The organism is Pinibacter soli (assembly GCF_029961145.1).
GTDB classification, from domain to species: domain Bacteria; phylum Bacteroidota; class Bacteroidia; order Chitinophagales; family Chitinophagaceae; genus Pinibacter; species Pinibacter soli.
In genome coordinates this window covers 1,997,575-2,088,039 of the sequence record NZ_JASBRG010000007.1, presented here as the reverse complement: position 1 = coordinate 2,088,039, position 90,465 = coordinate 1,997,575, and the positions used below count along the sequence as shown (strand labels likewise).

Sequence of the window (90,465 nt, the reverse complement as noted above, 5' to 3'; positions counted from 1 at the left end):
TTCAGTTTCGATGAACAATCGAATTTTGATTCCATTGCTCAGTTGATAGAGCATCCCGATCTTTGATCGGGAGGGTCCTGGGTTCGAGTCCCAGCGGGATCACAAAAATTAAGTAGTAGCCTTTGGTCAAATCGATCAAAGGCTTTTTTATTTCGAAAATTTTCAGTTTCGATGAACAATCGAATTTTGATTCCATTGCTCAGTTGATAGAGCATCCCGATCTTTGATCGGGAGGGTCCTGGGTTCGAGTCCCAGCGGGATCACAGAAAAACAAGTAACCTTTGGTCAAATCGATCAAAGGTTTTTTTATTTTGGAAATTTTGATTCTATAGCTTGGTTGGTAGGGCATCCCGATTTAAAATCGGAGGGTCCTGGGATCGAGTCCCGGTGGGATCACAAAAAACAAATAACCTTTGGTCAAATCTCATAATCGATCAAAGTTGTTCAATGCCATTCACATACATTTTATATTCTGCGAAATTAGATAAGTATTATGTCGGCGCATGCACTGACATCGAAAGACGCCTATATGAACATAACATCGGACATTCAAAATTCACGAGCACTGGTACGCCATGGGTGGTTGTTCATAACGAGATATTTGAGACGCTGCAAGAAGCTAAGCGACGAGAAGCATATATTAAAAAGCAGAAATCGCGAAAGTACATTGAACGGTTATTTGGAAAAATTCCATAGTTCGGTTGGTCGAGCATCCCGATTTTGATCGGGAGGGTCCTGGGTTCGAGTCCCAGCGGGATCACAAAAAAATAAGTAGCCTTTGGTCAAATCGATCAAAGGCTTTTTTATTTTGAAAATTTTGATTGCGGCGACAATTAAAATTTTGATTCATCCTCGGTTTAGAGCAACCAGATATTATTTTTTCGGATGCTCTGGTACCATCATTTTGGGAATCGCCTGCTGGTATTGATACACTAAATTAACCTTCCCGTTTTTATCAAACCGCCATGTTTCCTGCAGTTCCCTCACTGTCTTTTTTCCTTTGGCGTCTGTTGAAATCTCGCGGCTCCATATCAGCACCCATTCTTCATTTCTATCTTTACTTCTGAGAGGCACCCATGCGTGAACAGAGTCAACAACACTACCCATCATTCCTCTGCTCTTTTTTGCCAGGGTAATAAGACTGTCTCTGGTGCCAACAAACATATTTCCATCTGCAAAAATCATCGTGTCAACTTCTGCGAAGGCATTTTTTGAATTGTCCAGCGTGTTGTTGTCGAAGTCTTTGTACAGTTGGAGAAGTGTCTGCGCATTCTTTGCATCACCGATTTCAAAATCGGAAGAATAGTCCGCCGTGTAAGGATACGTCAGGCTTTCCTGTTTTGGCATCGTTGAATCGGCGCTCTTTGGAGTCTCCATTTTTGATTTGTCAGTGCTGGAGTTGCAGGCTGCTAAAAAAGTAATTACTACGAAAAAGGGAATTTTTCTCATAAAAATTGTTTGTAAATTTTTAATAATAAAAAAATAGAGGTAGCAACTAAAAATGTGGAGGAAATGGGGTTCAATGGCTTATTGTAAGATAAGAATTTTTATGAACTATTTAAAACTCTTTGCAATCAACCTCCAAATTGTCGCATTCAGCCTTCAATAGCATAATCTTTATTGCCGAGATTTGTACCTGACGAAACCTTTATTCTAAAAAGTAAATCAATAGGAGGTAAATGCCATGAGAAAAATAATCGTCTCATCAATGATCACTCTGGATGGAGTAATTCAGGCCCCCGGCGGCCCTGCGGAGGATCCATCAGGCGGGTTTGAATATGGTGGATGGGTTGCTCCCTATGGCGACGAAGTGAGCGCGAAGATTGTACAGAAACAATTGAAGCCAACTGATCTTCTTTTAGGAAGAAAAACGTTTGACATTTGGGAAGCCTACTGGCCCCAACACGCAGCTATGTGGCCAGGCATTAATGATGTTACCAAATATGTTTTGTCCACAACAAGAAAAAAATCTGATTGGCAAAATACTGTGTTTCTGGAAAACCTGGCAGACATAAAAAAACTTAAAAACTCCGAAGGTTCTGATATTGTAGTTTGGGGCAGTGGCGAACTTATTCAACTGCTGCTTAAAAATGATTTGGTGGATGAGCTCTGGCTCAAGATTTATCCATTGACTCTTGGCAAAGGGAAAAAAATATTTACCGACGGTCCCATTGCGGCGGCATTTACATTAACAGACAGCGTCGTTACATCAAAGGGTGTTATCATAGCCGATTACAAACGTGCGGGAGAAGTGAAGACCGGTAGGGTTGGAGATTAGAAAAGTAGAATAGGAAACAAATTTTATTTATGTCCTGGGAAAATGTATTTGCTTGGGATTTGCGAGTGCCTAATAGTAATGGTTATAGATTAAATAAAGCAGTGAAAGTATGTTGGTGATCAATAATAGGAGAGTTCCTGAATTAAATACATTCTTATTTTGCAAATTTTTAAATACCGAGGGTACAATAAATTGAACTAAACACTCTATTTTGGTGAGATATTTTTTGCAAAAACAAACTCCTTATGAAACAAATATTTGTTATCGCATCCTTTATTTTTTTTATTTCCTGCTCCCAAACCGAAAATCCTGTTGTTACACCAACCCCCGTCAATTATAATACAACAGCCTTTTTTATTTCCAACAAGGACACGATACAATATAAGGATTCCAGTAGCCATACACAGGTTGTGTACAGCACGTCAAAAGCGTATGCCATTACGTTGGGACTTTCGTTTCGTGTTATCTCTGATTCATTGCAGCCAAAATTATATGTTGGGCAACAAATAAGAATGCCATACATGCGCTATTACGGTCCTTATTCTGATCATGGCACCGATGTAAAAAACGATGACATTGCTCTTGGGTCCGGCTCGACCGTTGTATTAACAGTAACGCGAGTTGGTAGTGAGAATTTTGATGCAACTTTTTCCGGCAAATTATGGTCGACCAAAGATATAGACACCCTTTTTATTAAGGAAGGGGTATTAAAGCAAGTGAAGATGCCGACACAATAGCCAATTGACAAAGTTTCGGTTTGCTGAAAAGATTTCGCAAAAAGCGTAAAGTCTGCACCTGTAGCCAAAATAAAATTCCCCTGTACGCCATCGACCGAAACCTTCACGGGCAGGTGGCCCGAATGACTGAATGACTGAGTAGTTGAACTTTAATAATGACTATTGAACATAAACTTCAGTTATTCAGTTATTCCGTTATTTCAGTCGTTATTGAATATCGCTTGCATATGCTCAATCGCATCAGGAGAATGTAGCCTCTCTGTTTGTTCCAAAGTTATTCTTCCTACTTCAGAAGCTCTTTCCCTCATCTTGTTTTCATAGTGTGCGATAGCTGCGTGCACGTCAGCAAATTCATTACTTGTAAGCGCATAGCTTAGCTCAAGCGCATCCTGCATGGCCATGTTCACACCTTCGCCTGCATAAGGTGGCATTAAGTGCGCCGCATCACCGAGCATTGTGAGGTTTGGCAACGCTTGCCATGTTTGATCCAGGGGCATGCAATATTGAGGACGGGGAATAAAAGCAGGTTCTGCTTTTTCAAAAAGCTCTAACCATGTATTATCCCAATCGGAAAATTCTTTTTTGAACCATGCAATTACCTGCGACTTGTCGGAGAAATCGATGCCACTTTTGCGAACCCAATCCTCATCCGTTTTACAACCAGTATAGAAAACCAGGCTGCCGTCACCTTTCGAACTTACAATCAAACTCTTGCTATTGCCGAAGGCAAATATTTTTCCGCCATTCAGCAGGTTGTGCATGTAAGGAGCTGCCGTTGCTGAGTTGTACACCGCACCTTCAACAATTGTATAGCCTGTAAAGAATGGCTTTATGGACGTAATAAGCTGACGGATTTTAGAGTTGGCGCCATCTGCAGCGATCACAATATCAGCAGTAGCAACATTTCCATTTTTGAAACTCAATTGCCATTGGTCATTGGTTTGTGTTAGTGTTGTCAAGTTACTATCCCAAACAATGGTGCCTGGTTGTAGAGATTCCAATAACATTTTTCTAAGCGGTCCGCGATCAATTTCCGGGCGAAAAGCAATGTCTCCAAACTCGCCTTGATGCATTTCATCGCCATGTTCATCAAATACGATATTGGCGGCACTATCAACAATACGAATTCTATCTGCATTTGGTCTGTAGTTTTCCTTGAATGCCTCCATCAGTCCAGCTTGCCTGAGCGCTTCCAGGCCTGAATCCTCGTGCAGATCAAGTGTTGCGCCTTGCACCCTCACATCCTTATTTACATCTCTTTCATACACTTTTATATCAGCGCCTTTAATTTGCAGGAGCTTTGCTAACGTCAGTCCGCCGGGGCCACCACCAACGATGGCTATTTTTTTATTGATCAGGTTTTTCATTTTAATAAGTTTTGTTGTTTTAAATTGTCATTCCTTTTATCACTACTTCACAACTTTCAAGAATTACTCTTTCAGTAATGATTTGCTTGGGTCTGTCGAGATGTTCAAAGTATTCGTTCATCAGGTTGAAGATGGGCGACATCAGCAATGCACGACACACTTCAATGGGAAAGTTTTTGATGATCTTTTTAGAGATATTGGTTTTATAAAATTTATGAATAGGAGCGAAGAATTGTCCCTCCTGTATGTTTCTTTCTTTAAATGCCTTGTGTAATAGCGGCGATGAATTGCCATACTGCATCAATGCAAAAGCCTGTCTGTTGTTTTTAAAGTATCGGAAAGTGTTGAGCCATATTCTTTTTACGCCTTCGGCAAAATCCATTTTTTCATCAAAATTATCCAGCACTGCTTTTTCATATTCTCCAAGTACTTCATCAATAAACAGCTTGATTAGGAGGTCTTCCTTATCCACGTATTTTATATAAATCGTTCTGGGAGAGATGTTGGCAGCCTTAGCCAGCTTTTGCATACTTAGGTTTTCCAGTCCTTCTTCATGAATGATTTTCAATGCAATAGTACGTATGGCCTGTTCCTTCTCTATGCTCTTAGGTCTCATGTTTTTTAGTTGACAATGCAAATATAAGTAAACGTTTATTTACTAATGAAGTTTGAAATGTTAAAAAAGAGAGGAAATTAAAAATTAAAAGTTGAAAATGGGAGAAGCGTTGATTGCATGAGGTCTGCAATTTGATGAACAGAAAGATTTGAATGTCTCATTGCAACGGCGACACAGAAGGCATTTTCAACTTTCAATTCTTAATTGATTACCTATTCCCACTTAAACAACTTCACCGCGACCACGCTCAACGCTGTGGCCCAAATGATCAGGCCAATTACCTGCCATGGTAGCTGCCAGATGTGGGCACCTTCAAATCCTATTTTACGCAAGCCGTCCACAAATAGTGTAAGCGGTAAAATGTTGCAGAAAGCTTGCAACCCGTGCGGATAATTTTCTATAGGAAAGAAAAGTCCACACAATAATATTTGCGGAAGGATAAATGTATTGGCAGTTGGTGCAACGGAGCTTTCATTTTGTATTACACCACTAATGATGAAACCAATGCCCATAAATATCACTAGGCCGAAAAGCGAGAACAGCAGCATCTCAAAGAAAGTAAGCAAACCATTAACAAGTGTGTAGTTGAAGGCAAAATAGCCGAGCCCAACCATAATAATAAAGCTGAGCACGTGAAACGAAAGCCTGCTGAGCATTTCGCCCAGAATGATATACGATCGTTTGATGGGCGTTGCCGACAAACGTTTTAAAACAAGGCCCTGGCGCAAATTGAACAATAGAAATGCAGACCCAAATACGCCGGCCATCAGCAAAGAAAGACCCAATTGTCCCGGAAGTATAAAATCTATTTTGCGATAAACACGTCCCGGTAATTCCTTGGTGTGCAAAATGGCAACAGAACTATTGGAAGGAAATGCGGCCTTATCAATCGAACCGACTACGTTATTCAACAAAGTTTGTAGCAACACTCCCGCATCAGCAGACGACGGGCTGGATGTGATCAATATTGTGTAAGGTGGCAATTGTGAAAATATCGGGTTCTTTTTAATACGTAGAATGGCCGTCAGTCTACCCTTTTGCAGCGCCTCCTGTGCTTCATCCTGCGACATATTGGGGACAATGGTAAGGTTCTTTATTTTCTTTACCGATTCGAAAATGACATTGCTCGTATCACTGTTTGGCCCAACCGAAATTTTCAACGGAACAATGGTTGTGTCTACCATAGAGCCAAACACTATTATAAAAATAATAGGGAAGAGAAGAGAAAAAACAATCGATGTAGGACTACGAAGCATGGCAAGTAAACTCGCTTTTGCCAAAGCAAAAGCAGCTCGCAGTTGACTGTATGATTTCGGCATAAAACAAATGTAATCGGAAAAATTTGAAAATTTGAGGATTTGTAAATTTGAAAATACAAAGTGCAACACCCGGTTAAGAAGCGGTTTTCCTGTACTCGGTAGGGTTGATGTTCGTGAACTTTTTGAATGTGCGGTTCATGTGGCTGAGGTCTGTAAAGCCAAACTCATCGGCAATTTCATTCAAGCGCATGTTTGAATGTTTCAGGCGCGTTTTGATCAGCTTTACTTTGTATTTGGTAATGTATTGCTGCAGACTTTCGCCGATATGTTTCTTGAAATACTCGTTGATATAGTTGCTTGAAAAATTGAACGTACGTGCGATCTCTTCGACCCTTAATTTTTCCGGTTCATAAATATGCTGATGAATGTAATTGAGTAACGCGAGTGATTCATCCAATGTGTCAGATTTTTTATTTGCCACGTCATCAATGGTAATATTTCTGGCTGCTATCGTAATGATCGTGTTGATGCATTGCGCAATAACTTCATCACGATTGTGTACATTGTTTGATTGTTCACGAATGATTGCTTCCGCCAAAGCTCTTATCAATGGCTTATCAGAAACATTCGCAAGAATACAACCGGGCATATGATTGTGGTTGTGGAAAATGTATTCAACCTTTTGCACCCAGTTCCTGCTTTGTGTTTTTAAATAGCTGTCGTTAAAACGGATGAAGAGAAACTTTGTGTGGCTCTGCACTTCAAAGCCGTGCTTATCTTGTGGAAAGATCAGGAAAAGCTTATCCGGAGCGTATGGCAGAGAATGGTCATTGATCATTTGTTTGCCATTTCCCTCCAATACAAACACCAATTCAAAAAAAGTCTTTTTATGCTTTTGGGAAACGTATTCATCCGTCTCCATGTAATACGTTTCAAATGGTTGATAAAGGCTTTTGATTTCCATACCACCAAAATTACAAATTAACCCAGCGATTGTACAAACGCAGCATTTTGAAATTGTAAAACTTTGCATCACAAACAAATGCAACAATGAACACGACAAGTTTTCTACTATTAAGACTCGCCATAGGTGCAAGCATGCTTGGTCACGGTTTGGTACGTTTGCCCAAACTCAAAGGCTTCAGTAACTGGATGGTAACTTCATTTGAGAAGTCAATGTTATCGGCAACCATAGTGAAACCATTCAGCTATGCGCTGCCATTGGTGGAGTTTGTCATTGGCCTGTTGCTCATGCTGGGTCTGTTTATCCGCCCGACATTAGTTGCCGGCAGCATCGTAATGATTATGCTGATATTGGGGACTACTTTGATTGAAAACTGGGAGGCACTTCCTTCACAGTTAATTCACGTTGCTTTTTTTGCACTACTTCTCCACTATGCGGCAAGCAATACGTACTCTCTTGACAACGTCTTTTTTGAAAAACTGGTTATGTAGTTCACACTTTGAAGCGACCATTTGGTGGATTTTAAATGCAGATAACTACAAAGAGGCGGTATTGAAGCCGTTAATTTTGGAAGTGATACCGATACAACCGCAGCAGTAACAGGAGGGCTTTCAGGGCTTATATACGGTACGGAGGCGATCCCGCAGGAATGGGCTGCTAAACTGGCAAGACGAAATGAGATTGAGGATTTGAGTGAACGACTTTTTATTAGATTATAATTAAAACTTCACAAAAAATACTTATAAAGTATTTACTTCGCTCATGGCCAAAACATTAGTAATAGGAGATATTCATGGCGCTCTAAAAGCGCTGCAGCAATTGATTGGTGAGTTAAATCTTCAACCGGATGACAAACTTATTTTCCTCGGTGATTATGTAGACGGCTGGTCGCAGTCTGCACAGGTGATCGATTATTTGATACAGCTTGATGAAAAGCCGGAATGTGTTTTCATAAAAGGGAATCATGATTGGTGGTGTGAGAATTGGCTAAACGGTGCCCAGGCAAACAATGAGTGGCTGCTGCATGGCGGGAAGGAAACCGTGGAAAGTTATATTGGGTTTAGCGATGATCAAAAGAAAGCGCACCTCGAATTTTTCAACAGAATGAAAGGCTATTACGTGGATAAGGAAAATCGCTTGTTCATTCACGCTGGATTTTCGTCAATGCATGGCCCCGCTAAGGAAAGGCACGAAAGTAATTTTTTATGGGACAGAACTTTGTTGGAGACGGCATTGGCCACAGATAAAAATCTTTCCAAAGAATCTCCTTTTTATCCAAAGCGTTTAGCGTTGTACAAAGAGATTTTCATAGGACATACACCAACAACAAACTATGGTATAACCGTTCCAATGCAGGCATCGAACGTATGGGATATAGATACCGGCGCAGCTTTTAAAGGACGGATATCGGCGCTGGATATCGATACAAAAGAATTCTGGCAGAGCGATGCGCCGCAAAAATTATATCCAAACGAAAAAGGCAGAAATAAATAAACCTAAACAGATGAAAACATTCAACCTCATATCTGCGATGGTGGCGGAACATTTGCCGGAACGGCAAAAATGCTTAAAGATAAAGGCGCTAAAAAAGTGGTGCTGATCGTGAGCCACGGCATATTTAGCAAAGGGGCCGTGATCGATTTTGTGGATGATATTTACACAACTGATTCTTACAAGAATATAGAAGGTGTTCGTTGTTTTTCTATTGCGAAATATCTCTGACCAAAATGTTGGCACACAGATGACACGGATTAGATGGATTTACACGGATTACAATCTCGATGTAAATGTGGCGATTTTGTTATGAATGTTGTTTTGTTAGTCCGTTCGAAAAATTAAACCACTCTTGCTTGTCATCCCGACGAAGGAGGGATCTGAGATCAACACCTGCAACCGGGTTGTCTAATATCCCAATCAATCTACTCTTGCAAATGCAAATTATTTTACTAGTTTTGCACCTCAGTAATAAAACGCATAAACTTTTGAGCCATGTAATTTCACAGGCATATTAAATCTTTCTCTGTAGCCCTTCCGTTCCGGAAGCGGCCTGTGAATTTTATTTTCTAAACTAAATATTGATAACATGGCAATATCTCAAAAATACGGCCGTACTTATCACTATCCGTTTTCTCCCGGTACTACAAGTGATGATAGAATTCAGCATGACTACTGGAAAAACGTAAGCGCCATTGAGCAATTGGTGCATACGGAAAAACTGGATGGTGAAAACAACTGCCTTTCGCAATATGGCGTGTTCGCCCGTTCACATGCAGCGCCTACAACTTCTGCATGGACAGCAACTTTGCGCAATTATTGGAAAAGCGTTAAGAACGACCTCGGCAACCTGGAAGTGTTCCTCGAAAATTTATATGCGGTCCACTCTCTGGAATATAAAAAACTTGATCATCATTTTTTTGTCTTCGGTATACGTGAAGGCGACAGATGGTTGAGTTGGGAAGAAACAAAATTTTATGCGGCGATGTTGGATTTGCCAACAGTGCCCGAAATTAAAATAGTAAAGCGGCCAATGGTTCAGGCTGATTTTGAAAAAGGCATACTGGAAATTGTGAAGGGGCCCGGTGCATTTGAACCTCACGATATAAACAACGGAAACATTGCTACCATGGAAGGCATTGTTTCCAGGAATGTCGAAGGTTATGCAGTGGATGATTTTGCAAACAACGTTTTCAAGTATGTGCGCAAGGGACATGTAAAAACAGATCAGCATTGGATACGCAATTGGCGTCGTGCAAAACTAATTAATGAAGGAGGTAGTTATGTGGCAGATAAGTAGTAATAAAGACTGGCATTACCTGGAAGAAAAATTCTGGTGGGTAAAAATAATGAACGAAGTTCCGCAGGATGCGCGGCATCATGGAGAGGGGAATGTTGCCATTCACACGCAAATGGTGTTGAAATCATTGGTGACATTGGAAGAATACCAGCAATTGGATGAGCAATCACAAGAAATATTGTGGGCCGCGGCATTAATGCATGATGTTGAAAAATATAGCACTACGGTAATAGAAGACGATGGAGCAATAACTTCAGCAGGACATGCGAGAAAAGGTGAGGGAACAGCGAGACAAGTTTTATATCGCGATATATCCACACCGTTTTTTATACGGGAGCAGATTGCAAAACTCGTGAGGTATCACGGCTTGCCACTGTGGATATTTGAAAAGCCTGATCCTGAACGATCCGTAATTATTGCAAGTCTTGAGGTGGATCTGAAAATGTTGGCCATTCTGGCAAAAGCAGACGTGCTCGGACGCATATGTAATGACCGACAGGAACTGCTTTACCGGATCGATTGTTTTATTGAACTGTGCAAAGAGTACGATTGCTGGGAGGGGCCAAAGCAATTTGCTTCTGCAGAAGCAAGGGCACATTACTTGTTGAAAAATGGCGAGTCGCCGGAGTATGTACCCTTTGAACAATCGGCAGTAGAGGTGATTATGATGAGTGGATTGCCTGGGGCGGGAAAAGATACATTTTTACGTCAGCGCTACAAGGCGTTGCCTGTCATTTCATTGGATGACATTCGAAAAGAGATGAAGATAAAACCTGATGACAAAAGTGGCAATGGTCTTGTTATTCAGGCAGCAAAGGAAAAGGCGAGAACTTATTTGCGTGCAAAGAAATCTTTTGTTTGGAACGCGACAAACATCACAAAGCAAATGCGTGAGCAATTGATCAGTTTGTTTATGACTTATGATGCGCACGTAACAATTGTATATGTTGAAGTAGCCGCCAATTTGTTATTACAGCAAAACAAACAAAGAGAGGCTGTTGTACCTTTGGCTGTGATGGAAAAATTGATCAGCAAGCTGGAGGTGCCAACGATAGTGGAAGCGCATGAAGTTGTTTACATAACAAAGACATAATGTAAAATGCAAGGGAAATGATTATTCGTTTTCCCTTGCTTTCTAGAATCTTATCGCACTTAAGTAAATCCATACAATAAATAATATCTGCAAAGGCACTCTGAACCACAGATAGTTTAATCCATCACCATCATAAGTTGCCTTTTCATAGTTGATATGATTGTAGGCTGCATAAATATTTGCAGGTAGAAGAACGATGAAAAATGCAATCAGAAATATAGCGGTAACAAATTGCCAGGAGGGAATCAGCAGGGTAATGGCAGCAACTATTTCCATAATACCGGTGAGATGCACGAGTGGTTTTCTTAAAGGAATAAATTTTGGCAACATCATAATCATACCGTTTGTGTACACGAAATGGGCTATGCCGGTGGAAATTAGCATCACACACATGGCAATGCGACCCGCCAACGGAAAATTATATTTGCCTGTGAGTATGAGTATTGCCAGGAATGAGAGAATAAATGTTGTGATAAGAATGATCAAAGGTTTCATCGTGCTACTTTGTAAAACGAAAGATAATAAACAATAAAAGTTTGGTGAAAAAACACCAAACTTTTATTGTTTATTATCTTAACTAAGGTTGAAGAATTCCCTTTCAAAATGTAAACTTCTTCAAATTCTAATTCCTGGCTCCTAATCCTAGTTCCTAGTTTTTTAGTCCATTCACCTTCATCCAATCAAAACATCTGTCCATCCATTCATCGGAAGTGTTTTTTCTGTGAAGACCGAAACCATGGCCGCCAGTTTGGTATATGTGTAATTCAGCAGGGACATGATTTGCAAGCAGTGCTTCGTAGAACAAAGTGCTGTTTTGCGGATTAACAACCTTGTCGTCGCTTGCGTGTACAAGGAAGGTTGGAGGTGTATTCGAAGTAACCTTTAATTCATTGGAGTACTCTTTGATTTTTTCCTGTGAAGGATTTTTGCCAATCAACTGGTCCCTTGAACCGATATGGCCGTATGCATCCTGGAAGCTGATGACAGGATAAATAAGGATCATAAAGTCCGGACGCAGATTGGTGTTTTCTTTATTGTCAATTACCGACTGGGTGAAATGTGTGCCAGCAGTGGATGCCAGATGCCCGCCTGCGGAAAAGCCTATGATGCCCACATGCGCAGGATCGATATTCCATTTTGCAGCGCTGTCCCTTACTGTTTTAATGGCTTGTTGTGCATCCTGAAGTGGTCCGATCTCTTTACTCTCCATGGCGTTTGCATCGGGGAGCCGATATTTCAAAACAAAAGCAGTAATGCCCTTTTTGTTGAATTCTTTTGCGATAGCTGTACCTTCGTGATCTGCTGCCACGATTGAGTAACCGCCGCCGGGGCAAATAACAACTGCTGTTCTTTTCGCATCCTGCTTTTCAGGAATGTATGCCGTAAGAGTAGGAACGGTGATTTTACTAATGCGTAGAATGCCGCCTGATGTTTCAGAAACCTCTTCATTTTTAACGGGCTTGCTTCCCGGTATAGCGTTCTTGTATAAGTTAAAAGTTGTTTGTGCCTTCACAGTTGTAAGCATAATCATAAAAAGTACGAGTAAAATGTTTCTGTTCATAATGGCAATCGTTGGTGGTTGTAAGATATTTTTATTTTTTGATAAAGGACAAAATGATTGAAATAGCTCACAAAATAAATCAAATTGGCTGCAGAAACAGCAGGAAATTGAAAATTGTTAGGAGTGTTCACGTGCGATAGTTTTATACTGATGAATCGTGATTTCAGATGCTTCACCAGCTACCAGTGCCTGTCTACTAGATGCACCCAATTTGCCTAACGTTTTACCGTATTTCAAGCTCATCTTCTTGCAATAACTTTTAAAAGTATTACCACCTGCTTTAAATGCTTTCTTGTGTGCAAACCAGACGACTAGTGTAGTGGAGAAGAAAAATAATTTGTAGAACCATTTCCTCCAGCGCTTTCCAAAGACTGTTTTGTCTTTAACGATTGTTGACATGCGTTCCATTTGAAAAGTGATGTGATAGGCTTCGTCTATCAATATGTCTGTACAAATTTGTTTTAGCAAAGTGCAGTCGCTTGCATCTTTCAGTGATTGATAAAATATTTGGGCAGTACTTTCCACGACAATCACAGTAAGTGTCCACAGCTCCATGCTGGTGTTGAAGTATCTTATTTTTCTAAACAGCGAATCTCCCCAATCCTGCCTGATTCTTTTTTCTCCAATGGCATCGATGTATAACCCAAGATTATTGCCATGCTTCTGCTCTTCTTTGATGAATAGTTTCACAGCTTCAATGTAATCCGGATCGTTAATTGAATGAGCATACTTCGTGGCGGCCCTCAGCAGGTTGCTGCCGTCAGAAGTTTCTCCGAGTTGCCATGCTTGTAGTGAATAGATAACGGCACTGATTTGTTCCTGGGTAATGTTTGGGTCGAGGTTCCAGTCAACCCTGTATTGCTTTGCATTTTGGCGGAAATATGCAATCCATTCTTTACTGTTCATTTGTGTTTATTTATGTATTTAAAAGCACTTTGTAATACAAAGTAAAATGAAAATAATTTAGTTTCATAGTGATGATTTGATTTTAGATTTTCTTTAAGAGTGTGTTTTTGTGGAAGGCATTAATCAGAATTGAAAATTTGTCAGTTGTGTTGATTGTTAAATTTTCAGAAGGAGTTTAATAATAGATTGAAAATATATCGCTTGTGCTCCGTTCATTTTTCAGATTATCAGCTGGTATGATTTTTTCGGCGAAACATTGCATTGTTCACTCAAAAACTTTTATTATGACTACAAAACAAATCGCACAAAAATTAGTGGACTATTGTCGCGAAGGCGAATTTGAAAAAGCACAAAAAGAGCTTTATTCAAAGGATGTTGTAAGCATCGAGGCCGAGGCATCAGCAGGTTTTGATAAAGAAACAAAAGGACTGGATAAAATAATTGAGAAAGGACATAAATTTCAATCAATGGTAGAAGAGGCTCATGGAGTAAAAGTGTCTGAACCTCTTATATCAGGTAACTCCATTGCATTTGTATTGGACATGGATATGAAAATGAAAGGACGGAACCGCGAAAAGATGTCTGAACTTTGTGTTTATCACGTGCAGGACGGAAAGATAGTGTCAGAGCAGTTTTATATGTAAGCGCATAGACGCAGGTTGAATAACTGAGTAACTCAATAACTGAGACACTGAAGATCGATCTTGCTTTTTGATAATCAACCTTTCAGTTACTCAGTTATTCAGTTATTTTCTCTGGGTAAAAAAGATAGCTTTTGCAGTTGATTTTTTGTATTTTAATAAAAAATGCAAAAACATGCAAAAAACACTAATGGTTTTTGCCTCCCTGTTAACCTTAAATCTCACTTCTTTTGCCCAATCCAAACATGAGGTAAGTTTGGGTTTTGGCTTTGGTACCACAAACGAAGCTGCCAGCACCACTTTAAACGGAATGACCGATTTTTTTTCAGCAATTTTCATGGTCGATACTTACTCAGAGAATGTGAAGTATTCACCAGCCTGGCATGTGGGATATAAAACTTTTCTTACCAAAAAACAGAAGCTAGCAGTAGGGGCTACTTTCGCCTATCAAACTGGTAATGGCGACTACTCCTACAGCCGTGAGAAGTCGGGTGACCTTCACAGAAACTTTTACACTATTGCAGCAGAAGCTGATTATCGGTATATCAAGAAAGAAAAATTTCATTTGTATTCCGGGTTAGGATTGGGCTATACATTTAGTAATGAAACACTTACACCTATTTCCGGGGCAGAAAAGAAAACCAGCTCTGGCAGTTTTGATTTACAGATCATTGGTATTGGAGCCAGATATGGCAGTAATGTTGGCGGCTTTGTTGAATTGGGCTTTGGGTATAAGGGTATGATTTGTGCAGGATTCTTTTTCAGGAGATGATTTTTTAGTTCACTTTTTAAAAGAAATCCCTATGAGTCAGGCATTTGTACGCGAAAGCGACGGACAATGGTTGAACGATGTGGCGCCTACTTTAAACGCATTGCTCGTTTATTTAACAAGAGAAAACAATGGTATTAGAGTGTATGAAAAGCGCAGTTATGTAAATGACGGAGGCAGGCAGATTCACGAGATGAGCAATGGGTTATCCTATGCAAAAGATAATGACGGAAAATGGGAGATTTTGTAAAAAAGTTTCCTATATTAGACTACTTGACTTGATTCGACTTGATATATTGTAGTACTCAAAAACTAAAACCCAATGGTCCGATTCGTAATGATGTGCTTGTGTGGGTTATTATATGCTTGCACCGGCAACTCCCAGGTAATTAAGGGAACGTATGCTATTAAAAACTTAGAAACAGGAATGTACCTGCGTGTTAAAGATGCAAATGCAGATAATGGCACTCCTTTGGTTTCTTATTCCCCAGTGAAGTGGAAATGTGTGACATGGGATTTCCAGCATGTGGCTGGTCAAACATACCAGTTGAAAAACCTGTTTACAAACAAGACATTTCAACCTTGTGCCAGTGCATACAACGGCTCCGCATTGGAACAACAGCCTTTAACAGTTGATCAGATCTCACAGGAATACGAATTCATTCCGGTTCAAAACAATGTGTACATGATAAAATTGAAAGGAACTGATCTGTACCTTACTCCTTCTGACAGAGACGGTACAGTTGATAGTAAGATCATTTTGTCAAAGTACGATAACTCCACCATACAGTGGTGGACACTACGCGAACAGAATCCAGATATTTAATACACCATTGAACAAGCTCTCAAATTGATGAGGCCCGGGCGAATAGCTACGGGCTTTTTTATTTTCAAATTGATTGAAAACCGAATGTCGATTTTCTATTTTCACTACAACCAATAACTAACAATTTTTTCTTTGCCGTAGAAAATATTCCACACCAATTCTCTTTGATAAATCGCGAAATTCAATAACTTTAAATACACCTGTTGTGGTTTGATCCTACCATTATAATCAGCAAAGAACTCACTTGATCATGATATAGCTTTGATTGGTTGAAGAATGCTCTTCAAACCACAACCTTATTAGTAAACCTGTCATTGCCGGTAGTTATTCAGTCGCCATGTGAAGAAAAGCTTCTGCTTGAATTATATGTGAAGGATTGATTGTCGGCGTGAAATTAAAACCATCTCTTTATGCCGGGACCAGCTTTTACCACTTACGGCCTTACACACATTGCACTTGCCGTAAAGAATGTGCAGCAATCAGTGGATTTTTATGAAAAAGTTTTTGGCGCATGCGTAATGCATAGCACTCCCAAATGGGCGCAAGTGCAAACGCCCGGAGCCAACGACATTATCGTATTCGAAGAAAACAAAGAGCTCGCTGGAAAAAACAACTGCGGCATCATGCATTTTGGTTTTCGTCTTACCAATGCAAATGAAATTAAAAAGGTAACCGATGTGCTTTCAACTGTGAATGCTCCCATCGTTGAGCAGGGCGAATTTGTGCCCGGTGAACCATTTGTGTATTTCAAAGATCCGGATGGATATACGGTGGAAGTATGGTATGAGAGTGATGAATTGAAAATTGAAAGTTGAAAATGGAACGCAGATTTTCATGATTGTCACGATTGGTTATGATTTTTTGAATAGAATCATGACAACTCATCAAAATTTGCGTTCTCTCATTTTCCATTTTCAACTTTCAATTAAGAAACCGGCGCAACTACAGTTCTCATTTTCTCTCTCGATTTTCTTCTGCCTCTAAAGAATAAGTAAAGGTTGAAGAATAGCATGATGCCTAAATAGATTAAGAAGCCTCCTATTTTTGCGCTTAATATTTCCACCAGTTCACGGTTGGAAAGAATAGAGGAAGTTATAGTCATGATCCAAAATGCGAAGCCAAGATTTAACAAGTAAAAGCCTGTCTCAAAAAGTTTGTTGGTGGCAAACGCAATCTCTTGTTTGCCGCTAAAGATATCCAGCATAAACACTCTGCTATTTTTGAATAGGGTATGTGCCACATACCATGTTACTAAAAGAATTGCAGGCAGATAAATTAAATACGCTACGAAGTTAAAATCGTTTTTCATATTTGTTCAGTTTTAGAATGAGTGAATGATTTGTTTTTCTTTCCCATGAAATAAATTACAGCCATATTGAAAAAATGGATGATTGAAAGAGTAAGCATGATGTTGCCGGTCATTTTGGTAACGCTGGATAGGAGCTCCGTCCAGCTGTTAACGGTTTGCCAGAAACTTATCATCATTGTGGCATAACCAATGTTCAGCAGGTAATAGCAAACGAGCAACACACGGTTAATAAAGTTGGTAAGATGTTCGTCTTGTTTTAAAAGATAAAAAACAAAAACACGTCCGTTGCGGTAAAAGATCAGGCCAACCTTGAATGTGATGAAGTAAGTTATGACCAAATAGATAGCATAAGCAAGAATATTCATAGCATACATTTTATAGTACCGATCTGAAACATTTGCAGAACAAAAATACTATAAATTTCGAACTTTCAAAAAAAACTGAAACAAATGAAAAAATAAAGAACGCAGACTTTTATGATTTTGATGATTTATCATGATTCGATTTAAAAATCATAACAAATCGTAACAATCATGAAAATCTGCGTTCCATTTTCCATTACAAAATATACTCGCCGCTATGCATCGTTGGTTCCGGTGAAGGGATTTTTGTTTCACCAAGCATTTGGAGAAGATTGATTTCAATGTTGCGGGTAATGCTGTTTAGTGGTACACATTCAGGAGCGATTTCAAAAGGATTCATAATGGCCATACCATTGATGTGTGTTGTGTGAAAAACGAAACCCAGCACCCATCCTAGTAAGATGGACCACGGGCCAATGTTTTCAGCAGTCGTTACAGTTACAAATACAACAAGTATCCAGACAAACAAACGTGTGAAGTAAATATAGTTCGTAGGAAAAACGGTATTGTTGATGCGTTCTGATTTTCCCATGTGGTCACAGAAATTTTGCAGAAGGCCACTTATTTGCATGAAGCGAAATCCATCGATCAATTCATAGTCTGACAATAGCTGTATATCATCTGCCTGAAGATCAAGTATGGCGCTCGGTACATTCGCAAACGCTTTTACTTTTTTTGCTTCTTCTTCAGAAAGAAATTTTTTGTACTCATCATCGTGCAATCTTCTCAGGCTTGTTTTCAGTGCATACAAAAAACCGATGTGCCTTAATACCATTCTTCGTACCAAAACAGTTTTGTCTTCATCGTTAGCAGTGTAGGAGAGCAGGTTGCGTGCCCACGACCTTGAATCATTTACGATGCCTCCCCAGATAATTCTTGCTTCCCACCATCTGCTGTAAGCCTGGTTATTGTTAAACGCAATGAAGAACGCCAGGGCAGTTCCCATCAGCGTTGTAACCATTGTAGGAATATGAATTTCCGGAGTAACGTATATATCAAAATAATAGGCAACAGCGCACAGGCTGATCATGATGAGATCTACCTTCCATGTGAGTTTTACGATGCGATAAAGTGTAAGGTTCTGTTTGAGCAGCATTCACTACGATTTAGAAAATCAAAAAAAAGTTTGTCGAAAGTAAAAAGTAAAAATTCAAAATGAATATCTCAGGAATGATCCCTGTTTGAGAGCTGAGACTGGAATAGTTTTTTGCCTTTGGACTTTATTAAAAAACCTCGCTTGCTCCGAAGTAAAATCCGGATGAATTTTGACCAATCGCATAATCTATCGACATGTTCATTTTTGCTTTCTTATTGAACAAGAAACGTAAACCAACACCACCCGCTGGTCTTAAGTATTCAAACAAATTTACGTTCGCGTCTTTGTTACTTGTAGTAATGGCGCTGCCAAAAACAACACCGCTGATGAGTTGATTGCACATAATAGGGAACCTGTATTCAGCCTCCATATCTACCAGTTGCTCACCTCTGAAGCGTCCGTTTGTATAACCCCGGCCGCTTCTGCTTCTCTGGTCGTAGCCAATTGCAGGCAGGGAAAGATAAGGTACATCACCACCGGTTACGAAATTGCCGATCACCCAAACGCCAAGCACGTGTTGGTTTTTATTAGGAATAACTTTTTTGAACGCTCTGAATTCCGCCCACAAAATGTTGCTGGCTTTTGTACTACCGAGCCATGTGGGGTTGGCACGGAAATTAAGATTTGCAAACATTCCCTTTTCCGTGTTCACCATATTATCCCGTGTATCATACATAAGATTTAAACTTACACCCATCGTTGTGTAGTGCGTAGGATTAAACCCGTGCTTAATACTGTAAGTGTAATGGCTCGTATATTTTTTTGGCGAAGCCGCTGTATCGAGGCTGAGGTCTTCGATGTTACTGTACGTATCGAGGTGAATGCCCGGGCCTACATAAAATCCATTACCGACAGACCAGGAAGCTGTTTGATGCAGTTTAAAGTAGTTGAACTTCATTGGCTGGGCAAGGGAATCAGTTGGCATGGTTTCACCGTTGAAGTTGATCTTGTTGACAATAGAACCTTCCGGCGCATTTGTTCCCAGGCCGTAAGTAGGTTCTGAATATTTGAAGTAGCGCCAATCGCCCGAAAGAAAGATCTTACTGTGGTTTATATAAATATTGCTGCGTAGAAAAATCAGGACCTGGGCCTTGGTGGTGTATTGCACATTTGCCTGGAAAGCAGAAATTTTAGAACCTGGTACCTGGAAAGCACCTTGTCCCGTTACGCCGAATACAAATCCGGTAGTAGGAGATGAGTTAAATACAGGCGCAACAAATATCGCGGAGCTTTTTTCTTTTTTGGGCTTCATATTAAACAGACTTCTGGCCACGTCCGAAAGATCCCGCGGAGCACAAGTGTCCGCCCCTTCAAATGCATATGAAACAGACGGCGAGCTAATCAAAAAAAACAAAAGGCAGTTAGCAATAAATATGTTCTTTCCTAAGGTAAAAATCATAATAACTATGCTGGTTTTAAAAACAGGTATCGCTACCTCGGGTAATTAAAATGGTAACAATGGAAACGCGTAAATGTTCATTGTCAATTGGTTTGAGGATGAACTTTTCATATTCCACACAAAGGTGCAAAGAGAAAACAAAGAGCGCAAAGGTTTACGCAGAAACGAATTAAGCAAAAGATAAGCGCACGCATTACCTGCTTTTTATTTCTTCTTCAGAAATGCAAAGAATGTAAAAACATGACCATGTTTTTGTGTCGTTTGTTTTCACTTTGCGCCTTTGCGTGAAATCATCCTTGTTTCTTTCACTCAGTCTCTTATCTTCGTAAGTGGATAGAGAAAGCTTGCTTATGAGAAGGCCAATGGCCGATCCTCTGATTATTGCATATATGCAGGTGTTTCCTATTCCCGCCCTTATTTACTTTATTATGAAGCATTTAGTAATAGCAATTGCCATACTTTTTTTCGGATTCTCAACTTATTGTCAGCAAAGTACCACCTCGCTGCTTTCCAATCTTAATGATGCTATTACACAGGCTCCTCAATTTGATGATGGAAAACTGAAATCTATCAGTGAACTTAAAATAAACCTTGCAAAAAAAGATAACAATAGCCCAGGCTATAAATTTTTCGTGTATTCGAGACTGTATGATGAATATAAAATATTTAAATATGATTCTGCATATAGTTATTCCAAAAAACTCCTCGAAGCAGCTTATCAGTTAAACGATCAGTCGAAGATCAATTATGCGAAAATCAAACAAGGTTTTATTCTCTTATCGTCCGGTATGTTCAAGGAAGCGTATGATTCTTTAAAGAGAATAGACATTTCCCATTTGCCCGATACTTCGAAAGCTGAATACTATTCGTTGATGGCGAGATATTATTATGACCTTGCAGATTACGACAATGATGCTTACCATACTCCTGAGTATAATAAACAAGGCAACAACTATCTTGACTCTGCGTTCAACTACTACGACACAACCAATTTTGAGTACTTATACTTTAGGGGGTTAAAAGACATTCGTTCCAATAACCGCCCGCATGCTCTGGTCAATTTTAAAAAGATCATGAGCAATCCCAATTTAAGCTATCATGAAATCGCGTTAACCGCATCCACACTTAGCGACATTTACATACAGAACGGTCAAATTGATACGGCAACCGCATTGCTGGTGAAAGCAGCGATTGCAGACATTAAATCTTCCACAAAAGAAACGGCAGCCATTTTCAACCTTGCCTCCATATTATTCAAACAAGGCGATTTGAAAAACGCATCTACTTATATAGAGAGGGCGATCAACGATGCGGTGTTCTACGGCGCACGCCAGCGCAAAGTGCAGGTAAGCGCCATCTTGCCGTTAATTGAAGGTGAGAAGATAAGCCGGGTAGAAAACCAAAAGAAAACATTAATTACCTATAGTGCGATCGCAACATTATTGTTAATAGCGTTGGTTACATTAATAGTAGTAGTCTTCCGCCAGGTGGCAAAATTGAAAGCTGCGGAAAAAATAATCATGGCTGCTCACGCAAAACAACAGGAGATCAATACCAAACTTCTGGAAGCAAATAAGATCAAAGAAGAATACATTGGTTACTTTTTCAACGGCAACTCAGAGTTCTTTACCAAAATTGAAAGATTCAAAAAATCTGTCGAGCAAAAGATCGCTGAGCGAAAACTGGAGGAGATAAAATTCCTGGTGAACAATATTAATCTTAAAAAAGAGAAAGAAGAGTTGCTGAAAAACTTCGATAAGGTTTTCCTGAAACTGTTTCCAAATTTCATCGATGAGTTCAATGCGCTCTTTGCGGAAGAGGATAAAATCAAGCTAAGAGACAACGAACTCTTAAACACCGATCTGAGAATTTTTGCATTGATTAGAATGGGTATTCACGACAATGAAAAGATCGCTCAGATTTTGGAGTATTCTGTTAACACCATCAATACATATAAAACGAAAATCAAAAACAAATCTGTGGTGCCAAACGAAGACTTTGAACACAGGATCATGGACATAAAGACGGTATAAAATGCCTGAATCAGCTAAATAAAAGGCTAAAATAGCATTATATATAAAAAATAATAATGTGTTTTTAAGTGTTTGTATATCATTTCTTTAGCTTTAGTAGAATCTCCATTTTAGCAAATATTTCTTATAGTCAGGACATATAAATTGGTTTCGCTTTTTTCCAGCTATTATTTTGACCTTGTGAACATGACTAACGACCTGTTCGCAAAAATGCTACTCTCTTTTTAAAGCTTTCCTTAAAAAGCTGTAAACCAAAAATGCTTGTTTATGACTAAAAAACTATTGGATTTTCCACATCATTATTTTCCCTTTTTTGTTGATCAATTATTAATTGGCAAAATCATGTTTCGATAACCGGAACAAGTTGCGCTAATTAATAGTTTATTCTCAAAACAATTTGCATTTCGACATATTTAAACTTTTTAAACAATCCTGATTATGCTTACAAAACGATTGCTACAACAGCTATTGTGCTGTTTTATGTGTCTGTTTCTTGTACACCTTGCAAGGGCACAAAGCAAAACCGTAACCGGTACCATTACCGACGACAAAGGTGCACCACTGGCCGGTGCCACCGTTAAAGAGAAAGGCTCTTCTACCGGAACTAACACCAATGTTTCAGGAGTGTTCTCCCTCAGTGTTCCTAATTCCGCAACCGCATTGGTTATTTCATATATAGGGTATGATCAACAGGAAATTTCTATTAAAAACAGAACAGCAGTTGCAGTTTCATTGCAACCAAGCAAGTCCAGCCTCAACGAAGTAGTTGTTGTAGGATATGGTACGCAAAAGAGAAAAGATGTAACAGGTTCTGTTGTTTCTGTAAAAGGCGATGCGTTTAAAAACCAACCCGTAACCAACGTTACCGAGGCTTTACAAGGTAGAGCTGCCGGCGTGGAAGTTATCAAAAGCTCAGGTGCACCCGATGCTCAACCGCTTATTTTGATCAGAGGTACAGCCTCTCTCCACCAGCCTAATCCTCTCTACATTGTGGACGGCGTTCGCACAGACGGAACCAATCTTAACCCTCAGGATGTAGCTTCAATAGAAGTATTGAAAGATGCGAGTGCCGCCGCCATCTACGGATCTGCAGCAGCAGGTGGCGTAATTTTAATAACCACAAAAAAAGGCACTTCTCAAAGACCAACCGTAAACTTCAATGCACGTTATGGTGTGTCTAAACCGAAACTAGTGAAGTTGCTTGACAGAAATGACTGGATCAAATTACAAAACATTATTCACCCACTTTACTTTAAAGGCGCCACTAAAACAGATACGCTGGCAAATACGGATTGGGTAGATGAATTATATCGTAATGGTTATGAGCAAAATTATAATCTGTCTGTTTCCGGTTCTTCTCCCAATGTAAATTATCTCGCTTCCGGGTTTTACAATGCCAATAAAGGTATCTATATAAACAACTTTTCAAACATTGGTGGAGCTCGCGTAAATACTGATTTTAAATTAGGCAACTACGTAAAAATAGGAGAGCAGGTTTCAGTGTCTCAACGCAGAACTGCGCCGCCTGTTGGTAGTGAAGCGCAACTGCATAATGCGCCTTTCCGCACACAACCAATTATTCCGGTGCACAACAGTTGGAACAATTCATGGGGAACGCTGCCTCCCGGTTATCCTGCCATCCAGTTTGGCGGTCCAAACCCTGTGGGCGCGGTAAACTCAGCGATGGCGCAAAACTTTAAAAACAATTTCCAGGGCAATGTATATGGTGAAGTAAAACTCCCATGGTACCTGACTTTCAGAACCAACCTTGGTTATGGCTACTATAACGAAACAAACGATTACTACCAGGCGCCTTACAACTTTGGTCCGGTTAATAGCGCTACCAATTTCCTGGATAAAACATCAATCGTTAGCTCCACTTTGCTGACCAATTATCTGTTGTCGTTTGATCACACATTTGGCAAACACAACATCAGCGCATTGGTTGGATATGAGCAAATCAAAAACGTTTACAACTATATCGAAGCAAATCAAAGCATGATCGGTTTACCGGGATATTCTTTCATTCAAACTTCTCAAAGTAACACCACCGTTCATGGTAAATACGATGCAAACGGTTTGATCAAATCAGAGTTTGCCAGATTGAACTACAACTTCAACGGCAAATATTATTTGTCCGCTTCCGTAAGGCAAGACGCGAACTTTACAGTTTTTGGTCCTGGCAAACAAAAAGGTACTTTTCCCGCATTCTCTGCGGGTTGGAATATCAGCGAAGAAGATTTTTGGAAACCAATTTCCAACGCAGTTAACCTCTTAAAGATCAGAGGTAGTTATGGTTCTTTGGGTAATAGTGCCATTCCGCCTTATTCCTATGCGGCTACTTACAGCAAGTTCACAGGCGGTGGCTACAATGCATTGGGCGGACAAAACTTTGCACCAGGCGCACCACTTGTAATTGCAAACTCTTTAAACGCAATCCCTAACCCTAACCTTCACTGGGAAACTGTGTACGAAACCAACTTAGGTATTGATGGAGAAGCACTGAACAGCCACTTGTATTTTACAGTGGAATGGTACAACAAGAAAACAAAAGACATGTTGTATGCGCTGAAAATGCCTGTGAGTGCGGGTTATACTTCGCCCTACTTTGTAAACATCGGTTCTGTGCAAAACAAAGGTGTTGATCTCCTGATCGGCTATAGAAGCAAAGCTGGAGAGTTTAACTACGATGTTAGCTTTAATGCAGGTTTCAACAACAACAAAGTGCTTGATCTTTCAGGCATTCCAAACGATCAGTTGTTTGACGGTATCAACTACTACAGCAATGGTGACGCGGGTTACAACATAATGCCAAACCAAAACCTGACTGTAACAAAAGCGGGACTTCCTTTCGGCTCCTTCTATGGCTACAAAGTAATAGGTACGTTTAAAACAGATGCCGAGGCGGCAGCAGCTACTGCACAACCAGGTGCAAAAGCAGGCGACCTTATCTATGCCCACGATGCTAAAAATGGCAACGTGGTATCAGAAGCTGATAAACAAGTGCTGGGCAACCCAAACCCTAAAATGGTATATGGCGTAAACATTCACCTGAACTGGAAAGGAATTGATGTGGCGATGCTATTTAATGGTGTTGCAGGCGTAGAGCTTTTCAATGGAGTAAAAGCATATGAAATGTTCCCATGGTCAGATGGCAATACTACCAGCAAAGTGTTTGGCGCATCATACTTCGGGGACAATCAACTTACATCGCAACCGCGTATCGGCTATATAAATCCAACAAATGCAAACCAGTTTATTTTGGATCCTAACGGTAACTATACAAAAGTTAACAGCTACTTCGTAGAAAATGGCAGCTACTTGAAATTGAAGAACCTTCAGATAGGTTATACCTTCTCTGGTTCTTTGATGGAAAAAATAAAAATGAGAAGTGCAAGGGTATTCGTAATGGCAAACAATGTGTTTACGATTACAAAATACACTGGTCTTGATCCTGAGCTGGGCACAGGATTCTCGATGGCTCAGCAACAAGGATATGTTGGCGGTATTACTGTAACAACAAGAGGTGTAGATGCAGTATCGCAATATCCGCAAACAAAACTTTATTCAGTAGGTCTTGATCTTACATTCTAAGCTCACTTTTCAATTTTAAAAATTAACTACAATGATTAGAAAAATATATACAGCAATACTGGGAGTGGGCCTTCTGGCGGGATGTACAAAAGACCCTTCATCTGTATCACCTACAGATCAGTATTCTACAAGCAATTATCCAGCTTCCATAAATGATTTGAATAGTGTTCTGGCTCCTTGTTATTCCAACATGCGTGACGCCGGTTATCTCGGGTTTCACTTTTTGCCGAAGGCGCTTTCGAACAGCATGCACGCTGTGGACGCGATATATGACGGTGATCCGGGCTGGAACGAAATGGCGAAAAACAATCTTTCCATATCCAACCAATACGCTGCAGAAGCTTGGCAGGTGTTGTTTACAGGTGTAAAAAACTGTAACGTAACATTGAAAGCTGCAGACTTTTACGCGACCAATTATTCAAAAGGAAATGATGCTGCAGATATTGATGCCATCAGGGGGCAGGCGTATACTTTGCGTGCTTACTACTACATGCAATTAGAGTGTTTGTTCGGCGAAAGCTATATCACCACAAGTGGAGGCGGCGATAAAAGAGGCGTTCCTATTTTCGATAAAGTGCCTGCTTCTTTAGATAGTACAGCAGTTCCTCGCAGTACCGTCAAGGCGGTATGGGATCTTATCAAAAGCGATTTGCAAAAAGCTGCAACCTTACTGAAAGGCAAAGCCTGGACTGGTGACGACAGAGGTAAAGCAACAGAGTGGACCGCGAAAGGATTGCTGGGTAAAGCTTACATCTACACACAGGATTGGGCAAACGCTAAAACCACATTGCAGGATGTGGTCACAAACAGCGGCAAAAGCCTGATGAACTATGCAAAATACAGAGACGCATTTGTAGGAAATGCCACCAATGAATTCAATGAAGAATCATTATTCGAACTTAACATTGATCCGGATGCAAAAGGAAACTATGGCGTATATGGAGACAATATCAACGCCACAAGTATCAACGGCTTGATCTGGTGCCCATGGAACCTGGGCACTGATGGAACCGAAGGTGGATCTCAACCAATGGGCTACGGCAATGAAATTTTTCACGACAGAAGTGTAGTGCGTTTCGGTTACACTTTAGGATCTTACACACTTGTAGACAACCCAAATTTTAATTCCAACAAACCTGCTGCTTTCGACAATCCTAAAAAAATCATGGACCCTGCATACAGAACAAAAGCTGTTGCAGCAAGAACCAATCTCACAGTGGATCCCCGCTTGTATGTTGCCGGCTTGCAACCATGGGTGGACTCTGTAAAACCTGATGGTAAAACATGGTATCCCGTTAGTATGCCAGGCTTCTTTGCAGGCCAGGCAGGCAAGTACGGATTTAGCGTTAGAAAAAATGCTGTGATCTACAACAATATCAACAACCAGGGACCTGCAGATGGCGCCAACTTTTATCTGCTTCGTTTAGCTGATGTATATCTGTTGTATGCAGAGGCATTGCACAACAGCGGTACAGATGCGACTGCACTTGAGTACCTGAACAAAGTAAAACGCAGGGCCTATAGTCTTCCTGTAGATGCAGCATCGTCTGTTGATTACAAATCATTCACCGATGTAACGCCTGCGAATTCTGCAAACGATCCGGTGCTTGGACACAATCCTTTGTACTACGAACGTTGGGCCGAACTGTACAACGAAGGCTCTTGGTGGTTTGATGTGTGCCGCTGGAGAATTGGTAAAACAGAGGCGGACTTTTATCAAAATGCATTGAACGTGCATGAAGGTACATTGTCAAGCCAATGGAACGACGGTAAATCTTATGTATGGCCAATCCCATTAACTGAGATCAACTCTAATCCAAAGATTACGAGCGCAGATCAAAATCCGGGATATAAATAACAGTTGAAAATTGAAAGTTGAAAGTTGAAAATGAGTTGCAGGTAATAGTAAGTCCGCTTTTTAACATGGTCCGATGTGGGAGCCAGGCGGTAGTACTACTATTAGATAGCCGTTGCGTCGCACACTTCAGCTTTTTGTTCTCTATTGAGCTACGCAGCATGCGAGCTTAATAAAGAACTCATCAAAAAATATTACCTAATCTTTAAAAACTTCACTCAATTCAGAATTGGCCCTCCCGTGAAAGCGGGAGGGGCCGGGGTGAGGCTTTTTTTACCATGCAGAAAACAACAGTACATACGGTTAGCATTGCGACGATGATTGTAGCATTGTGTTGCTGCATTGTATTGCAATCCTGTGCGCAAGAAAGTCTCAAAAACGCACCGGCATTGAGTTTGCCTATCACCAACAAAAAACTTGTCATTGCTCATTGTATGACAAATATTATCCGGTACAAGGGACACAAATTTGAAGACAGCTGCGATCCTGATTATTATTCGCCCAAAGGAAATGTCTCCGCGCCTATTGGTGGCCTTACCCAGGTTGTGCCGATGAATGATCGCCTTCTGAAAGATGCATCGCTGGATGAGGCTGTTGAATTTGAAATGCGCACCGCCATTAAATCCGGCATTGATGGCTTTCAATTTTACTACACCTTATACAACGATTCCTGGGACGACATCATCAAAGCATATTTTCGCGTAGCAGACGCGAAGAACATTGATTTCAAACTAACCCTGTGCATTTCACATCCTTCCGGATCTACAGAAGATAAAAAGATTCAGGAGTTTGCAAAACGCATCAATGGCATTATGACTGCTGTTGGAAAAAATAACAGCCACTGGCTGCGGACTCCCGATGGCCGCCTTGTCGTGTATTTATGGTATGGAGAACAGATTGCCGATATTCCGGTCAACCTCAAAGGAAAGCCTGAACAATATTATATGGCAAATGCTTTCAAAAAATTAGGAGATGCTGTAAATGAAAAACTTGCATGCATTTATTGCATCAATGAAAATATTACCAAACAAAAACTAAACCGTGTGCTTGATTATTTTCCGGCCGTTTGGATATGGACACTTCCATATAAAGAGCAGGGATATATTGGAAATCTTGTAGCAGATGAATGTAAAAAAAGAAACAGAAATTTTGAAGGGTCAACCTTTAATGATTTTTATACGTCAAAGCTTTTAAAACGTGGCACATGGGATATGTTTCACGATGTGCAGGACGCAGTTAATGCTGGCATGGAGAATGTAGAACGTAAATATGTTGCGACCGGATTGTCTTACAACTTCAGAAACTTATTTGAATTCGGTATAAAAAGAGATGCTTCAGTTATGAATATCATTACCTGGAACGATTATCCTGAAGGGCATCATATAGCACCTGAGATTAATCATAATGATGGTTTCGCCATTCTCTTAAATTACTATAAAGGAGTTTGGAAACAACAACCTTTTTACAAAGATGAAGATGTGATTGTGACGTTTTTCAAAAAATATAAACACAACATAACCCCAAAGCCATTTGATATTCCTGTCGTTTCTTTCGAAGAAAATGGTGTGTCACTGGCTTTCGAAGATGCGATAGAAGTGGTGACCATCCTGAAAGAGAAAGCTTCGTTAAATGTAAATGGTAAAATAGTTGATGTTCCTGCGGGTTTTGCCGCAACAAGGTTTCCGCAGACAGCTGGCCCCGTAATGGCATCGATCATAAGAAATGGAGTAGTGGTAAAAAAGTTTACAACGCCGGAATGGATAACAGACAAGCCGTACAGGTCGGATAGAATAACATACAGTTACAGCAGTGAATTTGGCAATTATTATAAAAGCATTTTCGGCGATCTGCCACCAATTTATTCGATGGAATATAATGCGGATTCCACTCGATTAAATACTGGAAGGAATTGAACATAGAAAATGTAGAGACGCATTGAATGCGTCTCCGAAAATAATGTATGCCACAGAGAACACAGAGACACAGAAAAAAGATGACTAATAGATATTAAGAGTGAGGAATAAAAAAAGGGACGCTAAAGGACACTTTCAAATTCTTTCCCTGAACATGATTTTCGAGGCGAGCCTTCCTGAATTTCTCTGTGTTTCAGTGTCCTCTGTGGCAACAAAAAGAATGATTGAAAAAAATAAAACAGCTATGCGACTAATGAAGACTTGTGTTTTCTTTGTGTGTATGATTTCTGTTCAGAGATCAACAGCGCAGGAAGCAAACACACTAAATGCCGGGATGAACAGAGTAAGGTTGGAATTCGTACTAGATAAATCCGGAACGCCCAATTACGCAGTATATTTTGACCAAAAGCAAATAGTAAAACCATCGTCGCTTGGTTTTGCATTAGGCGATGATAGTACATTTTACAAAGATTTTGAATTACTGAGTAGCGAAAAGAAAAAGGTAGACGAAACGTGGAAACCGGTGTGGGGCGAAGTTAGCCAGATAAGAAACAATTACGAAGAACTTGCCGTTCATTTAAAGCACAAAGGAGCAACAGACAGATATCTCGATATCATTTTCAGAGTATTTGCAGACGGTGTAGGGTTTCGTTATGTTTTTCCAAAACAAACGGACCTTAAATATTTTGTGGTTACAAATGAATTCACTCATTTCAATTTAACAGGCGATCATAAAGCGTTCTGGATACCTGGTGATTATGATACAAACGAATATCCATACACTATTTCAAAACTCAGCGAAGTAGATGCTTGGAAACTCGCCACAACAGCCGCAGATATAGCGGTGCGTGTAGCGCCAGATCAATATGCGGTGCAAACGCCTTTGATGATGAAAACAAATGACGGCTTGTACATCAATATACATGAAGCCGCATTGTCAGGTTATCCTGCCATGCAACTGCGTGTTGACAGAAGTACAAGTAGTCTGTCATCCAATCTTGTTCCTGATGCAGTGGGCAGCAAGGCGTTTTTACATGCGCCATTCAAAACACCATGGCGCACAATTATTGTTAGCAATAAAGCCGCAGATATTTTAGCTTCAAAACTTATTCTCAACCTCAATGATCCTTCTGTAATTCAGGATCCGTCGTGGATAAAGCCGATGAAGTTTGTAGGCGTGTGGTGGGAAATGCAGATTGGCAAAAGCACCTGGCGATATTCTGAATATGCAGACAGCACTGATGCAAATGGTAAACCCATTCCTAATGGAAGACACGGCGCCAATACCGAAAACGTAAAACGCTACATTGACTTCGCAGCAAAGAATGGTATCGGTGGTGTATTGGTCGAGGGCTGGAACACAGGCTGGGAGGATTGGTTTGGCAACTGGAAAGAAGATGTTTTTGATTTCGTTACACCATATCCTGATTTCAATTTGAAAGAAATTACTGCCTATGCCGCATCGAAGAATGTAAAGATGATCATGCACAACGAAACATCTGGTTCAGCAACGAATTACGAAAGGCTGATGGATACAGCGTTTCGCTTCATGAATAAATTTGGCTATACTTCTGTAAAGACTGGCTATGTAGGAAAAATAATTCCTCGTGGCGAACATCATGACGGACAATGGATGGTGAATCATTACGAACGTGTTGCGAAAAAAGGAGTGGAGTACAAAGTAATGGTCGACATGCACGAGCCGCCAAGACCAACGGGCATGCAACGCACTTATCCAAACTGGCTCGCCTGCGAAGCCGGTCGTGGCAATGAATATAACGCTTTCAGCAAAGGAAATGCACCCGAACATGAAACCATCATGCCATTCACTCGATTGATGGGTGGCCCGATGGATTACACACCAGGTATTTTTAAATTAAAAAATTATTCCCCCGAAGACCCCACAAGACAAGTGCATACAACGCTTGTAAAACAAATGGCACTATACATTACAATGTACAGCCCGGTGCAAATGGTATCTGATCTTTTGGAAAACTATGAAGCAAAGCCAGATGCGTTCCAGTTTATAAAAGACGTGCCTGTAGATTGGGATGACAGCAAAATACTGGAAGCAGAACCCGGAGACTACATCACCATTGCCCGTAAAGAAAAAGGAAAAGACAATTGGTTCATCGGCTCGATCACTGATGAAAACGCAAGGAGTACGATTGTTTCGCTGGATTTTCTTGATAAAGGAAAAAAATACACTGCCATTATTTATGCCGATGGAGATAAAGCAGATTGGAAAGACAACCCCGAATCATATAAGATACAAAAGCTGAAAGTAGATGCGACAACTAAACTCAACCTTAAGATGGCTCCGGGAGGAGGCGCCGCAATTAGTATTATGCCAGGTAACTGATAGTTGATTCGTACAAGATGTTAAAGCTGTTAACACTCTTAAAACGCCATTGATGTAAGATTTCCATCTTTTATCAGTGGTTTTTTTTAGGTAGAAGGATTCAATCCGGTTGCGCCATGATCTAATATGAGCTACAAATGATGGGTTATTTCACTTTTTGACTATATTTTTCAAGAAAATAATCCATCTGATTTTCGTTGGGCTTCATATGATTTTCGTCATAAAACCCTTTCTGGTTGTGGATTGTACGAATTGTAATTCCGTTTTGGCATCATGAACAGGAGAAAAACTTGGTTTAGAAACTCCTCCGCCGTGAGCTACTTTTACATTGTGAACGGAACGAAAGAGGTTGAAGAGAAAGAAAAGAGAAGAACCGGGCACAAGTAGCAGAGAAAAAGCAAAGGACCTGCTACACTTCCAAAGAGATTTTTACGAATTTTTCATATGGCAAGCAATCGTTAGAGGTCAGCTGTTTCTACAGTGGACCCTTTTTTTTACACAGAAGTTTTTTAGTTTTTAGCATAATGAAGCCGGTTTCTTTTGGGGCCGGTTTTTTGTTTTGCACCGTAAAGGCGGAAGTTGCTGGTCTGTATGATGTACGGAGTACGGTGTAAGAAAGTCATCCAGATGTTCCTCCTCAACGAATTTCGTACATCGCACATCGTACTTCGTACATTCTTCCTGTACTCCGTACATTGCTCAACATTCTTACCTTTGAAAGATTTAAAATTATCAGGTGTCAAGATTACCATACGCATTATTAGCATCTCTCGAAGGTTTGCCAGGTTACGATGAACAAGCATTTACACAAGTGCATGCATCAGGCCATCAGATCACCTCGGCAAGAATAAACCCCGCAAAAACATTCGATGTTCAGGCACATACTTTTGAAGTTGATTCAAAAATCCCTTGGACATCAAACGGATACTATTTAAAACAAAGACCTTCATTCACACTTGATCCGCTATTGCATGCTGGCGCTTATTATGTACAGGAAGCATCCAGTATGTTCTTGGAGCAAGCATTACGACAAACCGCAGATTTGTCGCAACCGTTAAAGGTATTGGATCTTTGCGCTGCACCGGGCGGTAAATCAACGTTGATACAATCTGTTATTTCAAAAGACAGTTTGCTTGTTAGCAATGAAGTGATAAAAACAAGAGCGAATATTCTTGCAGAAAATATCACCAAATGGGGCGCGGAAAATGTAGTCGTCACCAATAACGATCCAAAAGATTTTACTAAGCTGGAAAGTTATTTTGACATTATCGTAATCGACGCACCTTGTAGCGGCAGCGGTTTGTTTCGCCGCAATCCTGATGCGATAAACGAATGGAGCGAAGCCAATGTGCAGCTCTGCAGCCAGCGCCAGCAAAGGATCATAGCAGATGTTTTGCCCGCGCTTAAGCAGGGCGGCATTTTAATTTATTCTACCTGTTCCTATTCAAAAGATGAAGATGAAGTGATAGCAGACTGGCTGATCGATGAGTTCAATATGAAAAGCTTGCGTTTATCCACTGACTCCGAATGGCATATTGTTGAAGCGTTAAGTGATAAACACAATGCATACGGATACAGATTTTATCCTGATAAAGTAAAAGGTGAAGGCTTTTTTATAGCCTGCATGGAGAAACAGGAAAGTGAAGGTGGAGAGGTGGTTTTTCCAAAAAAATCGAAGCTGGAAAAGTTATCGAAAAATGAAATAGCAATTGCTGAAAAATGGATCAGGGAAGATGCAGCGATTTCTATTTTAAAATGGAAAGAATTGGCATTGGCGCTTCCTGAGCGATTTGTACAGGATATTGACCTGTTGCAGCAATCATTATATATTAAGCAGGCAGGTGTTGCACTGGGGCAAATAACTGCGAAAGAGTTGATACCTGAACACGCACTAGCTGTTAGTAATTTATTAAGTAATAATATTCCCGCGGTTGACATAACGTTGGATGAAGCATTGCAATATCTGCGGAAGTCGGATCTCAGGCTGGATGCCGGCAGCAAAGGCTGGGCACTGTTGCAGTACAAGAAACGAAATCTCGGCTGGGTAAAGTTATTACCTAATCGATTGAATAATTATTACCCGAAAGAATGGAGAATTTTGAAGTGAGCATAAAATTGGTGCTTAATTTGTACGATGTTCACAAAGATTAATCATATTTGCACGGTTTAAACAACAATAACATGAGGTTTTTTCTGAACGTATTCCTTTTGATTCTAATATCCCAAGCCTCTTTTGCCCAATCCGGCGATTTGATGGTAGAAGGCGCCTCTCCTAATTTATATGTCGAGCACACGGTGGTGGCGAAAGAAAACTGGTACAGCATCGGCAGGTTGTATAACATCAGTCCGAAAGAAATTGCACCATTCAATAGTACTTCAATGGATAAGCCGTTAAGCATTGGTGAAAAAGTAAGAATACCGCTAAATGCATCTAACTTTTCGCAAAATGGACAAAAGGCAGCAGATGAAGTATTTGTGCCTGTTTATCACATCGTAGCAGAAAAAGAATGGATGTATCGCATCAGCACCAACTACAATAAAGTGCCAACCGCATATATCGAAAAATGGAACGGCATCACAAATGATCAACTAAAAGCCGGAATGAAACTGGTGGTTGGATACTTAAAGGTGAAGCCTAGTCAAAGTATATTGGCTGCTAAAGGATCTGCAACCATAAAAACAGAGACCGCTACAGTTGTTGAAACAAAATCCACAACTACTCCAGGTTCAACCGGTGAGGCAGCTGCAGCAACTACTGCAACCCAACAAACAACTGTAAAAACTGAAGATAAAAAAACTGAAACTGTTGCTGAGAAAACAGCTCCTGCAACAGTTTCAGAAAATAAACCGGTAACAGCTGCGACTACCACAACGCCTGCCAATGTTGATTTTAAAGGCGGTTACTTTAAGTCTCAATTTGATAATGGAAGCAAAAGTTCTTCTGGCTCCGCTGCAATATTCCGCAGCACCAGCGGCTGGAGCGATGGTAAATACTACGCATTAATGAACAATGTGCCTGTGGGTACCATTGTTAAAGTAAGCAATACATCCAACAACAAAATTGTATACGCGAAAGTGCTTGGCAATCTTGCTGACATAAAAGAAAACAGTGGCCTCGCGATCCGCATCAGCAACGCCGCTGCTGCAGAGCTTGGTGCCGGCGAAAATAAATTCAGCGCTTCGATTGCGTACTAATAATTGAATCACTGAATAATTGAATAATTGAAAGGTTGAAGCGATTCAACCTTTTTTTATTGGGTTGCAATATCATTATGCTAGAGTTTCTTTACCACTAAGGCACTAAGGGCACTGAGCTACACTAAGAGAACCCGATTATCTGGAATTCCTTAGTGAAACTTCGTGCCCTTAGTGTCAAAGTGGTAATATCAGGGATGTGTGGCATCTCTTGTCTTCTTTTCAATAATTCAATTATTACCCTTACTTTGCTTAACTGTTTTTTACTGCTATGAGGTGCTTGTCTGTCATATTATTACTGCAAATACTGGTTTGCTGTGACTTGCTGTCGCAGGGAACACAGTACCGTTTTTCCCGTATTGATATTCGCAATGGATTGTCTAACAACCAGATCAATAGCATATTGCGTGATGATAAAGGCTTTATGTGGTTTGGCACCTCTTCCGGATTGAACAGGTACGATGGCTATAAATTCAAAGTATTCAAACACATAATTGGTGATTCAACTTCGATTGAAAATGATATCATTTCTAAAATTTGGGAAGGGCCGGATAATAAACTTTGGGTACAGGCAAGGGATCACATCAATTTTTACGACAGGGAAACTGAAAGCTTTAGTAGAGATGAGAAAATGTATTTTGCTAAAATAGGTATTCCTGATTCTGCGATAGATGATATCAAGAAAGATACAAAGGGTTATTACTGGTTTGTTCATACAACAGCAGGACTTTTCCGGTACGATACCAAAACGGGTAAAAGCAATCACTTCTTACATTTTAACAACGACGAAACAACAATATGCGATAACAATGTAACAGCTTTTGCGCAGAACTCCCAGGGAGATTTCTGGGTCATCCACGGCAATGGAATAATGGAGAAAATGGATGGCAAAACAAATAAAGTTGTTTATCGCAACGCATTACTGAGGTCATATTTTTCAGGCAACAGCGACTTTCAAATTTTTATAGACGCCCAGGATGAGCTCTGGTGCTATGTTACAACCGTTTCAAATGGTGTGTTTCATTTCAATCCTTCACAAAATAAGCTCACGCACATCAGCAAAGAATCATCGCCGCAATTAAACAATAACATTGTTAACGGCGTGACGCAGGATGGCGATGGATTGATATGGATTTGTACAGATCATGGCGGTGTTAATATTTACGATAAGAAAAATAATAGCATTCGTTATTTGCTCAACAACGAAGATGATGACAAAACAATCTCTCAAAATGCGATCACTACTGTATATCGCGACAACAGCGGAATTGTTTGGGCCGGTACATATAAGCAGGGCGTAAGTTATTACAGAGAAAATATAATAAAGTTTCCTTTATATCGTCATCAACCGTCAAATCCTGCCAGCCTGACTTATGATGATGTTAATCGTTTTGTAGAAGATGCGAAAGGTAACATTTGGATTGGCACAAATGGTGGAGGACTGATCTATTTCAACAGGCAAACCAATCAGTTTGCACGATATACACACATCAATTCCAACACAAACTCCATCGGCAACGATGTGATCGTTAGTCTTTGGATAGATCACGAGCAAAAGCTCTGGATAGGTTCTTACTATGGCGGATTAGATTGCTATGACGGGAAAAATTTCATTCACTATAAACACAACGAAGCTAATCCTGCAAGCATTTCAGACGATCGTATCTGGGAAATTTTTGAAGATAGCAAGCAGAGACTTTGGATTGGAACATTAGGCAACGGCATCGATTTATTTGACAGAAATACAAAAACATTTTCCCATCATCGCAAAGCAGATGGCTCTCTTCAAACCAATTATATAGCGGCGATCACGGAAGATAGGACCGGAAATATTTGGTTCGGCACAGATGCAGGTATTGACGTGCTGGATAACAAAACATCAAAGTTTATTCATCTCTCACACAATGACAATGGCACAAGCCTTAGCAACAATTTTGTGATGACCATCCTGCAAGACAGTCGCGGCATGATATGGGCTGGAACCAGTGAAGGAATAACAATCTATAATACTGACCACAAAGTCGTGAAGATATTAAGAGTGAGCGATGGTCTGGCGGACAACAATATTCTGAATATTCTTGAAGACAACAATCATAACGTATGGATAAGCACAAGGAATGGCATTAGTAAAATATCCATTTCAGGAAACAGTGCTAAAGAGTATGTTTATCGTTTCCAAAACTTCGATGAGCAGGATGGTTTGCAAGGCAGGGAGTTCAATGAAAATGCTGCGCTAAAAACAAGAATAGGAGAGTTGATGTTTGGCGGTGCAAATGGGTTTAATCTATTCGACCCTTCAAACATACAAACTAACAAATCCGTTCCGGCAATTGCATTTACAGATTTTTTATTGTTCAATAAAACAATTGGCGTTGGTGAAAAAGTAGGTAAGCATGTTGTGCTGGATAAGTCCATAAGTGAAACAAATCAAATCGTATTAAAGAACAATGAAAATGTTTTTTCTGTTGAGTTTGCTGCATTGAGTTATTCTAATACCGAGAAGAGCCAGTACATGTACATGCTCGAAGGATTCGATAAAGAATGGACGTTGACGGATGGTAAAAACAGGAAAGCAACCTATACCAACCTTAGCCCGGGCACCTATACGTTAAAAGTGAAAGCATCCAATGATGATGGCATTTGGAACGAGAAGGGCATTACTATGACAATAAAAGTATTGCCGCCGTTCTGGAAAACGCCGCTTGCATATCTGTTGTATTTGTTGATAATTGCAGGCGCATTATATTTTGCACGATATAGAATACTACAAAGAGCAAGAACAAAATTTGCGTTGGAGCAGGAGCGCCACCAGGCACAGCGATTGCATGAGTTGGATATGCTGAAAATTAAATTTCTTACCAACGTGAGCCACGAATTCAGAACGCCGTTGTCATTGATCTTAACGCCTCTCGAACGGATGTTGAAGTTTGGTAATGACGATGAAAAGAAACAGCTGCAACTTATCTATCGCAATGCAAGAAGGTTGATGAATCTTGTAAACCAGCTCCTCGATTTTCGTAAAATGGAAGTAAAGGAACTGAAGCTACAAACAAGGCAGGGCGATATCATTCAATTCACAAAAGACATCGCGCAATCATTCACTGACCTTGCGGATAAAAAGAATATTAAGTTTTCTGTTGCAGCCAACATTGAACATTTTATTACTTTTTTTGACCACGATAAAATAGAACGTATTCTTTTCAACCTGCTCTCAAATGCTTTCAAGTTTACACCAGAGAATAAAACAGTGAGTGTAAGTGTGGTTTTAAAGACGATACATGCAGACAATGCGACACACCTTTTGACGGTGAAAGTAACTGATACAGGTATTGGCATGGAGCATGACAAGCAGGAGAAAATATTTGACAGATTTTTCCAGAATGAAATACCAGGCACTTTAATAAACCAGGGAAGCGGGATAGGACTTGCCATCACAAAAGAATTTGTAAAACTGCACAATGGCAGCATTTCTGTGCACAGCGTTTTAGGCGAGGGAAGCACATTTGAAGTGGCATTGCCATTGAAGGAAGCGGTTCACGTACCCATTAATATAGAGGAAAATATAATCGATGAAGTGGTTGCGGTAAATGGAAACAACAAACACATTGAAACAGAGCAACAGATTATTCCGGCAGAAATAGAAAATGGGGAAGGAGTAAAAGAACATTCATTCTCGAAGAAGCCAATAGTGTTATTGGTAGAGGACAATGATGACTTCCGTTTTTATTTGAAGGACAACCTTCGCGAACAATTTAATATACTTGAAGCGGAGAATGGAAAAGTGGGCTGGCAAAAAGCATTGGCGTCGCATCCCGAACTTGTAGTGAGCGACATCTCCATGCCGGTAATGGACGGAATAGAGCTATGTAAAAAACTTAAAGCCGATAAAAGAACGGCACATATTCCGGTAATATTATTAACTGCACTTATGGGAGAAGACCAGCAGTTGCGTGGGTTGGAAACCGGCGCCAATGATTACATGACCAAGCCTTTTAATTTTGAAATTCTTCAGTCGCGTATAAAGAATCTGTTGTCGCTGCAAACAAAAATGCGGAAAACTTACCAAAAGCAAATGGAGGTAAAACCCACCGATGTTGAGATAAGTTCTCCGGATGAAAAGTTTTTAGCACAGGCACTGGAAGTTGTAGAAAAAAATATTTCTAACCCGGACTTCTCCGTGGAAGATCTTAGCAAGGCAATGTTCATGAGCCGCGTTGCACTTTATAAAAAATTGCTCTCACTAAGTGGAAAAAGCCCGATTGATTTCATTCGTGATATCAGATTAAAACGGGCCGCCCAACTTCTAGAAAAATCCAAAATGACCGTTTCGGAAATTGCTTACGAAGTTGGTTTTAACGATCCTAAATATTTTGCGAAATACTTCAAGAAAGAGTTTGGTGTTACTCCCTCTGCGTATGCAAAAACAAATACTTCACAGGCTGAATAATCAGGGTTTAATGCCTGAATTGTAAACCAGTTATTTGTCGTGACAATATCCCCAAAAACAATTTTTACTTTTTAGGTTTTGCCGTTGTTGATTTAGGCTTACTAGTGGTCGTGGTTTTCGTTGTGGTTGTTTTTGTCGCTGTGGTTGATTTTGCTGTTGTAGTTGTCGCTGGCGTTGTAGTTGTTGCCGTTTGAGTTTTTTCTTTGTATAATCCGTCCTGTTTGGCTTTTGCGATTACAGCGGCTGCACGATCTTTTGAGTCGGGATGCGAAGACATCATCTTTGTCAGTTTTGAATTGTCTGCACCTGTCTCCATGCTTGCCAGTTTTTCAAAAGCCGATGCCAGGCCCATGACGTTATATTTATTTTTCTTCATGAAATTGTAAGAAAAATCATCAGCCTCGCTTTCTTGTTTTCTGCTGTGTTTAGCTTCCAGCAGGGCATTTGCAAGAGCGCCTATCTGGCTGTCGGTTAGAGTAGCAACTGTGGTGGATGTTGAACCTACTGCGTTTTGGGCCGCAGAGCGTGTGTATGCTGCTTTTATTGCGTCACGTGTATCGTGATTTACTACGTGACCTATTTCATGCCCCACAACGCCAATCAACTCGTCATCCGTCATCATATCCATTAGTCCGGAAAATACACGCACGCTACCATCAGCACAAGCAAATGCGTTTATGTCCTTGGTCTTGTACACTTTGTAGTTCATCGTGACACCCTCAACCTTCGGTAGTTTAGAGATCAGGCTATTTAAACGTAACGTATAAGGATCATTTGCGGCGGCTACAGTATTGGCCGAATCCAGTTTGGCAACACCCTGTTTGGCAAGAGCTCTTGCATCGGCATCGCTGAAGGTCAATGCCGTCATGCCGTCACTAAGAGCAGAGGAAGCCTTGTCATTTAATTTGATTTGAGCAAAAGAGGCACTTGTTAATCCAGCAAATAAAGCTACAAGAGCTAATTTTTTGTTTAGCATAGAAGTTATTTAAGCACCGAAGATATTTGGCTGGCAATTGGTGAACAAGAAAATAATGCAAATACTCCAAAGAAAAGTCCCTCCGATAAAATTTGCCGGCCTAATTGAATGATTGAGTAACTGAATAACTGAATAACTGAATAACTGAATAATTGAATAAACGAGTTTTCTTAGGATTATGGATAAAAAAGATAGCTAGCTTTTCTCATGTGTAACGAAGCTAAGGCAAGCTCAGCCTGGCAGCTTGCCCAGCATGCCTGGCTGAGTTTTTCAGAGCCTTTGCCATTGGGTGATCTTCATGGTTATTGAACTTCAATCCTTAAATTTTCAGCGACTCAGTTATTCAGTTACTCAGTTATTCAGTTACTCAGTTATTCAGTTATTGTGCCTTTTCCAGTTGAATCGCTTTCGGAAACAGTATATTATTCTCAAGGTGGATATGCTGATACAGGTCCCCCACAAATTCTTCTAATTTTTTGAAGTACAGGTTATGACTGTTGCAGGCATTGGCAGGAATAGTGAAATTGTCAGTCAGTTCTTTTATCTTTCTCACCAGCTCGCCTGCCGCATTGTGATCATCTTCCATTACCGAGATTGGTTGTTGAACTGTACTGAAACTTCCGCATGAGTTGCTTTCACCACTAGTGCGTTGTTCAAGTTGTTTTACAAATGGAAACAGGATCATTTCTTCTTTTCTCATATGCGTATGTAGTTCTTCTAGCAGCTCCATTACATAATTTCTCAGCAATGGCAGGTAAGTAAAACGGTCGCCGTGTTTATAAGCCACCCTGTTGCTCAGTTCATCCAGTATTTGGGTGCTCTCTCTTACATACTTGTGGTGAACATTCACGATGTAATCTGCAAGGAAAGAAGACGGCCAGCTATCAAAATCGTGTTGTGCAGTTCCCACATTTACCGTTTCTGATTTGCTAAGCGCTTCTTTTACCAGAGTTACATCCAGGCCTGCCACTTCAGCCGATTCTTCGACTGTTTTCTTTCCGCCACAACAAAAATCGATGCCAAGTCTTTTAAAAACTTCTGCTTTGCGGTAATCTCTGCGGGCCATTTCGCCAACTGTTTCCGGTTTTGTTTCTAATGAAGTGTAGCTCATAATATGTAGTTTAAATTTAAATAAGGATGATTTTGTCTTTTATTTGGTCAAAAAAATTTTAATCGACTTTCAGAAATGTTCCGCCGGTTTGCAGTGAAACTGCCATGTCCTTAATGGTCATACCGGAAAGCATTTTTTTTATATCATTTCTAATGGACGCATATTTATTGTGTAAAGGACAAGGCTCTGTTTCTGAACATGCTTTAAGGCCGAGGCCACATTTCGATAAAACTTCCTTGCCTTCGATCGCTTCTACTAGGGTGATTATCGGTTGCTTCAGTTGCTCGGCCGTCATATAAAAACCGCCGTTCACTCCTTTTTGCGAGCTCAATAGGTGATTGCGTGTAAGCACCTGTAATATTTTTGCAGTAAAATGTCGCGGCGCCTCAATGTTTTCGCAAATTTCCTCAATGCCCGTTCTTTCCGCTTTATCACTTTGCGAAGCGATATAAACGGCGGCCCGGATTCCGTACTCACAAGTTTTTGAAAAAAGCATTGATCGATGTTTTCACAAAGGTAAGGAGAATTAAGGATGTTTTTGTCTTTTATTGAAAAAAAAATGATCAACTGAATGGCTGAATAGCTGAAGCTGTGGATCGAAAAGTCACTCTGACAATCGAACACCTTCAGTTATTCAGTTACTCAGTTAATCAGTACTTAGGTGGTCAAATGTTAATTCCCTAAAATAACTTAATAAAAATCAATTCATTACGCAGTCGCTTTCTCCCGGTTAACATTTTTACCCCTAATCGTAAACAATCGGCTTACCAAACAGAAAAAAAATCAAGAGATATTAGAGTTGTCTTTCATAGCGAAAGAGGAACTAATAAAACTTGTGATAAAATGATTGTTTTGCCTGTTAAAAAAGTAGCATTGCTTTGCGTCCTTTCCTTTTTGGTTGCTATAAATGTGTCTGCGCAGCAACCAGTTTTAGAAAAATTACAGAACGGCATTACCATAAATTTTTCCGCACCCAATGATGAAGGTGTCAATAAACTTTCCCTGTATGTGATCAACGATAACATCATCAGGGTGGTGGCAACTCCATTGAACGGATCGGAGACTAGCAAAAGCCTGATGTTACAGGACAACCTACCCAACAACAAGAACTCGAATTGGAATGTAACAAACAATGAAAACGAAGTCGTTGTAAGGACGGCTGCTATCCAGGTCCAGATTTCCCTCAAAACGGGAAAAGTGATTTTCAAGGATATTTCCGGTAATATTTTATTACAGGAAAAAGATAACAGCCGCCACTTCAGGCGTGTGATTTATGAAGGTCAGCCGCTCTATGAAACACGGCAGGCATTCACATTAAAAGATGACGAAGCGACGTACGGCCTCGGTCAGCATCAAAGTGACGTGATGGATTACCGCGGTCAGCAGGTTTTTTTGTGGCAAAATAATACTGAAGTAGCTGTACCACTTTTAGTGTCCAGCAATAACTACGGTATTCTTTGGGATAATAATTCACTGACGACTGCGGGAGACGTTCGCCCGCTGATGCCACTTTCTGCTTTGAAATTGTATTCAAAAGAAGGTGACAACGGTTGGCTGACCGCTACGTACGGACATCACAACAGCCCTTTCAAGCAATTTGCTGTAAGAGCAGAATCTGAAATCGATTATACTTTTCTGAATGATATTAAAAAAGCACCAGAAGGGTTTTTTACACACAACAATGGAATTGTAACATGGGAAGGTGCGGTTGAATCAGGAATTACAGGTTTGCATCAGTTTCATGTAAAATCTGCGGGCTATGTAAAGATTTGGGTAAACAATCAATTGCTCCTCAATCGCTGGAGACAACCGTGGAACCCTGGAGACGTATTGATGCCTTTGCAAATGGAAAAAGGTGTTAAGTACAATATTAAAATAGAATGGCAGCCTGATGGAAACGATAGTTACCTGTCGGTAAAATGGCAAGCGCCGGTGCCGGATGCGCAGAAAAATGATTTTGCTTTTGTTTCAAATGCAGGTAAAAAGATTGATTACTATTTCATCAACGGAAAAAACCTGGATGAAGTAATAAGTGGTTACCGCTTACTTACGGGAAAAGCGATCATGTTGCCGAAATGGGCATGGGGTTTATGGCAAAGCAGGGAACGCTACAAAACACAGAAAGAATTGTTGGATGTTGTGACAGAATTCAGAAAGAGAAAAATTCCATTGGACAACATCGTGCAGGACTGGAGCTATTGGAAACAGGATGATTGGGGCAGCCAGCAATTTGATAGTTCTCGTTTTCCCGATGCAACGGGAATGATCAAAACATTGCATGCAGAGAATACGCATTTCATGATCTCTGTGTGGCCGAAATTTTACGAAGGCATTCCTGCATACAAACAGTTTGATGCAAACGGATGGTTGTATAAAAGAAACGTAGCAGACAGACAACGCGACTGGATCGCACAAGGCTATGTGTCTACATTCTACGATGCTTTTAATGCAGATGCACGCAAAGGATTCTGGGACTTGCTCAACAAAAATCTGTACTCAAAAGGAGTTGATGCATGGTGGATGGATGCAAGTGAGCCGGATATTTTGTCGAACGTAAGTCCTGAGAAAAGAATCGAACAAATGCAGCCAACTGCCGCAGGACCTTCAGCCGAATACCTAAATGCGTATCCTCTTGAAAATGCAAAAGGAATTTATGAAGGACAACGAGGCACTGACCCCGGTAAAAGAAGCTTCATTTTAACACGTTCCGGTTTTGCTGGATCACAACGTTATGGTGCTGTAATATGGAGCGGCGATATAGCTGCACGCTGGCACGATATGAAAGATCAGATTGCAGCAGGATTGAATTTCTCTCTGTCCGGACTTCCTTATTGGAGCATGGATATTGGTGGCTTTGCCGTTGAAAAAAGATATGAGCATGCGCAAGGCGAGGATCTTGAAGAATGGCGCGAACAAATGACACGCTGGTACCAATTTGGTGCTTTCTGTCCGCTGTTTCGTGTGCATGGTCAGTTTCCGTACCGTGAAATTTACAATGTAGCACCCGAAACACACCCAGCATACAAAAGCATGTTATACTACGATCACCTGCGGTACAGATTAATGCCTTATATATATTCTTTCGCAGGAAAAATTTATCAAGACGACTATACGCCAATGCGTGCACTGGTAATGGATTTCAACAATGATCCCAAGGTTAAAAATATTGGCGACCAGTTTATGTTTGGTCCTTCATTGCTGGTAAGTCCGGTATTGGAATACAAAGCAACAAGCCGCAGTGTTTACTTGCCACAAGGCAACGGATGGTATAATTTCTACACCGGAAAATATGACGATGGTGGCCAAACCATCAATGCTGATGCACCTTACGAACGTGTTCCACTATTTGTGAGAGAAGGTTCGATCGTTCCTGTTGGTCCTGAATTGCAATTTACTTCTGAAAAAACTGCATCTGTTATTACGCTGTATGTGTACACCGGAAAAGACGGCAAGTTCTCATTGTATGAAGATGACGGCTTGAAATACGATTACGAGAAAGGCGCTTTTGCAAACATTCCTATCACTTACAACGAAGCCGAAGGAACGCTCACCATTGGTGAAAGAAGCGGCTCATTCGATGGCATGTTGAAGAAAAGAACCTTCAATATAAAATGGATCAACAAGAAAAACGCACAGGCATTTGATGCTGATTCGAAAGGCGATGAAAGCGTGACGTACAGTGGAAAGAAAATTGTAATAAAAAGTAGAAAGTAAAAAGTAAAAAGTAGTCGCGACCACCTCGGTTTGTGTCCTCACGAATCGAAACAACGAAGCGGAGCGAGAATGGTTCGCGAGGACACGAACCATGGCAGATGAGGAGCGTGCAATCATGGCAACGCAAACAACTAACAATACTCATTTTTAATTACTTAAACGTAAAACTTGCATATGAAGAAAAGGAAACTCAACCAGCGATTGGTGTTTATGCTGTGTGCATTCATCACCACGCTACTGCTTAGTGAAAGTAGTTTTGCACAAAACGCCGCACTGCGAAAAATATCAGGCTCGGTAGTAGATGCAAAAACTGCACAAGGAATCTCCACTGCTACTATTCTTGTAAAAGGATCAACGAGAGGATCCGCCACCGATGACAAGGGGAACTTCTCTATTGAAGTGGCAGATGGAAACGTGCTACAAATAAGCCACCTGGGATTTACCGCAAAAGAGGTGACAATAACATCCGCTACAAATAACATTAAGATAGAATTGGATCAAAGCCAAAACAACATGGATGAAGTGGTTGTAGTTGGTTATGGCAGCCAAAAAAAGAAAGTGGTAACAGGCGCTGTGAGCAGCGTTAAAGGTGGCGCTTTAGAAAGCAATCACACTATCTCCACACTCGATGCATTGCAGGGGCAAGCGCCTGGCGTGTATGTGTCATCTACATCCGGTCAACCGGGCGATGCACCCAAAATTGTTATCCGAGGTAAGGGAACTAACGGTGATGCTAACCCACTTTATGTTGTAGATGGTATGCCAACAACGGACATCTCCTATCTTAATCCGGCAGACATCGAATCAATGGACATTTTGAAAGATGCTGCATCTTCTGCGATCTACGGCACACAAGCTGCAAATGGTGTAGTACTTGTAACTACAAAACGCGGAAAAGCCGGAAAAAAATCTCTCACTTTCGATGCGTTCTATGGCTGGCAGAATCCTGCAAGAAAATTAGGTTTGCTGAATGCCAAAGAATACGCCATCATTATGAATGAAGCAGCAATCAACTCTGGCAGAGGGCCATACTTCTTTTATTCTCAAAAACAAATAGATACAATGGGTGCAGGCACAGATTGGCAAAAAGAAGCCACTGTGAAAAATGCAGCCACACAGAATTACAATCTTACTTATTCGGGTGGAAATGATCAGTCTGTTTTTTCTACAGCTTTATCATATCAAAAACAACAAGGTGTTATTGGATTGCCCGGTAAGTCATTCTACGAGAGAATTGGTTTCAGAATTAATTCAGAGCACAAAGTGTATAAAGATATCATCAAAGTTGGTGAGAATCTTACTTACACCCACTCCAATCAAAATGGTATCGGAACAGGAAATATTTACGGCAACTCCATGCGTGCGATCCTGAATGCGAGCCCGGTGTTCCCTGTGTATAATGCAGATGGAACATACGGCAGATCATGGCAGGCGAGCGAAGCAAACCCAATAGCAGTAATGGATGTGAGTTACAATAACCAAACTGTGTAAGATCGTATTTTTGGTAATTTGTACGGCGAAGTAGCTATTGTAAAAGGTTTGAAATTCCGGAGTGATTTTGGTGTTGATCTTTCTTACAACACTTATCAAAAGTTCACTCCGATCTACAACTTAAGTTCAACATTTGTAAACAGCTCTACAATAGCTGCACAGGAAATGTATAAAAACTATACATGGAACTGGGACAACACTTTGAACTATACAAATACATTTGGCCTGCACAATGTGAACGTTGTAGTAGGTACAAGTGCAAGAGAATACTCTTTGTTCAATGTAAAAGGAAGTGGAACAGGCATCACAACCATTGCTGATTTCGACCACGCTATTCTTTCAAACATTACGCAAGGAACAGCGAAAGCTTCAGGTACTGCGGGTTCTCCTTACGCACTTAATTCTTACTTCGGAAGAATTAACTATAACTACAACGAAAAATATTTGCTGACAGCAATTGTTCGCCAGGATGGCTCTTCACGTTTTGGTGCTAACAACAGATGGGCGACCTTCCCTTCAGTGTCTGTGGGTTGGGTTGTAACCAATGAAAATTTCTTCAAAACAAAAGCGATCAACTTCCTGAAAGTACGTGCAGGCTGGGGAAGAAACGGTAACGACAGAATTCCTGACTTTAAAGCATTATCAACCCTTACAACAGCCAACCTTGGTTATTACTTTGGTGGTGCCAGCAACACTGTTATTTCAACAGGTGCAGCTCCGGGTTTGATCCCTAATCCAGATCTTAAATGGGAAACATCAGAGCAAACAGACATTGGATTCGACATGACTTTCTTAAAGCATTTCAGTTTCAACTTCGATTACTACAACAAGAAAACAAAAGACTGGTTGGTGCAAGTGCCTGTACCGGATTTAGTAGGAACTGGTGCTCCATTCATCAATGGTGGAGATGTAGTGAACAAAGGCGTTGAGCTTGCGTTGAACTATCAGAACAAAATTGGTGAAGTAACTTTCAGTGTAGGTGGTAACATTGCATTCAACAAAAACAACGTGTTGACAGTGGCCACTGCAGATGGTATCATTCACGGTGCCAACAACGTATTGTCTTCTACTACACCTGAATTCTATCGCATACAAGCCGGTCATCCGATAGGTTATTTCTGGGGATATAAAACAGCAGGCATCTTCCAAAATGAAAAAGAGGTTGCAGACTATACAGGTAAAAATGGTTTGATTCAACCAAATGCAAAACCTGGTGACGTTCGCTTTGCAGATATTAACAAAGATGGAGTACTTGATGATAAAGACAAAACACAGATCGGCAGCCCGATTCCAACCAACACATACGGCGTTAATCTTTCTGCAGCTTACAAAGGATTTGATCTTTCAATACAGTTGAGCGGTGCAGGCGGTTACCAGGTGGTAGACGGTGTTAGAGCAACTGATGCATTCTACAGCAACTATTCTACTGAAATCCTGAACAGATGGACAGGAGAAGGTTCTTCGAGCAAATTGCCGAGAGTAACAATGGGCGATGAGCTAAACAAAAACTGGGGCAACTTTTCTGACCTGTACGTTCACAACGCGTCTTTCATGCGTGTAAAAAGCATCAACCTTGGGTATGACTTGAAAAGGCTGATGAAGAATGTACCTATGCAGCAATGCCGCTTGTATGTCTCTGTATTGAACCTGTATACATTCACACACTACTACGGTATCGATCCTGAAATTGGTTATGGTAACACTGAATCTGATAACAATACATGGTCATCCGGTATCGACATCGGACGCTACCCAACACCAAGAACAATTCTTGTAGGATTGAACGTGAGATTATAGAGAGAAAGAACGCTGATTGTCAAGATTGTCAAGATTTTTTAAGATAAAATGTTTTGAATAAAGAAGAACCTGAAGAATTAAAAAGATCATAACAAATCATGAAAATCTGCGTTCCGTACTAACAAAAAAAACATCAGCAAATGAAACTCAATAATAAAATTTTTATAGCCCTTGTGGCAATCGTTGCACTCGCATCGTGCAAGAAGAGCTTTCTCGAAAAAACGCCTGTAGACGCCATTGCACAGGACGATTTTTACAAAACACCAGATGATGCTTTCAAAGCATTGGTCGCATCATACAACGTATTGGATCTAACGGGTTATGGCAACATTGTCTTAAGTTCAGAAATCACGTCTGACGATTGTTTCGGCGGAGGTGGTCTGGCTGACAACGGTCCAAGACAGTGGGATAAATTCCAGGTCTATACCAATCTGAATTCAGATGCATGGAAGAAATACTACCAGGGAATTTACAGAGCAAATATGCTTCTTTCTCAAATGGACAATGTAGATTTTGGAACAACACCGGCATTAAAAAGTCAATATTTGGGAGAGACATATTTCCTGCGTGCTTATTATTATTTTGATTTGGTACGCATGTTTGGTAATGTGCCTTTGCTCACAAAACCAATTGAAGGCAGTGACTATTATATCAAACAATCCTCTGCTGACAGCGTGTATCGTTTGATCGCTTCTGATCTTAAACAAGCCATCACATTGCTAACACCTTCTGCAGTTGCTTATTCTTCCATCAAATCAACTGACTATGGCCGTGCAACAAAATGGGCCGCTGAAGCATTGATGGCAAGAGTTTACATGTATTATACAGGCTATTATTCAAAGCAAGATTTGATGGGCGTTTTCACAAAACAAGATGCAACGGCTGCGGTTGAAGATGTGATCAAAAACAGCGGCTATGGTTTGGTTGACAAATTTGCAAATTTGTGGAGACCGGCATCCGGAACAAACTTCGCGGGACAAAATAATAAAGAAGGCGTTTTTGTAATTCAGTATACTGATCAGGGTAAAGGCGATTGGAACAAACAAAATGGTAACCGCTTCCAGGTAATGGTGGGCCTTCGCAACCAGGCGCTGGGCAACTATTACAAAGGCTGGGGAATCGCCGTTGTCAATGGTGGATTGTGGAATGCTTATGATGCCACCGACACAAGAAGAGGTAGCTCAATCATCTCTATAGCTGATGAACACCTGACTTATACAGTGGGCGATCAATACCAATACACCGGTTATTTCTGGAAAAAATACGCTCCTGTAAATGACGCTTCAAGACCGGACGCAAACGGTGGCGATTTTCAGATTGATAACTATGATAACTACGTTGCTATTCGTTTTGCAGATGTGTTGCTGATGGGAGCAGAGTTGAATCTTGCAACAAATCTTTCAAAAGCACAAGGTTATTACGACCAGATCAGGGACAGGGCTTACGGCGATGCATTGCACAGAAAAACGTTAACAGGAGATGCTGCAGGTTTAAATCTTGTAATGAACGAACGCAGACTAGAACTTGCATTGGAAGGCCAGCGTTACTGGGATTTGTTAAGACAAGGATTGGATGCTACCAAACAAGCCATTGATAACACAACTGGCGGAACTGATTTCAATGTCAGCTTCCGCAAGGAAACAAAAGGTTTGTTTGCAATACCTGAAGCACAAATAGGATTGTCAAACGGAACATTAACGCAAAACGCGGGATGGAATTAAAACTGAACAGACATCTCTTGATATTCAAAACAATCAAAAAGATTAAAATGAAAAACATATATAAATTCTCAATTGCTGTGATCATGGGCGCTTTTGCTGCATGTTCACCAAGCGAAAAAAGAGTAGAGTTACCTGCAATCATCGATAAATCACAATTGAAATTCACGGTAACTCAAAACCCAAGTCATGATAACGTCGCTTATCTGAACAGCCAAACGCCAAATGCAAATCCGTCATGGGCCTTTGGTACATCTTTCTCTACTCGCGTAAAGGATACAGTATTGTTGCCTTTCGGCGGAAATAACACCATTAAATATGGTGTGATTTCTGGCGGAGGTTTTGTGCAGGATTCCGTAACGATCAAGGTTACAAAGAACGATGACGAGTTTTTTGCAAACCCTAACTGGAACCTTTTAACCAACGGACAAGCCGGTAAGACATGGGTGCTTGACATGGTGAACCCAATGGGATTCTATGGATTGGATTGGGGCAAAGGCGGCTCTGGAGATTGGTCATGGGAGCCAGATCTGGCAAGCAATTCATGGATCATGCCAAGCAGGGATTACGGTGAGATTAGATTTGACCTTAATGGAAATTTCAATTACAAAAAGATATCAAAAGATGCAAGCGGCAATGCCTCTACCTGCATCGGCACCTTTTCCTATGATTTTGCAAATAAGATAATCAACCTGAATGGTTGCGAGCTATTATTTGGCGGCGACTATCATAGCGCAGTGGCAAACTGGAACTCCGTTAAAGTGATCCGTTTAACAGCAAATGAAGTTGTACTGGGCGTTATAAGAACTGTTGATCCTTGTTATTTGGGATTCAGGTTTAAGCCGAAACCGTAGGTAATTGAAAATTGAAAGTTGAAAATTGCTCCTCATTATTGACGAGCATTCTAAAAGGCGAACAACTTTCAATTTTCCACTTTCAATTTTCAATTGTTTTCAGGCGTCTCTTTTTAATTACTATAAGCAAGCAAGCATCCGGTGGTGTCGGGCGAAAGCTTCGAAGGCCATCGGATTGCTTTTTGAATGAAGAAGTTGTTGGTGTGAGTCTCTAAAATGTTTTTTGCGGTGGACGTTCTTGACGTTTACAAAGAAGTTGCGGCTTGCCAGCTGCACCAAGCGAAAAGCCATCAAAAGCTAGTTTTATAAGATTGAAATAGCGTATATATTTGTGTTAGATGGTTATTTCAACACCGGAACAACCAATATCTTAATCTAGGCTTGATATGAAAAACATAGATCAACAAAGCTTAGAGAATGCTTACCGTAACGAGAACATACGAACTCTTTTAAGTAACATAAGATAATATGGACATCTTTACCGACAATAAACTTCACCCCGGGCACGACACTGCAATAAAGCCTCATTACAAGGAGTATTTTGACACGGTATTCATTGCTTTTTCGCCTTTCTTTAAGTTAAACAATGGCGGTTTCTCAAAAGAAGGTTATCAAAGGTCGCAGCAGATAAGTTTTGACGAGGCGCAAACGGCAAATGAGCTTTTCCAAAAAATGCCTAAGCCCGCTGCTGATATTTACTCTTATAACAATGAAAGTTATCCGGACGACGATGCGATTTATGAAAAGGCTGAGCAAGTATCATGGAACGCTGTGAAAGAAGGTTGCGGTTTTCAAAGTTTTGACGAAATTAATAGGGCACTAAAAACTTCAATTGGCGCTTATCGCAGAATTTTCAAACGAGCTGATTTGGCGCAAACACTTTCTGATTTTGCGACTGCAAATCAAATTTATTATCCAACTGAAGGTCACTTTGAAGTGCTTTCGAAAAAACAGATGCTGAAGGCTTTTCGCATGTTGGCCAAAGAGAATGTTGTTATTGAAGAACAGTTTGGGCTAAATAAAAGAGAATTGAACATTGCTTCCATTGAAGAAAAGGAATTTGTAGATACGATAAACTTTCATGATTATTTCATTTATGATGCAAGCAAAGAGCTGCTTTTTGCAGTCGATTGGGACGACTTCTTCTTTTTAATTTGTTCAAACAGGCAAATTGTAGATAAGTTGGTTGGTACTTTAAATTTTGAAGGGTTTTATTGCGACGACACAACAGAAAGTGCCTGGGATTTAACACGTGAAGAGATAGAAGCTGGTCTGCAAATAGAAAAGCAGCGTGAGAACATCAAACAAACGAATCAGCTCGTTGATAAGAAGCCCTGGTGGAAATTCTGGTAAACTCATTGAACCCATGCAGAAGGGAAGCAATTTGATAAAAGACAGAATAGACTAACAACCTAATGTATACTCACTTCTTTAATATTTTAGCAACTCCAACATTGATAAACAAACAAAATATGAATCTCCCATTGATCAAGAGAATCTCACTTGTATTGCTTCTTTTTGTTTCTGCTGCTTCCATTGCGCAGACGAGAAATACGGCATCTTTCAACAGCAACTGGAAGTTTTATTTAGGTAATGCCACTGATCCTCAGTCGGCAACTTTTAATGATGCTTCGTGGCGGTCTTTGGATCTTCCGCACGACTGGAGCATTGAATTACCATTCGACTCTACGAGCCCGACAGGCACGGGCGGCGGAGCGCTGAGAGGTGGCTTGGGTTGGTACAGAAAAACATTCACAGTGCCTGCTACTACAAAAGGCAAAAAGGTGTTCGTCGATTTTGATGGCGTATACATGAATAGTGAAGTTTTCATCAATGGTCATTCATTAGGAGTAAGACCCAATGGTTTCATTTCCTTCCGCTACGACCTGACTCCTTATTTGCACTATGGCAATGAGAAAAATATTATTGCAGTGAAAGTTGATAATTCAAAGCAACCAAACTCACGCTGGTACAGTGGTTCGGGCATTTACAGAAATGTATGGCTCACTACAGTCAGCGATGTTTTTGTCGATCATTGGGGGACACATATCACGACTCCACAAGTGGATGATCAGTCCGCAAAAGTTGTTTTAACCACCACTGTTAACAATGCAAAAGCTGAGAACGGAATCGTTTTGGTGAAAACATCTCTCTATGATGCTACTTCCAAAATAGTAGGCACAAGCAGCAACAATATTGCGGTTCCGCAAAAGGGTACTACAAATACCACACAACAATTTTTAATTGCAAAACCAAACCTTTGGTCTGTTGACAGACCTTATTTGTACAAAGCTGTAACGCAGATATTGGAAAATGGAAAGGTAATTGATGAATACACAACAACCTTCGGAGTTCGCTATTTCAACTTCGACATAGATAAAGGATTTTTCCTCAACGGAAAACATCTGAAAATTCGCGGCGTTTGTGATCACCATGATCTTGGATGTTTAGGAGCGGCTGTCAATACCAGAGCACTGGAAAGACAACTGCAAATACTAAAAGACATGGGTTGCAACGCTATCAGGACATCGCACAATCCGCCAGCACCAGAGCTTTTGGATCTTTGTGATAAAATGGGTTTCGTTGTAATGGATGAGGCTTTTGATATGTGGAAGAAAGAAAAAAATCCGTACGACTATCATTTGTATTGGGATGAATGGCACAAGAAAGATCTAACTGATCAGGTAATGCGTGACCGTAATCACCCGTCTGTTTTCATTTGGAGCGTGGGAAATGAGATCATAGAGCAATGGGACAAAGACGGCGACACACTGGGTGCAGGCATTCTTCGGGAATTGGTTAGCATAGTAAAATCATTGGATGATTCGAGGCCAACCGTTACTGCAAACAACGAACCCAACAGTTACAATGCACTACTGAAAACGAATGCCACGGACCTCATAGGTTACAACTATCATCATAATGATTGGGATTCTGCTATCATCAAATGGTACCGCAAGCCGTTCATCGTAACCGAGTCTGTGTCTGCATTGCAAACGCGTGGACATTACGATATGCCATCCGATAGCATTCGCCGCTGGCCACAGCAATGGGATAAACCACTAACAGACGCAAATGCCGATCTTACTTGTTCAGCTTATGAAAACTGCGCTACTCCATGGGGGTCTACACACGAAGAGACTTTGAAGGTGTTTGAAAAATTGGATCATGTTTCTGGTATGTTCATCTGGACAGGATTTGACTATATCGGCGAACCAACGCCGTACCCATGGCCCGCACGCAGCTCATACTTTGGAATCGTTGATTTGGCAGGCTTTCCCAAAGATTCATATTACCTCTATCAAAGTGTTTGGACGGATAAGCCAGTGCTGCATATTTTGCCTCACTGGAACTGGAAGCCCGGACAAACAATTGACATGTGGGCATATTACAACAATGCGGACGAAGTGGAGTTGTTCGTGAATGGAAAATCATTGGGGGTTAAAAAGAAAACGGGAGATGATTTGCATGTAATGTGGCGCACCACTTTTGTTCCGGGCACGTTAAAAGCAGTGTCACGCAGAAACGGAAAAGTAGTTTTAACTAAAGAAGTAAGAACGGCAGGTGCTCCGGCGAAAATTACGTTGCAGGTAGATAGAAAAGCCATCAATGCCGGCGATGATCTTTCTTTTGTAACAGTTCGCATTGAAGATAAAGACGGCAACCTTGTTCCTGACGCTTCAAATGATGTGCAATTTAAACTTTCAGGCGGTGGTTCATTTGCGGGTGTTGACAACGGTTGTCAAACCAGCATGGAGTCATTTAAAGCCGATCATAGAAAGGCATTTAATGGTCTTTGTTTGGCGGTTGTAAAAGCAGCTAAGGCAGGAAAAGTTACACTTACTGCCACTTCTCCGGGATTGAGTTCAGCAACAGTGAATATTGATGTGAAATAATGAAATAGTATTTCAGAAAAAGTGCGGTGAGATTTTTCACCGCATTTTTTTTATGATTAATAATTAATTAAAAATTAATAGTGCACCAAAGTCTGACAACTACCAACCAATTGAAGACATTCACTCTGAAGGCTTACATTTGTCCTATAATCAACACGAATGTTTTTCATTCTCTCTAAACTTTTTTCAATATTCATTGATCCGGCAACCTGGTTGATCCTTGTTGTGCTTCTCGCTGCTTTTCTTAAAAAAGGTAAATGGAAAAAACGGGCGACCATTTTCGCAATAGCCTTATTTATCTTTTTCACTAATGGAGCGATCTTGAATTTTATCATAAACGCATGGCAGCCCGGGCCCGCAACACTTACAAAGAAATACAGTGCCGGAATCGTACTCGGAGGGTTCACGATTTTTGATGCAAAAGGTAAAGGGTATCTCTCCGGCACTTCAGACAGATTTATTGCCACTGCCACATTGTATCATTCAGGGCATATAAATAAGATCATTGTTTCCGGCGGCGATCCTTCCATCAAGCAGGACAAACCTAAAGAAGCGGATTTTGCAAAGTATATGTTTATACAGGATGGCGTGAAGGCGGAAGATGTTTTTGCCGAATCCAATTCACGCAATACTTTCGAAAACGCTATGTATTCAAAACGAATACTCGACTCACTACATTTGCCGCCCCCGTATGTGTTGGTGACATCTGCACTCCACATGCCAAGAGCGGCAGGCACTTTTAAAAAAGCAGGCATCGATGTGGATATTTATCCATCCGCCTATCAAACAGTTGAGACACCTTTTTCTTTTGCTGACCTGATTCCCAGTGCTGATACGTTGGTTCAATGGCGTAGTTTTATAAAAGAAGTCGTCGGATATTGGGCTTATAAAATCACAGGCAAATTGTAGTGTGGCGAAATGCATTCGCCCTTACCCACCGATCAACCGGTCTCAATAGTGAAGAATGATAACAATCGAAAAAATAACCGATCACAACAAACTTGATCTTTTTCTGGAGCTCACAAAAGAATATCTTGTTGAGTTGGGAGAGGACTTATCATTTCAATCAGTGCAGTCGGAACTGGAAGAGCCGTTGCTAAAGTATGGTCCACCCAAAGGCTTGATACTACTAGCTTTCGTAGATGAAGAAGTTGCAGGATGTATTGCACTTCAGCCTATCTTACCTCACTATCATTTAGCCGCCACAGCAGATAGAAATGCATTTTGTGAAATGAAACGCATGTATGTAAAACCTGCATTTAGAAAGCATGGAATTGGAAATATTTTGGTGGAAGAACTTTGCAAAGAAGCGAGACAACTCGGCTACACGCACATGTGGCTCGATACTTTAAGAAGAATGCAACCCGCGATTAACTTATACAAACGCCACGGGTTTTACACGATCGACCCGTACTACCACAACCCTCTGCCTGGTGTGATTTTCATGGAAGCAGAGCTGAATAATTTGAAAATTTGAAAATGTGCTAATTTGAAAATGCTTTAGGTCGATCATTTGTCATTAATAATCGTCAGCCCTTAACGCTGTCATTAGATAACACCTAATGTTACACCGAACGAATTTTCAAATTAGCACATTTTCAAATTTCCACATTACGGAACTTTCTTCACTTCCACATTCCGCAACTCTTCCAATTTATATACAACCTCTTGCAGTCTTGTTTTTGGAATACCTATTATTAAGTGGCTGAATAGTTGAATTTCTTGTTTAATGATCGTGCAACCCGTTTGTTTAACGATCATCATTACGTCGTTCATGCAAGTATAATCGAAATCAACTTTGTACGAAACTTCAACGGGACGTTGTGAAAGAGGCAACACCTGCAAAACCAATGAAGCAGCCATTTTATAGGCATTGATCAAACCCGGGACGCCGAGTAATGTGCCGCCAAAGTAACGCACCACTACAACAAGTGTATTTACTAGTTGCTTACTATCGATCTGGCCAAGAATTGGTTTGCCGGCAGTACCCGAAGGTTCACCATCATCGCTCACGCGGAAATTATTGCCATCTAATCCCAGGCGATAAGCAAAGCAATGATGCGAGGCTTTGGGATGTTCTTTCTTCAGCTCTGCCAGTCTTGCTTTAAAATCATCTGCATCCTTAATGGGAAAAGCATAGGCAATAAACTTGCTTCCTTTGTCCTTATATTCTGCAACGGCTGTTTTGTCGATCGTATAATAAAATTCCTGGTCGCTCATGTTTGGTTAAAAAGATCTACTGTTATTAGTAAAGAAATCGACTCTGTCAGTAAGCAACCTGAGTTCGTCGGTTTTTAGGGCGTTGGTCAATGAAGGCGCTTGAATGCCCTCGTCAATCATTAATTCATCGTTTGTAATTATTCTTGCTTCATCCCAATATCCTTCATCTATAAAAGATTGCAGGAGACGTGTGCCGCCTTCGATCAGCACACTTTGAACTTGCAATTGATACAAAGCATTTGTAATCTGATGAACAATGCTCGTGTCTTCGCTTATTTGATAGTATTCAATATTTTCAGTTTGCGAATGCTTATGTTTATTGAAAATAATTGTTCGAACAGAATTGTCTAAAATTTGGTGTGTTGACGGCACTTTCAGTTCCATGTCAAGAAATATCCTCACCGGATCGGAGCCTTTCCACAGGCGTGTTGTGAGAGAAGGGTTATCATGAAATGCAGTGTTGGTTCCCACCATGATTGCCGCCTCATCGCTTCTCCATTTGTGAACGAGCCGGTTGGAAAAATCATTACTGATATTGATTCGTTTAAAATCCGAACCTCCGATTTTACCATTGTTGCTTTGCGCCCATTTCAAAATAATGTATGGGCGATAGTTTGTATGAAAAGTAAAAAAGCGTTTGTTTAGTTCACGGCATTCATTTTCCAAAACATTCATCGTTACTTCTGCACCAGCATTCTGCAATTTTTCAATTCCTTTTCCATCTACCTGTTTAAAAGGATCTCGGCAGCCAACTACTACTTTGAGAATGCGTTCATGAATGATTCTGTCTGCACAAGGCGGTGTTTTGCCAAAATGTGCACAGGGTTCCAGCGAAACATAAATAGTACTTTGAGGAATGAGATGTTTGTCGTCTTCCTTTACCGAATTGATGCAATTCACTTCTGCATGCGCCTGGCCATATATCCGGTGAAAACCTTCTCCAATGATACGGCCTTCATGCACAAGCACAGAACCCACCATAGGGTTGGGAGCTACATGCCCGGCGCCATTTTTTGCCAGTGCAATGCAGCGATGCATATATGTTTCGTGGGAGGTCATCTGTAGATGGGCAAAGATAAGGGTTAACGCTTAATGCTTAACACAGACCGCTTAACGCCAAAAGCCTGATTGTGCGGCAGTCTATACTATTGGTAGCAGGATGATGCGCTGAAACCGCGTTAAGCGTTAGGCATTTGGCGTTAAGCATTGTCCTATCTTTGAATCATGACGCTTAACGACCACCAGCAGCACCTTTTTTCGCTTCTTTCAGGCGTGTACGACTCACGCGAAGCTGCAAATATTGCCGATTGGGTATTGGAAAATATTACGGGCTGGAAAAAGATTGACCGTGTTGTAAACAAGCACTCGGAGCTTTCTGCAATGCAAATAGCAAAACTTGAACAGGTAAGTAGCGATCTTTTGAAACACCGTCCGGTGCAATACGCTTTGGGCGAGGCCTGGTTCTATGGTATGAAATTTTATGTAAATGAGGCCGTGCTTATTCCAAGGCCGGAAACAGAAGAGTTGGTGGAATGGGTGGTGAATGATTTTCAAAACAAACAACGGGATGATTTTTCCATTTTGGATATTGGTTCGGGCAGTGGCTGCATCCCTATATCTATGAAAAAAAATCTTGCATGGGCAGCTGTAAACAGTTGCGATGTCAGCCAGGCGGCGCTGAGTGTTGCTATGCAAAATGCGAAAACACTGAACACTGATGTTCGGTTCCGTCAATTGGATTTTTTGAATGCAGCAAACTGGCAGCAACTTGGAACCTTTGATGTGATCGTAAGCAATCCGCCTTACATTCCAAATGAAGAAATAGTGGAGATGGAAAAACATGTTGTTGATTTCGAGCCACATCTGGCGCTATTTGTTGAAAATGAAAATCCATTGATTTTTTATAAAGCCATTGCTGATTTTTCGGCACAACATCTAAAAACAAAAGGAACCATTTATATGGAAACTCATATGGCGCTGGCGAATAGTGTGGCAGATATTTTTACCAATGAACGGTTCGAAACAGTGCAGGTGAGGAAAGATCTGCAGGGTAAAGACAGAATGGTTAAGGTGGTTAGAAAATAATAAAATTAATGTCGAGATATATTTGCTGTTTCTTTTTCCTTAAATTACAATACCTAAAAACATACTGTTACAGTTAAGTATTCCTCTTACAAAATACTGTGTCAAAAGTAAATGATTGAAGAAAAATTATCAGTAGAACAACTGGTCTGGCAATCTCCTATTGCCATAGCGATTCTGTGTGGGCCGGATTATATCGTTGAGCATGCTAATGATCTATACCTTGAAGTGGTAGATAAAAAAGCAGATCAACTTATTAATAGGTCTTTGTTTGAAAGCCTTCCCGAACTGGTCAATCAAAACATAAAGCCCTTGCTGGACGGGGTTATGTCAACCGGTATAGCCTATCACGGACACGAGTTCGAGGTTGATCTTGTGAGAAAAGGAAACAGGGAAAAGGTCTATTTCAATTTTGTTTATCAGCCGCTTCGTAACAGTAAAGGTATTGTAGACAGAATAGTGGTGGTAGCAACAGACGTTACCAAAACTGTGAAGGAGTCGCATGCTTTGCAGGAAAGTGAAAAACAGTTCCGCAGCCTGGTAATGCAATCAACTATTGCCATGGGCATTTTGAGAGGAAGGGAGTTGAAAGTGGAATTGATAAACCCCGCGATGCTGAAGATTTGGCAAAAGGAAGAAAGCGAAGTGCTGGGCAAGAAGTTGTTGGAAATATTTCCCAGGCTGGAACATCAGCGCTTTCCCCAACTTCTGCTGAATGTGTATGATAGTGGTGTCACATACAGTGAGACGGAAGGCGTCTCATACGTTGATATGAAAACTCACATCGCTACACTATATTTCGATTTTACATACGCACCGCTTTTCGAAAAGGATGGCACAACCGTTCAGGGGATAATGATGACGTTAAACAACGTTACTGACCAGGTAGAAGCGAGACTAAAAGCAGAGGAAAACGAAAAACGATTGCTCCTTGCAATAAGGGCCACTAATCTTGGCACCTTCGATCTTAATCTGCTGGAAAATTTTTACGGCGACATTTCACCAAGACTTAAGGAAATTTTTGGTTTCAACAAAGATGAAAGTGTCACACGTGTCCATTTGTTTGACCAGGTGCTTCCGGAAGACATAGAGGTCGTACAGGAGGCGCACCGCATTGCCAGAGAAACTGGCAAACTTAGCTATGAGATACGCATCATACATCAGGATGGTAGTATTCACTGGATAAAAGCAAGCGGCGAAATGTTGTACGACAACAACAAAACGCCGGTGCGTCTTTTGGGAACAGTGATGGATATTACCGAAAGCAAGCGCATGGTGGAGGTTTTGCGGGAAAGCGAAGAGCGTTTCCGAACAATGGCGAACACTGCGCCGGTGAAAATTTGGGTGGCAGATACAAATGGAAAATTTACATTTCTAAATAGACAATGGTTGTCGTTTACCGGTCGATCGCTTGATGAAGAGTTGGGCGATGGCTGGCAGGAAGATATTCATCTGCTGGAACGCGAAATGGTATTGGAGGAGTATACTTCTCACTTCAACGAACGCACACCTTTTACCATTGAATTTAAGATGAAAAGGCATGATGGCGTTTACAGATGGGTGGCAAATTCAGGCGTGCCGAGATATACGCCGGAAGGGCTTTTTGAAGGGTACATCGGTTCTTGCATGGATATACAGGCAACCAAGATCGCTCACGAGGATCTGGAAAGGATAGTAGCTGAACGCACAAGAGATCTGCAGGAAGCCAATGATCAGTTGGAAAAATCAAATTCGCAGCTGGAGCAGTTTGCATATGTATCCAGTCATGACCTGCAAGAGCCGTTACGTAAAATTCAAACCTTCTCGGACCTTGTTTTGCAAAAAATAGATGAACCTGGCTTTGATGGAAAACTTTACATCAAAAAAGTGATTTCATCTGCGGGAAGAATGTCTGTTCTGATCGAAGATCTTCTCAATTTTTCACGCATCAACAAAACGGATGAAAAGTTTGATACCGTCGATCTCAACAAGGTACTGGAGAACGTAGTGAATGATTTCGAAGTGCTGATCGAGCAAAAAGGTGCGAAGATCATAAAAAGTTTAATGCCTCGCATAAAGGCAATTCCCATTCAGATGAATCAATTGATCTTTAATCTAATAGGGAACGCGTTAAAATTTTCAAACGAAAATCCTGTTATCGAAATTTCAGCGAGGGTTCTGCCACGTGAAGAGTTGAAGCTATATCCATTATTACAAAGCAGCAATCGCAATTATGTTGAGCTGACTTTTAAAGACAATGGAATTGGTTTTGATCAGACATTTGCTGAACAAATTTTTCTGATTTTTCAACGATTAAATGATAAGAATAAATACAATGGCACCGGTATCGGTTTGGCGGTTTGTAAAAAGATCGTCGAGAACCACAACGGCGTGATTAAAGCCGAAGGCAAACGCGGCGTAGGAGCAAAGTTCACGATCGTGCTGCCGGAGTAAAGAGCACGCAGATGACGCTGATCTAACTGATTTTCACTGATAGATTTCTAATAAAATAAAACCAACAAGATTGTTTAGTCTTGCTGTTTTTTTATTTTATGTAAGATTTCAGTATAAGATCAGTGTAAATCAGTTAGATCAGCGTCATCTGCGTGCGAATTGTTGCTCCTATCTTGGATTGATCATTTGTTCTTTGCTTACAAACAACAATGCATAATAATAGCCGAAAAATTCTCTCACTAGTGAATACAAGTCACGAAGTTCGTAGTACGAAGGACTCGCTCCGTAAACGTTCTTGATACCTGTTTTGTGAAATAGTAATTTTGTGCGTGAAATATGATAGAATTGGGAAATAACAGTAATACTATTGTATTTTAAAACCGGTTGCATTCTGTATGCATTTCCAACAGAGAATGCGGTGTTGTCTCCACGATTGTCAACAATGATTAGCGAATCAGGAATGTTGTTTTCATTGAGGTAAGTTTTCATTTTCTCAGCTTCATAGAAGCCTTCCTTGCCAAGTCCGCCGCTTACAATTATTTTCTTCACGAGAGATTTGGTATAAAGCTCTTTTGCCTTATCCAGCCTCGCTTTAAGCCTTGGTGATAGTGTACCATCTTCGTTCACCTTATTGCCCAAAACAATAGCAATATCAGCAGCATGTTCTTTATTGAAAATTCCGTCGACACAAATGACAATTGTATGGATGATGAACCATGCAAGAAAAACGTAGAGAAGGTATTTAGCTAGTTTCATTGGGCGAAAATAACTGAATAACTAAATAACTGAGTGGTTAAAAGTTGTAGTGCAAAATCAAAAATGAACCACTCAGTTATTCAGTCAATCAGTTATTCAGTTATTTAAATTAGTCTAATCTGCGTCATCTGCGTGCTCACTTCCCCAGCGCATTAATCACGTCATACTTGGTCACGATATGGTAGTTGCCAGCTTCATCTTTACTAAGCACTGCGCCATTTTCTTTGTTGATCAATGTACCAAGTTTCTCAACCGGTGTGTTGAAATCCACGATAGGAAATGCGTGTTCAATTACTTCCTGGATTTTTGCATTCTTGATATCGGGATTGGAGAATACTTTTTGGAACAAACCGTTTTCACTGATTGATCCTGCAATGTTGCCGTTATCAAAAACAGGAATATGTTCAATGTCGTATTTCTTCATCATTTCAACAGCTTCAGCAACAGTATTTGTCGGCTGAATAGAAACGAGCTTCTGTGAATTCTTTCTACCGTTGACAATATCTTTAAAAGATTTTACATCAAGGAACCCGCGCTCCATCATCCACTGGTCGTTATAAATTTTACCTACATAACGACTGCCATGGTCATGGAAAATACACACCACCAGATCATCCTTTTTCAACTTGTCCTTCAATTGCATCAAGCCCTGTAAACAGCTGCCGGCACTATATCCACAGAACAGACCTTCTTCTTTTGCAATGCGTCTTGCCATCACTGCGCCATCTTTATCTGTTACCTGCTCAAAGCGATCGATCACACTCATGTCATAGTTGTCGGGAACAAAGTCTTCGCCAAAACCTTCAGAAACATAAGGGTGAACTTCATTCATGTCCACCTCGCCGGTATTGAAGAATTTTGTAAGCAACGAACCATATACGTCAATCGCCCACACTTGAATGTTGGGATTTTTTTCTTTCAAATACATCGCTGTACCAGTAACAGTGCCACCCGTTCCTGCAGTACAAACCAGATGCGTGATCTTTCCTTCCGTTTGTTCCCATATTTCAGGACCAGTACTTTCGTAGTGAGCCAGTCTGTTAGCGAGGTTATCATATTGATTGCAATGGAAAGAATTAGGAATTTCTTTCGCCAGTCTTCTTGCGATGGAATAGTAGCTGCGCGGATCATCGGGCTCAACGTTTGTAGGACAAACAATCACTTCTGCACCCACAGCTTTCAGAATGTCCATTTTTTCTTTTGACTGCTTATCAGTTGTTGTGAAAATACATTTGTAACCTTTTACACATGCTGCTAAAGCAAGTCCCATTCCGGTGTTGCCGCTTGTGCATTCAATGATGGTACCTCCCGGTTTTAGTTTGCCTTCTTTCTCTGCCACCTCTATCATTTTTATAGCCATACGGTCTTTAATAGAGTTGCCCGGATTAAAATAGTCTACCTTAGCCAGTACAGTCGCAGGAATATCTTTCGTGATCTTGTTAAGTTTTATCAGCGGAGTATTGCCAATCGTTTCGAGAATATTATTTAACCACATGGTATAATCGTTTTGGTAAAGTTAGTTGTTTTGAGTTGTTGAGAGAGCATGAGGGGATGCTTCTGATCTTTTTACCACTAAGGCACTGAGGGCACAAAGTTTCACTAAGATTTTTTAATGAAGAATTAACTCAGCGTTTTACCACAGAGGCAACGGAGTATTTTTTCACAGAGAGAAGGAGATAAGGAAGTGTTTTTTTGGAAGATTTTGCAATTTGAAAAAACTTTCTATTTTTGCGATCGCAATTTTTACTAAAACCTAAACACCAAGTGGAGGGTTTTAAATATGCTTGAACAATAACTACATATCATCGTTGGCATTTTTCGGTTTGAATCGAGACAGGGAGCTTTTTGCACATAGGTAAGTTTCGATAAAATACTCCGGATCATAACTTCTTTTCGCCAACACAATCAATCGAAAATAATTTTTAATAAACACAACGCGATTGTGTATTAATGCTTTTTTGCTTTCCGCAAACAGGAGGTTAACCTTTTGCCAGGAATAAATAAGCTCATGCCGGAGCAATCCGGTAATCATTTTACAAGAAATGAAAACTGTAATACAATTAAAAGAACTAAGCAAGATGGGATATACTACAGACGTAGCTCGCAGCCTTGCTATCAATATTATTTCAAGACATTGCAAGCACGAAACAAAAGAAGATGTGGTCAATGTGTTGAAGAATATACAAGAGCAACCACAAACGTGGTTGCAAAATGAAACATGGAGCAAACTGGCAGAATATTTTTGTCCTGAGCCAGATGATGAAACATTCCAAGTGTATGCACTAAAACATCAGAACGATGCTGCACCTCTGAAAGTATACGGCGGTAAGCATATAGACACGAATGCGAAACAACAAATGGCAACGGCGCTTGCATTGCCGGTTGCTTTGCAAGGCGCTTTAATGCCGGATGCGCATGGCGGCTATGGTTTGCCGATAGGCGGGGTACTCGCCACAAACAATGCTGTAATTCCATATGCAGTTGGTGTAGACATTGGTTGCAGAATGTCGTTAAGCATTTTTAGTGAAAATGAAAAGTATGTTAAACGATATGCGTATCAAATAAAGGAAGCCTTGAGGGATCATACACATTTTGGAATGGAAGGAAGTCTCGACTATCGCAACGAACATGAAGTGCTTGATAGAAGCATATTTCAACAAACAGAGTTGTTGCGAACATTGCAGGGAAAGGCGGCGAGGCAATTGGGAACTTCCGGAAGTGGTAATCACTTTGTGGAGTTTGGTGCCATTGAACTGTATGAAAACAACATACTGCAACTTCCTGCGGGAAACTATTTGGCACTTTTGTCACACTCCGGCTCAAGAGGATTGGGCGCCGCTGTCGCAATGTACTATACACAGCTTGCAATGGATGTTTGCAAACTTCCTTCTGAAGCAAAAAATCTTGCGTGGCTCGATATGAATTCTGAAGCGGGACAGGAGTATTGGATGAGCATGACATTGGCTGGCGATTATGCAAAAGCAAGTCATGATTGTATTCATGCCAATCTTGCAAAAGCTTTGGGGCTGCAGGCTTTAGCGAAAGTGGAGAACCATCACAACTTTGCATGGAGGGAAACATTGCAGGATGGTCGCGAAGCGATCGTACATCGTAAGGGTGCAACGCCTGCACACAAAGGAGATGCTGGAATAATTCCCGGTAGCATGACATCGCCTGGTTATTTGGTAAGCGGGAAAGGCGTTGATGCCGCACTTAATTCCGCTTCACATGGGGCAGGTCGTGCGATGTCGCGAAAAAAAGCAAAGGAGTCTTTTACAAACTCTGCGCTGAAGAAAATGCTGGCCGATTATGGGGTTTGTTTAATTGGCGGCAGCATTGAAGAAGCACCGGGAGCGTACAAAGACATCGATACAATCATGAGTGCACAAACAGAATTAGTGGATGTGCACGGAAAATTCATGCCTGCAATTGTTCGCATGAACAAGGAATAGAAACAGGAATTAGAAATTAGAAACGTTCGCCAGTGAGCGACATCGTATAAATAAACAACAATGGACAATTTAATTTACCTACAAATATCATCCGGACGTGGTCCCGCGGAATGCGAAAGAGTTGTTGCGAAAGTGCAACAACTCTTACTGAAAGACGCAACAGAAAGATCATTATCGGCAATCGTAATCGATAAAACAAACGGTCAGATAAACGGTACACTGCAATCAACTTTGCTGCAGTTACAAGGTGAAAATTTGAAAGACTTTGTAAACGAATGGGAGGGAACCATTCAATGGATAGGGAAGAGCCCGTACAGAAAATTTCATAAGCGCAAGAACTGGTTTGTAAGTGTGCAATCATTTTCGCCTTCCAAAGAAATACTGTTCGATGCAAAAGAAGTGGAATTCAAAACCTGTCGCGCTTCCGGGCCGGGCGGACAAAATGTAAACAAAACAGAAACAGCTGTTCGTGCAACGCATATTGCATCGGGTATTAGTGTAATGGCCAGTGATACAAGATCGCAGCACCAGAACAAAAAGCTGGCAATAGAACGTTTGCAATTAAAAATAAAAGCATGGCAAATGGATGAACAGATGAGTAATATCGAAGCTCAATGGAGTCAGCACACAAACTTGAAAAGGGGAGATGCGGTGAAGATTTTAACAGGCGATTTGTAGCGAGGCACTCATTCACTACTAAGGGAAAACGCTTCGTGTTTCTTTTTACCACGGAGGTAAGGAGTTTTTTTTCACAGAGTGAAGGAGAAGAAAGGAAGAGATTTAAACAATCTCTTTTCATCCGGTATTTCTGTAGAACTCAACTCCTCCTTTCCTCTGTGAAAAAAATCTCTGTTTCCTCTGTGGTAAAATAAAAAAAAGAGCCGCATGTGGCTCTTTTAAAATTATATGCTAGATCGGTTATCGAAGATCAACTTCTTCTACTCCCGGATATTTGCTTTTATCGAAAACAAATTGAGAATCAGCGATGGTTGCGTTACCATTCAAATTGCTTACTGAGTAGGTGAACTTGTTGCCATCTTTCTGCATCACTTTTGTGCTTACAATGGTTTTAGCTGCTTTGTCTACTGTAAGCAATATTTTAAAGAAAGGTTTGCTTTTATCTGTTGGCGTCAATTCAATTTCCTGAACAGTTTTCGCGCCTACTTTTTTCTCACCGTTTAATTTGTAAAGAAAATCTTTATCATAAAAGTTGGTGAATAATTTTTGAGGAGTAAGTGCGTTGCCGGAAGCATCAACTTTTGAAATGGTTACTTCGTTTGCTGCTTTATCGTATGTCCAGTTTGTTTTTCCATCGCTGAAAATTTCCTGTCCGCCCGGGATGCTTACCCTGTATTTTGAGCCTTTGTAGTATAAAATTCCTTTTTTAGTGCCTTGTGTTTTTCCTTTTGCATCTTCTATCGACAAGGTGAAATTTGCCTGAACCGCTTTGTAAGTTTTAAATTTAGCGCTAACACCGTCTAAAATCGTTTTAGCTGCCGGATCATTGGATTGTGCGATACTTACTGCTGAAATTCCAATACCTAAGGCGAGCGCCATTAAATATTTCTTCATTTGAGAGTTTTTAAAAAATTTGTGCAAATATATTATTAAACGCGATACTGAGACCTGCAAAAGCCTTCACGGGTTTAAATGAGGAAAATATTCAACAAAAATTTAACCTTAAATAGAGCCTAAGAGTTCTCTTAGATCTGCTTCTGTTTTAATCAAAACCTCTCTCGCCTTGCTGCCTTGGTTAGGTCCTACTACGCCTGCTGCTTCAAGCTGATCCATCAATCTGCCGGCACGGTTATAACCTAATTTCATACGGCGCTGGATAAGAGAAGTTGAACCAACCTGGTTTTGAACAATAAGCATCGCTGCTTCGTCAAACAATTTGTCCCTATCGCCAAGGTCAAAATCCTTTGCATCCATATCTTTCTCATCCACGTACTCCGGCAAAAGGAATGCCTCGGGATAACCACGCTGATCGCCGATAAACTCATTTATGTTCTCTACCTCAGGTGTGTCTACAAAGGCACACTGCAAGCGGGTTAGCTCACCATTGTAACTGATAAGCATATCTCCTTTACCGATCAACTGCTCTGCGCCACCGGCATCAAGGATGGTTCGGGAGTCAATTTTGGAAGAAACTTTAAATGCGATACGAGCCGGGAAGTTAGCCTTAATGGTACCGGTGATAATATTTACCGAAGGTCTTTGTGTTGCAACGATCAGGTGAATACCCACCGCACGGGCAAGCTGTGCAAGACGCGCAATGGGCATCTCCACCTCTTTGCCTGCAGTCATGATCAGGTCGGCAAACTCATCGATTACCAACACAATGAACGGCAGATATTGATGGCCCTTTTGCGGATTCAGTTTGCGCTTGGTGAATTTTTCGTTGTACTCTTTAATGTTTCTTGTACCCGCCTCTTTCAGCAGATCGTAGCGGTTATCCATTTCAATACACAATGCATTTAGTGTATTGATTACTTTTTTAGTATCGGTAATAATCGCTTCTTCTTCATTAGGAAGTTTGGCGAGGAAATGCCTTTCGATAGAACGGTAAATGCTAAGCTCTACTTTTTTAGGATCCACCAATACAAACTTTAATTGTGATGGATGTTTCTTATATAAAAGAGAAACTAGGATAGCATTCAAACCGACCGATTTACCCTGCCCAGTAGCTCCAGCCATCAGCAAGTGTGGCATGGCAGCGAGGTCAACAATAAAGTTTTCGTTGTCGATTTTTTTACCAATCGCAATGGGCAGAGAGAAAGCGTTGTTCTGAAATTTGTCGGATGACAACAACGTCTTCATACTCACAACGGTCTTCTTCACATTAGGGACCTCGATACCAATTGTTCCTTTACCCGGGATCGGCGCAATGATACGAATACCAAGCGCAGCAAGGCTCAAAGCAATATCGTCCTCAAGGTTTTTAATACGCGAAATACGGATACCCGCTGCCGGTACAATTTCATATAGAGTAACAGTAGGCCCTACAGTTGCACTAATTTTCTGAATCGTGATGTCGTAGTTCTTCAGAGTATTAATGATCTGGTTTTTGTTTGTTTCCAGTTCATTAGGATCCTGTATGATCTTTTCACTGCCATGTGTTTCCAGCAAGTCAAGCGAAGGATATTTATAATCACGCAGATCAAGAACAGGATCGTACGGAGGAAGGTCCTCCGTCTTTTTAGGAAGCGTTGGAATGTCTATTTCATCTTCTTCCGGTACAACCGATTTTATTTCCAGTTCCAGTCCGCTTGTGTCGGGAACAGTGTTAACTAATGGAGGTTTCGGCGTTTCTTTTTGAATAAAGACAGGTGGCGCTTCTATCTCCTCTTCTTCCTCTTCACTTTCTTCATATTCCATCTCAATTTCTTCGCCATCTTCTTCTTCCTCAGCAAATTCATCTGTGTCTTCCTCTTCTTCAACAAATCTTTTGTTTTTATAGAGGTCATTTATTTCTAAAGCCGGGCCGGTTTCTTCCATTCTCTCTACTAGTTCCAGCTGATGTTTTGAAGCTTCATCCTGTTCTGCAGGAGGAATTACTATGGTGCCATGTTCGCCCTTAAGGTTGTTGCCTTTGCTTTCTACAAAATGTTCTTCCACATATAATTTGGCATCATCTGCATCTTCATCTTCTTCTACGTTCATGTTGCCAATGGCTGCAGCTTCAGGAACAGGTTCTGTAACTTTTTGCGGCTTCGGTTTTCTTTCGGGCATCTTAGGTATCTTGGGTACCGTGAACACCGGGTTGAAGCGCCAAATGAAATATGCCAAACCGCCCACGAGCAGAATAAAAGCGGTTCCAAAGTTGCCGATAAATTTTACCAGCCAGTCGCTCATCATTTCGCCAACGGCGCCGCCCCATGGAAAGCTGGCATTGCTGCTCACAAAGCCAAGTGCAATGCTGAAATAAACAAGGCCGGTGATAATGTATTTAATGTTGCGCGCCGGAGAAAACAGCTTTTTCCCAAATAAGAAATTGGCTCCGAAAACAAAAAACAGTGAGCAAATAAGATAAGAAGCAAGGCCAAAACCTTTATAAAAAAAGAAATGGGAAATGAAAGCGCCAAGCCTTCCAAGTAGGTTAGATACTTTTATATCGTCAGCGAAAAGGACATGCGCCCCGTTTTTAAAAACTTTGTCCTGGTCCTCTTTCCACGTAAATAAATAGGATGTAAAGGCAACAAAAAGGAAAACTGCGAGTAATAATAATACGGACCCGGCAATTTTGTGGGTTCGTTCATCTTTCACCAATTCTTTTACCTCAACCTGCACCTCTTTTTCGGGTTCTAGTTTGTCTGGGCTGGGTACTTCCTTTTTTTTCGATTTCAACTTGTTGGCCATGGTGGCAAAGATAAGTATAAGAAAATCTTATGAATAGCTCTGTTTATAAATTTAGAGACGCATATAAACGATAAAATTTATGCAAAATGTTCCTTGATATCATCGACAATATGTACCCGGGTTTCTGTAAAATAATCCATTCTTTAATTGTGTTATACTATTGATTATTGTCAAAAATTACGAAAATGTTACTAAATAGCCTGTATTTCATCACAAATAATAGGTGTAGATTAGTAAAACCACGAAAAGAAATTGTACTTTCCCTGCTATGTTATGGCTTACCTGGCTAATGGTGAATTTTACTTGAGCCCTGACGCAGTTTTTTCCAGAAACTTACCTTACACCTTTAACCTGATGGAACGAATACGCCCGCTGTTTTTATCTTTTTTCATTCTTTGCTCTTTCGTGTCGCTTGCGCAAACGAGCGATTCTACTATTAGCGGACCATCAATACGAGCGGCGCACAGAATTTGGAAGGAAACCAAGTTTTATATGGGCGATGAGATTGGTTATACCCCTCAGGAAGTATTGCGACTTAAGTTCCTGGACACGATCCCTTCTCTCTACAGAATGAAAATTCCACCAAGGGATGTAAACAAAGATTTCTATTTCAAGTTTCATGTGGCGAACGATATGGATTCGGCCGGACATTATTATTTTCTGCCGGGTTTTTTTATGGATGAAATTGATCTGTACAAGCAAATTGATGGTGACACAACTATCCAAACAATTGTGAGTGGCAGCCCATTGAAAAATCAATACCAGGGCGTGGTTGATTTTACGATGCAGGCCAATGAAAAGGCTACTATCGTTGTGAAGATGAAGTTTATAAGAGCAACGGTAAATGCACTGGAACCAAGGATTATTCAGCCCTACTTTGTTCCTATTTTGCTTACTTCATTACGCAATACAAATAAACTCAACCAGGTTATTACCTATATAACAGCCGGCGTATTGCTGATGATGATCTTTTATTCGCTGGCTGTTTATTTTCTAAATTCCAGCAAAGAATTCATTTTGTATTGCGGGCATGCTTTATTTCTTTCCATCCTGTTTTTTTTCAAAGCTTATTTATTTCGATGGCCATCGGCTTTCAACTATTTTTTTGAGAGCTATTTTGATTTTGTCATTCAGAGTACAAGCTTTTATTTTTTCCTTTTCTTTCTGAGAAAATTTACTGAATCGAAAGAGAAGTACCCGGTGATAGAAAAGATATTACTGGCCGACCAGGTTTTTACAGTTGTGGGCATTCTTGTTTTCAGTTATCTCTATTTTTTCACCGATAGCTTTATTGGTCTTAACCAGGTGGAAATGATTATAAAGTACAGCTGGTCGATCACTGCGGCATGCTTTATCGTTTTTGCGATCATTAAAAAGCAACAACTGCTGAGTCTTATCGCGATGGGACATTTTCTGCTGCTGGTCTCGGTTCTGTTCTCTTTATATCTTATCAGCTCTGATAAACGTTTTGGCAGCAGGGTGGATCCTTTGCTGAACGATTCTTTGTTTTATTATGAAATGGGAGTTGTTTGCGAATTGATCTTTTTCCTGATTGCTCTTGCATTTAAAAACAGGCAGGATATCATTGCCTCCGCAACGGAAAAGGAACGTTTGTTGTTAGCTCATGAACGGAACCAGTTGGAAAAACAAATTGCCATCATCGAAGCGCAGCAGCAGGAACGCAATCGTATTTCCGCCGATATGCACGATGAGCTGGGTTCCGGTGTAACTGCGATACGACTCCTGAGTGAATTGGTAAAAGCGAAAATGAAGGGCGATGCATTGCCGGAAGTTGGAAGAATTTCGAGCTCTGCAAATGACCTGATCAACAAAATGAATACCATCATCTGGACAATGAAAAGTTCAAATGACAGTATCGATAATCTTGCTGCCTACATACGATCATATGCGTTGGAATTTTTAGAAAATACCAGCATTGATTGTTTTTTTAAATATCCTCCTGTTATACCCGGCATAGAATTGAGTGGTGAGAAAAGGCGCAATATTTTTCTTTGTGTCAAGGAAACATTGAACAATACGGTAAAGCACGCCGAAGCCACTCAGGTTGTGATTACAATGGATGTCGGTGATGTGTTGATACTTACGCTTAAGGACAATGGCGTTGGTTTGAAAAAAGAAGAAATACGTCAGTTCGGTAACGGTATTATAAACATGCGGAAGAGAATGGAAAGCATCGACGGCCATTTCGAAATTTACGAGGATGGTGGTACCGTGACGGTATTGTCGCTGGCGATTTAATAACTGAATAACTGAGTAATTGAATAACTGCATGGTTGAAGACTGTAGTTGGGAAATGAAATTCGACGTTCAGTTGATCAGTTATTCAGTTATGCTCTCTCCATTGCACAAACCAATAATCCCCATGCATCACAGTCGAAAACTCTGGTAATTGCAACGGGTTGCTATATAACGGACAATTGATTACCAATGTGTGAAACTCTCCGTTTTCACCACAGGCATCTATTCCTTTTGCTTCGAGTTCTGTTACTAATTGTGTGGTGATAATTTTACCTAAGAAAGGCTCGCCCAACGTATTGTTGCAGGAAACGATCATTGTCTCAATGCCTTGCTGTAGCATTTGCAAAACAAGCTCCTTGCGGTTTTTTTGCCAAAGCGGTAAAAAGGCTTGCAGTCCTGCTTTTGCACAAACTTTTTCCTCCCAGTCACGATGTGGTTGCAAATCAATGTCGCCGAAAACCATTGCATTGATCCGATATTTTTCTTTGGCCTCCAGCAACGTGTTTACAAAATGCACTTCATATTCTTCCCAACTGGAAGGCTTTGTAAGCAGTGGTAAATTCATTGCATCAGCCTGCTGTTGCAGCAATGAGTGAGGCAACGCATGAGACCTGGAAATCTTTCCATTCTCATTCATCATATTGATCAAAACCTTTGGCGTGTAACCTTGCTGCACCATTTGCATAAGTGCGAAACAACTGTCTTTACCGCCGGACCAGGATGTGCCGAGCATTGTAATTAATAATTAAGAATTAATAGGTTTTTCAGACTGAAGATTTTAATTACTAGTTAACAATTAATAAAGAATAATTAATGAGTGTAGCTCTGTAATTGAATACAGGCTTGGGTTTAGAATGACTTGCTGAGAGAGCATGAATGAAAACAGTTTCGCAGCCGCACCTATTAATTGTTAATTATTAATTATTAATTCTTTTTCGCAACGCGAAAAAAAGCATCAGCCATCCGAGTATAAGAAACACGCCACCAATCGGCGTTACAATGCCAATGCCACTCAAACCCACAGTGTTTGTGGCTTTCAGGGCAGTGAGTAAATACAATGAACCGCTGAATAGAATGATGCCGGTTACAAAAAAACTTGCTGCGAGGCCAAGTTGTTTGCTGGCAAATCTTTCGAACAGAATGCCGACAAACAACAATGCGAATGTGTGATAGAATTGATAACGAACACCTGTTTCAAATGTGGCAACGGTTTCCGGAGGAACCAATTGTTTCAAGCCATGCGCACCAAATGCTCCAAGGGCAACGGACAATGCGCCAAGGATGGCAGCAGTGAGTAATATTTTTCTATTCACGTTATGTTGAATTATGGTTGTTTTGTTTTCCGGTCCCGTATAAGGTCAGATAAAGAGTCGATGGTAAGAGACTCTTCAGCAGCAATGATATTAGCTTGTTCGTAATACAATCTTCTATCTTGCAATTTTTTAAGAATGAAAGCCTTCAGGTTTTTATCTGCAATGTCTTTGATGAGGGGGCGATGATTTTTTTCTTTCAGCAATCGTTCCACCAAAGTATCAATACATGTATTCAGCCAGATCACAGTGCCGCTATCTTTCATGAAATCTATATTGTTGAAAAAGCATGGTGTGCCGCCGCCACAAGAGAGAATAATGTTTTCGTGCTCTTCTACGATTTGTTCCATCACTTCTTTCTCTTTGTATCGAAAGTATTCCTCGCCTTTTTCCTGAAAGATCTGGGCAATGGATTTACCTTCATCATCCACGATTACTTTATCAAGATCGAAAAAAGGCGCGCCTGTTTTCTGCGAAAGTAATTTTCCCCAGTGCGTTTTTCCCGAACCCATAAAACCGATAAGAAAGATGCGCATGATTAGTTTGTTTGGAAAGACAAAAGTAGTCTTTAATTGAAAATTGAAAGTTGAAAGTTGAAAATGATGAAGAAAATAGAACGCAGATTTTCATGATTGTCACGACTTGATATGATTATTTTGAAAGATCATTCAAATCATCAAAATCATGACAATCTGCGTTATGTCTCATTTTCAATTTTCAACTTTCAATTATTTAAACGCATTAAACCCCGTCACATCCATTCCTGTGATCAGCAAATGAATGTCGTGAGTCCCTTCATAGGTGATCACGCTTTCAATGTTCATCATGTGGCGCATAATGGAGTATTCGCCGGTAATGCCCATGCCGCCGAGCATTTGGCGTGCGTCTTTCGCGGCTTGTTGGGCAACTTCGCAAGAGTTTCTCTTTGCCATACTTACCTGCGCTGGAGTAGCACGCTTGTCATTCATTAATGTGCCAAGTCGCCAGTTAAGCAACTGTGCTTTGGTGATTTCGGTGATCATTTCAGCAAGCTTTTTTTGCTGCAATTGAAATGCACCAATGGGCCTGTCAAATTGAGTGCGTTCTTTGCTATAGCGTAATGCAGTATCGTAACAATCCATCGCCACACCCAAAGCGCCCCAGGCAATACCATAACGGGCTTTGGTTAAGCAGCTCAGCGGGCCCTTCAATCCTTTTACTTTTGGCAATATATTTTCCTTAGGCACTTTCACGTTGTCGAAAACAAGTTCGCCAGTTGCAGATGCACGCAGGCTCCACTTGCCATGTGTAGTGGGTGTAGAAAATCCTTCCATTCCACGCTCTACAATCACTCCACATATATCGCCGTTTTCATCTTTTGCCCACACTACAGCTACCTGCGCAAAAGGCGCATTGCTTATCCACATTTTACTTCCATTCAGCAATATATAGTCGCCTTTGTCTTTAATGTTGGTGATCATGCTACTGGGATCGCTGCCGTGATCAGGTTCTGTTAAACCAAAGCAACCGAGCCATTCACCACTTGCCAGTTTGGGTAAATATTTTTTACGTTGCTCTTCACTGCCATATTCATAAATGGGAAACATTACCAGCGAACCCTGCACAGATGCTGTACTTCGTACGCCACTGTCACCACGTTCCAGCTCTTGCATCATCAAGCCGTAACTTATGTAGTCAAGACCGCCGCCTCCATATTCAGTTGGAATAGTTGGTCCAAAGCATCCCAGTTCGCCCATTTCCTTTACAATCTGTTGGGGAAATTCTGCCTTTTGAGCGCACTCTTCTATAATTGGTGAAATGCTTTTTTTAACATATTCTCTAACACTGGCTCTGATAAGTTTATGTTCTTCTGTAAACAGCTCATCTAATAAAAAATAGTCGGGAGATTGAAACAGATCATTGGCCATAGCATCGGCTTTTGTTATATGCTAATGTAGTGAAAAAAAATTGGTGGTTAACGGTTGTTAGTTTTTTAGTAATTGAAAATTGAAAGTTGAAAATTGAAAATGATAAAGAACGCAGATTATCATGATTTTGATGATTCACAACGATTTTTTTTCAATAACATATCAAATCGTGACAATCATAAAAATCTGCGTTCTGTTTCCTTCATCATTTTCAATTTTCAACTTTCAATTTATTCAGGTTTCTGCGGCTGCATCGCATCTACTGGTATCGGAATGTTTTTTGTGAAACGGTGATCAAACTGATTCAGCTTCTTTCTCAACTTAGGCCCTGGAACAATACGGTGTGCAAATGTTAAGCGCAGGTTTCCTGTATTGTATATGTAGTGATCAGAGGACGAAGAACCTTTTGTTATGAGTCTGTTGCCCACAAATGAAAGGCTGGCGTTCCAGAAATCGGAATTGTAACCGATTGCTGCCCGGGCAAAAAAGCCAGGTACAATGCTTACGTGCATACTGGCATTATCTTCGTACATGGCGCGTTCGGTAGCAAATGAAATTTTTGGATTAAATGTAAGCGATGCTGTTGCAAAAATGTGTTTGGCAACTACCAGCGTGTATGCATAGCCCACACCGGGACCAAATTCAAAAAAGCGTACCTGGTTAATATTTTTCTGATTGAATTTTTCAGCCATCGACATTGGAACAAAAGCGCTGTCCGCTGTATGCGAACCATAATAGGCTTCCGCACCGACAAGAAGTGTTCCTGCGGATTTTTGCTGGTACTCATTCTGTACCAATGCTGCCCGGTAAGAAAACTTTTTATAGTTAAATATTTTGTATGCTGCCAAACCGATAACAGTAACATGCATATCCGGGCGTATGTAATATGGCCCCTGCTCCTGGTTTTTGTTATCCTTTTGCATAAGATAATACCCCGTGTAAAACTGTCCGAGAAAATCAAACGCCCATTTACGAACGTAAAGGTGTGATTGCAGATCAAGATATTTTGTTTTTCCTTTCTCTTTATCCTGGTTTAAAAAACTGAAACCATAACCAAGGTTGATCGTTATCGGCTTGTACGTGGCGCCAATCCCCATATTTAAAGTAGTATTGGGTACATAACGCAACTTATCCGACCGTTCGATCCCTTTAATGGTAGGGTTGGTAAATTTTTGGGAAAAATAAAATCGGGCCACAATGTCCTGGATAAATGAATGATAATACGACGAATCGTAAGTGGCTCGTAAACGTTCAAGCTTGGGTATTTCCCGGGGTACGTTCTGCGCAGCACAATATAAAGCAAGGGCCGTGGTCAATAGGCTAAGTATCACATGCTTTATGTTATGTTTCATCATTTAAAGATCATTTTATTTCTTCAATTATTTCGCTTATCCGGATTTTTTTTGATTTTATAAAACCTAATTTCACCTAATCAAATTCTCTTGGTTTGTGAAAGATTATTATAAAACACTCAACATTCCTGTTAATGCATCGCCAGTAGATATTAAAAAAGCGTACCGTGTGCTGGCAATGCGTTTCCATCCCGATAAAAACGTCGGGGATAAATATGCTGAGGCATTTTTTAAAGAATTGCAGGAAGCCTACAGTGTTTTAAGCAAACCGCATGAGCGCCGGGTGTATACGCAAAAACGTTTTTACAATACTGTCACGGCCCAAAAATTTGAAGCTAATGCGACTCTTACACCAGTTCACTTTTCAGAAGAATGTAAACAATTGGAGACCTATGTTCGTTCACTGGATTTTTTCAGAATGGATAAGCCGGGTCTACATGCGCACATCGTAAAACTGCTTTCACCTTCTGCCATTCATATGCTGGATCGTTTTGGAGACATGTCCATAAACGAAAAAATTATTGAAGCGATACTTAACAGTGCCCAGCCATTGCCATTAATTTTTGCAAAAGATGTTGCTAATAGGCTTTCAGGAATTCAATCGAAAAGCGCCCAATCGTCAGAAAGAATTACTGCCTTCATGAAAAGGAAAAAACAGGAAGCACTTTGGGAAAGATATAAACTGCCTATTTTGATTATAATCATCATGTTTATTTGCGTGATCATTTATGAATTGAGCCAGTAGGGGCGACTCGCATTCGCCCTGCATCACAGGAAGCAGTTTGGAACGCAGATGACGCAGATTGAGCAGATTTTAGCTGATCTTTTTAGCTGATTTTGTTCACAACAGAAACCGATCATAAACCACTTCATGTAATTCTCTGGTGAGTAGTTGAAACGTATCCAAGCTATCAATTGCCGGTTGCGACATTAGCAACAACGGAAGAGGATCGTCGGTTTCCCGATAAGATGGTTGAAAATATTCATAGTGATTTGTAGAAAAACCAAGGCGTTCATAAAATGCAATTCGCCTTTGTGAATTATCATCAAATGGGTGCTCAACTTCCAGTAGAAAGTAGGTTGCCGGAAGCTTTAGCAACCATGCCATCATTTGTTTTCCGTAACTTTTTCCCCTGTTATTTTCCGTTACTGCAAAGTGTTCCAGAAACACAAGATCATTCAGTTGCCAATAAAACATTAAGGCGGCAAATCCATTATTAATAACGAACTTTACAGCATGAAAATATCTGTCGGTCAGCACTATTTCTAGAGTGTTGATATTTCTCCTTTCCCTTTCCGGAAACGATCTGGTGTAAAGATCAACCACGTCTGGCCAATGTTCGTCGCCTGTGGAAAATATTCTGATTAACTCCATGCAACCAAATATTTTTATGTAAATCTATTTACAATGGCATCATTCTTTTGTTTGAATCTTTAAATGATTTATTATGAAAAAGTTATGGTCATTTGAATTAATACTGGCAATTATTGCATTGCTGTTTATAGCACTACTAACCCTCATAATTGCCTGCAACTCTAAAAAGGCTACCACTACTGTAATGGAAAGTAATCAACCTTTAAATAATACGTACTGGAAATTGCTTAAAGTTGATGGGTTTAATCAGGACATCGTTAGTGTGCAGAAAGAAGCTTTTATCAGATTCGATTCAGCTGGTTCAAAATTCAGCGGCACAGCCGGCTGCAACCGCATGACAGGCAGCTTTGTTGCCAGCGGCAATACTATCAAAATTGGCCCTGCGGCTGTTACCAAAATGATGTGCCCATCACCGCTAATGGAGCTCGAAGATGCATTTTCAAAGGCGATTTATAAAGCAGATACTTACTCAATCTCAGGAAAAAAAATGCAGTTGAAAAGCGGCGAAAGCGTGTTGGCGGAGTTTGAGGCAGGAGCGAATTAATAGCTGAGTATCTGAATGACTGAATAACTGAGAATTAGGTTCAATCTTGTTTCCAGCATTTGAACACTCAGTTATTCAGTCATTCAGTTATTCAATCCTTTCCTTTCCATACCTTTGCGCCATGCATTATGTATCAGTAGAAGGTTTGAGCAAATCTTACGGTGTAAAACCATTGTTTCATGACATTTCCTTTCATATAGAAGAAGGTGACAAAATAGCGTTGGTCGCAAAGAACGGAACGGGGAAATCTACCCTGTTAAAAATACTTTCCTCCAGGGAAACTGCTGATGCTGGAACGGTTTGGATCAACAAAGACATTACAGTTGCACTTTTTGACCAAGAGCCGTCTTTTATAGAAGAGGCAACTGTTCGCGAAAATATATTTCACCATAATCATCCGGTTATTCAGGCCATCGCAGCTTACGAAACTGCGAGCGAGCAAGATGATGTAACTGCATTGAATGACGCCATTGTGAAAATGGATGATCTCGGTGCATGGGATTTTGATTCTAAAGTGAAGCAGATTTTCGGCAAACTCAATATTCATCATCTCAATCAAAAGGTAAATACTTTATCAGGAGGCCAGCGTAAAAGAGTGGCATTGGCTAAAACGCTTATAGACATTGGCTTTGAACATAAACACGTTTTACTGATAATGGATGAGCCTACCAACCACCTCGACGTGGCGATGGTAGAGTGGTTGGAGCATTATCTGAACCAGGAAAAAGTAACATTACTGATGGTTACGCACGATCGTTATTTTCTCGATGCGGTGTGCGAAGAAATCTGGGAGCTTGACACAAGCAGCCTTTACGTGTACAAAGGCGATTATGAAAATTTCCTGGAGAAAAAAGCGGCCCGCATTGAAAGCGAATCTGCAAGCATAGACAAAGCGAAAAACCTTTACAGGAAAGAACTGGAATGGATGCGCAAGCAACCAAAGGCCCGTACAACAAAATCTAAAAGCCGCCAGGATAATTTTTATGAAGTAGAGGCAAAGGCTAAACAAAAAATGGAAGACAGCCAGTTGCAACTGCAAATGAAAATGAGCAGGCTGGGGGGGAAGATCGCCGAGCTGAAAAAATTGAACAAGGCTTATGGTGAAAAAACGATCCTGAAAGGGTTTGACTATACATTTAAAAAAGGCGATCGCATAGGAATTGTTGGAAAAAATGGTGTTGGTAAATCCACCTTTCTCAATATTCTTCAAGGCATAGAGCAACCGGATAGCGGCAAGGTGAACATTGGTGATACTGTTGTGTTTGGCAACTATTCTCAACAGGGATTAATAGTGAAGGAAGACGTGCGTGTGATTGAGTATGTAAAAAATATTGCCGAGAGTTTTCCGTTGGCTTCAGGCGGATCGTTAAGTGCATCGCAGTTTTTGAATTTGTTTTTATTTCCACCGGAACAACAATACACTTATATCTCTAAGCTAAGTGGTGGAGAAAAAAGAAGATTGCATTTGTTATCCATTTTGTTTCGCAATCCAAACTTCCTCATATTGGATGAGCCTACGAATGATCTTGATTTACAAACATTGGGTGTACTGGAAAACTTCTTAAGTGAGTTTGGTGGTTGTATTGTGATCGTGAGTCACGACCGGTACTTCATGGATCGTTTGGTGGATCACTTGTTTGTATTTGAAGGGGGCGGTGAAATAAGAGATTTCCCCGGCAACTATACCCAATACAGAATTTGGGAAAAAGATAAAGACAAAGAAGAGGAGGTTAAAACCACTGTCGTTGCAGCTATTGCAGAAGCCGTTAAACCTCAGGCAAGTCCTGCAAAAAAGAAACTAAGCTTTAATGAAAAGCGTGAGTTTGAGATGCTGGAAAAAGAAATTGCTGCACTGGAAAAAGAAAAGCAAACAATAACAGAAAAGTTGGGTGACTCTTCCGTTCCTTTCGAAGAACTGCAAAAACTTTCTGAAAGAATAGGCGTCATTACACAGTGGATTGAAGACAAAGAGTTTAGATGGCTGGAATTAAGTGAACTGGCAGGCTAAGCGAATTAATAATTAATAATTAAAAGTTAAGAGGGCGGCATTCATCATTGAATACCGCCCTCTTAATTTCTAGAACGCAAAAAGAAGCTACGCTTTTAGTATGGTGCTACACCTATTAATTATTAATTGAAATTCCTCATTTTACGCTTCAAACTCTATATGCACTCTACAACCTTTTCCCGGTGCAGAATACACACTGCAGCGGCCGTCATAAAGATCCACACGGTTGCGAATATTTTTTAGGCCAAGACCATTCTGGTAGGAGGCATTTGTATTGAATCCCTTTCCGTTGTCTTCCACGATCAATTCAACCATAAGTCCTTTATTTCTGATGATGACAGATATTTTTGTACAGTCTGCATGTTTCAAAATGTTATTGAATTGCTCCTGTAAAATTCTATAGATCATCAGTTTTTTCTCCCTGCTCAAATGGGTTTCATCAAAGTCAGTATGAACGATCTCTACCGCAATACCTGATAATTTTTCAGTATCCTCGAAGAGATTAATAATATTGTTTACGAGGCTTGTATTTTCAGTCGACGGCGGAGTGAGTCTTTTGGAAAGGTTTCTTAATTCGTTGATCACCTGCACCACGTGTATGGAGCTTCTTTCCAGCAGTTCATGAAGCTGATCCGGTTTTGCAGATTTTGCGGAGTCGATATATAATTTAGTGGTTGCAAGAAGCTGATTGATGTTATCATGCAGTTCTTCCGCCAGAAAAGCTCTTTCTTTTTCCTGTGCTTTTAATATCGTAGTTGCAATGCTTTGCTGGTAAGATATTCTTTCCTCATATAAATGTTGCTGCATAATCTGCTCTTCTTGAAAACGGTCAAAAATACAAAGGAAGTATTGTGCATTTCCTTCTTCATCCTTAATGTGTTGCATGTTAACGTGACAAGGAACGATTCCGTTGTTCTTTGAAGTAAGATCTACCCAGCCATGATAATAAGGAAGATTGCCTGAGCGCATCAGATCCTGCCAGTAGTTGTAGCCTGTATTTGTTTCGCTTTTATAAAACTCAAGGTAATTTCTGCCTATTGCATCGGCCGGAGTGAGATCGAGGAACCGGGCAAGTTTTTCATTTACGTACAAAAGTGTGCCGTCAAACGACATCTTGCATACACCAACCGGCGCCTTATTAACCATGTCCTCAAATTCACCATCTGTCTTCACAACAGACAAATGAGAGGACGATTGGTCTTTTAATGGCTGGTTCAAATTCATAAGTATTCTGGAGCCTCTTTTGGTAAAGGATTTATTCAAAGATAAGAACTACCCAAACACAAAAAAACTATAATATTTGTATCGGGTCACCATTCAACCCCAAAAAAGCATGCCAATCTATGAAAAAGAAATGCAGCACAACTGCGCTGCATAATATGAGTTTAAATGATATGTGTAGTTTTTTATTTTCTTCCGAAAACTTGCTTTAAGATATCAGTAATCTGGGCAGTAGGGTTTGTGCGGATTTTCTTTTCTTCTTCTCCCACATAGTAAAAAATGCCATTTAATGCTTTGGTGGTTACATAGTTAGTTAAATCAGGATCTACCTTCTTAAAAGATACTTTATTGTAAGCTGAGAAAACCTCGCTCCAGTATTTGGTAGCGTTTGTTTTTTGTAGGGATTGCTCAATAACCGGTTTAAAAGAACTTGTAAGATCGCTATTGGTGGTTTTACGCAAATAAGATGTTGCTGCGGTATCAGCGCCTTGCAAAACGCCCAATGCATCTTTCACACTCATACCTTTGACAGCATTCAGGAAAATAGGGGCAGCTGTTTTTGACGCATCTTCAGCGGCACGGTTCACACTGAGGATCGCGTCGTCCACCAATTTACCCATTCCCATAGAACGCAGCGTGGATTCTACTTTTTTCGCTTCTTCTGGCATCAGGATTTTTACCGCAGCGTCTTTAAAAAAACCGTCCGCAGCGGAAAGTTTTGAAGTGCTGTTTTGAGCGCCCACATTCAACGCTTCCTTCAATCCCTGAACAATTTGATCGGTAGAAAGGGAAGAACCGGAGGTGTTATTGGTTCCCGAAACTGTTGAGCTCGCTTTTTTTAATAAGCCATTTAGTCCGCTTGTTTGAGCAAAAATGAGGTTGTAGCTAAAAGACAGGGCGGTTAACAGGACAAGTTTTTTCATGTTGGAATTTGTTTTTTAAATAATTGGTATCACAAGCCGGATTTATAGACCGTAATTAATACGAAAAGTTTAGTCTAAAAACGGGTCACCAATATATGACGTTTTGAAAACGTAAAACCTGCGTCCGGTATTATTATTTTACGATATTTTTGCCCTTCAACATTAATATACAGATGAAAAAAGTGTTCTTAGTATTAATTTCAGCGTCTCTTGTCGGAAGTGCGATGGCACAACAGCAGAAAGCAAAGACGCCTGCAAAGCCAGCTGCAAAATCAACGGCTGCAAAACCTGCGGCGAAAAGCACGGTAGTGATGAAAAATGCGCTTGATTCTGTGAGTTATGCCATTGGATTAAACGTGGCACAATTCTATAAACAACAAGGCATCGATAATATCAATACAACATGTGTTCAAAAAGGTATGGCGGATGCTTTGGCCGGAAAACCTGCGTTAACAGAAGATCAGATGAATATGGCGGTTGGCATGTACATGCAAAAAATAAGATCTAAAAAAGCCGAAGCAAATAAAGCCGCAGGTGCTGCTTTTCTTTCTGCAAACAGCAAAAAGCCAGGCGTGGTAACATTGCCAAGTGGATTGCAATATCAAATTATTACGCAAGGCACTGGCCCTAAGCCGTCAGTCAGCGATAAAGTAAAATGTCATTACCATGGTACACTAATCGACGGAACTGTTTTCGATAGTTCAGTAGAGCGTGGTCAGCCGGTTGATTTTCCTGTAGGAGGTGTGATCAAAGGTTGGGTGGAAGCATTGCAGTTAATGCCTGTAGGAAGCAAATGGAAACTGTTCATTCCTTCTGATCTGGCTTACGGCGACAGAGACGCTGGTCAAAAAATTGGTGCAGGTTCAACATTGATCTTTGATGTAGAATTACTTTCTATCGAAAAAGAAGAACCAGCTCCAGCAGCGGATTCAACAATGCCAAAGCAGTAAAAGATAATGAGTTGTGAGTAATAAGTTTTGAGTGGTAAGCTATGTGATGCTTTATACATCGTTTGCGAGCCATTCTTAATTCTTAATTGTTAATTCTTAATTTTCCACCATGGGTATCTCAGATCAATTACAAAAAATGAAAGCAGAAAAATTGGCTGCAAATAAGGCTGCTGGTGCGGCTTTCCTTGCAGAAAACAAAAAGAAAGAAGGTGTTGTGGAACTGCCAAGTGGTTTGCAATACCAGGTAATTGTAGAAGGCACAGGTGCTAAACCTGGTCTTAGAAATAAAGTAAGATGTCACTATCACGGCACGCTAATCGATGGAACAATATTCGACAGTTCTGTGCAGCGCGGCCGGTCAATTGATTTCCCTGTAAGCGGAGTAATCAAAGGTTGGGTAGAGGCATTGCAACTAATGCCTGCAGGCAGCAAATGGAAACTGTTCATTCCTTCTGATCTTGCTTACGGTGATCAACAAGTAAGTCCGCAAATCGGGCCGGGCTCTACGTTGATTTTTGATGTGGAACTGATAGAGGTGATGTAGGGAAATTGAAAATTGAAAGTTGAAAATGGTTGAGGAAACTTTCACGATTAAACATAACAGATTCAGTTTCGCATAAAAAAAGCAGCCTTCAAATTATTTGAAGGCTGCTTTTTTTATGCGAACTCTTATTTCTCCATTTTCAACTTTCAATTCTCAATTATTATAAAGCAACTCATAATACTCGTCTGCCATTCTGTTCGATTCAAAGCCATTCATAACATCTTCCATTCCGTTGTAAACAATTTGTTTCCACGCGTCGCGGTTGTTGTAGTAAGTTGGGAGAATTTTATTTTTTAGAATGTCGTACAATGCTACAAGGTCGTGCTCATCCTGCTCGTAGACGGATGTGTTTAAATCTGCGGGAGGCACTACAAACGAGTTGATGCCATCTTTTTCAAATTCCGGGATCCAGCCATCGTTGGTGCTGAAGTTTACGGCGCCATTCATCGCAGCTGTCATGCCACTTGTACCGGATGCTTCACGTGGTACGCGTGGATTGTTTAGCCACAAATCTGCACCTTGTTTCAATCTTTTTGACAGGAACAATTCATAGCCTATCAGCACCGCAACATTTTTATAACCTCTGCTAAGATTTACAAGATGATTAAAATCATTAATCGCAGGATAATCCATTGGATATGGTTTCCCCGCCCAGATGATTTGTACCGGATATTGCGTGTTGCTGGTTAGTTCATTGAACCATTCCAGTTTTCTTGTGATCAGATCAGCTCTTTTATAACCCGCAAACCTGCGCGACCAAACGATTGTAAATACATTCGGATCAAAAAGTTTTCCGGTTTGATCGGCAACAATATCAAATGTTCTTTTCTTCAGGTAAGTTTTTCTCTCGTCGAATTTATTGCTGTCGTTGTTGTTTTTGGCCTCATACAAATGTTTGTCGGCCCAGTATTTTCCATTTTGAGAATTGGTGATGGAAATGATCGGACAAACGCCGGGATACTTTTTCCACATTGCCCTTGCTACTTCTCCGTGCAATTTGGAAACGCCGTTTGCAAGGCGTGCAAAGCGAAGCGCTACAAGCGAGTGGTCAAAGAAGTTATCTTGTAGTCCTGTCAACGCACGTACTTCATCCACACTCATGTTGCCGAAGTAGCTCATTTTCTGGCAAAGGAAAATATCGTGTTTTTCGTTGCCCGCTTCTTCCGGTGTGTGCGTGGTGAACACGAGTTTCTTGCGAACCTCTTCGATATTGTTTCCAAACTTTTTGTAGAGATAAAACGCTGAACTGATACCGTGTGCTTCATTCAGATGATAAACATCCGGATTGAAATTCAATTCATCGATCAGTTTTGCGCCACCAACGCCAAGCAATATGAACTGCGCCACTTTGGTAGCAACATTCGCATCGTATAATCTGTGGGTGATTGTTTGTGAAACGTAGTCGTTTTCAGGAATATCTGTACTTAATAAAAAGATAGGTGCAGACTTGAATGTTTCAGGTTTCAGGTAAAAAGCTTTTACCCAAACCGGGGCATCATGTACAGTGATCTGAAACTTAATTCCCGTGTCTTCCAGGAAGCTGTAGTCCTTCGCCATCCAGCCTACCTGCAAGGTTTGGTCCATATTTCTTCCCTGGTCGTAATAACCGTATTTCCACAAAATACCAATACCTATAAGGTTTTGCTGCAATTCATATGCACTGCGCATGTGCGATCCAGATAGAAATCCCAAACCACCACTGTATATTTTTAGGGGTTGATGGATGGCAAACTCCATACTGAAATACGCCACTTTCTTCGAATACTTTGCATCTCCGCTGTAAGGAACCTTGTAATTTCTAAAATCCATTTGAATTAATTTTTGTTTTTCGATTCATACATTATGGCAAGATATCCTAAAATTGAGCCAAAGGTTATCGGTCAATAGTGAAGCGTGAGTGGTAGGTCGTGCAACAAAGATCACCAATGCTACGCTTATGAAACATGATAACACCCGGCAAGCATTTGAGTTTAGTCATGAATATTTAGTTGTTCACTATTTTATGATTCTTTTATCTCTTTCCTTTTAACGCTTTTTTCACAGGAATTACCCTTTTCGTGAATGAGCCTTCAAAAAAACATTTTATATCCCGGTAAGAGCCGCAGCCGCCAACTTCTCTCATGCTAACATTTTTACCCGAAAAAGCAAAATCTATCACACATGGACTGCCGGTTTCGCTAAAGCGAATAAGTTTATCGGTAACAATTTTTGCTTCGCCTTTCAGCTCACCTTTGCAGGTGCCGTCGTCTTTTTCAAAGTGCACAAAGAACAACATACGCGAAGCATTGCGTCCATCGCGGAAGGAAATGAAATTCTTTTTATTTTGAACGTAATCTCCCGCCAGTTTGTGTTTAGCAGGAAGCGTATCGATCGGGTTGAATATTTCTTCTATTTTCTTTGCCATTCCGTTGGACTCTGTTAGGATTAACGTAAATCCTCCCGCGCCATTGTAAATAAAAACGTCTCTTTTGTACAAAGCTTCTTTGTCGGGCTGGCTCTGCTGGCTGAAAGTGGTTAGCGTATATTTTGTATCCATTGTAGCGTATGCAGACGTGGCTTTGTCATTATCCGCAACGATCAAAGGCTTGGCAGCTGCAAACTTTTTCTTTTCGTTGAAAACGGTAACATACACCACTTTTTTGGTTGCAGTAATTGCTTTGCTAAACAAATAGGTTTCACCACTTTTCACCGTGACTTTCGAAAGCGGTATGAATAAAGGTTTGGATTTGTGAAAAACAGGAGCGATGACAGAATCCGGTACAAATTGTATGAAAATGCTGAAAGGAATAGTGTCAGCGTTTTTTTGCTGAAATACACTATCAGCGATAGTTAAGGGCAGTTTTGCCTCTTCGTAAAGACCAAGAAAATCAGCTATTTCCACCTTTTCTCCTTCCACCACTTTGGTCTTTTTCGATTTACAATTGGCAAAAAGACCAACGAGGCAGATAAGTACAACGTACAGTGAATTCTTCATATTAGGACTTGTTCTGGGGGCTAAAGTAACCATTTTGTTGTTATGTATGCATTAACAAACAAGCTTTTGGGCTGGCGATTTCAAAACTATGCCCTATTTGAAAATTTGAAAATATGGGAATTTGAAAATTCTTTCTGCACAACGTTTCAATTTTAAATTAATTCGAGAAATATCGGGAAACAAATAAAACACCCCAGTGACGCACCCAAGGCATTTTCCATAGGTTTGGTTATCTCATCTAAAAAATTTAGATTTACCTAAATTTATTTTTAGAGAATTTTAAAAAATGAAATACTCCTCCAGTAAAGAGAACTACATAAAGGCCATTTTTCACTTACAAAAATCGAATGAGAGTGTTTCCACAAATGCATTGGCAAATGCCTTGCAAACAAAGCCAGCTTCGGTAACGGACATGCTTAAAAAGCTTAAGGAGCAAAAGATTTTGCAGTATGAGCGGTACAAAGGCGTTCGTTTAACTGCAGAAGGGAAAAAGATCGCTTTGCTTATTATAAGAAAGCACCGTCTCTGGGAATATTTCCTGGTGGAAAAATTGCAGTTCGGATGGGAAGAAGTGCATGAAATAGCAGAAGAGCTCGAGCATATCAGCAGCAAAAAATTAATAGACAGGCTGGATGATTTTCTTGGTAATCCAAGAAAAGATCCGCACGGTGACCCAATCCCGGATGCGAACGGTAAAATGCCCGTGTTGCAACAAATATCATTGGACTCCATTGAGTTAAATAAACCAATGGAAATTACCGGCATCGGCAACCAGACGCCGGAATTGATGGAGCTTTTGCAGCGGACCAATATCAAAATTGGTTCGAAGCTGGAAGTAAAAAAGAAATTCAGTTTTGATAACTCGCTTGAAATAAAAATGCGCAATGCTGCACCGTTCATTATCAGCCAATTCTTAGCGAAAAATTTACTAGTCAAAGATGAGGAATAACAGCAACAATCAACATGTTTCATTACTTGATGTGCATGAATCTATAGACACTACACAACCTAAAAAACGTTGGAAAAGACTGGCTGCTTTTATTGGACCCGCTTATCTCGTAAGCGTTGGCTATATGGATCCGGGAAACTGGGCGACCGATTTGCAGGGTGGTAGCAAATTTGGTTACAAACTGATCTGGGTATTGCTCATGAGCAACCTGATGGCATTGTTGTTGCAAAGCCTCGCTGCCAGGCTGGGCATTGTGCGCCGTCGCGACCTTGCACAGGCTAACAGGGAGGCATATCCCAAAAGCATTAATCTCATTTTGTACATACTGGCAGAAATTGCCATTGCAGCTACCGATCTTGCGGAGGTACTAGGAATGGCGATTGGTTTGCATTTGCTTACCGGCATTCCTATTTTGTTGGGCGTATTGATTACAGTATTGGATACTTTTCTGTTGCTCATTTTGCAGAGGTTGGGTATGCGGAAAATGGAAGCCTTCATTGTGATGCTTATCGCCATCATTGGTATTTCTTTTTTAATAGAAATAATTTTTGCGCAGCCAAATCTTCATGACATCGCAGGAGGCTTTGTTCCCACGATACCAAACAGCGAAGCGTTGTATATTTCCATCGGTATAATCGGAGCAACGGTGATGCCGCATAATCTTTACCTGCATTCTGCCCTGGTACAAACGAGAAAAATCCAACGGGATGAAACGAGCATTCGAAGGGCGATTAGGTTCAATATTTTCGATAGCGCAATAGCTCTTAATCTTGCGTTTTTTGTAAATGCCGCGATACTCATTTTAGCCGCTGCTGTGTTCTTCAAAACTGGACGAACAGATGTGGCTGAGATTAAAGATGCGCACAGAATGTTGGAACCAATGCTGGGTACTTCACTCGCTCCGGTTTTGTTTGCAGTTGCACTGATCGCCGCAGGTCAAAGCTCCACAGTTACCGGTACACTCGCGGGGCAGATCGTAATGGAAGGATATTTGCGATTGCGTATAAACCCATGGCTGAGGCGTGTAATCACAAGGCTTTTGGCGATTATCCCGGCAGTGGTTGTAATTTTGATTTATGGAGAAAATGAGCTGGATGACCTCTTAGTTTTTAGCCAGGTTATATTAAGCATTCAATTAGGATTTGCTATTATTCCTTTAATTCATTTTGTGAGTGATAAAGAAAAAATGGGCGTGTTTGTCATTCCACTTTATGTGAAAATATTATCGTGGATAGTGACGAGTATTTTGCTTGCTTTGAATCTTAAAATGGTGTTCGAGCAATCCATTGAGTATTTGCAGAACAGTCACAATACTGTTTCCAACTTCTTTGTAATCGCGGGTCTGGTAGTGTTGGTCTCTTTGTTGGCAACGGTTTTATTGTTCCCTTTTATTCGCCGCCGCATGGAAAAACCAATAACTATCCACGCGCAAAACACGGGCTTCAAAAAAGTCGATGTGCCGGCTTTTAAAAGAATTGCCGTGGCATTGGACTTTGGTGCAAATGACTCAAAAATATTGTCGTTTGCCATGGCACAAGGCAATCCGAGTACAACTTTCATATTGATTCACGTGGTGGAAAGTGTTTCTGCCCAAATGCTGGGGGAGGGCAGTGCCGACTATGAAAGCCTAACCGACCAGGAGCAACTCGACCTGTATGCTGCTCAAATAAGAGAAAATGGATTTAATGCCATAGCACAACTCGGGTTTGAAAGACGCACCAAAGAAATTGTTCGCATTGTAAAAGAACAGTCCGCCGACCTGCTTGTCATGGGTGCCCACGGCCACACAGGCTTTAAAGACTGGCTTTACGGCGAAACGATTAACAATGTGAGGCATGAACTGAAGATACCGGTGTTGTTGATCAATGTTTAGGTATAAGTCTCTAGAAATTAATAATTAAAAATTAATAGAGC

72 protein-coding genes, 4 tRNA genes and 1 pseudogene are annotated in these 90,465 nt (G+C 40.6%); 46 read left to right on the top strand and 31 right to left on the bottom strand.

Features of this window, described 5'->3' with window-relative positions:
• The first annotated feature begins 27 nt into the window (after positions 1-27).
• The 5 genes from QJ048_RS18880 to QJ048_RS18865 all read left to right on the top strand — a co-directional run bounded on the left by QJ048_RS18880 (position 28) and on the right by QJ048_RS18865 (position 757).
• Positions 28-102: transfer RNA gene (locus QJ048_RS18880), tRNA-Lys, on the top strand.
• 86 nt (positions 103-188) lie between these two features.
• A tRNA-Lys gene (locus QJ048_RS18875) sits at positions 189-263 on the top strand.
• A gap of 59 nt (positions 264-322) precedes the next feature.
• Positions 323-396, top strand: a tRNA-Leu gene (locus tag QJ048_RS18870).
• A 51-nt stretch (positions 397-447) separates the two neighbouring features.
• Positions 448-696 (top strand): GIY-YIG nuclease family protein, encoded by a 249-nt coding sequence (locus QJ048_RS23490; protein WP_425607793.1) that lies wholly within the window; start codon positions 448-450, stop codon positions 694-696.
• Positions 687-757: transfer RNA gene (locus tag QJ048_RS18865), tRNA-Lys, on the top strand. Before QJ048_RS23490 ends, QJ048_RS18865 begins: the two co-directional genes overlap by 10 nt.
• Positions 758-873: 116 nt before the next feature.
• Here the strand turns inward: QJ048_RS18865 and QJ048_RS18860 are convergent.
• A complete protein-coding gene (locus QJ048_RS18860) occupies positions 874-1,449 on the bottom strand; it encodes a hypothetical protein (RefSeq protein ID WP_282335969.1) in 576 nt (191 codons plus the stop codon).
• A gap of 235 nt (positions 1,450-1,684) precedes the next feature.
• Between QJ048_RS18860 and QJ048_RS18855 the strand changes: the two genes are divergently transcribed.
• Together QJ048_RS18855 and QJ048_RS18850 are read left to right on the top strand one after the other, a co-directional pair.
• Complete coding sequence (locus QJ048_RS18855; RefSeq protein ID WP_282335968.1) at positions 1,685-2,278, top strand: dihydrofolate reductase family protein; 594 nt, start codon at positions 1,685-1,687, stop codon at positions 2,276-2,278.
• 245 nt (positions 2,279-2,523) lie between these two features.
• Positions 2,524-3,015, top strand: a complete 492-nt coding sequence (locus tag QJ048_RS18850) for a hypothetical protein (RefSeq protein WP_282335967.1) — start codon at positions 2,524-2,526, stop codon at positions 3,013-3,015.
• Positions 3,016-3,215: 200 nt separating this feature from the next.
• On the opposite strand, the gene QJ048_RS18845 is transcribed toward QJ048_RS18850, so the two are convergent.
• The 4 genes from QJ048_RS18845 to QJ048_RS18830 form a co-directional block, all read right to left on the bottom strand.
• Complete coding sequence (locus tag QJ048_RS18845; protein ID WP_282335966.1) at positions 3,216-4,382, bottom strand: FAD-dependent oxidoreductase; 1,167 nt, start codon at positions 4,380-4,382, stop codon at positions 3,216-3,218.
• 19 nt (positions 4,383-4,401) lie between these two features.
• A complete protein-coding gene (locus QJ048_RS18840; RefSeq protein ID WP_282335965.1) occupies positions 4,402-4,998 on the bottom strand; it encodes a TetR/AcrR family transcriptional regulator in 597 nt (198 codons plus the stop codon).
• A gap of 212 nt (positions 4,999-5,210) precedes the next feature.
• A complete protein-coding gene (locus QJ048_RS18835) occupies positions 5,211-6,317 on the bottom strand; it encodes an ABC transporter permease (protein ID WP_282335964.1) in 1,107 nt (368 codons plus the stop codon).
• Positions 6,318-6,390: 73 nt separating this feature from the next.
• Complete coding sequence (locus QJ048_RS18830; RefSeq protein ID WP_282335963.1) at positions 6,391-7,221, bottom strand: AraC family transcriptional regulator; 831 nt, start codon at positions 7,219-7,221, stop codon at positions 6,391-6,393.
• Positions 7,222-7,307: 86 nt separating this feature from the next.
• Here QJ048_RS18830 and QJ048_RS18825 point away from each other — a divergent pair, with 86 nt between their 5' ends.
• The 6 genes from QJ048_RS18825 (at position 7,308) to QJ048_RS18805 (ending at position 11,108) form a co-directional block, all read left to right on the top strand.
• On the top strand, positions 7,308-7,712 hold the full coding sequence (locus QJ048_RS18825; protein WP_282335962.1) for a DoxX family protein: 405 nt from the start codon (positions 7,308-7,310) through the stop codon (positions 7,710-7,712).
• 60 nt (positions 7,713-7,772) lie between these two features.
• The gene (locus QJ048_RS23485) at positions 7,773-7,940 is read left to right on the top strand and encodes an ADP-ribosylglycohydrolase family protein (protein ID WP_425607799.1); all 168 of its coding nucleotides are present in this window, start codon (positions 7,773-7,775) and stop codon (positions 7,938-7,940) included.
• 43 nt (positions 7,941-7,983) lie between these two features.
• On the top strand, positions 7,984-8,715 hold the full coding sequence (locus QJ048_RS18820) for a metallophosphoesterase family protein (protein ID WP_282335961.1): 732 nt from the start codon (positions 7,984-7,986) through the stop codon (positions 8,713-8,715).
• Between the two features lie 69 nt (positions 8,716-8,784).
• Entirely contained in the window at positions 8,785-8,943 is a 159-nt protein-coding gene (locus tag QJ048_RS18815; RefSeq protein ID WP_282335960.1) for a hypothetical protein, read from the top strand.
• Positions 8,944-9,304: 361 nt separating this feature from the next.
• The gene (locus QJ048_RS18810) at positions 9,305-10,015 is read left to right on the top strand and encodes an RNA ligase family protein (RefSeq protein ID WP_282335959.1); all 711 of its coding nucleotides are present in this window, start codon (positions 9,305-9,307) and stop codon (positions 10,013-10,015) included.
• Positions 9,984-11,108 (top strand): AAA family ATPase, encoded by a 1,125-nt coding sequence (locus QJ048_RS18805; RefSeq protein WP_282335958.1) that lies wholly within the window; start codon positions 9,984-9,986, stop codon positions 11,106-11,108. The genes QJ048_RS18810 and QJ048_RS18805 overlap by 32 nt, the downstream gene beginning before the upstream one ends.
• A gap of 42 nt (positions 11,109-11,150) precedes the next feature.
• On the opposite strand, the gene QJ048_RS18800 is transcribed toward QJ048_RS18805, so the two are convergent.
• The 3 genes from QJ048_RS18800 to QJ048_RS18790 form a co-directional block, all read right to left on the bottom strand.
• Complete coding sequence (locus QJ048_RS18800) at positions 11,151-11,603, bottom strand: DoxX family protein (protein WP_282335957.1); 453 nt, start codon at positions 11,601-11,603, stop codon at positions 11,151-11,153.
• A 154-nt stretch (positions 11,604-11,757) separates the two neighbouring features.
• On the bottom strand, positions 11,758-12,669 hold the full coding sequence (locus tag QJ048_RS18795) for an alpha/beta hydrolase (RefSeq protein WP_282335956.1): 912 nt from the start codon (positions 12,667-12,669) through the stop codon (positions 11,758-11,760).
• A 117-nt stretch (positions 12,670-12,786) separates the two neighbouring features.
• Positions 12,787-13,575 (bottom strand): ferritin-like domain-containing protein, encoded by a 789-nt coding sequence (locus QJ048_RS18790; protein ID WP_282335955.1) that lies wholly within the window; start codon positions 13,573-13,575, stop codon positions 12,787-12,789.
• 284 nt (positions 13,576-13,859) lie between these two features.
• Here QJ048_RS18790 and QJ048_RS18785 point away from each other — a divergent pair, with 284 nt between their 5' ends.
• The 5 genes from QJ048_RS18785 (at position 13,860) to QJ048_RS18765 (ending at position 16,626) form a co-directional block, all read left to right on the top strand.
• Positions 13,860-14,219: a SnoaL-like domain-containing protein gene (locus QJ048_RS18785; RefSeq protein WP_282335954.1), complete on the top strand. Its 360-nt coding sequence runs from the start codon at positions 13,860-13,862 to the stop codon at positions 14,217-14,219.
• A 172-nt stretch (positions 14,220-14,391) separates the two neighbouring features.
• Entirely contained in the window at positions 14,392-14,988 is a 597-nt protein-coding gene (locus QJ048_RS18780; protein WP_282335953.1) for an outer membrane beta-barrel protein, read from the top strand.
• Between the two features lie 31 nt (positions 14,989-15,019).
• The gene (locus tag QJ048_RS18775; protein WP_282335952.1) at positions 15,020-15,235 is read left to right on the top strand and encodes a hypothetical protein; all 216 of its coding nucleotides are present in this window, start codon (positions 15,020-15,022) and stop codon (positions 15,233-15,235) included.
• Between the two features lie 72 nt (positions 15,236-15,307).
• Entirely contained in the window at positions 15,308-15,811 is a 504-nt protein-coding gene (locus QJ048_RS18770; RefSeq protein WP_282335951.1) for an RICIN domain-containing protein, read from the top strand.
• 410 nt (positions 15,812-16,221) lie between these two features.
• A complete protein-coding gene (locus tag QJ048_RS18765; RefSeq protein WP_282335950.1) occupies positions 16,222-16,626 on the top strand; it encodes a VOC family protein in 405 nt (134 codons plus the stop codon).
• A 110-nt stretch (positions 16,627-16,736) separates the two neighbouring features.
• Here QJ048_RS18765 and QJ048_RS18760 read toward each other — a convergent pair whose 3' ends face one another.
• From QJ048_RS18760 to QJ048_RS18745, 4 genes are all read right to left on the bottom strand, one after another.
• Positions 16,737-17,120 (bottom strand): hypothetical protein, encoded by a 384-nt coding sequence (locus QJ048_RS18760; protein ID WP_282335949.1) that lies wholly within the window; start codon positions 17,118-17,120, stop codon positions 16,737-16,739.
• Positions 17,117-17,485, bottom strand: coding sequence for a hypothetical protein (locus tag QJ048_RS18755; RefSeq protein WP_282335948.1), 369 nt, complete (start codon positions 17,483-17,485; stop codon positions 17,117-17,119). Before QJ048_RS18755 ends, QJ048_RS18760 begins: the two co-directional genes overlap by 4 nt.
• 193 nt (positions 17,486-17,678) lie before the next feature.
• Complete coding sequence (locus tag QJ048_RS18750) at positions 17,679-18,578, bottom strand: bestrophin family protein (protein WP_282335947.1); 900 nt, start codon at positions 18,576-18,578, stop codon at positions 17,679-17,681.
• A 127-nt stretch (positions 18,579-18,705) separates the two neighbouring features.
• Positions 18,706-19,830 (bottom strand): BamA/TamA family outer membrane protein, encoded by a 1,125-nt coding sequence (locus QJ048_RS18745; RefSeq protein WP_282335946.1) that lies wholly within the window; start codon positions 19,828-19,830, stop codon positions 18,706-18,708.
• Positions 19,831-20,405: 575 nt separating this feature from the next.
• Between QJ048_RS18745 and QJ048_RS18740 the strand changes: the two genes are divergently transcribed.
• The 8 genes from QJ048_RS18740 (at position 20,406) to QJ048_RS18705 (ending at position 39,376) form a co-directional block, all read left to right on the top strand.
• Positions 20,406-22,010: a DUF6377 domain-containing protein gene (locus QJ048_RS18740; RefSeq protein ID WP_282335945.1), complete on the top strand. Its 1,605-nt coding sequence runs from the start codon at positions 20,406-20,408 to the stop codon at positions 22,008-22,010.
• Positions 22,011-22,448: 438 nt separating this feature from the next.
• Positions 22,449-25,604, top strand: coding sequence for a SusC/RagA family TonB-linked outer membrane protein (locus QJ048_RS18735; RefSeq protein ID WP_282335944.1), 3,156 nt, complete (start codon positions 22,449-22,451; stop codon positions 25,602-25,604).
• 31 nt (positions 25,605-25,635) lie between these two features.
• Entirely contained in the window at positions 25,636-27,462 is a 1,827-nt protein-coding gene (locus QJ048_RS18730) for a RagB/SusD family nutrient uptake outer membrane protein (protein ID WP_282335943.1), read from the top strand.
• A 275-nt stretch (positions 27,463-27,737) separates the two neighbouring features.
• On the top strand, positions 27,738-29,372 hold the full coding sequence (locus tag QJ048_RS18725) for an endo-1,3-alpha-glucanase family glycosylhydrolase (protein ID WP_282335942.1): 1,635 nt from the start codon (positions 27,738-27,740) through the stop codon (positions 29,370-29,372).
• 253 nt (positions 29,373-29,625) lie between these two features.
• Positions 29,626-31,734 (top strand): glycoside hydrolase family 97 protein, encoded by a 2,109-nt coding sequence (locus QJ048_RS18720; protein ID WP_282335941.1) that lies wholly within the window; start codon positions 29,626-29,628, stop codon positions 31,732-31,734.
• A gap of 736 nt (positions 31,735-32,470) precedes the next feature.
• Positions 32,471-33,841, top strand: a complete 1,371-nt coding sequence (locus tag QJ048_RS18715) for a methyltransferase RsmF C-terminal domain-like protein (protein ID WP_282335940.1) — start codon at positions 32,471-32,473, stop codon at positions 33,839-33,841.
• Positions 33,842-33,915: 74 nt separating this feature from the next.
• Positions 33,916-34,929 (top strand): LysM peptidoglycan-binding domain-containing protein, encoded by a 1,014-nt coding sequence (locus QJ048_RS18710; RefSeq protein ID WP_282335939.1) that lies wholly within the window; start codon positions 33,916-33,918, stop codon positions 34,927-34,929.
• A 271-nt stretch (positions 34,930-35,200) separates the two neighbouring features.
• Positions 35,201-39,376, top strand: coding sequence for a hybrid sensor histidine kinase/response regulator transcription factor (locus QJ048_RS18705; protein ID WP_282335938.1), 4,176 nt, complete (start codon positions 35,201-35,203; stop codon positions 39,374-39,376).
• Positions 39,377-39,440: 64 nt separating this feature from the next.
• On the opposite strand, the gene QJ048_RS18700 is transcribed toward QJ048_RS18705, so the two are convergent.
• From QJ048_RS18700 to QJ048_RS18690, 3 genes are all read right to left on the bottom strand, one after another.
• Positions 39,441-40,352: a M48 family metalloprotease gene (locus QJ048_RS18700; protein WP_282335937.1), complete on the bottom strand. Its 912-nt coding sequence runs from the start codon at positions 40,350-40,352 to the stop codon at positions 39,441-39,443.
• A 379-nt stretch (positions 40,353-40,731) separates the two neighbouring features.
• Positions 40,732-41,463, bottom strand: coding sequence for an iron-sulfur cluster repair di-iron protein (ric, locus tag QJ048_RS18695; RefSeq protein ID WP_282335936.1), 732 nt, complete (start codon positions 41,461-41,463; stop codon positions 40,732-40,734).
• Positions 41,464-41,521: 58 nt separating this feature from the next.
• The gene (locus QJ048_RS18690) at positions 41,522-41,959 is read right to left on the bottom strand and encodes an RrF2 family transcriptional regulator (RefSeq protein ID WP_282335935.1); all 438 of its coding nucleotides are present in this window, start codon (positions 41,957-41,959) and stop codon (positions 41,522-41,524) included.
• 347 nt (positions 41,960-42,306) lie between these two features.
• On the opposite strand from QJ048_RS18690, the gene QJ048_RS18685 reads away from it, so the two are divergent.
• The 8 genes and pseudogenes from QJ048_RS18685 (at position 42,307) to QJ048_RS18650 (ending at position 56,410) form a co-directional block, all read left to right on the top strand.
• Positions 42,307-45,177, top strand: a complete 2,871-nt coding sequence (locus QJ048_RS18685; RefSeq protein WP_282335934.1) for a TIM-barrel domain-containing protein — start codon at positions 42,307-42,309, stop codon at positions 45,175-45,177.
• Positions 45,178-45,351: 174 nt separating this feature from the next.
• Positions 45,352-48,465: pseudogene (locus QJ048_RS18680) on the top strand (SusC/RagA family TonB-linked outer membrane protein).
• Positions 48,466-48,605: 140 nt separating this feature from the next.
• The gene (locus tag QJ048_RS18675) at positions 48,606-50,186 is read left to right on the top strand and encodes a RagB/SusD family nutrient uptake outer membrane protein (RefSeq protein WP_282335933.1); all 1,581 of its coding nucleotides are present in this window, start codon (positions 48,606-48,608) and stop codon (positions 50,184-50,186) included.
• A 47-nt stretch (positions 50,187-50,233) separates the two neighbouring features.
• On the top strand, positions 50,234-51,037 hold the full coding sequence (locus QJ048_RS18670) for a hypothetical protein (protein ID WP_282335932.1): 804 nt from the start codon (positions 50,234-50,236) through the stop codon (positions 51,035-51,037).
• 468 nt (positions 51,038-51,505) lie between these two features.
• Positions 51,506-52,390 (top strand): DUF2711 family protein, encoded by an 885-nt coding sequence (locus tag QJ048_RS18665; RefSeq protein WP_282335931.1) that lies wholly within the window; start codon positions 51,506-51,508, stop codon positions 52,388-52,390.
• A gap of 119 nt (positions 52,391-52,509) precedes the next feature.
• Positions 52,510-54,933 (top strand): beta-galactosidase GalB, encoded by a 2,424-nt coding sequence (galB, locus tag QJ048_RS18660; RefSeq protein WP_282335930.1) that lies wholly within the window; start codon positions 52,510-52,512, stop codon positions 54,931-54,933.
• 159 nt (positions 54,934-55,092) lie between these two features.
• Complete coding sequence (locus tag QJ048_RS18655) at positions 55,093-55,842, top strand: YdcF family protein (RefSeq protein WP_282335929.1); 750 nt, start codon at positions 55,093-55,095, stop codon at positions 55,840-55,842.
• Positions 55,843-55,897: 55 nt separating this feature from the next.
• Positions 55,898-56,410, top strand: coding sequence for a GNAT family N-acetyltransferase (locus tag QJ048_RS18650; protein WP_282335928.1), 513 nt, complete (start codon positions 55,898-55,900; stop codon positions 56,408-56,410).
• A gap of 134 nt (positions 56,411-56,544) precedes the next feature.
• Here QJ048_RS18650 and QJ048_RS18645 read toward each other — a convergent pair whose 3' ends face one another.
• Positions 56,545-57,153: an IMPACT family protein gene (locus tag QJ048_RS18645; RefSeq protein ID WP_282335927.1), complete on the bottom strand. Its 609-nt coding sequence runs from the start codon at positions 57,151-57,153 to the stop codon at positions 56,545-56,547.
• A gap of 6 nt (positions 57,154-57,159) precedes the next feature.
• A complete protein-coding gene (gene ribD, locus QJ048_RS18640) occupies positions 57,160-58,212 on the bottom strand; it encodes a bifunctional diaminohydroxyphosphoribosylaminopyrimidine deaminase/5-amino-6-(5-phosphoribosylamino)uracil reductase RibD (protein ID WP_282335926.1) in 1,053 nt (350 codons plus the stop codon).
• A gap of 165 nt (positions 58,213-58,377) precedes the next feature.
• Here ribD and prmC point away from each other — a divergent pair, with 165 nt between their 5' ends.
• Together prmC and QJ048_RS18630 are read left to right on the top strand one after the other, a co-directional pair.
• The gene (gene prmC, locus QJ048_RS18635) at positions 58,378-59,238 is read left to right on the top strand and encodes a peptide chain release factor N(5)-glutamine methyltransferase (RefSeq protein WP_282335925.1); all 861 of its coding nucleotides are present in this window, start codon (positions 58,378-58,380) and stop codon (positions 59,236-59,238) included.
• A 111-nt stretch (positions 59,239-59,349) separates the two neighbouring features.
• Entirely contained in the window at positions 59,350-61,668 is a 2,319-nt protein-coding gene (locus QJ048_RS18630) for a PAS domain-containing sensor histidine kinase (RefSeq protein ID WP_282335924.1), read from the top strand.
• A 168-nt stretch (positions 61,669-61,836) separates the two neighbouring features.
• On the opposite strand, the gene QJ048_RS18625 is transcribed toward QJ048_RS18630, so the two are convergent.
• Complete coding sequence (locus QJ048_RS18625; protein ID WP_282335923.1) at positions 61,837-62,424, bottom strand: YdcF family protein; 588 nt, start codon at positions 62,422-62,424, stop codon at positions 61,837-61,839.
• Positions 62,425-62,560: 136 nt separating this feature from the next.
• Entirely contained in the window at positions 62,561-63,919 is a 1,359-nt protein-coding gene (locus tag QJ048_RS18620) for a pyridoxal-phosphate dependent enzyme (RefSeq protein ID WP_282335922.1), read from the bottom strand.
• Between the two features lie 547 nt (positions 63,920-64,466).
• On the opposite strand from QJ048_RS18620, the gene QJ048_RS18615 reads away from it, so the two are divergent.
• Positions 64,467-65,876 (top strand): RtcB family protein, encoded by a 1,410-nt coding sequence (locus tag QJ048_RS18615; protein ID WP_282335921.1) that lies wholly within the window; start codon positions 64,467-64,469, stop codon positions 65,874-65,876.
• A gap of 60 nt (positions 65,877-65,936) precedes the next feature.
• Positions 65,937-66,554, top strand: a complete 618-nt coding sequence (gene prfH, locus QJ048_RS18610) for a peptide chain release factor H (RefSeq protein WP_282335919.1) — start codon at positions 65,937-65,939, stop codon at positions 66,552-66,554.
• Positions 66,555-66,794: 240 nt separating this feature from the next.
• On the opposite strand, the gene lolA1 is transcribed toward prfH, so the two are convergent.
• Positions 66,795-67,448 carry an outer membrane lipoprotein periplasmic chaperone LolA1 gene (gene lolA1 / locus QJ048_RS18605; RefSeq protein ID WP_282335918.1) on the bottom strand — a complete coding sequence of 218 codons (654 nt, stop codon included), beginning with the start codon at positions 67,446-67,448 and terminating at the stop codon, positions 66,795-66,797.
• Between the two features lie 108 nt (positions 67,449-67,556).
• Positions 67,557-70,235: an FtsK/SpoIIIE family DNA translocase gene (locus QJ048_RS18600; protein WP_282335917.1), complete on the bottom strand. Its 2,679-nt coding sequence runs from the start codon at positions 70,233-70,235 to the stop codon at positions 67,557-67,559.
• Between the two features lie 354 nt (positions 70,236-70,589).
• Between QJ048_RS18600 and QJ048_RS18595 the strand changes: the two genes are divergently transcribed.
• Positions 70,590-72,494, top strand: a complete 1,905-nt coding sequence (locus QJ048_RS18595) for a sensor histidine kinase (protein WP_282335916.1) — start codon at positions 70,590-70,592, stop codon at positions 72,492-72,494.
• A gap of 85 nt (positions 72,495-72,579) precedes the next feature.
• On the opposite strand, the gene QJ048_RS18590 is transcribed toward QJ048_RS18595, so the two are convergent.
• The 5 genes from QJ048_RS18590 to QJ048_RS18570 all read right to left on the bottom strand — a co-directional run bounded on the left by QJ048_RS18590 (position 72,580) and on the right by QJ048_RS18570 (position 77,066).
• Positions 72,580-73,227, bottom strand: coding sequence for a Dph6-related ATP pyrophosphatase (locus tag QJ048_RS18590; RefSeq protein WP_282335915.1), 648 nt, complete (start codon positions 73,225-73,227; stop codon positions 72,580-72,582).
• Positions 73,228-73,411: 184 nt separating this feature from the next.
• Positions 73,412-73,807 (bottom strand): DUF423 domain-containing protein, encoded by a 396-nt coding sequence (locus QJ048_RS18585; RefSeq protein WP_282335914.1) that lies wholly within the window; start codon positions 73,805-73,807, stop codon positions 73,412-73,414.
• Between the two features lie 11 nt (positions 73,808-73,818).
• Positions 73,819-74,340 (bottom strand): shikimate kinase, encoded by a 522-nt coding sequence (locus tag QJ048_RS18580; RefSeq protein ID WP_282335913.1) that lies wholly within the window; start codon positions 74,338-74,340, stop codon positions 73,819-73,821.
• Positions 74,341-74,532: 192 nt separating this feature from the next.
• Complete coding sequence (locus tag QJ048_RS18575; protein ID WP_282335912.1) at positions 74,533-75,711, bottom strand: acyl-CoA dehydrogenase family protein; 1,179 nt, start codon at positions 75,709-75,711, stop codon at positions 74,533-74,535.
• A 230-nt stretch (positions 75,712-75,941) separates the two neighbouring features.
• Positions 75,942-77,066 (bottom strand): DUF4421 domain-containing protein, encoded by a 1,125-nt coding sequence (locus QJ048_RS18570; protein ID WP_282335911.1) that lies wholly within the window; start codon positions 77,064-77,066, stop codon positions 75,942-75,944.
• Between the two features lie 94 nt (positions 77,067-77,160).
• Here QJ048_RS18570 and QJ048_RS18565 point away from each other — a divergent pair, with 94 nt between their 5' ends.
• Positions 77,161-77,808, top strand: a complete 648-nt coding sequence (locus QJ048_RS18565; RefSeq protein WP_282335910.1) for a DnaJ domain-containing protein — start codon at positions 77,161-77,163, stop codon at positions 77,806-77,808.
• A gap of 96 nt (positions 77,809-77,904) precedes the next feature.
• On the opposite strand, the gene QJ048_RS18560 is transcribed toward QJ048_RS18565, so the two are convergent.
• Positions 77,905-78,438, bottom strand: coding sequence for a GNAT family N-acetyltransferase (locus tag QJ048_RS18560; protein ID WP_282335909.1), 534 nt, complete (start codon positions 78,436-78,438; stop codon positions 77,905-77,907).
• A gap of 73 nt (positions 78,439-78,511) precedes the next feature.
• Between QJ048_RS18560 and QJ048_RS18555 the strand changes: the two genes are divergently transcribed.
• Complete coding sequence (locus tag QJ048_RS18555) at positions 78,512-78,982, top strand: META domain-containing protein (RefSeq protein ID WP_282335908.1); 471 nt, start codon at positions 78,512-78,514, stop codon at positions 78,980-78,982.
• A gap of 121 nt (positions 78,983-79,103) precedes the next feature.
• Positions 79,104-80,990, top strand: a complete 1,887-nt coding sequence (locus tag QJ048_RS18550; protein WP_282335907.1) for an ABC-F family ATP-binding cassette domain-containing protein — start codon at positions 79,104-79,106, stop codon at positions 80,988-80,990.
• A 141-nt stretch (positions 80,991-81,131) separates the two neighbouring features.
• Here QJ048_RS18550 and QJ048_RS18545 read toward each other — a convergent pair whose 3' ends face one another.
• Positions 81,132-82,214 carry a sensor histidine kinase gene (locus QJ048_RS18545; protein ID WP_282335906.1) on the bottom strand — a complete coding sequence of 361 codons (1,083 nt, stop codon included), beginning with the start codon at positions 82,212-82,214 and terminating at the stop codon, positions 81,132-81,134.
• Between the two features lie 182 nt (positions 82,215-82,396).
• Positions 82,397-83,134, bottom strand: coding sequence for a DUF4197 domain-containing protein (locus tag QJ048_RS18540; RefSeq protein WP_282335905.1), 738 nt, complete (start codon positions 83,132-83,134; stop codon positions 82,397-82,399).
• Positions 83,135-83,307: 173 nt separating this feature from the next.
• Here QJ048_RS18540 and bamJ (QJ048_RS18535) point away from each other — a divergent pair, with 173 nt between their 5' ends.
• Positions 83,308-84,084 (top strand): BamJ family beta-barrel-assembly machinery protein, encoded by a 777-nt coding sequence (bamJ, locus tag QJ048_RS18535; protein WP_282335904.1) that lies wholly within the window; start codon positions 83,308-83,310, stop codon positions 84,082-84,084.
• A 109-nt stretch (positions 84,085-84,193) separates the two neighbouring features.
• Positions 84,194-84,628 (top strand): BamJ family beta-barrel-assembly machinery protein, encoded by a 435-nt coding sequence (gene bamJ / locus QJ048_RS18530; protein ID WP_282335903.1) that lies wholly within the window; start codon positions 84,194-84,196, stop codon positions 84,626-84,628.
• 153 nt (positions 84,629-84,781) lie between these two features.
• Here bamJ (QJ048_RS18530) and glgP read toward each other — a convergent pair whose 3' ends face one another.
• Both glgP and QJ048_RS18520 read right to left on the bottom strand, forming a co-directional pair.
• Entirely contained in the window at positions 84,782-86,437 is a 1,656-nt protein-coding gene (glgP, locus tag QJ048_RS18525; protein ID WP_282335902.1) for an alpha-glucan family phosphorylase, read from the bottom strand.
• Between the two features lie 202 nt (positions 86,438-86,639).
• Positions 86,640-87,602, bottom strand: a complete 963-nt coding sequence (locus QJ048_RS18520) for a hypothetical protein (RefSeq protein WP_282335901.1) — start codon at positions 87,600-87,602, stop codon at positions 86,640-86,642.
• 286 nt (positions 87,603-87,888) lie between these two features.
• On the opposite strand from QJ048_RS18520, the gene QJ048_RS18515 reads away from it, so the two are divergent.
• Both QJ048_RS18515 and QJ048_RS18510 read left to right on the top strand, forming a co-directional pair.
• Entirely contained in the window at positions 87,889-88,551 is a 663-nt protein-coding gene (locus QJ048_RS18515; protein ID WP_282335900.1) for a metal-dependent transcriptional regulator, read from the top strand.
• Positions 88,541-90,424 carry an Nramp family divalent metal transporter gene (locus QJ048_RS18510; protein ID WP_282335899.1) on the top strand — a complete coding sequence of 628 codons (1,884 nt, stop codon included), beginning with the start codon at positions 88,541-88,543 and terminating at the stop codon, positions 90,422-90,424. The genes QJ048_RS18515 and QJ048_RS18510 overlap by 11 nt, the downstream gene beginning before the upstream one ends.
• The last annotated feature ends 41 nt before the right edge of the window (positions 90,425-90,465 follow it).

Bases quoted from the DNA above. Each gene is read 5' to 3' on its own strand.
- QJ048_RS18810 (WP_282335959.1), top strand. From the start codon at position 9,305: ATGGCAATATCTCAAAAATACGGCCGTACTTATCACTATCCGTTTTCT.
- QJ048_RS18625 (WP_282335923.1), bottom strand. From the start codon at position 62,424: ATGAAACTAGCTAAATACCTTCTCTACGTTTTTCTTGCATGGTTCATC.
- QJ048_RS18835 (WP_282335964.1), bottom strand. From the start codon at position 6,317: ATGCCGAAATCATACAGTCAACTGCGAGCTGCTTTTGCTTTGGCAAAA.
- QJ048_RS18700 (WP_282335937.1), bottom strand. From the start codon at position 40,352: ATGCTAAACAAAAAATTAGCTCTTGTAGCTTTATTTGCTGGATTAACA.
- QJ048_RS18595 (WP_282335916.1), top strand. From the start codon at position 70,590: ATGGAACGAATACGCCCGCTGTTTTTATCTTTTTTCATTCTTTGCTCT.
- QJ048_RS18685 (WP_282335934.1), top strand. From the start codon at position 42,307: ATGATTGTTTTGCCTGTTAAAAAAGTAGCATTGCTTTGCGTCCTTTCC.
- QJ048_RS18830 (WP_282335963.1), bottom strand. From the start codon at position 7,221: ATGGAAATCAAAAGCCTTTATCAACCATTTGAAACGTATTACATGGAG.
- QJ048_RS18735 (WP_282335944.1), top strand. From the start codon at position 22,449: ATGCTTACAAAACGATTGCTACAACAGCTATTGTGCTGTTTTATGTGT.
- QJ048_RS18780 (WP_282335953.1), top strand. From the start codon at position 14,392: ATGCAAAAAACACTAATGGTTTTTGCCTCCCTGTTAACCTTAAATCTC.
- QJ048_RS18665 (WP_282335931.1), top strand. From the start codon at position 51,506: ATGGACATCTTTACCGACAATAAACTTCACCCCGGGCACGACACTGCA.
- QJ048_RS18815 (WP_282335960.1), top strand. From the start codon at position 8,785: ATGCTTAAAGATAAAGGCGCTAAAAAAGTGGTGCTGATCGTGAGCCAC.
- QJ048_RS18850 (WP_282335967.1), top strand. From the start codon at position 2,524: ATGAAACAAATATTTGTTATCGCATCCTTTATTTTTTTTATTTCCTGC.
- QJ048_RS18825 (WP_282335962.1), top strand. From the start codon at position 7,308: ATGAACACGACAAGTTTTCTACTATTAAGACTCGCCATAGGTGCAAGC.
- QJ048_RS18540 (WP_282335905.1), bottom strand. From the start codon at position 83,134: ATGAAAAAACTTGTCCTGTTAACCGCCCTGTCTTTTAGCTACAACCTC.
- QJ048_RS18520 (WP_282335901.1), bottom strand. From the start codon at position 87,602: ATGAAGAATTCACTGTACGTTGTACTTATCTGCCTCGTTGGTCTTTTT.
- QJ048_RS18615 (WP_282335921.1), top strand. From the start codon at position 64,467: ATGAAAACTGTAATACAATTAAAAGAACTAAGCAAGATGGGATATACT.
- bamJ (WP_282335904.1), top strand. From the start codon at position 83,308: ATGAAAAAAGTGTTCTTAGTATTAATTTCAGCGTCTCTTGTCGGAAGT.
- QJ048_RS18670 (WP_282335932.1), top strand. From the start codon at position 50,234: ATGAAAAACATATATAAATTCTCAATTGCTGTGATCATGGGCGCTTTT.
- QJ048_RS18855 (WP_282335968.1), top strand. From the start codon at position 1,685: ATGAGAAAAATAATCGTCTCATCAATGATCACTCTGGATGGAGTAATT.
- QJ048_RS18820 (WP_282335961.1), top strand. From the start codon at position 7,984: ATGGCCAAAACATTAGTAATAGGAGATATTCATGGCGCTCTAAAAGCG.
- QJ048_RS18805 (WP_282335958.1), top strand. From the start codon at position 9,984: ATGAAGGAGGTAGTTATGTGGCAGATAAGTAGTAATAAAGACTGGCAT.
- lolA1 (WP_282335918.1), bottom strand. From the start codon at position 67,448: ATGAAGAAATATTTAATGGCGCTCGCCTTAGGTATTGGAATTTCAGCA.
- QJ048_RS18655 (WP_282335929.1), top strand. From the start codon at position 55,093: ATGTTTTTCATTCTCTCTAAACTTTTTTCAATATTCATTGATCCGGCA.
- QJ048_RS18510 (WP_282335899.1), top strand. From the start codon at position 88,541: ATGAGGAATAACAGCAACAATCAACATGTTTCATTACTTGATGTGCAT.
- QJ048_RS18745 (WP_282335946.1), bottom strand. From the start codon at position 19,830: ATGAAGCCCAAAAAAGAAAAAAGCTCCGCGATATTTGTTGCGCCTGTA.
- QJ048_RS18775 (WP_282335952.1), top strand. From the start codon at position 15,020: ATGAGTCAGGCATTTGTACGCGAAAGCGACGGACAATGGTTGAACGAT.
- QJ048_RS18645 (WP_282335927.1), bottom strand. From the start codon at position 57,153: ATGAGCGACCAGGAATTTTATTATACGATCGACAAAACAGCCGTTGCA.
- QJ048_RS18720 (WP_282335941.1), top strand. From the start codon at position 29,626: ATGAAGACTTGTGTTTTCTTTGTGTGTATGATTTCTGTTCAGAGATCA.
- QJ048_RS18515 (WP_282335900.1), top strand. From the start codon at position 87,889: ATGAAATACTCCTCCAGTAAAGAGAACTACATAAAGGCCATTTTTCAC.
- QJ048_RS18840 (WP_282335965.1), bottom strand. From the start codon at position 4,998: ATGAGACCTAAGAGCATAGAGAAGGAACAGGCCATACGTACTATTGCA.
- QJ048_RS18725 (WP_282335942.1), top strand. From the start codon at position 27,738: ATGCAGAAAACAACAGTACATACGGTTAGCATTGCGACGATGATTGTA.
- QJ048_RS18690 (WP_282335935.1), bottom strand. From the start codon at position 41,959: ATGCTTTTTTCAAAAACTTGTGAGTACGGAATCCGGGCCGCCGTTTAT.
- QJ048_RS18765 (WP_282335950.1), top strand. From the start codon at position 16,222: ATGCCGGGACCAGCTTTTACCACTTACGGCCTTACACACATTGCACTT.
- QJ048_RS18620 (WP_282335922.1), bottom strand. From the start codon at position 63,919: ATGTGGTTAAATAATATTCTCGAAACGATTGGCAATACTCCGCTGATA.
- QJ048_RS18845 (WP_282335966.1), bottom strand. From the start codon at position 4,382: ATGAAAAACCTGATCAATAAAAAAATAGCCATCGTTGGTGGTGGCCCC.
- prmC (WP_282335925.1), top strand. From the start codon at position 58,378: ATGACGCTTAACGACCACCAGCAGCACCTTTTTTCGCTTCTTTCAGGC.
- prfH (WP_282335919.1), top strand. From the start codon at position 65,937: ATGGACAATTTAATTTACCTACAAATATCATCCGGACGTGGTCCCGCG.
- QJ048_RS18560 (WP_282335909.1), bottom strand. From the start codon at position 78,438: ATGGAGTTAATCAGAATATTTTCCACAGGCGACGAACATTGGCCAGAC.
- QJ048_RS18630 (WP_282335924.1), top strand. From the start codon at position 59,350: ATGATTGAAGAAAAATTATCAGTAGAACAACTGGTCTGGCAATCTCCT.
- QJ048_RS18600 (WP_282335917.1), bottom strand. From the start codon at position 70,235: ATGGCCAACAAGTTGAAATCGAAAAAAAAGGAAGTACCCAGCCCAGAC.
- QJ048_RS18740 (WP_282335945.1), top strand. From the start codon at position 20,406: ATGAAGCATTTAGTAATAGCAATTGCCATACTTTTTTTCGGATTCTCA.
- QJ048_RS18750 (WP_282335947.1), bottom strand. From the start codon at position 18,578: ATGCTGCTCAAACAGAACCTTACACTTTATCGCATCGTAAAACTCACA.
- glgP (WP_282335902.1), bottom strand. From the start codon at position 86,437: ATGGATTTTAGAAATTACAAGGTTCCTTACAGCGGAGATGCAAAGTAT.
- bamJ (WP_282335903.1), top strand. From the start codon at position 84,194: ATGGGTATCTCAGATCAATTACAAAAAATGAAAGCAGAAAAATTGGCT.
- ribD (WP_282335926.1), bottom strand. From the start codon at position 58,212: ATGACCTCCCACGAAACATATATGCATCGCTGCATTGCACTGGCAAAA.
- QJ048_RS18800 (WP_282335957.1), bottom strand. From the start codon at position 11,603: ATGAAACCTTTGATCATTCTTATCACAACATTTATTCTCTCATTCCTG.
- QJ048_RS18790 (WP_282335955.1), bottom strand. From the start codon at position 13,575: ATGAACAGTAAAGAATGGATTGCATATTTCCGCCAAAATGCAAAGCAA.
- QJ048_RS18545 (WP_282335906.1), bottom strand. From the start codon at position 82,214: ATGAATTTGAACCAGCCATTAAAAGACCAATCGTCCTCTCATTTGTCT.
- QJ048_RS18770 (WP_282335951.1), top strand. From the start codon at position 15,308: ATGGTCCGATTCGTAATGATGTGCTTGTGTGGGTTATTATATGCTTGC.
- galB (WP_282335930.1), top strand. From the start codon at position 52,510: ATGAATCTCCCATTGATCAAGAGAATCTCACTTGTATTGCTTCTTTTT.
- QJ048_RS18760 (WP_282335949.1), bottom strand. From the start codon at position 17,120: ATGAAAAACGATTTTAACTTCGTAGCGTATTTAATTTATCTGCCTGCA.
- QJ048_RS18590 (WP_282335915.1), bottom strand. From the start codon at position 73,227: ATGCTCGGCACATCCTGGTCCGGCGGTAAAGACAGTTGTTTCGCACTT.
- QJ048_RS18570 (WP_282335911.1), bottom strand. From the start codon at position 77,066: ATGATGAAACATAACATAAAGCATGTGATACTTAGCCTATTGACCACG.
- QJ048_RS18555 (WP_282335908.1), top strand. From the start codon at position 78,512: ATGAAAAAGTTATGGTCATTTGAATTAATACTGGCAATTATTGCATTG.
- QJ048_RS18785 (WP_282335954.1), top strand. From the start codon at position 13,860: ATGACTACAAAACAAATCGCACAAAAATTAGTGGACTATTGTCGCGAA.
- QJ048_RS23490 (WP_425607793.1), top strand. From the start codon at position 448: ATGCCATTCACATACATTTTATATTCTGCGAAATTAGATAAGTATTAT.
- QJ048_RS18755 (WP_282335948.1), bottom strand. From the start codon at position 17,485: ATGAATATTCTTGCTTATGCTATCTATTTGGTCATAACTTACTTCATC.
- QJ048_RS18675 (WP_282335933.1), top strand. From the start codon at position 48,606: ATGAAACTCAATAATAAAATTTTTATAGCCCTTGTGGCAATCGTTGCA.
- QJ048_RS18860 (WP_282335969.1), bottom strand. From the start codon at position 1,449: ATGAGAAAAATTCCCTTTTTCGTAGTAATTACTTTTTTAGCAGCCTGC.
- QJ048_RS18730 (WP_282335943.1), top strand. From the start codon at position 25,636: ATGATTAGAAAAATATATACAGCAATACTGGGAGTGGGCCTTCTGGCG.
- ric (WP_282335936.1), bottom strand. From the start codon at position 41,463: ATGAGCTACACTTCATTAGAAACAAAACCGGAAACAGTTGGCGAAATG.
- QJ048_RS18710 (WP_282335939.1), top strand. From the start codon at position 33,916: ATGAGGTTTTTTCTGAACGTATTCCTTTTGATTCTAATATCCCAAGCC.
- QJ048_RS18795 (WP_282335956.1), bottom strand. From the start codon at position 12,669: ATGAACAGAAACATTTTACTCGTACTTTTTATGATTATGCTTACAACT.
- QJ048_RS18705 (WP_282335938.1), top strand. From the start codon at position 35,201: ATGAGGTGCTTGTCTGTCATATTATTACTGCAAATACTGGTTTGCTGT.
- QJ048_RS18580 (WP_282335913.1), bottom strand. From the start codon at position 74,340: ATGCGCATCTTTCTTATCGGTTTTATGGGTTCGGGAAAAACGCACTGG.
- QJ048_RS18550 (WP_282335907.1), top strand. From the start codon at position 79,104: ATGCATTATGTATCAGTAGAAGGTTTGAGCAAATCTTACGGTGTAAAA.
- QJ048_RS18575 (WP_282335912.1), bottom strand. From the start codon at position 75,711: ATGGCCAATGATCTGTTTCAATCTCCCGACTATTTTTTATTAGATGAG.
- QJ048_RS18650 (WP_282335928.1), top strand. From the start codon at position 55,898: ATGATAACAATCGAAAAAATAACCGATCACAACAAACTTGATCTTTTT.